We start from the raw sequence: 94,193 nt of genomic DNA, 5'->3' as shown, positions 1-94,193 counted from the left end.
CCATCCCTCAAGGATGTCCGCCTCGCCACTTCCCGGACCTTTTCCAATGAGGCAACGTATCCCGCTACGCGGACCTTTCTCATGAGTCAACGCGCCCCCTTGACTCGGTGCTGGCTTTTCCCTAGGTTGGGGGCCTGCTGCCAGCGCGCCGGACGGTGCGGGACAGGCTGCCGGGGAATGCGTTCCGGTACCTGCGGCGGCCCAAAGGAGATCAAGCATGAAAGCTGTCGTGCAGGACGTCTATGGGACCGCGGACGTGCTTGAGCTGCGGGATATTGCCCGGCCTGCAGCGGGCAAGGGGGAGGTCCTGGTCAGCGTGCGGGCCGCCGGGGTGGAGCAGGGCGTGTGGCACCTGATGACCGGGCTGCCCTACTTGATCCGGCTTTTTGGCTTTGGCCTGAAGAAGCCCAAAGTGCCCGTGCGGGGCCGGGAAGTGGCCGGCGTTGTGGAGGCGGTTGGAGCCGGCGTGACCCGCCTCAAGGCTGGGGACGAGGTCTTCGGCACGTCGGAGGGGTCCTTTGCCGAGTACGTGTGTGCCAGGGAGGGCAGGCTGGCCGCGAAACCCCGGAACCTCTCATTCGAAGAAGCGGCAGTGGCACCCATCTCCGGCGTCACGGCCCTGCAGGCAGTTAGGGACGCCGGGCAGGTTACGGTCGGCCAGAAGGTGCTGGTCATTGGGGCCGGCGGGGGAGTGGGGTCCTTCGCGGTGCAAATAGCCAAGGCCTTTGGTGCGGACGTGACGGGGGTATGCAGCACCGGCAAAGTTGAACTGGTCCGGTCCCTCGGCGCTGACGCAGTGGTGGATTACACGCGGGAGGACTTTGCTGCTGGCGGGGTGCGGTACGACGTCATCCTGGATACCGCCGGCAACCGTCCGCTCTCCGTCCTCAAGCGCGCTCTCGGACCGCGGGGCACGCTGGTGCTCGTCGGGGGCGAGCGCGGTGGAAAGCTGACCGGTGGCTTCGAAAGGTCACTCGCGGCACCCTTGTTCTCGCTTTTCTCCCGGCAGGAATTCAAGGGCCTGGTGTCGAAGGAGACGCACCTTGACCTTGAAGCCCTGGCATCCCTCGTTGAGGCTGGAAGCGTTAAGCCAGTTGTGGACAAGGTCTTCACGCTTGCGGAAGCACCGGCCGCCATCACCTATCTCCGGGAGGGCCGCCGCCTCGGGAAAGTAGTAGTCAGGACCTGACTGCGCCAGGATGCGCGCCGGGTGGAACCTTTCCGGTCTCCGGGATGTCTGATATCCCAGACATGGAGCATTCCCTCGGGCCGCAACCGCCTCCGTTCAGGGCGCAAGGTTAAGTACGGGATACCGGACAGGGCTGCGAGGCCCCGCAAAGCAATGGAGTAATAATGCTGTTGGACACTGAGGCCGGCCCTGGAACCAGCGGCGCACCACAGGCAGCATCGAAGGCGACGTCCAAAGTCCCCGCTGCCGAGAACACCCTGCGCATCCTCAAACTGCTGGCGTCGCGGCGTGGCCCCATGGCGGCGTCGCAAATCGCCTCCACCCTGGGCCTGCCGCGTTCCAGCGTCTACCACCTGCTGGGCGTCATGGAAGCAAACGGGTTTGTCCTCCACCTCCATGAGGAGCAGCGGTACGGGCTGGGCATCAGCGCGTTCGAGCTCAGCTCCGCCTACTCCCGGCAGGAACCGCTGTCCCGCCTGGGCCGGCCGTTGCTTGCCTCCCTCGTGGATGCGCTGGGCGAGAGCGCGCACCTTGCCGTGCTGCATGGGCGGGACGTCCTCTACATCGTGGAAGAGCGGGCCAAGAACCGGCCGTCCCTGGTGACCGACGTCGGCGTCCGGCTACCCAGCCACCTCACCGCGAGCGGCCGCGCCATCCTCGCAGCCCTTCCCAAGTCCCAGGTCCGCGCGCTCTATCCGAACGCTGCTGCCTTCACCGCCCGGCACGAGGTGGAAGGGGCAATCATGAAGTACTCGGCGCTGTCCTCCCACCTGGACCAGGTGAGGCAGCGCGGCTATGCCACGGAACATGGCGAGGTCACGCCGGGCTTTGGCTCGATCGCCGCCGCCGTGACGGACCACCTGGGATGGCCGACGGCGGCCGTCGCCGTCACGTTCCTCGAGGACAAGGTGCCGGCAGGGCAGTGGCCGGCGCTTGCTGCGCGCGTCCAGAAGGCCGCCGATGAGCTCTCGGTCCGGCTCCACGGCCGGCCCGCCAAGTAGTCCCGTCCCCACCCGGATTGCGCCATCACCGGGAGCTCGCAAACCTTCGCCTTTGGGACGGTCGGGGACGGGGCAAGGGAGGGAAGGCGAGCGTCCGGTATCCCGGACAGTACCCACGTCCACGCCCTGTTTCTGCCGCTGCGGACAGGCTTTAGTAGATACAGAACTTCCAGTACACCCCTACCTGAAGGAGCCCCCATGGCACCCGCCGATTTCACCACCGGTGCCCGCCCGGTCAAAGCAGCCCGCGGCACCGAGCTCACCGCCAAGTCCTGGCAGACCGAGGCGCCGCTGCGCATGCTGATGAACAACCTGGACCCCGAGGTCGCGGAGCGCCCGGATGACCTGGTGGTCTATGGCGGCACGGGCCGCGCCGTTCGCTCCTGGGCTGCTTTTGACGCGATCACCCGGACGCTGGAAACCATGGAAAAGGACGAGACCCTCCTGGTGCAGTCCGGCAAGCCGGTGGGCGTGTTCCGCACCAACGAGTGGGCGCCGCGGGTCCTGCTGGCCAACTCCAACCTGGTGGGCGACTGGGCCACCTGGCCCGAGTTCCGCCGCCTCGAGGCCGAGGGCCTGATGATGTACGGGCAGATGACCGCGGGGTCCTGGATCTACATCGGCACCCAGGGCATCCTGCAGGGCACCTTCGAGACCTTTGCCGCGATCGCCCGCAAGCTCACCGGGGACGAGAACGGCACCCTTGCCGGCACCCTGACCCTCACCGGCGGCTGCGGCGGCATGGGCGGCGCCCAGCCGCTCGCCGTCACCCTGAACGAGGGCGCGTGCCTGATTGTCGACGTCGACGAGACCCGCCTGCGCCGCCGTGCCGGCAAGCGCTACCTCGACGAAGTGGAAACAGACCTCGACGCCGCCATCGCCAAGGTCCTGAAGGCCAAGGAAGAGCGCCGCGGCTGGTCCGTGGGCTACGTGGGCAACGCCGCCGAGGTGTTCCCCGAAATCCTGCGCCGCCACAACGCGGGCGAGCTGACCGTGGACATCGTCACCGACCAGACATCAGCCCACGATCCGCTGAGCTACCTGCCCGAAGGCATCTCCGTGGCGGAATGGCACCGCGAAGCCGAGGCGGACCCGGAAGGCTTCACCAAGAAGGCCCAGGCTTCCATGGCCCGGCACGTCCAGGCCATGGTGGAATTCCAGGACGCCGGCGCCGAGGTGTTCGACTACGGCAACTCCATCCGCGACGAGGCACGCAAGGGCGGCTACACCCGGGCCTTCGAGTTCCCCGGCTTCGTCCCCGCCTACATCCGCCCGCTGTTCTGCGAGGGCCTGGGCCCGTTCCGCTGGGTGGCACTCTCCGGTGACCCCGAGGACATCCGCGTCACCGATGAGGCCATCAAGGAACTCTTCCCGGAGAACAAGCACCTGCACCGCTGGATTGACGCCGCGCAGGAACGGGTGGAGTTCGAAGGCCTGCCCGCCCGGATCTGCTGGCTCGGCTACGGCGAACGCGCCAAGGCCGGCCTGCTGTTCAACCAGCTCGTCAAGGAAGGCAAAGTCAAGGCGCCCATCGTGATCGGCCGCGACCACCTGGACTCCGGTTCAGTCGCCTCCCCGTACCGCGAAACCGAGGCCATGGCCGACGGCTCCGACGCAATTGCCGACTGGCCCATGCTCAACGCCCTGCTCAACACCGCCTCCGGTGCCACCTGGGTGTCCCTGCACCACGGCGGCGGCGTGGGAATCGGCCGCTCCATCCACGCCGGCCAGGTGTCCGTCGCCGACGGCACCGACCTCGCCGCGGAGAAACTCGAGCGCCTCCTGACCAACGACCCCGGCATGGGCGTCATCCGGCACGCCGACGCCGGCTACGACCGCGCCCTGGACGTCGCCAGGGAACGCGGCGTCCGCATCCCAATGAACGAGAGCAAGTAAAAACCATGACCGCCATTACCCACGAACCGCTGACCGTCACCCTCGGCACCAGCGGGGTCACGCCCGAAGATGTTGTCGCCGTCGCGCGCCACAACGCGAAGGTGTCCATCTCCCCTGAAGCACTGCAAACCGTTGCCAAGGTCCGGGCCCATATTGACGATCTCGCCGCCAGCGACATCCCGGCATACGGAATCTCCACCGGCTTCGGCGCCCTTGCTAACCGCCACATTCCCAACGAGCTGCGCACCCAGCTGCAAAAGAGCCTGATCCGCAGCCATGCCGCCGGCATGGGGCCGGCCGTGGAACGCGAAGTGGTGCGCGGCATCATGTTCCTCCGCGCCAAGACCCTGGCCTCCGGCCGTACCGGCGTCCGCCCCGTGGTCCTGCAGACCATGGTGGACGTCCTCAACGCCGGCATCACGCCGGTGGTCCGCGAGTTCGGATCGCTGGGCTGCTCCGGCGACCTTGCGCCCCTGTCGCACTGCGCCCTGGTCCTGATGGGTGAAGGCGAGGCGGAAGGACCCGACGGCGCCACGTACGGCGCGCGGGGAGAACGGCCTGTTGCTGAGCTGCTTGCAGCCCACGGCATCGAGCCGGTCACCCTGGCGGAGAAGGAAGGACTGGCGCTGGTCAACGGCACAGAGGGCATGCTGGGCATGCTGCTCATGGCCATCGCCGACCTTCGGCAGCTGCTGACGACGGCGGACATCACCGCGGCGATGAGCGTCGAGGCGCTGCTGGGCACCGACCAGGTGTTCCTCCCGGAACTGCATGCGGCACTGCGCCCCCACCCGGGGCAGGCGGCCAGCGCTGACAACATGCTGCGCGTATTGTCCGGTTCACCGATCGTCGCTTCCCACCGCGTCGGCGACTCGCGCGTGCAGGACGCCTACTCGCTCCGCTGCGCCCCGCAGGTCACCGGCGCGGTCAGGGACACACTGGACCACGCGGACCTGGTGGCGTCCCGCGAACTGGCCGCGGCCATCGACAACCCGGTGGTGCTGCCCGACGGACGGGTCAGCTCGAACGGCAACTTCCATGGCGCCCCGGTTGCGTACGTCCTGGATTTCCTGGCCATCGCCGTCGCGGACCTCAGCTCCATTGCCGAGCGGCGGACGGACAGGATGCTGGACCCCGCCCGGTCCCACGGCCTTCCCGCATTCCTCGCAGCGGACCCCGGCGTCGATTCCGGGCTCATGATCGCCCAATACACCCAGGCCGGGCTGGTCTCGGACAACAAGCGGCTTGCGGTCCCCGCATCGGTGGACTCCATCCCGAGTTCGGCCATGCAGGAAGACCACGTCTCCATGGGCTGGCACGCTGCCCGCAAGCTCCGCAAGGCAGTGGAAAATTTGCGGCGCGTCCTGGCGATCGAGCTGGTGACGTCCGCGCGGGCGCTGGACATCCGCAGCCAGCTCTCCGGTGGGGTGCTGACTCCGGGGCCGGCGGGCGCCGCCGTCGTCGGTGCACTGCGGACGGTGGTGGACGGGCCGGGGACGGACCGCTTCCTGTCCCCGGAGCTTGAAGCCGCGGACCGGCTGGTCGCAGCAGGGGAGGTCCGCCGCGCAGTCGAATCAGCGGTAGGCGCGCTGGCCTGACGGGCGAAGAATCTTCAGGGCTTCGGCACAAAGCGTCCGCCTGATGAAATTTCCAGCGGCACAGACATCGGGCGGACCCGGAGTGTAGTAGAACTGAAGGTGTAGTGAAAGTCACATCAAAGAGGCTGTGGCGCCGAACATATACAAAGGGGTAGAAGTTCAAATGAAAGCACGTGGGGCAGTCCTGTCGAGGCGCAATGCCCATTCCGCCGTTATTTCCGACTGGAGGGGACTCCAGGCCGGGGAACGCGTCGAGATCATCAAGCAGGCGCATGTGGTGGCCGCCGGGGAGGTGGAAGAAGTGTCGCAGAGCGGAAACGTTCTGTGGCTCGTGCCGGCGGGTCCGTCCGAAAAGCAGCTCTTTTTGAAGTCCGACGGCGTGCAGGTCCGCCGCGGCTGACAGCCCCGGTAACCGCAGGTACAAAAGTCCCCGCCGCTGCGTTCGCAGCGGCGGGGACTTTTGCCTATGCGGGGAGAGGCGTCCCGTCGCAAACTGTCAGGCGGCGATGGCCTCGTAGGTCTCACCGAAGGGGACCGATTCATCCAGTGCCACGGTGTAGCGGCCGGGGTGCAGCCTGGTCACCAGGATGCCGCAGGTTGCGTCATGGGCGGCAACCTCTATGAGTTCCGCAACTGCTTCTTCCAGGCCCGCGTGGACGTCGCCCGCCGTGGAGAACTCCAGGTCGATCGACCGGAGAGCCGGGGCGGCGGGGGTGGAGTCGGCGCGGACGCGCTCCATGGTTGCTGTCGTCATGTCAAACTTTCTGTGTTCCATGCCTTGGGGCATCCCAATCATACCCGCTACTTTGTGGAAATGTCAGATGTCCGTCCTTTGGTGCGTCGAGGAGGACCTCTCGGCCAGCAGGGGAGGCGGCGGCCTTCCAGTCACAATGCGGCGCGTTGGCGGCGGGTCAGCGCATCAGCAACCATGGTAGGAACGTGCAACGTCAGCTCGAAGGAGAACTGGATGAAAATCATGCGCCTGGGCGAAATAGGCGGGGAACAGCCGGCCGTTATGGTGCCGTCCGCGGGCGGGTCCGGCCGGTATTACAGCCTGCTGCCGCTGACCCAGGACGTGGACGGCGCGTTTCTGGCCTCCGGAGGAATGGACAAGGTCCGCCACGCGCTGGAAGCCGGGCTGCTGCCGGAACTGCCAGGAGCCGAGGCGCTCCGGATTGGGCCTCCGCTTGCCAGGCCCGGCTCAGTGGTGGGCATCGGGATGAACTACGCCGCGCATGCTGCAGAGTCGGGTTCCCCGCCCCCGGAGGTTCCGGTGGTGTTCCTCAAGCCGAGCAATACTGTTGCGGGGCCGTTCGATCCCTCCCCCGTACCGCCGAACTCCAGCAAGTACGACTGGGAAGTGGAGCTGGGAATCGTCATCGGCAGGGAAGCCAGCTACCTGGAATCCGTAAGGGAGGCGGAGGACTGCATCGCTGGTTATGTCACCGCCAACGACCTCTCCGAGCGTGAGTACCAGCTCCCCGGGGCGGCCGGCCAGTGGACCAAGGGCAAGTCCCTCCCCGGCTCCACGCCGCTGGGCCCGTGGCTGGTTCCGGCAGACGAGATCGACGGCGGGAGCCTGCGGTTGCGGAGCTGGGTCAACGGGGAGCCGCGCCAGGACTCCAAAACCTCAGAGCTCATCTTCGACGCAGCCACCCTTGTCCACCACTGCAGCCAGTACATGCGGCTGGAGCCCGGTGATGTCATCATCACCGGGACTCCAGAAGGTGTGGCCCTCAGCGGACGCTTTCCCTACCTCCAGCAAGGGGACGTCGTCGAAGTGGAGGTTGAGGGGCTGGGGCGCCAGCGCCAGGAGCTGTTCCGGGCTGGCGGACAGGGCTAGCCTGCCTTCACCGCCAGGACGGGGCAGTCCGCCTCCAGCAGGATCCGCTGTGAGACGCTGCCCATGATGAGCTTGCCCACCGGAGTCCGGCGGCGCAGGCCGATCACGATCAGCTCGGCGTTGTTTTCCTCGGCGGCATCCAGTACCTCGGCGGCGGCATCGTGTCCACGGACCGGCTGCTTGATCACATGGTCGATGCCCTGGGTGGCCAGGCGATCCTCGATGCTCTGGATGTCCGGCTCCTGGGCGTAGCGGTTGTCCACCAGGGCGTCGCCCTTGGACGAGTTGATGACCAGCAGCCTGGTGTTGCTCTTCCGGGCTTCGGTGATGGCCTGGGTCAGGGCGGCTTCGCCCTCGGGGGTAGGGACGTATCCCACAACGATCGTCATGACTGTTCCTTAGGTAGTGGTGTCTGGGGCTCGAAGGGAGGGCGCCGTGGCTCAGTCGCTGCCGCCGCCGTCGCCCCCGTCGCCGCCGCTGTGGCTCCCGCCGTCGGCCCGGTGGCTGCCGTGGCTCACGGTTCCGCCGGCTTCGCGCGGCGCGGAGGTGGCCTCGGGGGCCGAGCGCAGGGATCCGTCCGGGCTTGCAGGCGCGTCGGCAGGTGCAGCTTGGACGGGCCGGTTGCGCCGGACCAGCTTGAAAATGAACGGCCATACCAGGATCAGCGCCACGATGATGTAAACAACGATGGCGATGGGCTCGCTCCAGAGCCCGGCCGGGTCGCCGGCGCTGAGCTGCAGGCTCTTGCGCAGCTGGCCTTCGATCCGGGGCCCCAGGATGACGCCAAGGATCAGGGGCAGCACGGGCAGCCCGAACCGGCGCATCATGAACCCCAGTGCGCCCAGCGCAAGCAGGAGGACCAAGTCGAAGGCCTGCAGGTTAACCGAGTAGGCGCCCAGGGTGGCGAAGAACAGGATGCCGGCGTACAGGTACGGCCGGGGCAGTTGCAGGAGCTTGGCCCACAGGGGAGCCAGCGGCAGGTTGATCAGCAGGAGCAGCAGGTTGCCGATGAACAGGCTTGCGATCAGCGCCCAGACCAGGGGTCCCTGGCTGGAGAACAGCTGCGGGCCCGGCTGGATGCCGTAGGAGGTGAAGGCTGCCAGCATGACGGCGGCAGTGGCGTTGGTGGGAAGGCCCAGCGCCAGCATAGGGGTCAGGGTTCCGGCGGCGGCTGCGTTGTTGGCAGCTTCCGGACCGGCGACGCCCTCGATAGCTCCCTTGCCGAACTCCTCGGGGTGCTTGCTGAGCCGCTTCTCCGTCACATAGGACAGGAAGGTGGGGATTTCCGCGCCGCCGGCGGGAAGGGCGCCGAACGGGAATCCGAAGGCGGTGCCGCGAAGCCAGGGCTTCCAGGAACGGCTCCAGTCCTTCTTACCCATCCAGGGCCTGCCGACCGGGATGACGTGCAGGGGGGTGCGGCGCAGGTGCGCAGCAACCCACAGGGCTTCGCCCACAGCGAAGATGGCCACTGCCACCACAACGATGTCCAGGCCGTCCGCGAGCAGCGGCTGGCCGAAAGTCAGGCGGCGCTGGCCGGTGACGGAGTCGATGCCCACCAGGCCGATGGCCAGGCCGAGGGCCAACGAGGAGAAGCCGCGGAGCCGGGATGAACCCAGTACGGCTGTGACGGCCAGCAGGGCCAGCACCATGATGGCGAAGTAGCTGGGAGCGCCCAGGCTGACGGCGAATTCCACCACGATGGGGGCGCAGACGGCCAGGAGCGCGGTGCCGATGGTGCCGGCGATGAACGAGCCGATGGCCGCCGTCGCAAGCGCCTGTGCGGCCCGCCCCGCTTTGGCCATTTTGTTGCCTTCGATCGCCGTCACCACCGAGGACGATTCACCAGGTGTGTTCAGCAGGATCGAGGTGGTGGAGCCGCCATACATGCCGCCGTAGTAGATGCCGGCGAACATGATGAAGGCGCTGGTGGGTTCCAGGGCGTAGGTGACCGGCAGGAGCAGGGCCACGGTCATGGCCGGGCCGAGGCCGGGCAGGACGCCGACGGCGGTGCCCAGGATGACGCCGATGACGGCGTAGAGGAAGTTCATGGGGGTCAGGGCGGTTGCGAAACCGTCCATCAGTGAGGACCAGACGTCCATCAGAGGATTCCTTCCAGGAGTCCGGCGGGCAGTGCGATGCCCAGCCCGAGGTAGAAGCCGTAGAAGGTCAGCAGGGACAGGGCTACGGAGATGAGCCCGTCACGGATGTAGCGGCGGCTGCCCAGTGCCAGGACGCTGCCCCAGAACAGGACGGTGCCGGAGATGACCCAGCCGGCCCAGTCGATGAGCAGGATGTTCAGGATAAAAGCACCCGCCAGGGGCAGGATGGTCTTCCAATCGGCGGGATGGGTGAGGTCGATGTCCTCGCCGCCCTCCGCCTCGCCCTGGCCGCCCCGGATCACGTTGATGGCCAGCAGCACTGCGCAGGCAACCAGCAAACCGGCCACGATGAACGGAACCGTTTTGGGACCAACCGGGTCCGACTGGGAGTACGGGGTTACCAGGCCGTTGGCGTCCAGGAAGACAAGGACGCCAACCGCGCCGAGCAGGAGGGCAACCCCCAGCTCGGCGCGGCCTTTAAGGCCTGTGGTCAGGGAGCTCACGCCAACCCAAGCTTGGTGAGGACGTCCGCCACCCGCTTGTCCTGCTCGGTGAGGAACGTCTCGAACTCGTCGCCGGTGATGAAGGCGTCGGTCCAGCTGTGGGTCTTCAGCGCTTCCTTCCAGCCTTCAGTTGCGTGCATCTCCTCGAGGGCGGCGATCAGGGAAGCCTTATCCTCGTCGCTGATGCCCGGAGGGGCCACAATGCCGCGCCAGTTGGTGAACACCAGATCGATGTTGGATTCCTTCAGGGTGGGCGCGTCGACACCCTCCAGGCGCTCCGCACCGCTGGTTGCCAGCACGCGCACCTCACCGGATTCGATCTGCTGCAGGTACTCACCGGCACCGGAAGCGGCAAAACCAAGCTTGTTCCCAAGGATCGCGGGCAAGAGGTCTCCGCCGCCGTCGTAGGAAACGAAGTTCACCTTGGTGGCGTCAATGCCCACAGCGCCGGCCAGCTGCATGGGCAGGAGGTGGTCCGGGCCGCCCGGCGAGGAGCCGCCGCCTACGGAGATGGAAGCCGGGTCGGCCTTCCAGGCAGCCACCAGGTCGTCGATGGTCTTGTAGGGGGAATCCTTGCTGACCATGATCGCGCCCGGTTCTTCGATCAGGCGGGCCAGCGGGGTGGTCTCGGTCAGCTTGGACTCGGACTTGTTGGTGTAGCTGGCTCCAACGACGCCCAGCCCCATCAGCATGGTGAGGTCGCCGTTGCCCTTTTCGTTGACCACGCGGGCCAGGCCCACGGTGCCGCCGGCGCCGGCGAGGTTGAAGACCTCGGTGTTGGTGGAGATCTTCTCGTCGTCGAGGACCTTCGCTGCCGCGCGTGCGGTGGTGTCGTAGCCGCCACCCGGGGTGTTGGGGACCATGATCTGCAGTCCGGTGATAGGTCCGGCGGCGGCGCCGGAGCTTTCCGAACCGGTGGAGCTCTTCCCGGTGGCACCGCAGCCGGTGGCCATCAGGGCGATGCCGGCGGCGACGGCGGCGACTCGCAATGCGCGGATCTGGCGCATGGTGTTCCTCTTCTCAGTAATGCAATTCTCTACAGGATGATCAGCGGACCTGATCTGTCCTTCGATGCTAGGCCCGGTGGTGACGGCCATCACTCTTGTGTACGCAGAGAAAGTTAAGTTCATTGCGTTCACGTTTCCGGCTTCCCACCAGGCTTCGGTCCACGCTGCCTTTCGCCCGCGTGTGCGTCGCACTTTAGGCTGGAAGCCGGCGACGGAATTGGGGGGTTGGCATGGCCGAACGAGGCGGGCGTTACGGAACGGTGCCGGCAGCATGGATGGGGATAGCCGTGGTCCTGCTGGCGCTGGTGCCGGCAGCCATGCGGGTTGCAGAGGGGCGGGCGGGTTGGCTGGAGGCGCTGTTCATCCTGGCCGGCGCCGGTTTCATCACGTTCCATGCAACCCGGCTGGTGCTGCTGCACCGCGCGGGCGGGAATGCGGGAGCAGGCTCGGGCGCAGCCCGCGGGAGTGGCGGGAAAGAGGACGACGGCGGTCTCCGCTGACTGTCCCGCAGGCTGCGGTATAGTTCCGGTACGCCGGGAGGGGGCGGGCAGCGCGCTCCCCGTGTCTGAGCTAAGGGTGCCTGCGCCCAGGCACCCGAACCACCACCAAAGGAATCCACGCAGTGACGCGACGAAGAGGAATGTCCCTCGCCGGGCAGTACCTTGTGCTCCAGTTGCTGATTGTCCTGGCAGTGCTCGTGGCCGTGGTGGCCATCTCCCTGGCCCAGTCCGCTGCCGCCTTTGAGCGCACCGAAGGCAGGAGGGCGCTCTCCGCCGCCGAAGCGCTCGGCAACAACCCGACCGTGCGGGCTTTGCTGCCCGAGGCCCAGCCTCGGGTGGGGTCAGCCCTGCCGGCGGTGGCCGAGTCCGTCCGGACCGTCTCGGGATCGTCGCACGTCACCCTGGCGAAGCTGGACGGGACGGTGGTTGCCGCGTCCGATCCGGGACTGCTGGGCCAGCCCCTGGAGCTCGGAGCCAGCAGGGTGATGGAGGGCAGGGCGTGGACCGGCGTGCTGGACAAGAGCGGAACCGCCGTCCTGTCCGCCCATGTTCCCGTCCTTGACGATTCGGGAAAGATGATCGGCATCGCCTCGATCAGCCGCAACTACCCGTCCACCCTTGAACGGCTGGGCGACGCCGTCCCCAACCTCCTGACCTACCTCGGCGTGGCCAGCGTCCTGGGCGTGGCGGGGTCCCTGCTGTTGTCGCGGCGGGTCAAGCGCCAGACCCTGGGCATGGAACCGAGCGAGATCACCGGGCTGGTGGAAAACCGCGAGGCCATGCTGCACGGACTGAAGGAAGGCGTGGTGGCGCTGGACCCGCACGAGCGCGTTACGGTGGCGAACGACAGTGCCCGGGAACTCCTGGGCCTGCCGCCGGACTGCGTTGGCAGGAAAGTTGCTTCCCTTCCCGTGGACCCGGCCGTCAAGGTGGTCCTGACCCGCGACCAGCCGGACCCGGACCAGCTTGTGCTGGTGGGGGAGCGGCTGGTGGTGCTGAACCGTGTTCCCATCCGCTCCCGCGGCCGCAACATCGGCTCGGTGACTACGCTGAGGGACCGGACAGAGCTGTCCTCCCTTGAACGTGAACTGGGCGCCACCCGCACCGCCACGGACACGCTGCGCGCGCAGGCCCACGAGTTCGCCAACCAGCTGCACGTGATTTCCGGCCTGATCCAGATCGGCGAATACGATTCCGTGGTGCAGTTCGTCAACGGCGCTACGGTGGACCGGACCAGGCTGAACGATGAAGTGACCAGCAGGATCCTGGACCCCGCGCTCGCCGCCCTGCTGATTGCCAAGTCCAGCCTCGCCACCGAGCGCGGCGTGGCACTGCAGCTTGACCCGCAGTCCGCGTTGGGCCCGGTCAGCGATGACTTGTCCCGGGACCTCACCACCGTTGTGGGGAACCTGGTGGACAACGCGTTCGACGCCGTCACGGGGCTTCCGGAGGCAGCCGTCAGGGTGCTGGTGGAAGACGGCAAGGACCATGTCACCGTCACGGTCCGGGATTCCGGCCCGGGGGTCCCGGACGAGGCCGTGGAGGACATCTTCCGCCAGGGGTTCTCCACCAAGGAAGCCGGCCCGGCGGAGAGCCGCGGCTTCGGGCTGGCGCTCTCCCGGGTGGTCTGCCGGCGCTCCGGCGGGGACCTCACCGTGGCCAATGACAACGGGGCAGTCTTCACCGCACGATTCAAAAGAGGTGCAACGCAGCCATGATCAAGGTGCTGATCGTCGACGACGACTTCATGGTGGCCAAGGTCCACGCCGGGTTCATCCAGCGGACACCCGGCTTCGCCGTGGTGGGCGTGGCCCACACCGGTGCCCAGGCAGTGATCGAGACGGAACGGCTGAAGCCCGACCTGGTGCTGCTGGACATCCACCTTCCGGACATCAACGGCCTGGACCTCATGCACCGGCTGCGGGACGTTGCCCCGGAGCTGGACGTACTGGTGATCAGTGCGGCCCGCGAGGTGGAGACCGTGCGCAAGGCCCTCCGCGGCGGAATTGTGCACTACCTGATCAAGCCGTTTTCGCAGTCGGACCTGCAGGAGCGCCTGGAACATTACCGCAGTGCGTACCAGGGGCTGGATTCAGCCAAGGATGTGGCTGAGCAGTCGGACGTCAACCGGGTGTTCGGCCTGGACCGGACCGAGCGGCCGCTGCCCAAGGGCTGCAGCATCGAGACCCTGAAGCTCGTCGAGGCCGCCCTGAACGCTGCGGCCGGAGACCTCTCCGCGGCTGAGGTGGCCGAACAGCTGGGAACGTCCCGGGTCAGCGCCCGGCGCTACCTGGAGTACCTGCACGATGAAGGGACCCTGGACGTGAGGCTCAAGTACGGCGTGGGGCGTCCGGAGCGGCGCTATGTCCTCAAGGGCCTCTAGCAGGCGTTCAGTGCTCACCGCCGGAAGTGGGTCCCGGGAGGAACTCCGAGGGCAGCTCCGCGACCGGAATGATCACCATGTCCTGCACCTTCCAGTCCATGGCCACGCAGTCCTTGCGTGCTGCCTCAAGCTGTTCCAGCGCCGGGACGGCACCCCCGGCCGGAACCACGAAGGACTCTATGTGGAAAACGTGTCCTTCATCGCGGATCCGCGACCTCGCGTCGGTTGCCCAGTCCAGGCTGCGGAGGTAGCCGTCCACCTGCCGGCCCAGCGGATGCGGTTCGCCGTCGTCGTAGGTCATGGCCCGCTTGTCCATGAGTGCGGAGACGGCGGCGCGGGTGTTCTTGAATCCGTCATGGAGGATGCTGGCAGAAATCAGGAGCGCCGCGGCATAGTCGGCCCACCACAGCCCAAGGCCGATTCCGCCGACGCCGGTCACCGCCGCAACGGCGGTCATCCAGTCCGCCTTGTTCATGTCCGCGTCCGCGTACAGCACTTTGTCGTGCAGTTGCTCGGCAAGCTTCATCTTCATCCTGCCCAGGACCACGGGCGGTGCCGCGGTGAGGAACATAACGCCCATCATCAGCCAGCCCAGCCAGATGGTGCTGCCGAATAGCTCGATGCCGCCGATGGTGGGGTGCTCCGCCTTCAGCAGGCCGAGCCCGGATTCCACCAGGAGGTAGCCGCCCATGACCGTCAGGGCAACAGCCGCCACAAGGTGCGCCACCCCCGTTGACCGGTGGTAGCCGTAGGGGTGGTCCTCCGACGGCGGCTTCCGGATGATGCGGGCTGCAATGAGGAAGGAGATGGGCGGCAAAAAGGAGAGGAGGTCCTCGATCCAGGCCGCCTTCATGGCCTGCGAGTTGCCCAGCACCAGGAACACCAGGGTGGTGGTCACCGCAAGGAAACCCATGGTGGCCCACTCGAGCCTGGCGGCCTTGCGCAGCGCTTCCCGCTGCTCCGCCGGGAGTTCGGTGTGGCCGAACCGCACGGTGCCGCCGCTTCGAAGGTCCGTCATTGCTCTGCCTTCACTTCCATCAGGTACTTGTCCAGTTCAAGCAGGAAGGCGTTCTCGCCGAGCGGCACCAGCATGACGTGCTTGTGGAGGCTTCCGCGCCCGTCCCGCGATTCGGCGTAGGGCCGGGTCAAACCGGCGTGGGTCACCCAGGGTGTTTTGTCGTCCAGGCCGCCGATCGCCAGATCCAGCCCGCCGTGCTTGAGTTCGTCGGCCAGGACCTGTTCTGTTCCGGCAACCCATTCGATCTCGGCCCCCAGCCGGGCTGCGAAATCCTTCACCAGCTCCGCTTCCATGCCTTGGACATCATTGCTGCTGAGCCTGCCCCCTCCCGGAGCAGTAATCCGCACCCAGTCTCCGTTCATGCTGGCCCCCACGCGGAGGGTTCCGCCCCGCACCCTCTCCAGGGTCCCCTCGGGATCGGCGGGGAAGCTGGATCCGCAGCCGCTCAGGACCATCAGGATGGCCAGCAGCAGGCCTGCCATTATTCCTCGGCGCCGCATCGGGCCCGCTCCCTTCCGTCGGTAATGGGTCCAATAATAGACAGCATACTTACTTTTTTGGGAGCCGTGTCCTGCTCTGGATCAGCGCAGCAGGGTATCCAGCAGCCGCGCGGCCACCCGGGCGGTCCGGCCGTCCACGTCTAGTGCGGGGTTCAGCTCTGCAATGTCCAGGTGCAGCAGTTTCCCGCTCCAGGCCACCTGCCGGCACACCGCGGCGATAACCGGAAGAGGTACGCCGTACGCCGCCGGCGCACTGACGCCCGGGGCCACGCCGGCCGGCAGCACGTCGAGGTCGATGGTCAGGTAGAGCACGTCGATCCCGTCAAGGAACCCGGCCACGAAGGCGCGGACACGGTCGGCCTCGCAGTCCTCGTCCAGCAGGTAGCGCACGCCGAGCGCCCGCGCCGTGTCAAAAAGTGCCCGCGTGTTGTTGGGTTCGGAAATTCCGACGACGGCGTAGCGGAAGTCGCGCCCGGCGGCCGCTTCCGCACGGGCCATCTGCAGGAACGGCGTACCGGACGTGGCCACCGGTTCCTCCCGCAGGTCGAAGTGGGCGTCAAGGTTCAGGATGCCCAGCCGCTTCCCGCCCCGGACAGCCTCGGAGGCGGCCACTCCCAGATAGCTCGCGAAGGCCGTTTCATGGCCGCCGCCCAGCACCGCAGCCAGGTGTCCGGCGTCGAGCAGTGCCGCTACGGCCCGGCCGGCGCGTTCCTGGCCGGATTCAAGGTCACCGCCTGACACCACCACGTCCCCGGCGTCGTGCACGGCACGGTCCAGATGGAACGCAAGGGGGCCCAGCGCCTTGCGGATCGCTGCGGGTGCGGCCGCCGCGCCGGTGCGGCCCTTGTTCCGGCGCACCCCCTCATCGCTGGCGAAGCCCAGCAGGGTGGCGGGCTTGGAATCCCCGCCGGCATCAACCCCAGCACCCATGAGGTCCTCCGCTCCGGTACCTGGTGTCCCGCCGTCGTAAGCACTGACTGCCTGCCACCAGCGGCGGTGCGCGGCATCATCGCCGTCGTACCTCCCCTTCCAGGGCTGGGGCGGGAGGTCAACGGCAGGTGTGGAAGGGGCCATGCTCCAAGCTCACCGCATGCGGAGGGCGAAAACCAGCAGCCCCGCGGCCGCCCTGTCTGGAATCCAAGATCGTCAGCGTCTGCCGGCAGCAGGGGCTATTGTGGAGCAACCCCTTCCCCCGGGGACCCCATCACCTTTTGCGCCGGACGGCGCATCAGATTTAGGCCGGAGAACAGTCCCGTGTTTGAAGCCCCCAGCATCCTCTTTGCTGCCGCCGGCGCGGCCGTGTTTACCGCAGCTGTCCTCCCCAAGCTCCTGCGCAATATGCCGTTCTCCATGCCCATGGTTTTCCTTGGTGCCGGCATGGCGGCGTTCGCCCTGATTCCAACGCTTCCGGACCCGGATCCCATGGCACACAGCGACTTTGTGGTGCACCTGACGGAGATCTGCGTCATCATCTCGCTGATGGGCGCCGGGCTTGCCCTGGACCGCCCCGTGGGCCGCAAGCGCTGGGCCACCACCTGGCGGCTACTCGGAATCGCCATGCCGCTGTGCATCGTCGCCCTGACCCTGCTGGGCCTGTGGTTCCTGGGCCTGGGCCTTGGCGCTGCCCTGCTCGTGGCCTCGAGCCTGGCGCCCACGGACCCGGTCCTGGCCTCCGAAGTGCAGGTGGGCGAGCCCGCGGACGAGGAAGAGGGCGCGGACAAGGAAGATGAGGTCCGCTTTGGCCTCACGTCCGAAGCCGGCCTCAACGACGGCCTGGCGTTCCCCTTTGTGTACCTGGCCATCGCCATCAGCATCGTGGGCTCATCCCCGGGGGCCTGGTTCCCGGAATGGTTTGGGGTGGACGTCCTGTGGCGGCTGGCCATCGGGTTGCTGCTGGGCTTCCTCACCGGCAAGCTCCTGGCGCGGCTGTTCTTCTCTGCCCGCGTGGACAGCCTCCGGCTGTCCAACCACTCGGAAGGCTTCGTGGCCCTCGCCGCAACGTTCCTCGCGTACGGCGCCACCGAGATGATCGAGGGCTACGGTTTCATCGCGGTGTTTGTCTGCGCCGTGACCATCCGGGCCGCTGAGCACACGCACGGCTACCACCGGGTGCTGCACTCCTATGTGGAGCAGCTGGAGCGGCTCATGACGGTGGTGATCCTGGTGCTGCTGGGCGGCGCGATTGCACGGGGGCTGCTTGCCGGCATCGGCTGGACCGAGGTGCTGGTGGCGCTGGCCTTCCTGATGCTGGTGAGGCCGTTGGCAGGCTGGGTGGGGCTGCTGGGCGGCAAGACCGGTCCCCGCGAGCGGATCGCCCTCTCGTTCTTCGGGATCAGGGGTATCGGATCGCTGTACTACCTCTCCTATGCGCTGGGCAAAGGCGAGTTCGCCGGCCAGGCGGAGGAGCTGTGGGCTTTTGTGGGGCTGGTGGTGGCGCTGTCCATCGTGATCCACGGCGCCACCACCTCGCCGCTCATGAACCGCCTGGACAAGCTCCGGGAAAAGAAAGCCCGCGCGTTGACCGGTGATGAAGGCCTGGCGCCGAACACTCCCGTGTAAGGCGCCAGGCCTGGGGTTTTTCATGCAGCCGGAGCCGCGGGCTACATTCCCAGTGCCGCCTCGATGGGCCCCACAGCGAAGAACAGCAGGAACGCGCCGGCTACGGCCCACATGAGCGGGTGGATCTCCTTGACCCGGCCCTGGACGGTGCGGATCAGGACAAAGGCGATGAAGCCGGCGCCCAGGCCGTTGGCGATGGAGTACGTGAACGGCATCAGGGTGAAGGTCAGGAAGGCCGGGATGGCGATGCCCCAGTCCTGCCAGTCAATCCTGCCCACCTGGGACACCATCATGAAACCCACCACCACCAGGGCGGGGGCCACCGCTTCGAAGGGCACCAGGTTGATCAGCGGGGTGAAGAACATGGCCACCAGGAACAGCAGCCCGGTGACGATCGAGGCCACGCCCGTGCGGGCACCTTCGCCGATTCCGGCGCCGGCTTCCACGTAGATCTGGTTGGAGGAAACCGAAGCGCCGCCGCCCACGATCGCCCCGAGGGCATCCACCTGCAGCACGCGGTCCACGTCCGGGATGTTGCCGTGTTCATCGACTGTTCCGGCCTCGTTGGCCAGGCCCACCATGGTCCCCATGGCATCGAAGAAGATGCTCAGCAGGATGACGAAGGCGAGCAGGGTGGCGGCAACGAAGCCCAGGTGCTCGAAGGCGCCGAACGGGTTTGCCTTGCCAATCAGGGACAGGTCCGGGGCGGCCCAACCGGTGAAGGTCGGCGCCACCAGGGACCAGCCCTGGGGGTTGGAGGTCTCGCCGTCGAAGCTCGGTCCGATGTGCAGGGTCATCTCCAGGAGCACCGAGATGATGGTGGAGGTGATGATGCCGATCAGGATGGCGCCCTTGACCTTGCGCACCACCAGGGCGATGGTCAGGATCAGGCCGAAGATGAACACGGCGGTGGGCCAGCCCAGGAGCTTGCCGTCGTAGCCCAGGCCCACGGGCACGGTGGTGCCGGCGACGTCAGGGATGCGGCGGACGAAGCCGGCGTTGACCAGGCCGATCAGCGCGATGAACAGGCCGATGCCCACCACAATGGCTGTCTTGAGCCCGTCCGGAACGGCCTTGAACACGGCGGTGCGGAATCCGGTGAGCACCAGGATCAGCATGGTGACGCCGGAGAGCACCACCAGGCCCATCATGTCCGGCCAGGTCAGGCCCGGGTTGGTGGCCACGGTGACGGCCACGAACGCGTTGACGCCCAGGCCGGTGGCAAGCGCGAAGGGGTGCTTGGCCCAGGCCCCCATCAGGATGGTCAGGATGCCTGCCACGAAGGCAGTCACAGCGGCAACGGCGGTGAACCCCAGGGTGGTGCCGCTGGAGTCCGGTCCGGAGAGAATCAGGGGGTTCAGCACCACGATGTAGCTCATGGCGAAGAAGGTGGCGAAGCCGCCGCGGATCTCGCGGGAAAGGTTGGAACCGCGCTCGGTGATCTTGAAGTACCGGTCCAGGGCAGAGCCTTGCTTAAGCATTAGTCCTCCGGGGAAGTCTGTGGGGATACCTGCATCCTATGGGGGCGGCGGCTGGGCGGCAGGCATTTTCGCCTAGTCTGTAAGGAAGCCAACACAAGGAGCCGCCACAGCATGCGTCCCATCCGCCAGATCCTGACCCTGGGGCTCGGGCTCCTCGTTTTCGCCGCCGCGGTGCTGGGCCTCGCCGCTCCCGCCGCCGCGCATGACGCCGCGGAATCCAGTGCCCCCGCCGCCGGCGCGTCGCTGCCCGCCCCGCCCGAACAGGTTTCGGTGACCTTCAACAACACTCCGCTGGGTATCGGCGCCGCGTTCTCCGTCAAGGACGCCGGCGGCACCGAGTGGGCGGAGGGACCCGTGGACATCGTGGACAACGTAGCGTCCCAGAAGCTGAAGGCCGGAGGCCCGGCGGGGGAGTACACGGTGGCCTGGCGCGTGGTCAGCGCAGACTCGCATCCCATTGAGGGGACGTTCACCTTTACGGCCGCCTCGGCCGGGCAAGGTGCCGCGCCGGCAACAAGTCCAGCGCCGGCTACAACTCCAGCGGCCTCAGGAAGTCCGACGGCGGCGGGTACAGCCGCCGCCCCGGGCGCCGGCACAGGCACCGCCCCCGCGATGGGGACGGCCCAGCCGGGCACCACGGGTGAGCCTGAACAGGTGGGCTCCGGGGAGCCGTTCCAGTGGAGCATCGTTATTTTTGCCGCCGTGGCTGTGGGGTTGCTGGCCACCCTTGCCATCCTGGCCCGGCGCCGGCTGGCGGCGGGCACGGACGACGAACCGTGACGGGTGCCGGCGAAACCGCCGGCAGGGACGCTGGGCGGCGCTAGCAGGGCAGGGCCGCAAAGCTCCCGGTGGCGGGATATGCCACGCTGTCCGGGTGCACCCTGGCGGAGATCGCCTGGCCGACTGTCTTGGCCTGCCGCAGGACTTCCTTGGGTGAGGGCGTGATGAGCTCGCCCACGCCCACCAGGTAGATTCCGATGGCCCGCATGGCTGCGGTGAGGTTCCGGCCCACAGCCATGCCGAAGTCACTGACCATGCGCCGGAGCTGGCTGTGGGCGCAACGGGTCAGGACAATGTGGTCCGCAACCAGGATTCCCGTGGGCGTGTGCACTTCCCACTGCGGGGCCGAAGCAAGCGGGGAGCCGCCGTTCACCATGGTCAGCTGGATGGCGCGGGTGGTGTTGCGGACGTCGACGTGGTGGCTGGCGGCATAGTTCCGCAGGTGCCGCAGGATTTCGTTGCGCTCGCGAAGGTTGACGGAGTCCGCCGCATCGCACCGCTGGAGGGAAGCTGTGTTGGCCGGTTGTGCGGCGCCTAGGAGGTCCAGTCCGTCCACCACTATCGAATCCACGCCGCGTCGGCACAGCTCGGCAGCCACGGCGAGGCCGGACAGGCCCGTGCCAATAATGACTGTGGTGGTCTGTTCGGTCCCGGCATTCCCAGGCATGCTTGACACTACAGTTTCCCTCCTTCGAAGTTTCGGCAGGTGCGGGCGTCCTCGCCCGCGCGCGTCCCGTTACCCCCAAAGTCCGGCCGCAGTGCGTGGCCGGGCAGCTCTGACGGAAAGAGGCAGTAGGCGTCCCGGACCAACAATGTCCTGAAGACTACAGAAGATTCGCGGCCAGGGATAGCCCAATTCTGAAACATTTTCAGCCGTGTGAAGGCGCTTTCCCGGAGACTGCCCACGGCCTGTGGACAAGCGCCCTTTCCCCGGGCCGAAGTGGCTTGCTAAGGCAGTGCCTACGGAGAATAGTGAGAAGCGGAAGCAAGCCTTTCTTCCCAGCTCAGGCAGGGGTTCGGGTGCACGGGGAACGGCCCGCTTCTGGCAGAATAGCCGCAACATCAGGCAGTATCGCGAGGAGGCGGCCCCATGGGCGCACAAGAGTTGCATCGGGACCCGCAGGACGGCGGCAGTCCTGCCGCCGCCGAGGGAATCGTTGTCGGCGTGGACGGTTCGGACCACGGCCAGTGCGCACTGGTGTGGGCTGCACGCGAGGCCCAGCGCCGGCGTCGTCCGTTGCATATCGTCACCGCCTATTCCGTCCCCATCTTTGCGGCTTCGGGCCTGGACGGCGGCTACGCCACTGTGGACGACTCCGTCATTCGGGAAGGCGCGGAAGCGATCGCCAAGCAGGCCCTGGAGAAGGTGGCCACCTACGACATCGACGCCACCGCGTCCGTGGAGAACGGCGACGCCTCCGGCGTGCTGCTGGAGATGTCCCGGACTGCCGAGCTCCTGGTGTTCGGTACCCGCGGCCGCGGCGGCTTTGTGGGCCGGCTCCTCGGTTCGGTGAGCAGTGCACTGCCGGCCCACGCCAAATGCCCCACCGTGACGGTGCCGCTGGTCTGCTCCGACCGGCTTGGCGAGACAACCGAGGACCGGCACATCAAGGCGGAGCAGGCCAAGGCGGGCCACCAGCGCGTGGATAACGTTGTGGTGGTGGGCGTGGACGGTTCGGAGCAGGCGCGGGTGGCCGTGCTGGAGGCCGCAGCCCAGGCCGAGCGGCTGGGTGCCACCCTGCGCGTGGTCTGCGCCGTGCCGCAGTACAGCGGTTCCCTGGCGTGGGTTCCTGCCCCCATGGACCGCAAGGCGCTGTTCGCCGACATCCAGGTGACCCTTGACGCGGGAATGGCATGGCTTCGCAGCCACTACCCGGACCTCCCCACCGAATCCGAGTTGAGGGACGGCTCGCCTGTGGACGTCCTGGTGGACGCCAGCCGCCACGTGGAGCTTGTGGTGGTGGGTACCCGCGGCCGCGGCGGCTTCACCGGGATGCTCCTGGGATCAACCTCGGACGGGGTCCTCCACCACGCCAAGGGCCCCGTCATGGTGGTCCCTGACCGGGAGGACCCGCGCCTGGCGGACCGCGCCCGGTTTGGGCCCGTACTCGGGGCAGCCTGACCGCACCCGGCCGAAGGGGAGCGCCACCATGGCCGCTGACCGTCCGGAAAGCACAGGAAACGGCAGGCAGGACTCCCGCCCACCGGACGGGAACTCCGCCCCCGCCCTGATTCTGCGCCTCAACCAGATCGACGGCAGCATGCTGCCCCTCGTGGGAGGCAAGGCGGCCAACCTCGGTGAGCTGATGGCTGCGGGACTTCCGGTGCCCGACGGGTTCTGCCTGACCACGGCGGCCTACCGGGAGGCTGCCGGGACGGTCCGGGACGGTGTGCTTGCCGAACTCGGCCGTCTCCAGGCCGGACTGCAGCCCTCCGATCCGGGCAGGACCGCCCAGCTCGCCATCATGGCAGGAAGGGCACGCGAGGCCATCCGCGCCCTTCCGGTTCCGCCGCGGACCGCAGCCGCCGTGGAGCAGGCGTACGCGGCCCTGGGCGGGGGTGCCGTGGCGGTGAGGTCCTCCGCCACCGCCGAAGACCTTCCGTTCGCGAGTTTCGCCGGCCAGCAGGACACCTACCTGAACGTGGTGGGCAGCGGCGCCGTCCTGGACGCCGTCCGCAACTGTTGGGCCTCCCTGTGGACGGACCGCGCAGTCGCTTACCGCGCGGCGCTAGGGATCGCGCCCCACGAAGTAGCCCTCGCCGTCGTGGTCCAGCGGATGGTTGACGCCGAAGCGGCGGGGGTGATGTTTACAGCCGATCCACTGACCGGCAGGCGTCGGGAAGCGGTTATCGATGCGGCGCCGGGGCTCGGTGAGGCCGTGGTGTCCGGAGCCGTCAATCCGGACCACTTTGTGGTGGACACGGAAAAAGGACGGGTCCTGGAGCGAAAGCTGGGAGACAAACGCATCGTGGTCCGCCCGCGGCCGGGCGGCGGAACGGAAAGGCTGGATGTGCCCGGCCATGTTGACGGTTCCAGCCTTACGGATGAGCAGGCCGTTGGGCTTGGAGCCCTGGGGATGCAGGCCGAACGGCACTTCGGCTCGCCACAGGATACCGAGTGGGCCATCGACGCCGGGGGTGCCCCCTGGCTGACGCAGTCCAGGCCGATCACCACGCTGTACCCCGTACCCCAGGGGCGGTCTGCAGGCCCAGGGCCCCGGCTATACATGTGCTTTAGCCTGGCCCAGGGCCTCACCCGCCCGCTGACCCCGATGGGGCTGGCGTCGCTGCGGCTCATTGCTTCCTCGGTGGCGAAAGCCGCCAGGTTCCCTGTTCCGGAGCCCCGGCAGGGCCCGCCGCCGTACGCGGAGGCCGGCCAGCGCATCTACGTTGACCTCACCACGCCGGTCCGGAGCAGTGTGGGGCGCCGCATCCTTCCCCGGGTGTTCGACATTATGGAGGCCCGGTCCGCCGCGGTGGTCCGCCAGGTTTTTGAGGATCCGGAGTTTTCCGTGACGCGCAGGACGCCGTTCGGGTTCCTGCGGCATGTCCTGCCGGCAGCGGTGCGGGCCCGGGTGCCGGAGACCGCGCTCCGGGCACTGTTCCGGCCCCGGGCGGCGCTCCGCCGCCTGGACTCGTTCACCCGGCGCTATGCCGAAGACCTGGAGCCTGGGGGAGGAGCGGGTCCCCTTGAACGGCTCGACCACGCCGAGCGGCTGCTGGGAGGCAGGCTCTTCGCGATTGTGCCCGCCGTACTGCCCCTCCCCGCAGTGGCATTCGCGATGCTTTGGCTGGCGGGACGGCTGCTCGGAGGGCAGGACCGCCGGAAGGACCTGGAGAAAGTGCTCCGCGGCCTGTCCGGCAACGTGACCACCGAGATGGACCTTGAGTTGTGGCGCCTCGCCTCGGCAGCAAAGGATGACAGGGACTCGCGAACGGCACTCGAGGCCCGGGAACCGTCCGCGCTCGCGGCGGAGTTCAGGAACGGCACCCTGCCACCGGCCCTGCACTCAGGGCTGGTGCGGTTCCTCGAACGCTACGGTCAGCGGGCTGTGGCCGAAATCGACGTGGGCATGCCCCGGTGGTCCGATGATCCCACGTACATCCTGGGCGTCCTGGCCAACTACCTGCGCCTCACCGATCCCGCCATGGCGCCGGACGTCCAGTTCAGCCGGGCCCAGACGGAGGCGGAGGCGGCGGTGCAGGACCTGGTGGCGGAAGCACGCCGCCGGGGCCCGGTCCGTGCGTTCCTGGTGCGTGCAGCCCTCCGCCGGACCAGGCTGTACGCCGGCCTGCGGGAACTGCCCAAATACCAGCTGGTCCTGGGACTGGCGGAAGTCAGGAAGCAGGTGGCCCTGGTGGGAGCCGGGCTTGCGGCCGACGGCAGGCTGGACAGCCCGGAGGACATCTTCTTCCTCGACTTCGCAGAGGCAAGGCAGGCGCTCCAGTTCCCGGACCCACAAGGGCCCGGGCTCCGGGAACTGCGCGAACTCGTCGTGGAGCGGCGCAGCGCTTACGCCCGAGAGCTCGGCCGGCGCCGCATTCCCAGGGCCCTGCTCTCGGACGGCACCGAACCCGAGGTGCTGTATGCCACCGCAAGTGGTGCGGCCGGCAGTGCCGCGCTGTCCGGCAGCCCGGCATCAGCGGGATCAGCCACCGCCCGGGCCCGCGTCATCCTTGACCCTGTCGGTGCCCACCTCGAACCGGGGGAGATCCTGGTGGCCCCGTCCACCGATCCGGGCTGGACTCCCTTGTTCCTGACAGCCGGCGGCCTGGTGATGGAGATGGGCGGGCCCAACTCGCACGGCGCCGTGGTTGCCCGGGAGTACGGCATCCCGGCCGTGGTGGGGGTCCCGGAGGCAACGGTCCGGATTGCCACGGGACAAAGAATAACGGTCGACGGCGGCGCTGGAACCATAGTGCCAGGGTAGGCCCCCGCGGCCACGGACTGCGCCGCAGGCAGGTGTGGGGAGCCGCACCGAGGCGTACCCTTGAGCTATGGACTCCCATCAAGGAGACGGCCGGACAATGAACGATCCGAAGACGGGCGGGCCCCACAGGATGGGGGCTGCGACTCAGCGCCGGAACCGCGCGTGGCTGCGGTGGGTTCCTGCCGTTGCCGCCCCGGCAGTGATCGCCGCCGGCGTGCTGGTGGGATCCATCCCTGCACGCGCCGGAGACGCCCTGGCGGACAAGACCCCGGCCGATGTTCTTGCCCTGCTGGCCAGCCACAAGACCCACACGTTCTCGGGCACTGTTGAGCAGGCCTCCGAACTGGGGTTGCCGGAACTGCCGGCAACGGGTCCTGGTTCCGGTCCCGCATCGGATGACCCCGCCGCATCCGCCATCGAGATGCTCACCGGTGAGCACACGGCGAGGATTTTCATGGACGGCAAGTCCAAGGTCCGCATTCAGGTGGTGGACAGGTTCGCCGAGCGGGACGTCATCCGGCGGGACAACGATGTCTGGTTCTACTCGTCCAAGGACAACTCAACAGCGCACCTGACGCTCCCGGCCCACGCCCGCGACCTCCCGCTGGAGGGCCCGGCACTGCATGGCACCAGCCCTGAAAGCACCAGCCCCGACGGCACCGGTCCTGATAGCAGCATGGTTCCGCCCACGCCCCAGGACCTCGCCGCGAAGTTCCTCGCCGCGGCAGACAGCTCAACTGCTGTGTCTGTTGGCCCGGACGTCCAGGTTGCCGGGCGCGCCGCCTATAACCTGGTGCTCGAGCCGCGTACCGGCAACACGCTGGTGGGCATGATCTCCATCGCCGTCGATGGGGAAACGGGCATGCCCCTCTCCGTGGAGGTGACGGCACGCGGGGCAGGAGAGCCTGCCTTCAGGACGCGCTTCACCAGCCTGTCGCTTGATGCGCCGGATGCCGCACTCTTCAATTTCGTGCCGCCGCCTGGCAGCGCGGTTGAAGAGCTGCAGTTCCAGCATCCATCACATCAGGCCACGGGCCAAGGGTCTTCCGGCTACCCGGAGGCGGACACCGACCCGGACCAGCGTGCGGCCGGCATCAAGGACAAGGCCGGCTCCTACCTGGCCGGAAGCGGCTGGGAAACCGTCGTGGAACTGCCGGCGGAAACCGGAGCCGGGGCAAAGCTCAGCACCGCGCTGGCGCAGAATCCGCTGCTGGGCCAGGCCGCCGTCGTCGTTCCTGGCGGACGGCTGCTCTCCAGCGCACTCTTCAACGTCCTGCTGACCGACGACGGCCGTGTCTTTGCGGGGATGGTCCCCGCGGACAGGCTGCAAGCCGCATCCTCCGCCCCGTGACGGAACCCGCGGGGGTTCCGGGACAACGGACGTACGGCCTGACCATCGAAACGCAGGGCCTGACCAAGCGCTTCGGGCAGCAGGTGGCCGTGGACAGCCTGGACCTCGCGGTGCCGTCCGGGGCAGTTTTCGGGTTCCTGGGCCCCAACGGCTCGGGGAAGACCACCACCATCCGGATGCTGCTGGGCCTCGCGGCCGCCTCAGCCGGGACCGTCAGGCTGCTGGGCCGGGACATGCCCGGCAGCTTCCAGGATGTCCTGCCACGGGTGGGGGCGCTCGTGGAGGGGCCTGCCTTTTATCCATTCCTTTCGGGGACTGCGAACCTCCAGCGGCTCGACTCCGCCGGCCGGCACGCGGATCCCGCCACGCGCCGGGAACGGGTGGGCCTGGCACTGGAACGGGTAGGGCTTGGCCACGCCGCCGGCAAGCGCGTCCACGCGTACTCGCTCGGCATGAAGCAACGGCTGGGCATCGCCAACGCCCTCCTGTCCCCCCGCGAACTGCTGGTGCTGGACGAACCCACAAACGGCCTGGACCCGCAGGGCACCCGTGAAGTGCGGAACCTGGTCCGGTCCCTGGCGGCAGACGGGACCACCATCTTTGTTTCCAGCCACTTGCTCGCCGAGGTTGAACAGATCTGCACGCACGCGGCCGTCATGAGCGCCGGCCGGCTGGTGGCGCAAGGCCCGCTCGCCGAACTGCGGCGGTCCGGGAGCTCGCGCCTGCGCCTGCTCACCCCGGACCCCGGCCCGGCGTCGGCGGTCCTGGCAACGCTGGGGCTGTCGCCGGAAGCAGGAGCCCACCAACCGGACGGGGAAGTGGTGGTGGCGGCACTGGCGAAGCCGGGATTGCCACCGGAGGCCGCTGCCCCGCATCCCGCCCCGGAAGACATCGTGGCGGAGCTCGTCAAGGCAGGGGTCCGCGTCCGCGGTTTCGCGGTGGAACGGGAGAGCCTCGAAGACCGGTTTGTTGAACTGACGGGGGAGGGGTTCGACGTTGCCCAGTAGCGTGAAGCCGAAGGCGGAGGGCATGGCGGCCGTGGCAGGGCCGCGGGGAGCCGGGATGTCCCTCCTGCTGTCCGAGATCGCGGTCCTGTTCCGGCGGCGCCGGACCTGGGCGCTGCTGCTCGCGCTGGCCGCCATTCCGGTGCTGATTGCGGTGGCTGTGAGGGTCTCCTCGGCGGTTCCGCCTGGGCGCGGCCCGGCCTTCCTGGACCGGATCACGCAGAACGGCCTGTTCGTCGCGTTCACCGCAATGCTGGTCTCCGTCCCGCTGTTCCTGCCGCTGACGGTGGGCGTGGTGGCGGGTGACACCATCGCGGGCGAGGCCAACCTGGGAACGCTCCGGTACCTGCTGGTGGCGCCGGCGGGCCGGGTCCGGCTGCTCCTGGTGAAATACGCAGGCGCCCTGGCGTTCTGCCTGGCCGCACCGCTCACTGTTGCCATCGCCGGGGCCGCCATCGGTGCAGCCCTTTTCCCCGTGGGCCCGGTGACCCTGCTGTCAGGGGATGTTATCCAGCCGCCGGAGGCCGTGCTCCGGCTCCTCCTGATCTCGGCGTACCTGGCCGTCTCCCTGGCCGGGCTGTCCGCCATAGGGCTCTTCCTCTCCACCTTGACCGTGGTGCCGGTGGGCGCCATGGCTGCCACGGTGGTGCTCTCGGTGGTTTCCCAGGTCCTCGACCAGCTGCCGCAGCTTGAGTGGCTTCACCCGTGGCTGTTCAGCCACTACTGGCTGGGCTTCGGCGACCTGCTCCGCCAGCCCGTGCTGTGGGACTCGTTCGCCAGCAATGCGCTGCTGCAGGCGGGATACGTGGCCGTGTTCGGTGCCCTGGCTTACGGGCGTTTCGTCACCAAGGACGTTTTGAGCTGAGCAGGGCCAGGAACCCCGGCCTGCACGCGGCCTCAGGCGTGCTGGTGCGCCTCATGTTCAGAATGGCTGGCGGGCTCCAGCTGGAATGTGCAGTGGTCCGTATCGAAGTGCGAACCCAGGCAGGTGATCAGCTTGTCCAGCAACTGGTCGGCGCCGCGGGCGTTGAGCACCCCGTCCTCCACCACCACGTGCGCGGAGAAGACGGGGACACCGGAAGTGATGGTCCAGATGTGGATGTCATGCACGTCCGTGACGCCCTCCACGGAGAGGATGTGCTCCCGGATCATCTGCACTTCCACGCCCTTGGGGGTGGCCTCCAGCAGCACATCCACCACGTCGCGGAGCAGGCTCCACGCCCGGGGCAGGATCATCAGGGCGATCAGGACGGAGGCGATGGTGTCCGCCGCCTGGAAGCCGGTCACCATGATCACCACGGCCGCGGCAATGACGGCGAAGGAACCGAGGAGGTCGCCCAGGACCTCCAGGTAGGCGCCCCGCACGTTCAGGCTCTCCTGGTGTGCTCCGCGCAGGATCACCAGGGAGGCCACGTTTGCGGCGGCGCCGAGGACGGCGGCGAACAGCATGATGTCTGTCTGGACTTCAGGCGCCGCACCGATCCGGCGGATTGCCTCGCTGAAGATGACCACGGAGATCACGATCAGGATCAGGGCATTTGCCAGCGCTGCCAGTACCTCGGCGCGCTGGTACCCGTAGGTTCGTTGATCGCTGGCGGGCCGGCCGGCTATCCACGCAGCCAGCAGGGCAATCGTTACGCCCGCTGCGTCGGAGAGCATGTGGCCGGCGTCGGCAAGCAGGGACAGCGAGCCGGAGAGGACCGCGCCGGCAACCTGGACCAGGACCACGGCCAGAGTGATGGCAAGGACGGCAATAAGCCGCTTCCGGTGCCGGCCTGTTGCTGTGATGCCGTGGGTGTGGCTGTGGTCGTGTCCCATGCCTACAAGGCTAGCCCCAGCCGAGCTCGTGCAGCCGGTCGTCATCAATGCCGAAGTGGTGGGCTATCTCATGCACCACCGTCACAGCCACTTCGTGGATGACGTCCTCCCGGGATGCGCAGATGTCCAGGATGGGCTCCCGGAAGATCGTGATCCTGTCCGGCAGGGACCCGGCGTCCCACCAGGAGTCCCGCTCGGTCAGGGGCACGCCTTCGTAGAGTCCCAGCAGGACGGTGTCCGCATCCTCCCCGGGCTTCGGCACATAGTCGTCCTCGATGAACACCGCCACGTTGTCCATGGCGCGGGCCAGCTTGTCCGGGATGCTGTCCAGGGCGTCCTGGACGGCAGCCTCGAATTCGTCCTCGGACATGGTGAAGCGAAGGGGCTCGCTGGGGCCGGCAGGAACAATTGGCAGGCCCGGCGGCAGGCTGGCTGGCATACTCCGACTCTAGCGGGAACCGGCCGCCCCGGCTCCCCGCGGATTCCGGCTCCTGCGCCGGGTCAGTGCCACTCCCACCAGGCAAACCAGGCCGCCAGCCAGGCCGAGGAATGCGGGGACCTCACCCAGCAGCAGCCAGGAGATCAGAATGGTGGTCCCGGGAACCAGATAGGTGGTGGCGGCCAGCTTCCCGGCGTCCACCAGCGAAAGCGCGTACGCCCAGGTGGTGAAGGCGATCGCCGTGGGGAAGATCCCCAGGTAGACGAGTCCCCACGTTGCCTGCGGCGGGGCGGCCTGCACTTCGCTGGCCAGCTGACCCGCAAAGGGCAGGCAGCAGAGCGCACCCACCAGGATCCCGAACCAGGTGGCCTGCGCGGCCGGAAATTTGCGCAGCACAGGCTTCTGGACGATGACGCTCACGGCGGCGAGCACGGCGGCAAGGAGGCACAGCAGCACGCCCGCCACGTCCGTCGTCGGCCGTTCCCCCGGCCCGGAAGACTGGGCTGATCCGAAGGCGATCAGCGCCACGCCGGCAAAGGCAACCAGGCTGCCGATGATGAGCCACCGCGGGAAGCCCTCCTTGAGGAAGATGCCGGCCATGATGGCCACCAGGATGGGGTTGACGTTGATCAGCAGGGCGCTGGTGCCCGCGTCAAGCACGTGTTCGGCGGCGTTCAGCGCCACGTTGTACCCGCCGAACCACATCACCCCGTAGGCCAGGATCGGCCACCATTCCCGGCCCCTTGGCAGGAGCCGGGTCTTCAGCAGCTGCGGCAGGACCAGCAGGGAGAGCACGACGGCGGCGATCGCCAGCCTGCCCAGCGTCAGGGAGCCGGGGGAGAAGTGGGGGCCGATCGCCCGGATCCCCACGAAGGCCGACGCCCAGAGGACCACGGTGACCACCATCGCTGCCACGCCAAGGGCCCTGACCGGGGTTGCAGCGGTCTGGGCAGGTGCGGGGGCTGTCGGCTTGGCCGGGCTGGTTGGAGGCATGCAGCAAATCTATCCGGGGGCAAGGGCAGCTGACTGGCGGATATCGGCCACGTCTGCGCAACTTCCTGCCAAAAAGTTCCAGGGGACGTTCCCGGGTGCCGTCCCGGGCCGCGACGCGGGACGTAGTGGCAGCCCGTGCCCCGGCAGGTTCAGCGCGGCGCCGCCCATTCCAGCAGGCGTTCCAGGGGCCAGGTGGTGATGATCCGGTCGGCGGGAACGGCGTTCTTCTCCGCGCGCTCGGCGCCATACTGCAGGAAGTCGAGCTGGCCGGGTGCATGCGCGTCGCTGTCGATCGAGAACAGGCAACCGGCGTCGAGGGCGAGCTGGATCAGCGCATCGGGCGGGTCCTGGCGTTCGGGCCGGGAATTGATCTCCACCGCCACGTTGTGTTCGGCGCAGGCGGCGAACACCTCCTTGGCATCGAAGTCCGACGGCGGCCGCGTACCGCGGGACCCCTCCACCAGGCGCCCGGTGCAGTGGCCCAGGACGTTGGTGTGCGGGTCCTGGATACCGCCGAGCATGCGGCGGGTCATGGTCCTGCTGTCAGCGCGAAGCTTCGAATGGACGCTGGCCACCACAATGTCCAGGCGGTCCAGCAGTTCCGGCTCCTGGTCCAGTTCCCCCGATTCCAGGATGTCCACCTCGATGCCTGCCAGCAGCCGGACCGGCGTGCCCGGCGTGCCGTCGCCGCCCGGAGGGGGCCCCGCGTTGACCGCATCCACCACATCCAGCTGCTGGAGCAGGCGTTCGGCGGAAAGCCCGTTCGCAATGGTGAGGTTGGGGGAGTGGTCGGTCAGTGCGAGGTATTCCCTTCCCAGCACGCCGGCGGCTGCCACCATCAGCTCAATGGGGGAGCCGCCGTCGGACCATTCACTGTGGCTGTGCAGGTCACCCCGCAACATCTTCCGCAGCCCTGCGCCCCCGGAGGCCAGCGGCCGGGCACCCTTCTCCCGGAGATCCGCCAGGTAATCCGGAACCTGGCCCTCCACGGCCTGGCGGATCACCTGGTAGGTCCGGTCGCCGATGCCCTTCATGGACTTCAGCCGGCCGTTCACGGCGCGCGCGGCCACTTCCTCCGGCGGCAGCGGGCTGATGGCCGCCGCCGCCTTGCGGAATGCCTGGACCTTGAAGGTGGCAGCGCGTCCGCGCTCCAGCCAGAAGGCGATCTCGTTGAGTGCTGCTACGGCATCCATCCGTCCATCTTCACCCGTTCCGCCCGCTCCGTCGCGGTGTTTTTCGCCGATTTTGGATAATTCCTGACTAGGCCCTATAGTTTTAGAGTCCAGTTCGGAGAAACGCAAAGGACAAAGACGGAAAGCCTTGCTTGACGCCTTTTTATTTTGTTCCGAACGGGTTCTGGCCCCCATCGTCTAGCGGCCTAGGACACCGCCCTTTCACGGCGGCGGCACGGGTTCGAATCCCGTTGGGGGTACGCAAGGAACTGGTCAAGCAGACTGAAAATGTCTGGTAGGCTGGAAGCCTTGAAAAAAGCGGTAGAGATACTGCTGAAGCAAGAAACGCAAGGCCCTGTAGCGCAGTTGGTTAGCGCGCCGCCCTGTCACGGCGGAGGTCGCGGGTTCAAGTCCCGTCAGGGTCGCTCTGATTGTTGGAAGAGATTCCGGCTGTCATGGTGACTAGTCACCTAGGCTCTGTAGCTCAGTTGGTAGAGCGTTCGACTGAAAATCGAAAGGTCACCGGATCGACGCCGGTCGGAGCCACCACTGGGAAGCATCAGTTCTTCGGAACTGGTGCTTTTCTTATTTTCCGGGCCTACAGTTAGTGGGCCGCACAGAGCACGTCTCGATCCGGCATCAATACCCCCGGGGCCGGCCACTTTCCCGCCCCGCGGCTTTACGGATTCCGTAAACTTGCTGGCTGCACGGCCGTAGACACGCGGCAGCGGCACATAAGAACACACAGGAACAGACGAACGTACACGAGACGAACCTGCACAACGCAGTCTGAGCGCACACAGCGCATAAGGAGAAACTGGGAATGTCCGCCACACCTGGCACCAGGACCATCAGCCAACCACCCGGGGAAACACCTCCCGCCCTGAAGAAGGAGGAGGGGCAGCCGCCCCAAGCCGGCGGCCCGCAGCTCGCACGGTGGGTCTTCTGGCCCGCCGCCGGAACCATCATTGTTTTTGTCCTCTTCGCCACGATTTTCCCTGCGGCTGCCACGGAGATCTTCACCACCATTCAAGGCAACGTCATCAACTGGTTCGGCTGGTACTACGTGGCAGCCGTTGCACTCTTCGTGGCGTTTTCCCTCTGGATCGGCCTCAGCCGCTATGGCGACATCAAGCTCGGCCAGGACGATGACGAGCCCGAGTTCTCTGTAGTGTCCTGGTTCGCCCTGCTCTTCGCGGCGGGCATGGGCATCGGCCTGGTCTTCTTCGGTGTGGCCGAGCCCCTGAACCACTTTGCCGCGCCCCGGCCCGGTGTGGAGGGATCCCCGCTGGAGCTCGCCCAGCAGGCGATGACGCAGACCTACCTTCACTGGGGCCTCCATGCCTGGGCCATCTACGTTGTGGTGGGCGTATCCATCGCCTACGCGGTGCACCGCAGGAACCGCCCCATCTCTATCCGCTGGACACTTGAGCCGCTCCTGGGCCGCAAGCGCGTTTCCGGCGGGTGGGGCAACCTGATTGACGTCGTGGCCCTGGTAGGCACGCTGTTCGGTGTTGCCACCTCCCTGGGCCTTGGCGTCCTGCAGATCTCCGCCGGACTTGAACAGGCCAACATTGTCCAGGCCACCACCATGACGCAGATCGGGTTGATCCTCTGCATCATCACGCTGACCATCATTTCGGTGGTGTCCGGTGTGGGCAAGGGCATGAAGTGGCTCTCCAACACCAACCTGGTCCTGGCCGCACTCCTGATGCTGGTGGTGCTGTTTACCGGCCCCACGCTGTTCCTGCTGCGCGAGTTCGTTCAGTCGATCGGGCACTACCTCCAGAACGTTGTAGGCCTTACTTTCAACACGCTGGCATTTTCCGGTGCAGAGGGCGAGGCATGGCAGGCCGCCTGGACCACCTTCTACTGGGGCTGGTGGATCTCCTGGGCGCCGTTCGTCGGTATCTTCATCGCCCGTATTTCCAAGGGTCGCACCGTCCGGCAGTTCGTGGCCGGCGTGCTCCTGGTACCCACCGCCATGGGCTTCCTGTGGTTCTCCGTCCTTGGCGGCGCCGCCATCCACCGCGAGCTGTTCGGCAGCGGCGGACTCATCGCCGATGACGGCACCGTGGACACCGAGGGCGCCCTGTTCAACCTGCTGGGCAGCCTGCCCGGCGGGGTTGTCCTCACCGCCGGCGCGATTCTCCTGATCGCCATCTTCTTCATTACGTCGGCAGACTCCGGTGCCCTGGTCATGGGCATGATCTCCACCGGGGGAGACGTGGAACCCCGCAACTGGCTGCGCATCTTCTGGGCGCTGGCTGCCGCCGCTGTTGCCATCGCCCTGCTCCTGGCCAATGGACTGCAGGCCATCCAAACCGCGGCCATCCTCACCGCCGTGCCCTTCAGCGTGGTCATCATCCTGATGTGCATCTCCACGGCCAAGGCCTTCCACCGGGAACATGAGACCCTGATGCGCGCACAGCGCAAGCTGGCGCGGGACCAGATGGCTGCCCACGTCACGGAGCAGGTCCAGGACTCCATGCATGACTCGGTCCAGGAGCACTACCAGGAGCACGTCGCGGAACAGATCCAGGACTCCGTCCAGGAGCACTACCAGGAGCACCTGGCGGACCAGGTCCAGGACCAGGTCAGTGAAGCCGTGGAGGCACAGCTGACCGAACGACTGGCCGCAGGTGAGGCTGCAGACGCTACGGCTGCGCGAACGCCCAAGGCGTAGGCCTCCGGCGTCACGCACGGCCCGATTCCGGGCGAAGGGGAGGCACCTGTCCAGCCGGGCAGGTGCCTCCCTTTTCCGTGCCCGGACCACAAAACGGTCCCGGCCAAGGGGTGGCATTTCTCACCTTTGCGCGGCCAAAAGGCAACATTTGATCTGGGCAGAATGTTGTGGCACGCGCGCGTTAGGGGTTAGGTGTAAGCGCTTGCGCAAAAGTGGCCAATGCCCCGAATCGGCCGATGAAACCTGGTTTGATCTCTGCCTTGGAGCCTGTCTACGGTGGAATCACGGCCAGGAAAGCACCACAGTCCGGGCCTCTTCTACGGGGACTACCCAACCCCGTTCCCCCTTGATACAACGGCGTCCCCGATGACGCCTGCCGTGTCCACGGGGCCGCCGGAGTTCGAAGGGCATGGGCATCCGCCCGTCTTCCACGAACAGTTATAACTCCGCGAGAAGAGCAACAATGCACAAGCACCCCCAATCACCCCGGATGCTGCGGTGGCGCCCCGCCGCCGCAGCACTGGCCACAGCCGTGGCTGCCTCGGCCTTCCTGGCCGTTCCCTCGGCACAGGCCAACGAGCCGGCAGATCCGCCGGCCGCCGAGCAGATGCCGGCCCCCACCCCCGGATTCCCCCTCCCCACGGAACACACGCAGGAAGCCTTCGACCCAGCGTCGGACTTCACCTCCAAGTGGACCCGCGCCGACGCCAAGCAGATCATGGCGCAGAGCGACCCCACCGTGGCCCCCGGTGAGAACTCCATGAGCCCCGACGTCACCATGCCGGAAATCCCCGAGGATTTCCCCGCCATGAACGACGACGTATGGGTCTGGGACACCTGGTCCCTCACCGACGAAAACGCGAACCAGATCAGCTACAAGGGCTGGGATGTCGTCTTCTCCCTGGTGGCCGACCGCCACGCCGGCTACGGCTTCGACCAGCGCCACTGGAACGCACGCATCGGCTACTTCTTCCGCAAGACCAACGCGGATCCTGCCAAGGACAAGTGGAACTACGGCGGCCACGTCTTCGCTGACGGCGCCTCCATCGGCAACACCGAATGGTCCGGATCCACCCGCCTGATGCAGGGCAACCAGGTCAACGTGTTCTACACCGCCACCACCTTCTACGACGTCGCCGAGCGCAACGCGGGCGGCGGCGGAATCGCCCCGGACGCGGCCATTGCCAAGGCACTGGGCAAGATCCATGCCGACGAGAACGGCGTGACGTTCGACGGGTTCCAGCACACCAAGCTGCTGGAACCGGACGGCGAGATGTACCAGACCAAGGAACAGAACCCGGGTTTCGCCTTCCGCGACCCCTACACCTTTGCCGACCCGGCCCACCCGGGCAAGACCTTCATGGTCTTCGAAGGCAACACCGGCGGCACCCGCGGCGAGTACGAATGCAAGCCCGAAGACCTCGGATACCGCCCCGGTGACGCCAATGCCGAGTCCGTTGACGAGGTCAACAGCAGCGGAGCCTACTACCAGACAGCGAACGTGGGCCTGGCAGTGGCGGACAACAAGGACCTGACCAAGTGGTCCTTCCTGCCGCCGATCCTCTCCGCCAACTGCGTGAACGACCAGACCGAGCGTCCGCAGATCTTCATCCAGAATGAGGGCGGCAAGAACAAGTACTACCTGTTCACCATCAGCCACCAGTTCACCTACGCAGCCGGCATGCGCGGCCCGGACGGCGTCTACGGCTTCGTCGGCGACGGCGTCCGCTCGGACTACCAGCCCATGAACAACAGCGGCCTGGCCCTGGGCTCGCCCACGGACCTGAACCTGCCGTCCGAGTCCCCGGAGGCACCCACCCCGAACCAGAACGGCCGCCAGTTCCAGGCGTACTCGCACTACGTGCAGCCGGGCGGACTGGTCCAGTCGTTCATCGACAACGTGAACGGCGTACGCGGCGGCTCGCTGTCGCCCACCGTGAAGATCAACTTCCGGGACGGCATCTCGCAGGTGGACCGGAGCTTCGGCCAGGACGGCCTTGGCCCGTTCGGCTACCTGCCCACCAACGTCCGCGTTGGCGGCGAAGGCCACTACAAGTAGAACCCACTGCCCAACAGGTGCAGGGTACAGGCAGGGACGTCCGGATCACGGGCGCCCCTGCCTGCTGCCGTTAAGTCACCGCCGGGGATAGGGTGGGGATCAAACAGAAGGGGGAGTGCCTGATGGAATACCAGAACCCACAACCCAACCAGGGCATGCAGCACCACACCGTGCCGGCTCCTGTACCCGGCCCCGGCCGTACGGTAATTTCCGAGACAGCCGTCGCCAAGGTGGCGGGCATAGCTGCCCGCTCCGTCCCCGGTGTCTACTCCCTGGGCTCGGTTCCGTCACGCGCGCTCGGTGCCATCCGTGACGCCGTCGGCAGTTCAGACCACGCCGCCGGGGTGCGCGCCGAAGTCGGGGAAACGCAGGTGGCCGTGGATATCAGCCTGGTGGCGAGTTACGGGACACCGCTCCACTCGCTGGCCAACGCCGTGCGCGCCGCGGTCTACCGGGCGGTCGAGGAACTCGTTGGACTGCAGGTGATCGAGGTCAATGTGGAGGTCACCGACGTCTACATTCCGCCACCGGTCAAACCCGCAGCTTCCGGACCTGCTGACATGCCCGGCACAACTGAAAGGGAGGCGCTGCTGTGAACCTCACCGTGGCCGGCGCAGCGATGGGCGCCTTCGTCGCCTTTATGTCCCTGCAGTTCGGGTTGTGGGGCTTCCTTGTTGCCCTCCTCTTTATGGCCATCGGGGCACTCCTGGGCCGGGCCGCGGAAGGGAAACTGGACCTTCGCGGCGTCCTGGACGCCATCATCGGCCGGCGCTCGTCCTCATGAGCTCCACAGCCCCGGCGGTCCGGGGCCAACAGCTGAGCGGCCACAACCGCATCAGTACCCAGGCCCTGACAAGCCTCGCCAAAGCCGCAGCAGCCCACTTCCTCGGGGTGGAACCGGAAGATGTCCGTGCTGACTGGACGGACGACGACGGCCTGCTGGCGCTGTCCCTCGTCGCACCGATCAGCATGCCGCCGTTGAGTGCGGTGGTCCAGAATCCCTCGCGCGTTGAGGGGACCGGTGGTTCCATTTGGGACCGGACCGTGAGGGCAAAGGCAGGCATTTTGGCGGCGGTGGCGGAGCTCAGCGGCTCCGGGCTGAGCCGGGTGGACATCCGGATCACCGGGGCAAAGATCAGTGAAGGGGGGCGGGTGCGATGAACCGCAACGGTGAAGGCCAAAGGCCGGATATGGACCGGATCCTGCGCCGTGAAACCCGGTCAACGCGTGCTGCGGTGGCCACCGTAGCAGCCGTCCTGGTCATTGTGCTGTCAGCCTATGGGCTCCTCGAAGCAGGCGTCCACGCAGTAGGGCAACCGGCCTGGCTGATTGAACCGCAGGTGGCAGCGGAACGCCTGGTTGCCCTGCCGGCAGGAATTCCCTCACTGTTGCTGGGTGCCATCGGTGCTGTGCTGGCAATGGCCGGCCTGGTCTTCCTCCTCAACGGGGTTTTGCCCGGGCGCCGCGCCCGCCACCGCATGGGTGGTGGCCCGGGCGCCGGCGCCCCGGCCGTTGTGGTGGACGATGAAGTCATTGCTTCCTCGCTGGCGCGGCGGGCCCGGCTTGCCGCGAACGTCACGCCGGAACAGGTCATGGTTGTGGTCTCCCGGCGGCAGGTAATGGTGAATGTCCGTCCCACCTCGGGTGTGCCTGTAAACCAGGATTCGGTCCTCGCGGCAGTCCGGAGCGAAGTGGACGCCATGGCACTGGAGCCCTCGCCCGAGGTTCGCGTGAATGTGGCAACCTCCGGAGTGATCGGCGCATGAACAGTACCCCCACCCTCCTCAACCGCATCCTGGTTGCGGCCTTGGGCCTGCTGCTGCTTGGAGTTGGCTGCCTGCTGATGTTGCTGGCCGCCGTACCGGCCGTAGCCTCCTGGTGGCGGGCATGGTCAGCGGACGCATGGAGCGGAATCAACGCGGCGTTTAACGCCACACGGTTTCCCGGGCGGCCCGAGAGTTGGCTGTGGATCCTGGTGGCACTGGCCCTGCTGGTGCTGATCGGCCTGATGGTGGCCTGGGTTGCCCAGCAGGGCAAAGGGCGGGCCGACGTCCTGGCCGTCGAGTACGATCCCGGTGAGGTCCCGGGCGATGTGCGGATCGGTGGGGGAGTGGCGGAGCAGGCGCTGAAGCATGCGCTCGCGCACCGTCCCGACCTCGCCGGCGCCACAGTTACCACCTATGACGTCAAAGGCATGCCCGCGCTGAAGGTCCGGCTCCTTCCGCGGCAGGGTGTTGCCCCGCACCTGCTCGCAGATGAAGTGTCGGTGCTGGTGTCAGCCCTGGAACGGGCGGTGGGAAAGGACATCCCCGTATTGATCCATATCGGGGCCGGAGCGCGGACGCGCTTCCGCAGGGCAGAGCGCGTCCGCTGACCGTCCCCTAGTTCCGGGTCAGGTACACGGCGCAGTCCACGGGAACCTCATTCATCAGCTCCCACTCTGCGGCAGGCTCCGGCCCGCTGGAGAGCGCCACGGACCAGCCTTCGGGGATGGGCGCAGACGCGAAGCCCATGTTTGCGATCACCAGGACGTCCCGGTTGTGGAAGGCTAGCAGGCCGCTTTCCGGCGCGTGGACCTCGGCCCAGGCCAGGGATCCAGTGCCGAGGCGCCGCCCGGACCGGATGGCGAGTGCGGCGCGGTACAGCTCCAGGGTGGAACCTTCCTCGCCATCCTGCTGGTCCGCGGCAAGCGGCCCAAATTCCGCAGGCTGGGGAAGCCAGGGGGACGCAGGTCCGCCCGGGAACGAATCCGCGAAACCGTAACCGGGCTTGTCCGCGGCCCAGGGAAGCGGCACCCGGCAGCCGTCCCGTCCGGTTTCGGCGCCCTGGGTGCGGAAGAAGGTGGGGTCCTGCCGTGCCTCGGCCGGAAGCATGGTGTGCTCGGGCAGTCCCAGTTCTTCGCCCTGGTACAGGTAGGCCGAGCCGGGCAGCGCCAGCTCAACCACTGTTGCGGCCCGGGCGCGGGCCAGCCCCAGGGCAGTGTCCGGCTGTTCGTCGTCCGCGGCGATGCCCTTGGGGAACGTGGTGGGATCCGCCAGGCCGAAGCGGGTGCAATGGCGGACGGTGTCGTGGTTGCTCAGCACCCACGTGCACGGGGCACCCACCGCTGCGGCCGCCTTCAGCGACGCTTCGATCGCCTCGGCCATGCGCTCGGCATCCCAGCCGGCCATCAGGAAATCGAAGTTGAAGGCCTGCTGCATCTCATCCTGCCGGACGTAGAGTGCCAGCCGTTCCGCCGGTTCCACCCAGGCTTCGGCCACCATCATCCGGTCGCTGCCGTACTCGGACAGGACACGGTGCCAGTCCCGGTAGATATCGTGCACGCCGTCCTGGTCGAAGAAAGGCGAGGGCGGATACACCGGGGATACCGCGCGGTGCGGCTCCTCCGCGTTGGTGTGGGCCCCGGGTGCATCACCGGGAGGGGATGGTTCCCGTGGAACCTCGGAAGTGCCCTCCACCATGGCGGCCACCCCGTCCCAGTCGGGAAGGCCCTGCTCCTTGACCATCCCGTGGGCTACGTCCACACGGAAACCATCAACACCGCGGTCCAGCCAGAAGCGGAGGACAGAGCGCATTTCCTCCCGTACCTCCTGGTTTTCCCAGTTCAGGTCAGGCTGCTTGGTGTCGAAGAGATGCAGGTACCACTCTCCTGCGGAACCGTCCGCCTCGGTGACCCGGGTCCAGGCGGCTCCGCCGAAAATCGACTTCCAGTTGTTGGGGGCACGGTTGCCGTCACCGGAGCCAGGCACCTCATCCTTGCCCGGGCGGAAGATGTAACGGTCCCGTTCCGGGGACCCGGGCGGGGCGCTGAGCGCAGCCCGGAACCACTCGTGCTCGTCCGAGGTGTGGTTGGGGACAAGGTCCACGATGACCTTCAGCCCGCGCCGGTGAGCTTCCTGCAACATGGCGTCGAAGTCCTTGAGGGAACCAAAAAGGGGATCCACCTGACGGTAATCTGCCACGTCGTAGCCGCCGTCGGCCTGGGGGGACTTGTAGAAGGGGGAAAGCCAGATGGCATCCACGCCCAGCCGCTCCAGGTAGGGCAAGCGGCCCAAAACCCCGCGCAGGTCACCCATGCCGTCGCCATTGCCGTCGGCGAAGGAACGGGGGTAGATCTGGTAGACGACGGCGTCGGCCCACCATTCCCCAGTTTGGTCAGAGGCAGGAACGCTCGGCTTGGACATTAGGTTCCTCTCAGATAACTTTTTGATGTAAACGCTTGCATTGCCGACAGCAACCTTACTAGTGTGATGGTCACCACAACAACCTCACCACAACAACCGCACTGTCGACTTACTTGTCACTCAGCGAGGAGCTTCAAGCTAATGAAAACCCCTAGATTCCTACTCCCGGCTGCCACCGCCGGCGTCCTGGCCCTGACCCTCACCGCTTGCGGCGGGGGAGGTGGCGGCGGAACCACGGGAGGCGGCAGCGACGCCGAAGCCAACCTCGAAGGCCGCGGGCCCATTACGTATGTACAGGGCAAGGACAACAGCAACGTGGTCCGTCCCCTCCTGGACAAGTGGAATGCGGCGCACCCGGATGAGCAGGTGACGTTCAAGGAGCAGACCGACCAGGCAGACCAGCAGCACGATGACCTGGTCCAGAACTTCCAGGCCAAGAACGAAAACTACGATGTCGTCAGTGTCGACGTCGTCTGGACTGCAGAATTTGCAGCCCGCGGATGGCTGCAGCCGCTCGAAGGCGCCATGGCCGTCAAGACGGACGGCATGCTTGAGCCCACTATCGAGGCCGGGTCCTACCAGGACAAGCTGTACACCGCGCCCGTTTCATCCGACGGCGGCATCCTCTACTACCGCAAGGACCTCGTTCCGGAAGCTCCCAAGACCTGGGCCGAGATGATGGACATGTGCTCCATCGCCAAGGAAAACAACATCGGCTGCTACGCCGGCCAGTTCAAGCAGTACGAGGGCCTGACCGTCAACGCTTCCGAGGCCATCAACTCCGCCGGCGGCTCCGTGCTCGGCGATGACGGCAAGCCCAACCTGACCACGCCCGAGGCTGAGGAAGGCCTCAACAACCTGATTGACGCCTTCAAGAACGGCAACATCCCGGCCGAGGCCATCACCTACCAGGAAGAGGAAAGCCGCCGCGCGTTCCAGGAAGGCAAGCTGCTGTTCCTGCGCAACTGGCCTTACGTCTACAACCTGGCCACCACTGAAGGATCCTCGCAGGTGAAGGACGTGCTGGGCATGGCTGCACTGCCCGGCAAGGATGGCCCCGGTGCTTCCTCGCTCGGCGGACACAATGCTGCCATCAGCGTCTACTCCAAGAACAAGGCCACGGCCCTGGACTTCGTGAACTTCCTGATCGAGGAAGAGCAGCAGAAGTTCTTCGCCACCCAGGGTTCGCTCGCTCCGGTCCTTGGTGACCTCTACGAAGACCAGGAACTCGTCGCCAAGCTGCCGTACCTGCCCGTCCTGAAGACCTCCATCGAGAACGCCGTACCCCGTCCGGTTACCCCGTTCTACCCGGCAGTCACCCAGGCCATCCAGGAGAACTCCTACGCTGCACTCAAGGGCGAGAAGTCTGCTGAACAGGCCCTGGCGGATATGCAGAAGTCCATCGAGTCCGCCGGCGCAGGATCGTAGTTCCATCATGGCAACCGAATTGGGCCCGACGCCGGTAAAAGGGCCGGCGTCGGGCGGGACCCCGGTCCACCACGGACCCAAGGGCGTAGGGGAAGACAACAAGATCCTCAGCCAAGGTAAGTGGGCCACATGGCTTCTTGCCCCGACCGTCATTGCGCTGGGCATTGTGATCGTCTACCCGATCATCAGCGCCATCATCATGTCCTTCCAGAAGGACGCCGGGCTCGATCCGGCAACCGGACTCTTTACCGCCGGTGGCCCGGCCGGCATTCAGAACTACGTGAACTGGCTTGGCCAGCAGTGTGCCGCCCCCGGCGGCGGCACCGTCGCCTGCCCGCCCGGCACGCTGGGCGGCCAGTTCTGGTCAGCCACCGGAACAACGTTCCTTTTCACCGTCATCACGGTCACTTTCGAAACAATCCTTGGTTTCTGGATGGCCATGATCATGGCGCGGACCTTTAAGGGCCGCGGACTGGTCCGTGCGGCAGTGCTGGTTCCGTGGGCCATCCCCACCGCCGTCACCGCCCAGCTGTGGCTCTTCATCTTCGCTTTCGAGGGCATCGCCAACAAGCTGTTTAACGCTTCCATCCTGTGGACCGGAAGCGAGTGGCCGGCAAAGTGGGCCGTGATAATTGCGGACACGTGGAAGACAACGCCGTTCATGGCGCTGCTGATCCTTGCGGGCCTGCAAATGATTCCGGCGGATGTCTACGAGGCAGCGAAGGTGGACGGGGCTACTGCCTGGCAGCGGTTCCGGCTCATCACGCTTCCGCTGGTGAAGCCGGCGCTGATGGTGGCTATCCTGTTCCGTACCCTGGACGCCCTGCGCATGTTCGACCTTCCGTACATCCTCACCGGCGGTGCCAACAACACCACCACGCTGTCCATCCTGGTGATCAACCAGATCAGGCAAGGGTTCAACTCAGCGGCCGCCCTGTCCACCATTACGTTCTTCATCATCTTCCTGGTCGCATTCATCTTCGTGCGGTTCCTTGGTGCGAACGTCGTGGAGCAAAGCGGAGCCACCGGTAAGGGGAAGAAATGACAACCACAGCTGCCTCCACGGAACTGCGGGCACGGCAGGACAAAGGCCGCAAGGCTGCCCAGAACCGGGAGAAATGGGCGCAGGCACGCACGTACATCAGCGCCGTCGTCATCCTGATCTGGTGCCTTGCGCCGGCCTACTGGATGGTGGTGACGGCGTTCCGCGAGGTGGGCTTCACCTACGACACCTCGCTGCTGCCCACCCACGTAACCCTGGACAACTTCGCTACTGCCTTCGACACCTCGTTTGGCAACCGTTTTGGCCAGGCACTCCTGAACAGTGTGTTTATCGGCGTCACCGTCACGGTGATCTCCCTGGTGATCGGCGTCTTTGCGGCTTATGCCCTGGCACGCCTGAACTTCAGGTTCAAGTACTTGGTATTGGGCTTCATTCTGGGCGCCTCCATGTTCCCCGGTGTTGCCCTCATCACCCCGCTGTTCCAGCTGTTCACCAACATCGGCTGGATGGGTACGTACCAGGCCCTGATCATCCCGAACATCTCCTTCGTCCTGCCGCTGACTGTCTATACGCTGACGTCCTTCTTCCGCGAAATGCCGTGGGAGCTGGAGGAGTCAGCCCGTGTGGACGGCTGCACGCAGGGACAGGCGTTCCGGAAAGTGATCATGCCCCTGGCGGCGCCGGCGATCTTCACCACGGCAATCCTGGCGTTCATCTCCTCCTGGAACGAGTTCCTGATCGCCAGCCAGCTGTCCAATGACGCCACGCAGCCGGTGACGGTCGCCATCGCCAGCTTTGCCGGTGCGCAGCCGAACCAGATCCCCTACACGGCCATCATGGCCGCGGGCACCATCGTCACCATTCCGCTGGTGATCCTGGTGCTCGTCTTCCAGCGCAAGATCGTGGCCGGCCTTACGGCAGGTGCGGTCAAGTGACGGGCAACGCTTCCCGCTCCCGCCCCGCGGGGGCGGGAAGCAACCGCCGCAGGGCCAGGTCCGGCGAGGATTTTGACATCATCATCGGGTTCCTTGGCTTTTGGGCCCTGGTCCTGTTCGTAGTCACGCTGTGGATGGAGCTGACGGCCCAGCCTGCCCTTGGCTGGGCGCTGGGCCTGCTGGCCACGCTCCTGGCGCTGTACGGAATGGTGCGCCTGCGGCGGCGGTTGCCGGACCGGAGGTAACACTTCCGGTCCGGCCCGCCGCCGGGCACCCGGGCAGGTAACACTGCGATGCAAGCCGGCGCCCGCAATACCATGGCAGAGGGCATCGCACAGAAGCAGGGCGCATGCCTGCAGGAAGTACATGAGGGGACACCGTGGGACGCACAAGTGAAAGGTCTCAACGGGGCGGCCACAGCGGGGTCAGCATTGAAGACGTGGCGGCAGCCGCGGGAGTGTCCACCGCCACCGTGTCCCGGGCGGTGCGGGGACTGCCCCGGGTGTCACCGGCAACGCGGCAAAAAATCCTCGAAGTCGCCGGAGATTTGGGCTATGTGGCCTCAAGTTCGGCGTCGGGCCTTGCGACCGGCCGGACCAAGACCATCGGGGTGCTGGCGCCTTTTGTGAGCCGGTGGTTCTTTTCCAAGGCCATCGAGGGTGCGGACCGGGAACTGCACGCCCGCAACTACAACCTTTCCCTGTTCAACCTGGGCGGGCACGGCAGCAACCGGGAACGGCTCTTCAGCAAGACCATGGTCTACAAGCAGATCGATGCGCTGCTGGTCCTGTGTATGGCGCTGACCCATGAAGAACTCGAGCACCTGCAGAAAATTGACATACCCCTGGTGGTGGTGGGCGGCCATGTCGAGGAATGCGCCTACATCGGGATAGACGACTACGCAGCTGCCTCCACGGCCGTCCGGCACCTGATCGACCTGGGCCACCGGGACATCGCGCTGCTGCACGGCGACGACGAGACAGACCTGAACTTCGACGTTCCCCGCGTGCGCATCCTGGCGTTCCAGGACGTGATGACGGCGGCCGGGCTTCCCACCAGGCCCGAATGGGACGAATGGGGCGACTTCACGGTCCGCAGCGGCCAGGCCGCCTTCCGCCGCCTCTGGTCCAAGCCCGGGACGAAGCCAACCGCCATCTTCTGTGCCTCGGACGAGATGGCCATGGGCGTGATCTTCGAAGCTTCCCGCCTCGGCGTCCGGGTGCCGGAGGACCTGTCCGTGGTGGGCATCGACAACCACGATTTCGCCGAGGCCGTGGGCCTGACCACGGTGGGCCAGCGGCCCGACGAGCAGGCCGAGCTGGCCACCAAGATGCTCCTTGATGAACTGGACGGGCAGGCTGGATCGGTCCAGTCCGCCGTCGCGCCCCATGAACTGATCATCAGGAGGACCACGGCGCCGCCCCAGCCCTAGCCGCTCCGGCCCTGGGCAGCTAGGAGGCGCGCGCCAACTGCCGGATCGGAATCCAGCGGGACGCCAGCCGGCGGTAGGCGGCAGCGGCACCGGTCATGTCGCCCTCTGCCAGGCACTCGATGCCCAGCCTGATGTCCATGGGGGATTCGTCCGGGTACACCTTGTCCGCAACAGCACCGTAATCAAGCTCCACCATGGAGTCCACGTGGAACAGTTCAAGCCACTCGGTGAGCTGGGCAAGATCGTCCAGCATGTCCAGGTCCGGCGCCGCCAGTGCCAGGTTGGCCACCGCGTAGCGCGCACGCTCCAGGGCCTCGGTGATGGGCGCCCACACCCGCACCGTGACGATCCGCCCCCCGGACTCCACAACGTCCTTATGGTCCGATTCCATAAACAGCGAGAACCAGCTGAACGGGATTCCCCACGTGGAGGCCCGGGTGTGCACGCGGGTGGAGCCGTCGCGGGCCTTCACCTGGTCGATCCGTTCCTGGTGCTTGTCCCGCTGTTCCTCGGGAATCAGCAGTTCCGCCAGCGGGCCGTGGATGCCCTCCATCAGGGCATTGGCCGCAAGGCCGGCACGCAGCACCAGCTGGCTGGGGCAGTAGAGCAGCACAGGCTCCGCGGCATCGCCGTCGGCGGGAGGTTCACCGGCACTGCCGCCGGAGGGTGCCGGGACGCTCGTGACGCGTACCAGGTCAGTGCGGCCGGTGGGGAAGGGGTCGCCGCCGGAGCGCGTGATGCGCCCCAGCGAGGCAAGCAGTTCGGCGTTCTCGACGGCGGCGCGGGAGGCAGTGCGCGCCCCTGCCTCCTGGATCGCCTGGCGCTGCTCTTCGGGGAAGGCGTCCAGCGGTTCGTAAACGCGCAGGGTTGACGAGAACGGCAGGCCGGCCTGGCCCCGGTAAAGGCTTCCGGTCATGACGGCCTCCTTGCGTGGGTCCAGGACACGGTCATCAGTCCGCCAGTTCCACCAGAACGGGGGCGTGGTCCGACGCGCCCTTGCCTTTGCGCTCCTCGCGGTCAATGGAAGCGCCGGTGACCCGTGCTGCCAACGCCGGGGAGGCCAGCACGAAGTCGATCCGCATGCCTTCCTTCTTGGGGAAGCGCAGCTGGGTGTAGTCCCAGTAGGTGTACACGCCCGGACCCGGTGTGAAGGGGCGCACCACATCGGTAAATCCTGCCGACTCGAAGGCATGGAACGCGGCGCGTTCCGGCGGGCTGACGTGGGTATAGCGGTTGTTGACGAACAGGTCGATGTCCCACACGTCCTCGTCGAAGGGCGCGATGTTCCAGTCGCCCATCAGGGCCACCTGGGCACCCGGGTCCTTGGTTACGAGCTCCTGGGCGTGGGTCTTCAGGCTCTCCAGCCACTTGAGCTTGTACGGCATGTGTTCGTCATCCAGGGAGCGGCCGTTGGGGACATAGAGGCTCCAGATGCGGACCCCGGCGCAGGTTGCCGCCATGGCGCGGGCCTCCTGGACCGGGTCTTTCCCCGCCTTGCCGAAAGAGGGCTGGTCAAGGAACGTCCGCTCAACGTCCTCCAGGCCCACGCGGGACGCGATGGCAACACCGTTCCATTGGTTCACACCGAAGTGTGCCACCTCATAGCCCATGCGTTCAAAGAGTTCCCACGGGAAGTTATCGTCCTTGCATTTGGTCTCCTGGATGGCCAGGACGTCGCAGTCGCTGCGCTGAAGCCAGGCTTCAACGCGATCGGCGCGGGCACGGAGCGAGTTCACATTCCAGGTAGCTATTTTCACAGTTCCTAACCTACCTTGAGCGCCGGAAATGCGGACGGGGCAGGGCTCCAAAACGGGGCACAATGGCGCGGACACGCCCGCGCATACAGCTCCATCCGGCAGGAGCCGGCGCCAATGTGCCCCGGGACGGCGGCGCCTGGCGCATGCCCGGGCTGGAGGGGCAGGGACGGGATGAGGCCGGTGGAAGTTAGTAGGAAGTCCGAGTATATTCGCAACCAGAAATGACCTGCATCACATGCGAAGGAGCGTGCAGTCATGGTCCGCGAGCTGTCCCACTACGTCGGCGGCCACCACGCAGCAGGCCTCTCGGGCCGCTTTGGCGACGTCTTCGACCCCTGCGCCGGCCAGGTCCAGGCCCGGGTGCCGCTTGCCGGCCGGGAAGAGGTTCACAGCGCCGTTGGCATTGCGGAAAAGGCGCAGGTGGAGTGGGCGGCCATGAATCCCCAGCGGCGGGGGAGGATCCTGCTGCGGTTCGTGGACCTGGTCAACCGGGACCTGGACCCGCTCGCCCGGCTCCTGTCCTCCGAGCACGGGAAGACCCTCGCCGACTCGAAAGGCGACATCCAGCGCGGCCTGGAGGTGGTGGAGTTTGCCGCCGGGGCGCCCCACCTGCTCAAGGGTGAGTTCTCCAGCGACGCCGGTCCGGGGATAGACATCCACTCTCTCCGCCAACCCCTGGGCGTGGTAGCCGGCATCACGCCGTTCAACTTTCCCGCCATGATCCCGCTGTGGAAGTCCGGCCCTGCCCTGGCCGCCGGTAACGCGTTCATCCTGAAGCCCTCCGAGCGGGACCCCTCGGTACCGCTGCGCCTGGCCGAACTGTATACGGAAGCCGGCGTCCCGGACGGGGTGTTCAACGTGGTCAATGGCGACAAGGAGGCCGTGGACGCGCTGCTGGAGGATCCGCGCGTCAAAGCGGTGGGCTTTGTGGGTTCCACGCCGATCGCCCGGTACATCTACGCCACGGCCGCCGCCCACGGAAAGCGGGCCCAGTGCTTCGGCGGGGCCAAAAACCATATGGTGGTCATGCCCGACGCCGACCTGGACCAGGCAGCCGATGCCCTGATCGGCTCCGGGTACGGCTCCGCCGGGGAACGCTGCATGGCCGTTTCCGTGGCCGTGCCGGTAGGGGAGGAAACAGCGGAGTGGCTGGTGGCCAAGCTCAGGGACCGCGTGGCAGCCCTCAAGGTGGGCCACAGCTTTGAGCAGGAATCCGACTTCGGCCCGGTGGTGTCTGCCGACGCCAGGGAACGCATCGAAGGCTACATCCAGGCGGGGGTTGACGCCGGCGCCACGCTCCTGGCGGACGGCCGGGGGCTCAGCGTGCCGGGCAACGAGGGCGGCTTCTGGGTGGGTCCCACCCTTTTCGACCACGTCACACAGGACATGCCGATCTACCGCAACGAGATCTTCGGTCCTGTCCTGTGCGTGGTCCGGGCGGCGGACTACGACGAAGCGCTCGAGCTGTGCACCAGGAACGAGTTCGGCAACGGCGTGGCCATCTTCACCCGCGACGGTGATGCCGCCCGCGACTTCGCCACCCGGGTGGATGTGGGCATGGTGGGCATCAACGTCCCCATCCCCGTACCAATCGCCTACTACACGTTCGGCGGCTGGAAAGCCTCGGGCTTCGGCGACCTGAACCAGCACGGCGCGGACGCCTTCCGCTTCTATACCAAGACCAAAACGGTCACCACACGGTGGCCCTCGGGAATACGGCACGGAGCCAGCTTCGTGATGCCGGAAGGAAGTTGATGACGGACAATGCGGCACAGGGCACGGCTGATGAAGGGGCTTCAGGCGAAAGCGGCGAGGTGCTGTTCGAGCGCCGTGGCCGGCTGGGCGTCATTACCCTGAACAGGCCTAAGGCGGTCAATGCGCTCACGGCCGGCATGGTGGGGCAGCTCCTGGAGCAGCTCACCGCGTGGGCGGACGACGACGGCGTTGCCACGGTTTTGGTGCAGGGCGCCGGAGACCGGGGCCTCTGCGCCGGCGGCGACATCGTGGCGATCTACCGGGACATGCTGGCGGGCGGGGAGCAGACCGCCCAATTCTGGGCCACCGAGTACCGGGTCAATTCACTGATTGCCCGCTATCCCAACCCGTATGTGGCCCTGATGGATGGGCTGGTGCTGGGCGGAGGGGTAGGAATCTCCGCGCATGGGTCACTCCGGGTGGTCACGGAACGCACCCGGACAGGGATGCCGGAAACCACCATCGGCTTCGCTCCTGACGTGGGCGGGACGTACCTGCTGTCCCGCGCCCCTGGCGAAACGGGCACCCACGCAGCACTGACCGGGGCCCACCTGAGCGGAGCGGACGCACTGTTCCTTGGCCTGGCCAGCCACTTCGTCCCGTCCGACAAACTGCCCGGCCTCGTGGCGGCGCTGGAACACGAAACGGCGGAAGCCGCCGTCGTGCGTTACAGCACGGAAGCCCCGCCCTCGGCACTGCAGGGACAGCAGGACTGGATCGACGCCTGCTACTCCGCAGATGACGCAGAGGAAATCGTCCGGCGCCTGCGGGGACGCGAAGGAGAGGGAAGCGCCGACGCCTTCCAGGCGGCGGACGCCATCGAGGCGAAGTCGCCAACGTCCGTCAAGGTGACGCTGGACGCCCTGCGCCGCGTGAAAGGCCGCACCCTGGACGAGGCCCTGGCGCAGGAATACCGGGTGGGCCTGCGGTTCCTGGAGGCACCGGATTTCCGGGAGGGCATCCGTGCGCAGGTGGTGGACAAGGACCGGAACCCCCGCTGGAAGCCGCCCACCCTGGCTGAGGTGGCGGCGGACCAGGTGGAACACTTTTTTGCGCCGCTGGGCAGCCGGGAACTGGACCTGCAGGGCGTGGAACCGCAGCAAAAAGGAGCCCGACCATGACCGAAAAGTACACTGTCGCCTTCCTGGGCCTCGGCCACATGGGCGGCCCGATGGCCGTAAACCTGGTCAGGGCCGGCTATGCAGTGGCCGGCTTCGATGTGGTCCCGGCAGCCCTTGAAGCCGCCAGGGCCAGCGGCGTGCCGGTTGCCGGGAATGCCGCTGAAGCCGTCTCCGGGGCGGACGTGGTCCTCACCATGTTCCCCAGCGGCCGGCATGTCCTGGACGCTTACCGCGGCCAGGAGGGGCAGCCCGGACTGCTCGCGGCGGCGAAGCCCGGGACCATGTTCCTGGACTGCTCCACCATCAACGTGGACGAGGCCAGGGAAGCGGCATCCCTCGCCGTTGACGCCGGCCACCGCTCCGTGGATGCCCCGGTCTCCGGCGGGGTGGTGGGGGCGGAAGCAGGCACCCTCACGTTTATGGTGGGCGCGGATGCCGCGGACTTTGAGGCGGTGCGGCCGCTGCTGGACATAATGGGCAAACGCGTTGTCCACTGCGGCGCCCACGGCGCAGGCCAGGCCGCCAAAATCTGCAACAACCTGATCCTGGGCGTCTCCATGATCGCCGTCAGCGAGGCATTCGTCCTGGGGGAGAAGCTGGGCCTGAGCCACCAGGCATTGTTCGATGTGGCCTCCGCGGCGTCCGGACAGTGCTGGGCCCTCACCACCAACTGCCCGGTGCCTGGCCCCGTTCCCACCAGCCCCGCCAACCGCGGCTACCAGCCAGGTTTCGCCGGCGCCCTGATGGCCAAGGACCTCTCGTTGGCCGTCAACGCCCTCAACAGCACCGGGGTGGCTGCCCGGATGGGCCCGCTGGCCGCGGAGATCTACGGTACGTTTGCGGCAGGGGAGGGCGCGGGAAGGGACTTTTCCGGCATCATCACCGACATCCGCGATATGTCCGGCCACAGGGCGGACGGCGGACCACACAACCCAGCTGGCAGTGCACCGCACGGCGCAGCGCAGGACGACGGGAGCCCGGAGTGACCGAATACGCCAACATCCTCGTGGAGCAGCGGGGGCGGGTGGGCCTGGTGACATTGAACCGCCCGCAGGCCCTGAATGCCCTAAACAAAGCCACCATGGAGGAACTGGTGGCCGCGGTGAAGGCCATGGACGCCGATCCCGGAGTGGGGGCGGTTGTCATTACCGGCTCCGGCAAGGCCTTCGCAGCGGGAGCCGACATCAAGGAGATGGCGGCGCAGGGCTACATGGACATGTACGCCGCCGACTGGTTCCGCGGCTGGGAAGACTTCACCCGGCTGCGCATACCCACCATCGCTGCCGTCTCGGGCTTCGCCCTGGGCGGGGGCTGCGAACTGGCCATGATGTGCGACCTGATCATCGCCGGAGACAACGCCAAGTTCGGCCAGCCGGAAATCAACCTTGGTGTCCTGCCCGGCATGGGCGGCTCCCAGCGGCTGACCCGTGCCGTCGGCAAGGCCAAGGCCATGGACCTGATCCTTACGGGCCGGTTCATCGGGGCGGAGGAGGCCGACCGCTGCGGCCTGGTGTCCCGCGTGGTCCCCGCCGAAGACGTGGTGGACGAGGCCCTGAGGGCCGCGGAGGTGGTTGCTTCCAAGTCCAGGCCCGTGGCCATGGTTGCCAAGGAGGCCGTGAACGCCGCCTTCGAGACCGGGCTGGCCCAGGGCGTCCTGTTCGAGCGCCGGCTGTTCCACTCCCTCTTCGCCACCGAGGACCAGAAGGAAGGCATGGCGGCGTTCACGGAAAAACGCCAGCCGGAATTCAGGCACCGGTAGGCGCCAGAGCCCTCCTGTAGGCGTCAACATCTGCTGCCAGCTCCTCAGCCATCAGGTGGTTGTTGATAACGACGGCGGTCCAGGCGGCAGTTGCCGCGGAGGCCAGCACCTGGGCCTTCAGGTCCGTGACATTGCCCGCGGCCCATACGCCCGGGACCTGCGTGCCGCCGTCGGCATCCGTTTCAAGGTAGGTTCCCGCTCCTGACGGGTGTTCTGACGGAGCCAGGCCGAGGCCGGCGAAGGCGTTCAGCCGGGCATGGACCCGGGGCCCCACCACCAGCGCTTCCACGGCAACCTCGGGGCCTCCAGCCAAGGCGACGCCCCGCAGCCGGTCCTGTTCAACCCGGACGGCCTCCACCGCTCCGGCCATCACCCGGATTCCGCGCGCCGCCAGCTGTTCGTATTCGGCCTCGGACGGGGCAACCCTGTTGTTCAGGAACAGCGTGATGGTGCTGCTCCATTGCCGGAAGAGCAGGGCCTGGTGCACTGACCACGGGCCGTTCCCCAGGATGCCGATGGCCTGGTCCCGCACTTCCCAGCCGTGGCAGAACGGGCAATGCAGCACGTCCCTGCCCCAGCGCTCACGCAGCCCGGCGACGGCGGGCAGCTCGTCGGTGAGCCCGGTGGCAACCAGCAGGCGCCGGCCGCGAAGCTGCGTGCCGTCGTCGAGCGTTACGTCGAAGCCCTCCGCCAGGCTGCCGCCGGCAGCCACTACCCTGCCCTGGAGCACTGCTGCCCCGTAGCTCTCAGCCTCCGTCCGGGCGACGGCAAGGAGCGCGCCGGGGCTGATCCCGTCCCGGGAAAGGAAGCCGTGGACCCCGGCGGCAGGGGCGTTGCGCGGTTCCCCGCTGTCCACCACGGCTACGGAACGGCGGCTGCGGCCCAGCATCTGGGCCGCGCTCAGTCCGGCAGCGCCAGCGCCGACTATCAGGACGTCATGGAGTGTCTCTTTGTTTTCAGTCATGGCTCCAATGCTGTTGCGTTTGCCGCTGGACTGGCAAACATTTTTGCTGGAATGGCAAACTTGATGGATGGATATCGGGGACGAAAGCGTCATGGACTCGGGAACAGACGCGGTGCTCGCATCAGTGGGGCCGCGCCTCAAGGCGCTCCGGCTGGCCCGGGACATCACCCTGTCCGCGCTGGCTGGCGCCACGGGCATCTCAGTGAGTACCCTGTCCAGGCTGGAGTCCGGGCAGCGCCGGCCAAACCTTGAGCTGCTGCTGCCCCTGGCGAAGGCCTACCACGTCCCGCTTGATGAGCTGGTGGGTGCGCCGGAAACGGGCGATCCCCGCGTGCACCTGCGGCCCATCACCGCGCGGGGGATGACCATCATTCCGCTCACCCGGAAGCCGGGCGGCATCCAGGCCTACAAGCACATCCTGCCGGCAGGGCCCCTGCAGCAGCCCAATCCGCAGGTGCACGAAGGCTATGAGTGGCTGTATGTCCTGAACGGAAAGCTCCGGATGGTGCTGGGCAGCCAGGACCTGGTCCTTGGGGCGGGGGAAGCCGCCGAGTTCGATACCCGCGTGCCGCACTGGTTCGGCCGCGCGGATGGAAGGCCCGTTGAATTCCTCAGCCTTTTCGGGACCCAGGGCGAGCGGGTGCACATCCGTTCCAAGCCATCCTGACCTGAGCTCCAGCTTTTTCCCAGCTGCGTAAGGTAGACAGGGCGGGACAGCCGGAAGCGGATGGGGGAGCACAATGTTGGGAATGGCGTCAGACGCTGGCGGCTCGACAGATAATTTGACCGGCCTGGTGGGCGTGGCTGCGCGGACCATCGAGCACATGGGCGAGTGGGGCGTGGGTGCTTTTACCCTCGCCGAAACCGTGGTGCCGCCCATCCCCAGTGAAGTGATTTTGCCCTTGGCCGGCTACCTTGCCAAGCAGGGGTCCCTGCAGCTGATCCTCGTTTTTATCACCAGCACCCTCGGCGCGTATCTCGGTGCGCTGTTCCTCTACTGGCTGGGCGCAAAACTGGGCCTTCAGCGTTCCATCCGCGGGCTGTCCAGGCTCCCCCTGGTGGACCAGGAGGACTTTGAGAAGGCCGCGGGATGGTTCCGCCGCCACGGCAGGTCCTCCATCTTCTTTGGCCGGCTGCTTCCGGGTGTCCGCAGCCTCATCTCCCTCCCGGCCGGAGCATCCGGAATGCCCCTGGCCACCTTCAGCGTGTACACCCTGGCGGGCAGCGGACTGTGGAACGGGGCCCTGATCGGCCTGGGATACCTGCTGGGCACCCAATACCAGTTGATCGAGCAGTACTCCAGGTTCCTGAACTACGCGGTTTACGCTGCGCTGGGCGTGACGGTCCTCCTGCTCGTGGTGCGGCGGCTCAAGCGGGAGAAAGTCCGGCGCTGACCGGCCAAACCCCAAGGCGCCCCCACGCCTCCGTCACCCGTCAAAGTCGCCGGCGTTCCGGCGGAAGGCGCCAAGGATGCGGATCAGGTGGTCCAAGTCGCCGGGATCAAACCCCGGGGCGCTGAATACCTCGGCGTTGAGCGCCGCCGTCGAGCGCTTTGCGAGCGTGCGCCCCGCGGTGGTGAGCTCAATCAGCGTGGTCCTGCCGTCAGTGGGGTGCGGGGACCGGTCCACCAGACCCGCACGCTCAAGCCGGTCCACGGCATTGGTGATGGACGTGGGATGGACCTGGAGCAGTGCGCTCGCCTTGTTCATTGGCAGGGAGCCCTTCCTGGCGAAACTCAGCAGGGCCAGGAGTTCGTAGCGGGCAAACGTCAGTCCGAACGGCTTGAGCGTGGATTCGATCCTGGCCAGCAGGATCTGCTGCGTCCGCATAATGGCTGTGATGGCAGCCATGGGAGCGGCGGCGTCGGCCCAGCCCTGTTCCTCCCAGTTCCGCCGTGCTTCAGCAATGGGATCGCGGGGCAATGGGGTACCCATCGAACACCTTTCTTCCACGTGACGCGCATCACTCATGTACCAGCTGTGTGAATATACTAGGACATCCAATGGTTGGGCGACGCGGAGGTGGATGCCGGTGGGTCCCGAAGGACGCGATGAAGCACTCCCCTTTCCCGACGCCGACCTCATGTACGTCGCGGACCTCCTGGCGGGACCCGAGCGCCAGCGCTACCTCCGCATCCGTGAGTTCCTGCAGGACCACGTGCGCGGGCCCTCCATTCCCTACTGGAACCGCGAAGCGTTCCCTTTTGGCCTCCTGGCCGAAATGGGCGGCTACGGCCTGGGCGCCCTCCAGGTGGACGGCAGTTCCACCCTGCTCAAGGGCCTGGTCTACGTGGAGCTGGCCAGGGCGGACGTGTCCCTTTCTGCCCTCGCCGGCATCCACAATGAGCTGATCGTCGGCACCATCAACGAGCTGGGATCCCAGGAACAAAAGCACCGCTGGCTGCCGGGCCTGAAAGCCTTTGCCAGCCTGGGGGCGTTCGCGCTGACGGAACCGGACCATGGCTCCGATATCTCCGGAGGGCTGGAGACCTCCGCCAGGCTGGACGGAGGCGAGTGGGTCCTGAACGGCGCCAAGCGCTGGATCGGGGCCGGCACCATCGCCGACTTCGCCCTGGTCTGGGCACGCGATGCGGCGGACCGGCAGGTCAAGGCCTTCATTGTGGAGACGGACCGGCCAGGCTACGCTGCTGCCAAAATCTGCAACAAGATCGGCCTGCGGATCATGCAGAACGCGGATATCACGCTGCAGGACGTGCGGATTCCGGCGGCCAACCTGCTTCCCGGTGCTACGTCCTTCAGCCAGGCCAACGATTTATTGCGGGACTCCCGGGCCTGGGTGGGCTGGCAGGCTGCCGGAATCCAGCTCGCCGCGTTCGATATAGCCCGCGCCTACTCGCTGGCACGCCGGCAGTTCGGCAAGGAACTGGCGCAGTTCCAGCTGGTCCAGCAGCAGCTCGCGGACATCCTGGGAAACGCCACGGCCTCCCTGGCGCTGATGGTGCAGCTGGCGCGGATCCAGGAGGAGGGGAAGCTGGAAATGGCGCAGGCAGCCCTGGCGAAAGCCACCACCACCAGGCTGGCCCGTGCGTCGGTGGCGATGGGGCGGTCCCTGCTGGGCGGCAACGGTATCAGTGCTGACTTCGAAATGGGCAAGCTGTTTGGCGACGCTGAAATCCTGTACACCTACGAAGGCAGCTACGAGATCAACTCCCTCATCGTGGGGCGGGCCGTGACGGGAAAGTCCGCGTTCGCCTAGAGGTGCTCTTCCGCGTAGGCCAGCAGCGCGTCCCGCACAAAGCGTGCGCCCGGTCCGCCGCCGTAATTGGCCGCAAACCGGGCATCGGCGACGTACATTTCCGCCAGGCCCACAACGTACCCCTTGATGGCCCCGCTATCCTCAGCCGCCGGAGTGCCGGGGATGGACTCCAGCCACTCAACGTGGCGCCGTGCAAGGTCCTGCGCATCGGCGGACACGGGGGAAACGCCGGAAGCAGCCGCGGCAATCCAGTCACTGCCCAGTTTCGCCGCGCGTGACTTCCACTCAAGCTGCCCTGCTGCGCCCAATCCACGCCACCACGCATCGCTTTTCGCGTAGGTGTCCTTGCCCCAGCGCCCTTCCACCTCGTCTTTGTACTGCGTGTGGTCGAACCCGTCGAACATCTTTTCCGCCACCATATCGCCTCCGCCTTTCACTGTTTCGATTGTTTGCCGGACGGATGCCATTTGCCGCGTGAGCCGTTCCTGCTCCTGCGCCAGCCACTCCAGGTGCCGGGCCAAGGCCGTGACGGGATCTGTCTGCTGGCGGAAGACCTCGGCAATGGCCGGCAGGCCTAGGCCAAGCTCCCGGAGCAGGAGGATTCGCTGCAGCTGGAGGAGGGTGGCGCCGTCGTAGTAGCGGTAACCGTTGCTGCCCACGCGGCTGGGTTTCAGCAGCCCAATTTCGTCGTAATGCCGCAGCGTGCGGCTGGTGGTGCCGGCGAGCCGTGCTACGTCCTGGATGGACCAGTCAGGGGCCGCTGTCGCATCTGTTGCATCCATGATCCGAGCGTAGGGGTTGCCGTTGCGTCAACGTCAAGCAGGTTTTTCCGGGAAGCCGTGCCCGCGCGGACGGCGGTGTCCGGACCGGTTGCGGGCCTGCGCCACGAGGCGCCGGAAGGCGAAAATGAACACTGCCTCAATGGCCAGCATCAGGCCCACGAGCAGCCACTGCCCCCGGGCAGCGAAGACAATGCATCCGGTCACGGCCAGGACAGTTCCCAACGCAAGCGTGTATACGGCAAATCCCACGGCCACGCGCGCGCTGCGGACTCCGGTCCGGAACCCGAAGCCCAGGGGTTCACCGCCGGGGTGCCCGGGAACCCGGTCGGGCGCGCCCGGCCCCAGCCTGTCGAACTCATCCCAAGGGTCCTGGTCCTGTCCCGTCACCCTCCAATTGTCCCAAATCCGGAACCGGAAGGGTTGGTGGCCAGGGGACCGCGGGCAATAAAAACAGCGGCCCCTCCAGCAAATGCTGGAGAAGCCGCTGCAGGATACGGGGTTCCGCCGGCGCGGGGCCGGCGGTCACCTAAGCCTTAGAGCGGGCGGATGTTCTCCGCCTGCGGGCCCTTGGGGCCCTGGGTCACATCGAATTCAACCTTCTGGTTCTCATCGAGTGAGCGGTATCCGCTGCTGGCGATTGCGGAGTAGTGGGCGAAAACGTCAGCGGACCCGTCATCGGGGGCAATGAAGCCAAAACCCTTTTCGGCGTTGAACCATTTAACTGTGCCTGTTGCCATGGCTGCATTCCTTCGTGTGACTCTGATTCTCTCCCCGTGCCATCGGCCCGGAGTGCGAGGAGAACGTCCCCCGCAGTCCCCAACGTACGGGGCGCAGGCCGTGCTTGCAAGGGTTAGGCAACATTTGGCGAGGTCAGCGCATCCCTTCGCGGCGGATTGCGGTTGCTATTGCGGCTGCCCTGGTCTCAACCCCGAGCTTGGCGTAGATGTGGGCAAGATGCGTTTTTACGGTGGCTTCGGAGATGAAAAGACGCCGGCCCAGTTCGCGGTTGCTGAGCCCTTCGGTGAGGAGGCTCAGCAGTTCTGCCTCACGGGGAGTGAGGATTTCTTCGGGATTGCGCAGTTGCTGGAACAACCGCGATGCCACCGGCGGGCTCATGACGCTCTTGCCTTGTACGGCGCCGCGGATGGCGGAAAAAATCTCTTCGGGCGCGGCATCCTTCAAGAGGTATCCCATGGCGCCGGCATCCACCGCCCGCACGATGTCCGCGTCCGAGTCGTACGTTGTGAAGACCAGGATGGCCTGGCTTCTGTTGCGCTCGCGGATTCTGCGGATGGCCTCGATGCCGTCCATCCCGGCACCCATGGCGAGGTCCATGACCACCACGTCAGGGGAATGCTCCTGGACCCGGTCCATGGCTTCTTCCCCGGATGCGGCCTCGGCAATGACGTGGAGGTCCGGCTGCGTTCCCAGCAGGGCCCGCAGCCCGCTTCTCACCACCAGGTGGTCGTCCACCAGCAGCACCGTGACCGGGCTCATGCCGGTGTTCCCTGGACGCGGTGCCCGCCGGAGGGCACCGGCAGCTGTGCTGCGATGATGGTCCCTTCCCCGGGTGCGCTTTGCACGGAGAAGGTGCCGCCCAGCTGCTCCACGCGCTGCCGCATGGCGCGCAGCCCATAGCCGCCGGCGTTCGACGGCGCTGCTGCCGCCGCCGGATCGAAGCCGTCGCCGTCGTCGTAAACATCCAGGGTGACCGCCTCCGGAAGGAAACCTACCGTCACGGTGGCTGCGGCTGCGGAGGCGTGCAGCCGGATGTTGGAGGCAGCGCTCTGCACCACCCGCAGCAGGGCGTGACGGAGTTCGGCGGGGACTGGACGCGGGTCCCCGGTCACCAGGAGCCGGGCTTCGGGGACGTACTGCCGGGCCGCGAGGAGCAGCGCGTCAGGAAGCGGGGAGCCCTCCAGCCCGGGAGAGGCAAGCTCGTGCACCAGGGCGCGGGTTTCGGCCAGGTTGTTCCGCAGCAGCGCAGTGGCTTCAAGGAGGCCGGCCCGCGCTGAATCGTGCGGCCACGACCGCCCTGACGCTTCGAGCAGCAGCAGGCTGCTGGCAAGGCCCTGGGTCACGGTGTCGTGGATTTCCCGGGAGACCCGCTCCCGTTCGGCAATGGTGCCGGCACGGCGTTCACTGGCTGCCAGCTGTCCCTGCGCCAGGGAAACCTCGGCGTGCAGGCGGCGCTGCTCCTCGGCGTCGTGCTGGATCCGGTCATAGATCAGCGTCAGCATGACGCCCACTGCCAGGGGCCCGAGGAGCATCGCCAGGTCCGTGCCGTTGCTCAGCCGGAACAGCCCGGCAGCGGTGGCTGCGGTTGTGACCCCTGCTGCGGTGTAGGCCGCGGCGCCTGCCAGGGCGCTCCGGCTGAGGAAGAAGAGCGCAAACGAGCACCAGGCAAAGCTCGGTGCAGCGACCACCAGGACAGCCCAGACTGCCACCAGGGCAGCCATCCACGGCACCCCGGGCCGCCCCCGCCGGGCCAGTACCGCCACGACGGCGTACAGCAGGCAGGCGGCTGCGGCCAGGCCGAGGACCATGACGTTGTCAGCGGGGCTGTGCCGCATGACGTACCGGACCAGCGAGGCCACCAGGAGCACGGCGAACCCAAGATGTACGGCCATATCGATGCCGGCCAAGGAGGCACGGCCCGGAGCCGTAGGGCCTGAGTCCATGCCGGGGGATGGGGCTGGGTGCTCCACGACGGCGTGATCAGGGGTGCGGGCGGAGGGTCGGGTAGGCATGGGATTTCCGGTTCGGGTGGGAGAAGGCTATCCACAATGCTATTGCCCCCGCCTTTCCGCGTCTCTCAGCCTTTTGGCTGATACGGCTGGCCTTGTGGCGCAGGATGTGGCAGCCAAACGCCTGATGGCAGGGCCTGGCGGCGCCGCAAGGATGGAACCGTACCCGAACCGAACATTGCCCGAGAAGGAAACATCATGAAGAAGTCCACAAAAGCCCTTGCCGCCGCAGCTGCCGGTGCGCTTGCCCTCACCGCCGGCGTGACGGCCGCCGCCAATGCCGGGCCCGGTTCAGCTCCGGCAGCCGTCCCAGCCGCAGACATCCAGCCCGTGCCGGAAAACGTGGTGCAGCATAACCGCATATCGGCAGGCGCCTCTGCCCGGGCCGTGCAGGCGGCACTTGCCAAATGCCAGGCGGACAAGCTGCCGTTCGTCACGGTGGCGCTGGTGGACCGATTTGGGACAGTGCAGGCGCTGCTGCGTGGGGACAACGCCGCCGAACACACTATCGAGGCCGCCCGCCAGAAGGCCTACACTGCTGCGGCCTTCGGAACCCCCACCAGTGAGCTTGCCAAGCGGATCAACGGAACCGGCCCCAGCATCGCCGACCTTCCCGGCACGCTCTTCCTTGCGGGCGGCGTCCCCCTCAAGGTCAACGGGGCTTCGGTGGCCGGCATCGGCGTCGGCGGCGCTCCCGACGGTGCCCTGGATGAGGCCTGTGCTGCGGCCGGCGCGGATGCCATCACGGTGCCCGGCGCAGCCCAGTAGGCCGGGCTGATGCGGTGGTTCCTGGCCCTGTGCGTGGCCTCCTGCCTTGCCGTGTCAGTAGCGGCGTGCCAGGCGGCGCCGGGGGAGGGGCAGCAGCCGCCGGCTCCTCCGCCGTCGGCCGTTGCCGGTCCTGAAATCCCGCCGCCAGCGGTGCCGGCTTCCGCTGCACCATTGCTGTCCGCAGCGGAACAGGCGCAGATTGACCAGGAACTCGTCACGGCCGCCAAAGCCAACAATGAACTTCTGGTTGCTGAGCTGATAGGCCGTGGCGGTGACGTGAATGCAAAGGACGCAATCCAGGACTCGGCGTTCCTCTACGCGGGCGCCGAAGGGTTCAACGGGGTGCTCCGGCTGACGTTGGCTGCGGGGGCGGACGTCGCCAGTACCAACCGGTACGGCGGCACCGCGCTGATACCTGCCAGCGAACACGGACACGTAGAGACGGTGCGGATCCTGATCGACGCCGGAGTGCCGGTCAACCACGTCAACAACCTGGGCTGGACGGCCATGCAGGAAGCCATCCTCTTGAACAGCGGCGGCCCGCGGCAGCAGGAGGTGGTCCGGCTGCTCCTCGACGCAGGCGCAGACCCGGATATCCGCGATCCCGAAGGCAGGACCGCCCTGCAGAATGCGGAACGCCTGGGTTTCGCGGAAATCGCAGCCCTGATCCGCTCCCGCGGCTAGAGTTTTTGTCCAGATATGGCGGGTTCCAGGGCGTTCAAGTCGCCATATCTGGACAAAAACTCTTCGGTCTAGACGGCTTCGAGGATGCTCACGTAGTTGGCGATGCCCACGCCGCCCATGTTCTGGACGGCGGCGCGGCGGGGGTTGGCAAGCTGCATCTCACCGGCGGTTCCGGTGAGTTGCATAGCGGAGATGACGTGCTGCGACACTCCCGTGGCGCCCACCGGGTGGCCCTTGGCCTTCAGCCCGCCGGAGACGTTGACGGGCAGCTTGCCGTCTTTGTACACCCAGCCTTCTTCAATGGCCCGGGCGCCCTGGCCTGGCCCCGTCAGGCCCATGGCCTCGTACATGAGCAGTTCCGCGATGGTGAAGCAGTCGTGGACCTCGGCGAAGTCCAGGTCCGACAGACTGACGCCGGCCATCGTCAATGCGCGCTGCCAGGAGACGCGGGTAGCTTCGAACGCCACGGGGTCCCGCCGGGCCGCCGGGAAGAAGTCGTTTGCCTGGCCAAAGCCGGCCAGGCGCACGGGTGCGGTGGCCCCGTTGCTGGCGGAGGTGGACAGTACGACGGCGGCCGCCCCGTCCGAGACGGGGGAACAGTCCGTGCGGCGCAGGGGGTCGGCCACCATGGGGTTCTTGTCCGAGACCGTGCGGCAGAACTCCTCGCCGAGGTCCTTGCGGAGCTGGGCGTAGGGGTTGTCCACCCCGTTGCGGTGGTTCTTCGCGGCGATGGAACCCAGGACATCCCCCAGGTTCGCATCGCCGTACCGCTTCCCGTAGTGCTTGGCCACCTCGGCGAAGAGCCCGGTGAAGCCGGTGGTGGAGGGTTTGCCAGCCATGTCGTAGTCCGCGCCCAGCAGCCCTGCCCCCACAACCTCGGCCCCGGCGTGGGTCATCTTCTCGGCCCCAATCACCAGCACCGTTTTCGCCGTGCCCGCGAGCAGCGATTTGGTGCCCTGCTGGAACGCGGCGGAGCCTGAGGCGCAGGCGTTCTCCACCCGCGTTGCTGGCACGTTGGCAAGATGGGGCGAGACCTGGAGCGCCAGCGACGACGGGAACGCCAGCGGCATCATGCCGGAATTGAACTGGCCCAAGTAGATTTCGTCGATCTGGCCCGGCTCGATCCCGGCATTCGCGATGGCCTCGGTGGCCACCTGGACGATCAGGGACTCAAGGGTTTCGTCCGCCAGTTTGCCGAAGCGGCTGTGCCCCCAGCCGGTCAGCAGGACATCCTTGCCGAACTGTTCCTGCAGGCTCATGCCGGTGCTCCTTCCACGGCCGGTTGCGGCAGCGCCACCGTGAATTCCGCCTCCGTCTTCTCCTGGATTTCCTCAACGGTGACTCCGGGTGCAAGGCGGGTGAGCGTGAGCCGCCGCCCGGCCGTTTCCTGGCCGCTGCCCGCCCCGCCCTGGACCAGGTCAAACACCGCGAGGTCGCTGATGATCCGGTCCACCACCCCGAGCCCGGTCAGGGGAAGAGTGCATTCCCGCACGATCTTGGCACTGCCGTCTTTGGCGTTGTGTTCGGTGAGGACCACCACGCGGGGCGTCCCGGCCACGAGGTCCATGGCTCCGCCCATGCCCTTGACCATCTTGCCGGGGATGGTCCAGTTGGCCAGGTCGCCGCTGCCCGAAACCTGCATAGCCCCAAGGATGGCTACCTTCACGTGCCCGCCGCGGATCATGCCGAAGGACGTGGCGGAATCGAAGATACTGCCGCCGGGCAGCACGGTGACGGTCTGCTTGCCGGCGTTGATCAGGTCGGCGTCCTCCTCGCCCTCATAGGGGAAGGGCCCCATGCCCAGCAGGCCGTTCTCGCTCTGCAGCACCACCCGCACGCCGTCCGGCAGGTTATTGGCCACCAGCGTGGGAATGCCGATCCCCAGGTTCACGTAGTCGCCGTCGTTCAGTTCTTCGGCCGCGATGGCAGCCATTTCATCCCTGGTCCAGGCCATGGGGGTTCTCCTTCGGGTAAGTAGGGTAGCGGTCAGGCCGGCACGGCTTCGGGCGCGTGGCGGCCTGCGGCCGGACGCACCGTACGCTGCTCGATGTCCTTGACGCGGCCGCTGGCCTGCACCAGGCGTTGCACATAAACGCCGGGGGTGACGACGTGGTTGGGATCCAGTTGGCCCGGTTCCACAACCACCTCGGCTTCGGCGATGGTCAGGAGGCCGGCGGTGGCAACAACGGGGTTGAAGTTCCGGGCGGTGTAGCGGTAAACGAGGTTTCCGTCCGTGTCTGCGGTGTGCGCATGGACAAGCGCGACGTCGGCACGGATGGCGCGTTCGCGGACGTACGTTTCGCCGTCGAACACCTCGTGCGGCTTGCCTTCGGCAACCAGCGTGCCCACCCCGGTCCTGGTGTAGAAGGCGGGGATACCGGCACCGCCTGCGCGGAGCCGTTCGGCGAGGGTGCCCTGCGGCGTGAACTCCACCTCCAGCCTGCCGGCCAGGTACTGCTCTGCAAACAGCTTGTTCTCGCCAACATAGCTGGCAATGACCTTCCGCACCCGGCCCGCATCGATCAGGATGCCCAGGCCTTTGCCGTCCACGCCCATGTTGTTCGAGACCACCGTCAGGTCCTTTACCCCCGAGTCGCGGACGGCCTCAATCAGGTCCGCGGGGATTCCGCTCAGGCCGAACCCGCCCACCGCGAGGGTCATGCCGTCCTGCAGCACGCCTTCCAGTGCAGCGGCGGCAGTGGATTGAAGCTTTGTCATGAAGTCTCCTCATCGAGCATCCGGGGTCATCCACTTTGTGGACAGGGGTTCTGGAAGTGGACACTACGATGGTTCCCCAAGGCTGTCAAGGAGCACATTTTTCACTGAAAAACAGGAATTTCATAGTATGGACGGTAGGATAGAGGCTATCCATAATGTGGACATAAAGGGAGAATATGAAAACGTCGCCGGTACAGGGAGCCCAAGTGGTGAGCCGGATAGCAGGTCTGTTACGGCTTGTGGCCCGGAGTGCAGAGGGCATGTCCCTCGCCGGCCTCGTCAAGGAATCCGGCCTTACCCGGCCAACCGTTCACCGCCTCCTGTCGTCACTGGCGTCGGAGGGGCTGCTGGACCACGACCCCATTTCCGGCAACTGGGTGCTGGGTCCGGAGATCCTCCTGATGGGGTCGGTTGCATCGGCGCGGTTTCCCCTTGAGGAGATCGCCCGGCCCAGCCTCCGCCGGCTTGCCGAAGCCACCGGCGAGAGTGCCTTCTTTTCCATCCGCCGTGGTTCCGAAACCGTGTGCCTGCTGCGCGAGGAGGGCAGCTTCCCGGTCCGGTCCTTCGTCCTGCACGAGGGGGTGCGGTTCCCGCTGGGTGTCGCCTCGGCGGGCACCGCGATCCTGGCCTTCCTGCCGGAAACTGAGCAGGAAGAGCTGCTGGGGAACTGGCAAGGGCACGCAGGTGCTTTCGCTGCCTCACACACCAGGGAACTGGTCCGGGCCAACCTCGCCCAAACCCGGATGTCCGGCTACTCCGTGAATCCGGGCCTTGTCCTGGAAGGGAGCTGGGGAATGGGCGCGGCGGTCTTTGATGCCTCCGGCAGGCCCGCCTGGGCGCTTTCCCTGACCGGCATCGAGCCGCGTTTCAAGCCCGAACGGCAGGAGGAGCTGGGCGGCCTCCTGATGGCCGAGGCGCACCGCATCACCCAACAGCTCGGCGGGGAAGGAAAGGGGGCGCGGCCCCGCTGAGCCTCCCCGCCTGTGCCGGGAAAGCACGACGGCGCGCCCACCTTCGCGGTGCGGCGCGCCGTCGTGCGTCCCCAAAGGCGGGGAATTCAGCGGTGCATCAGCTGGTTCCTACAGCCCGGTCCGCGGTTCCTCCGGGCCTTCGTGCTTCCACCACGTATCGAAAATGCTGACGGGGACGGTGCGCTTGTGGCGCGTCCGCAGGTATTTCTCCTCGATTGACGCAGCCACGGATTCAGGCACGTCCCGGCCTTCGAGGTAATCGTCGATCTGGTCGTAGCTCAGGCCCAGCTCGTCCTCGTCGGTGCGTCCCGGCCTGTCGTCCAGGAGGTCCGCCGTGGGCACCTTCTCCCACACGCGGGCGGGCGCTCCCAGCTCGGCCAGCAGCGCCCGGTTCTGCCGCTTGTTCAGGCCGAACAGCGGAAGGATGTCCGCGCCGCCGTCGCCGTATTTTGTGAAGAAGCCCGTCACCGACTCTGCGCCATGATCCGTGCCGATCACCAGGTAGTTGTGTTCTCCCGCCAGCGCATACTGGGCGATCATGCGGGTGCGTGCCTTGGTGTTGCCTTTGTGGAAGTCGGAGATTTCAGTGCCCACGGTCTTCTCGAACTCATCCTCGAACCCGTCCACGGCGGCGGAGATGTTGAAGGTCCACTCGGTCTTGGGCTTGATGAAGTCGAGGGCTGCCTGGGCGTCTTCCTCGTCATGCTGGACGCCGTAGGGCAGGCGCACCGCCACGAAATTGGCTTCCACTCCTTCGGCTTCAAGCTCCTCGACAGCCAGCTGGGCCAACTTTCCGGCGAGGGACGAGTCGAGGCCTCCCGAAATGCCCAGGACGAAGCCCTTGGTGTGGGTGGCCTTGAGGTAGTCCTTCAGGAATGTGACGCGCTTGCGCACCTCCCCGGCGGGGTCGATCCGGGGCTGAACGCCCATTTCTTCAATGATCTTTGCCTGGAGTTCGCGCATGAGGTCCAGACTAGCCAGCTGCGGCGACAGGCCTCAAGCATCCACACCGGCCCGCCCGCACTAAACTGGAAACCATGACTTCCCCCAGTGACACTGCAGTGGATACTGCAGCCGCCCGCGCCCGACTGCTGGAACTGATCAAGGAACTCGCCGTGGTCCGCGGCAAGGTAATCCTCTCCAGCGGAGCCGAGGCTGACTACTACATCGACCTCCGCCGGATCACGCTGCACCACGAGGCTTCAAAGCTGGTGGGCCAGGTGATGCTGGCCCTGGCGGACGACGCCGGCATCGACTTTGAGTGCGCCGGCGGGCTCACCATGGGCGCTGACCCGGTAGGTACCGCGGTCATGCACGCCGCCGTGGATGCCGGGCGGACCGTCGATGCGTTTGTGGTCCGCAAGGCCCAGAAGTCCTACGGCATGGGCCGCCAGGTGGAGGGCCCGTCCGTGGAAGGCCGCAACGTCCTGGTCCTGGAGGACACATCCACCACCGGAGGCTCTGCGCTGACGGCAGTGGAAGGCGTCCGGAAAGCCGGAGGCAACGTGGTGGCTGTAGCCGTCATCGTGGACCGCGACACCGGAGCAAAGGAAAAAATCGAAGCAGAAACCGGTGTGCCCTATCTGTTCGCGTTCGGCAAGGACGAGCTCGGCTTGTCCTGAGCCGCTTTCGCCGCCACGCCACGCAGGTCCAACAGGCCGGCTGCCCCGCAGCGGCCTGTTGGACCGCAACGCGGGGCTGTTCTATCATGTGCGATAACCCCTTTTTCCCGTACGGAGAACGTGCACCATGCTCCCCCCTGAACAACCCCTGAGCACAACCGACCAGGTCCAGAACCTCATTTTGGAAAGTGCCGACTTCGAGGACTTCCTTAACGAACTGGCACGTTTTTCCGCGCACCAGATGGCCGGCAACGGCGAAGACGCCCTGTGCGGCATCACCCTGCTCCGCGACCGCAAGGCCGCCACCATCGGCTGGAGCAGCGATTCGGCCCGGGAAGTGGACGAGATCCAGTACTCCCTTTCGCAAGGACCTTGCCTCACAGCGGCCAAGGAGGAACGCGAAGTCAACGTTCCGGACCTGTTTGACGAGAACCGCTGGGGCCCTGACTACGCTGCAGCCGTGGCCTCCCACGGGTTGCGCTCGGTACTGTCCCTGCCCTTCAACCTCCAGGGGGAGGCAAAGGCGGCGCTCAACCTGTACTCCGACGCTCCGCACAAATTCGATGAGCGTGCCGTTGCCCGTGCCCGTGAATTCACCCGCGAGATCTCACAGGCGCTCCGCCTGGCGGTGCGCTTCTCGCTCCACACCGACAGCGCCGCCAACCTCCGCGCCACCCTGGAGTCCCGGACCATCATCGACCTCGCCATAGGCATCGTGATGGCCCAGAACAGGTGCAGCCAGGAGGCAGCAGTTGCCATCCTCACCGAGGCCTCAAGCAACACCAACACCAAGCTCAGGGACATCGCCAAGTCCCTGGTGGACTCGGTGGGAGGCACCGGGAGCCGCACCCACTTCCAGGAGCCCGGAAAGCGGCAGGCTGACCAAAGCGCCTAACCGGCAACCAGCACACCTCGTTGTTACTGGCGGGTTGTGCCCGGCTTCCGTGGGGGGTTACGCTTACCGAGGTTGAGCCGTCGGCCATAGACACCCTCTTTTGGAGTACCTATGGACCGCGCCTTAAATGCATTCGTTAACCTTGATGTCCCCGCCGACGTCGTCCGCGTTGATATCAGGGGCACCTTAAACCAAAGCTCCCGCCCTGAACTCGTGCACATCGTCCGGCGCGTCCGGCGGATGGGCATCCGCTCCCACATCCGCGTTGACCTCTCAGGGGCTGGGAAAGTGGAGTCTTCTGCCCTTGCCGGCCTCCGGAGCGACCTCAACGCCATCGACAGCGATACGCTGCCGGGAATTTATGGCAACGGGGTTTCATTGGCCTTTTCCCCAAGCGCCGATGTTTGGGCCACCCAGCCGAACCCAACCCAGCCGCCGCTGGCACTCATCGACGTCCTCACCGACCTGACGGAGGACGGAGAGGATTTTTCCGACGGCTACCCGCTGGTGCCCACGGGACGCCTGGAAGAGTTGTGCGGCCGTGCACTGGAGGAATACTCGGACGCTGAACTGCTGACCGCCAGCGACTGGATTTTCGGCCTGCTGGACACCCCCACTGCCTTTGCCGGCCCGGATCTGCTGGGCCGTTACAACGATATTGGACTGGAGTTCCGGAGGCGCCGGCAGCAGGCAGCACCCCTTCCCGCCTCGGAGGACCAGGCCGCCAGCTGAGGGGCCTGCTGGTCCCGGCGTCACCCAATGGTTACACCCGGATTCTTGCGGCAGCGTCTTCGGGTGTGCCTACGGTAGAGCCGTGCCGTATGAGGGGGAGGTAAGTCCACAGGGCCGGCCCGGGGTCCCGGGTGCCCGGCTGCTGGCAGAAGGTGCTGCCCTCAAACAGTTCTCGCGGCGCGGTTTCCTGGCGGGGACCGGTGCAGCCGGCCTGCTCGCGGCAGACATGCTGCTGACCCGGCAGGTGCAGGCCCAGCGCCGCACGGACCGGATCCTCCCCGTCGCCGACGACTTCGCCGATGCTTACTACCCGGATGCCAGCTGGTTCCTGTTCCCCGGATACAAGACCAGCTGGGAGGAAGCGCAGTGGATCCTCAATTCCCTCCGGGGCGCACTCAACAAGCGGGCACGGCTGGCGGCCGTGGGGTACTCCAACCAGGGCCTGGACATTGACAGCATCGTTATTGCTGTCATCGAGTATGTCCGTGCCCAGAAACTCACCAAGCTGTTTTTTTACGGCCACAGTTTCGGCGGGATGGTGGCCACCCAGGTTGCCGCGCGGCTCCTGGAAATCCACGGTGTGGAGGTCCAGTTCATCGTGCTGGACTCAAGCCCCTACAGCAAGCACGATGTCCTGGATCAGAGCTGGTTCGACGGCGTGGTGTTCCTCTACGAGCGGGGCTTCCGGTTCCCGTCCACCCTGCGCGGAGGGTACGAACTGGGGGAGCGGGTCATCCACAAGGACGAAAGGAGCTGGCGCCAGATCCTTGACCAGACCCTCGAGCAGCTTTCCCCGATTGCACCCTCAAGCCTGCTGATCCAGTCCGAATCTGCCTATATCTACTACTTCGACGGCAGCAGGTTCGCCGGCAGGCTGGCTGGCGCCAAGATGGCCTACATCGGCAACCCCCGGGACCGCACAGTCCGGTACCAGACGGCAGTGGAGGCATGGGCCGTGGCGTTCAAGGCCAACATGGTCTCGAGCAGCCTTCACACCGAAGGCGCCAGGCCGGCCCACGCAAGTCCCGGATGGAACCCCAACGTGTACCGGCCGGTCCTTGAACAGCTGCTGGACGAGCACTTCCCGCTTCCCCGCGGCGGATCCCGGGTAACGGTCTTCTAAGGCTCCTGTTAGATCTGGTTTTTCAGGTCCGCCACGGAGTTCAGGACCTGGTTGGGCCGGAACGGGTACGAGGCAATCTCCTCGCGCTGGGTGATGCCGGTCAGGACCAGGACGGTGTGCAGGCCGGCTTCCATGCCCGCGATAATGTCCGTGTCCATCCGGTCCCCGATCATCGCCGTGGTTTCGGAATGGGCGTCAATCTGGTTCATGGCCGAGCGGAACATCATCGGGTTGGGCTTTCCCACAATGTAGGGCTCGCGTCCGGTTGCCTTGGTAATGAGCGCGGCAATGGCCCCGGTGGCCGGCATGGGGCCGTCCTTGGACGGCCCGGTGGCGTCCGGGTTGGTGGCGATGAACCGGGCGCCTGCCAGGATGAGGCGGATGGCCATGGTGATCGCCTCGAAGGAATAGGTGCGGGTTTCGCCGAGTACCACGAAGTCCGGATCCTGGTCGGTGAGGATGAAGCCTGCCTCGTGCAGCGCCGTCGTAAGTCCCGCCTCACCGATGGTGTACGCGCGGTTCCCGGACCCCGAACCTTCCACCTGGTTCTTCAGGAACTGGGCGGTGGCCAGGGCCGAGGTCCAGATGTTCTCCTCCGGGACCTCCAGCCCGGAAGCGCGCAGCCTGGCAGCCAGGTCCCGCGGGGTGAAGATGGAGTTGTTGGTGAGCACCAGGAAGCGCTTGGACGTGTCCACCCAGCGCTGGATGAGCTCGGCGGCGCCGGGGACTGCCTGGTTCTCGTGGACCAGGACACCGTCCATGTCCGTAAGCCAGCACTCGATCTCCTGGCCGCTGCGGTATACCGCCGGGTTTCCTGCTACCTGGTCTGCTTCTGCCACGACTACCTCCACGGGTGATGAATGCTCCAGTGGTCCAGTCTAGTGTTGAGGGGTGAACCAAGCGCCCGGCCTCCCAGACGAACCCGACCCCCAGCCTGAGGGGGCCGGCCCGCACACGGTGGAGGTCGGCGTCGGGCCCTGGGAAGGTGAGCTGCCGGAAGGGGACCACTGGGATCCGGATCTCCTCGCCGACGGCGACCGCCGCAACGTGCTGGACAAGTACCGGTACTGGAAGCACGAGGCGATCGTGGCGGAACTCGACTCGCGGCGCCACAACTTCCACGTAGCCATCGAAAACTGGCAGCACGACCTGAACATCGGCACGGTGGTGCGGACCGCCAACGCGTTCCTCGCCAAGGAAGTGCACATCATCGGACGACGCCGTTGGAACCGGCGGGGCGCCATGGTCACCGACCGCTACCAGCACGTCCGCCACCACCCCACGGTTGAGGACTTCGTGGCCTGGGCGGAGGGGGAGGGGTTGGCGATCATCGGGATCGATATCTTCCCCGATTCGGTTCCGTTGGAAACCTACGAGCTGCCCAGGGACTGCGTCCTGGTGTTCGGCCAGGAAGGGCCCGGGCTGACGCCGGAAGTCCACGAGGCCGCCGTGGCCACCCTGTCCATCGAACAGTTCGGCTCCACCCGGTCCATCAACGCGGCTTCCGCCGCCGCCATCGCCATGCATGCCTGGGTGCGCCGGCACGTGTTCAACCAGCACGTCTAGCTCCGCGAGATGGCACTTGACGGCAGTCCGAGCGGCCCGCACTGCCGTTAAGTGCCATCTCGCACGGGGTGAGGAGGCCCAGGCTGTGGATAACTCAAACCGTGCACCACGGACGAGCCAGAATGAGGGATGCGCAGGGCCATCCTTCCGGACCATTTGAACAGTGGTTCGTTCTCCCTCCGGGCCTCGGACAAGGCTGGAGTCACACGTACCCGGACGGCGGCAAAGGACCTGGTGACCGTCTCGCGGGGGATCCGGGTGCCCGTGCAATCCGGCGCCACGGGATCAGCAGCCCTGCGTGCGTACACGGACCTTGACGACACCTCCATCCTCACGTCATTGTCGGCGGCGCACGTCTGGGGCGCGCCCTTACCGGCCCGATGGAGCGGCGACTGGCGGATCCACCTTGCCCGGCGCCGCGGCTTCAGCTTCCCACGGCGGGCCAACGTCGTTGGGCACCTGCTGACCTTCCTCCCGTGCGAGGTGGTGGAGTACGACGGCGTCCGGCTCACTTCGCCCGCGCGGACGTGGCTGGACCTTGCAGGCCTGCTGACGGTGGAGGAGTTGGTAGCCGTTGGTGATCATCTGGTTTGCTGCCATGGGCCAGAGTTTCCCCTGCCCAGGCAGGCCATGTGCAGTATCGATGAATTGCGGGACATCACCGGCCGGCACCGGGGAATGCGGGGCGTCCGAACAGCGCGGGAGGCAGTTGAGTTGATCCGCGTGGGCAGCGACTCGGCCCCTGAAACCAGGATGCGTCTTGCGCTCGTTGATGCGGGGCTGCCCGAGCCGGTGCTTAACCACGTGCTGTTTGACGGCCGGGGCGTCCCGGTCCTGTGGCCGGATGCGGCTTATCCGCCCTGGGGCATTGCGTTGCAGTATGACGGCGGGCATCATGCAGCCGAGGAGCAGCACTTGCGGGACATTGACCGGCAGGACCGGACCGACATATGCGGCTGGCTGGAGGTCAGGGTTGGCAAACATCATCTCGAAGGTGACCGTCCCGCCGTCGTATCCAAGGTCCGAAGGGCGTTGCAGAGCCGGGGATGGAGGCCAGATGACACATCACAGCAATGGACGGCAGCAACATTGCTGTGAAGTGCCATCTCGGGTGTGGCGGGCGGAGCGTAACCCAGAACACGCCCGGCCCGGAAATGACTAGGATGGTGCTAGCCGTAAGCGGTACTCCAGGGTTACCAGCCCACAGACGAACCTCAGCATAGGAGTCAGCATGCCCATTGCAACCCCAGAGATCTACTCCGAGATGATCGACCGCGCAAAGGCGGGCGGCTTCGCATTCCCGGCCGTGAACGTGACGTCCTCGCAGACGCTGAACGCTGCCCTGCGCGGCTTCGCCGAAGCCGAGTCCGACGGCATCGTCCAGGTCTCCACCGGCGGTGCAGCCTACTGGTCGGGCGCCTCCACCAAGGACATGGTCGCCGGTTCCCTGGGCTTCGCCGCCTTCGCCCGCGAAGTTGCCAAGAACTACGGCGTCAACATCGCCCTGCACACGGACCACTGCCCCAAGGACAAGCTGGACGGTTTCGTCCTGCCCCTGCTGGCTGCTTCCGAGGCTGAGGTCAAGGCCGGCCGCAACCCGCTGTTCAACTCGCACATGTGGGACGGTTCCGCAGAAACCCTGCAGGAAAACCTCCGCATCGCCCGTGAGCTGCTCGAGCGCACCGCTGCCGCCAAGATGATCCTCGAGGTCGAAATCGGCACCGTGGGCGGCGAGGAAGACGGCGTCGAGAACGAAATCAACGAGAAGCTCTACACCACCGTTGAAGACGCCCTGGCCACCATCGAAGCCCTCGGCGCCGGCGAGAACGGGCGCTACATCACGGCCCTTACCTTCGGCAACGTGCACGGCGTCTACAAGCCCGGCGGCGTGAAGCTGCGCCCGGAGATCCTCAAGGACATCCAGGCCCAGGTGGGAGCGAAGATCGGCAAGGACAGCCCGTTCGACCTCGTGTTCCACGGCGGCTCCGGCTCGTCGGACCAGGAAATCGCGGACGCAGTCTCCTACGGCACCATCAAGATGAACATCGACACCGACACCCAGTACGCCTACACGCGCCCGGTTGCGGACCACATGTTCAAGAACTACGACGGCGTCCTGAAGGTCGACGGCGAAGTGGGCAACAAGAAGACCTACGATCCCCGCGTCTGGGGCGCCTCCGCCGAAGCCGGCCTGGCAGCCCGCGTGGTGGAAGCCACAAAGCAGCTCGGTTCGGCCGGAAAGACTTTCTAGATGTCGGACGAGTTCCGCCGGAACCTGATGGGCCCGGAGCCAACGCTCCTGCCTGCCGAGACCGAGGTCTACCAGCAGCTGGAGGCGGGCCAGGAGGCCCTGGACCTCGTGGCCAAGCACCCCACTTCGTCGCTGTTGTGGGCCGTGCTGGCCGAGGAGGCCTGGGCTGAGGGCCGGACTATCGATTCCTACGCCTACTCCCGGGTGGGCTACCACCGGGGGCTGGACTCGCTGCGCCGCAACGGCTGGCGCGGCGTGGGGCCCATCCCCTGGGAGCATGAACCCAACCGGGGGTTCCTGCGTGCCCTTTACTCGCTGGGCCGGGCTTCGGCCGCCATCGGCGAGGCAGAGGAACCGGAGCGGATCGAGAAGTTCCTCAACGATTCCGATCCCTTGGCGAAGGCAGCCATCGAGGCGAAATAGCAGGCGCTGGTTAAAGCGCGACGGCGGGTGGTCACCTTTTCAGGAAAGGTGGCCACCCGCCGTCGTTCGTCCGGGAGTTTTTGTCCAGATATGCAGCCTAAAACGCCATTTTGGGCTGCGTATCTGGACAAAAACTCAGAGCGGTGGGGGTTAGCTGGCTTTCTGCAGGCCCGTCCGTGCCATGGCGTCGGCGTAGGCCACGCGCATGTCCTCGAGGTACTCCTCCTGGCGGGCGGGCGAACCGGCGAACGCGCGGCCGCTGAGGGAACGCACCTTGTAGGTCTTCAGGCCGCGGCGCCAGAGCAGCGGAACTTCCGTCTTGAGCAGCAGGTTCGCGAGGCGGTTGGCCTCGGTGCCATGCGCCACAATGACTGAGGCGCGCGGGACAAGTGCCAGGAATTTGAGCAGCGGCTTCAGGCCGGCAGAGATCTGGTCCGGAGTGAACTTGCCGTTGGGCTCGCCGGGCAGGTGCCACGGGTGGACGTTCCACGGCATCACGAACTCCGGGCGCAGGCCCAGCTTCCACTGGATGCCCAGCATCCGGGTGGCGGCGTCGTGGTCCCCGGGGGTGATGAAGCCGGACTTGTCCGCCTCCCCGATGTTCGAATACAGGCTGATGATGCGGCACTCGTCCACATCGTGCATCGGGTCTACGTAGGGCACCACGGTGCCGGGCTTGGTATCCCGCAGGGAATCGCACAGTTCATTGACGGCTGCGACGTTGGGTTCGTAGCGGCGGCTCAGGAGTTGCTCATGGAAAGATTCGGGTGCCAGGGCTGTCATGTAGTGCTTGATCTCCTGCGGGGATTGTTGTTGCTTCCGCCGGTGAAAATGGGCGCACGACGGCACAGCTCATCAACGGCGGTTAATTGGAGTGGGCCGATTCCTGGTCGGCCTTTCCCAGTTTAGCAAGCCTCGCAAAACGAAACGCCGGGCCGGGCCACCCAATAAGGGCACAGGCGCATAGTTTCGCAACGTAATAACTGACTGCAGATAACTGTCACGTCCATTGACAGCAATCGTTGAGGTTGATTGGCTTCTGTCACAGCCTGCACATGGGGGATCACGGCCGGCTGGACACACCCCAATGCACTCGAAAGAGGTACCGCACCGTGAGAAAAACCCTGGCAACCTTCAGGACCCTGGCACTAACGGGAGCCCTGGCCCTGGCAGCAGTGACCGCCCCGGCGCCGGCCCTCGCCGTCGGCGAAGGCCCCAACTATGACGGCAACGGCCAGATCACCACGTCGAAGCTTGCCACCTACGAGCAGATGGTTACGTTCCTCAAAGACCAGGACGCCCGCCAGCCCGCCATGGAGCTGGAAGTCATCGGCCAGACGGTCAAGGGCCGCGACATCCACCTGGTCAAGTACATTTCGGACCCGGCCAAGCCCACCATCCTCTACCTGACGCAGCAGCACGGCAACGAACAGCTCACCACCGAGGGAGCCCTGGAATTCGTCAAGCACCTCGGCACCGGCAAGTCAGGGGACATCCTTGGCGGAGTTAACATCCTGGTTGTTCCCATGCTCAACGCCGACGGTGCCATGGGCGACGTGAACTTCTCGCTGGAGGACTACATCGCCAAGGGCGACCGCAACATGACCCGCTACAACGCCGAAGGCGTGGACCTCAACCGGGACCACGTGGCCAAGGTCCAGCCCGAAACCCAGGCGCTGCACAACAACGTGATGCGCAAGTACCAGGTGGACTACATGATCGACCTCCACCACCAGGGCACGCGCAGCGAACGGGACGGAGAGCTGGTCTCCGGCTCCATCCTGTACCCCACCACGCCGAACGCCGATCCGGCAGTGGTGGAGAAATCCAAGCAGCTGGGTGCCGTGGTCTTTGACAACGTTGACTCCACCGGCTGGGGCCACCTGGGCAAGTACGTGGGCGGCAGCGCCGAAACGATCAGCCGCAACGGCATTGCCGTGGAGTACGGCATTGCGACGCTGCTCTTCGAAATGCGCGGAATGTCCGACCACTACCTTGACGGCTATGCCCTGGGGCTGCGCAGCAACGGCTACCTGATCAAGCAGACGGTCACCACCCTGACCGCCACCGCCGCCGCCATCGCCGACGGTTCAATCGCCGACGCCGACACCTCCTTCTGGGACAGCCTTGCCACCCAGTCCTCCCGCCCGGGAGAGGAAGCCGACGACGAGTAGCACCACCCGCTGGCGGCCCGCCGCGGTTCCGTCCTGTACCAGCTCCCGGGCTGCAGGAAGGGGCCGCGGCGGACCAACGAGTGGACAAAGTCACTCATCGGCTAAACTTGGGTGGTAAGAGCCCCGGAACTCTTGCGTCGCTGCGCCTCCGCGGAACAGCGAAGGGCGGTACGTTCGGGGCATTCTCATGAACGGCGCTGCGCAGGACCGCCACACGTGGCCGGAACCGGGCAGCCCGAACGAATGGGGGAGGATCCCATGCCAGCAATTGTGATCGTAGGAGCCCAGTGGGGCGACGAAGGAAAAGGCAAGGCCACCGACCTTCTGGGCGGCCGTGTTGACTACGTCGTCAAGCCGAACGGCGGCAACAACGCCGGGCACACCGTCGTCGTAGGCGGTGAAAAGTACGAACTCAAACTGCTGCCGGCAGGTATTCTCAGCCCCAACGCAGTGCCCATCATCGGCAACGGCTGCGTGGTCAACCTTGAGGCCCTCTTCCAGGAAATCGACGGCCTGCAGGCCCGCGGCGCCGACACTTCAAAGCTCCGTGTCTCCGCCAACGCCCACCTGGTGGCCCCGTACCACCAGGTCCTGGACAAGGTCACCGAGCGGTTCCTGGGCAGCCGCGCCATCGGCACCACCGGCCGCGGCATCGGCCCGGCCTACATGGACAAGGTGGCCAGGCTGGGCATCCGCGTGCAGGACGTCTTTGACGAATCCATCCTGCGGCAGAAGGTGGAAGGCTCCCTCCGCCAGAAGAACGAACTCCTGGTCAAGGTCTACAACCGCCGCAGCGTGGTGGTGGACGAGATCGTGGACTACTTCCTGTCCTTCGCCGACCGGCTCCGCCCGCTGGTCATCGACAGCACCCTGGTCCTGAACACCGCCTTGGACGAGGGCAAGGTGGTCCTGATGGAGGGCGGCCAGGCGACCTTCCTCGACGTGGACCACGGCACCTACCCGTTCGTCACCTCTTCCAACCCGACCGCCGGCGGCGCGTCCGTGGGCTCGGGCATCGGGCCCACCCGCATTTCCCGCTCCATCGGCATCATCAAGGCCTACACCACGCGCGTCGGTGCCGGGCCGTTCCCCACGGAACTCTTTGACGAGATGGGAATGTACCTGCAGAAGACCGGCGGCGAGTTCGGCGTCAACACCGGCCGGCCGCGCCGCTGCGGCTGGTACGACGCCGTCCTGGCACGGCACGCCTCGCGGGTCAACGGCTTCACGGACTACTTCGTCACCAAGCTGGACGTCCTGACCGGCATCGAGCAGATCCCGGTCTGCGTGGCCTACGACGTGGACGGCGTTCGGCACGACGAAATGCCCATGACGCAGACCGAGTTCCACCACGCCGTACCCATCTTCGAGTACTTCGAAGGCTGGACCGAGGACATCACCGGCGCCCGCACCCTCGCTGACCTCCCGGAGAACGCACGCAACTACGTCCTGGCCCTTGAGAAGCTGTCCGGGACACGTTTCTCCGCCATCGGCGTGGGCCCGGACCGGGACCAGACCATCGTGGTGAACGACCTCATCAACGACTGACAGGTCCGCAACCGGCGGCCAAAAGGCCAGGCATTTTCGACGGCGGCGGGGCACTTCTGCAGGAGTGTCCCGCCGCTTCTGTCTGCCCGGGCGGCCTGGCGGCAATTTACACAGGGTTAACGTGGTTGGTCTTGTAAGGCTGCCGGGCAGCCCGCCAGACTCGTCTGTACACCCTGTGACTGCGAGGAAGGACTTGCCATGGCCGGGAAATTCGAGGCATTTGTGGACGCTGATTCGTCTTTCAGGTTCCGGCTACTGGCCCCTGACGGCGCAGTCATGGCGGTTTCCGGCCCCTACCCGGACAAGGCCGCCCTCGCTGCTGGAATAGCCGCCGTCCGGGAGTGCGCCGGCACCGGCCTGGTCACCGATCTTTGTCCTGCCGGTGTTGCCGCCCGCCAGGCTCCTGCCCACGCCCCTGCACCGGCGGTAAAAGCGGCCAAGGCCCCGGCCCGGACGGAATGTGAGGACCAGCGCGTCCCCGCCGGCGGACACACGTTCGTTTTCGCCAAGGGACTGCGCCGCCAGGGCGCCCGGCCCCGCTGGACTGCCGCCGCCCGCTGACCCGGCCAAAAAAGTTTTCAAAGTTTTTCCGTCCACGCGTAACCCTTTGCGTGCCCCCAGCGATTACCCCTATGTAGCGCCGGCCTGGAACTTGTCCCCCATCACGTTCCAGGCCGGCTCTTTCACTTTCCGACGGCAGGGGCAGCTGCCAGGTCGGACCGGCAGCAAACGCGTGGCGGTCCGGGGCGGTGGTTACTGGGCGGTAAAGTGATGCACGGAAAAGGCGTTCCGCAGGCCGGGCGGCTTTCCTCCTCGCAGACACCCCCGATCTTTGACCGAAAGCCCCACGTCCGTGACCGATGCCCTGACAGACGAGGCCCTGGACGGCCCCGCCGGGACAGCAGCGTTCAGCGCTGTCTACCGGACGTATGCAGCACAAGTCCTGGGCTATTTGGCGGCCCGGGGAGTCGAGGACCCGGAGGCGGCCATGCAGGAAGTGTTCCTCTCCGTCCTGCCCCGCCTTGGATCGGTGCACGGGGGAGACGCCGGGCTCCGCACATTCATCTTTTCGGTAGCCCACGCCCGCATGGTGGACGATCACCGGCGCCAGAGCCGCACTCCCGCCAGGCTGCCGTTTGAACCCGAACTGGACCAGCGCGAAGATTCGTCGGCTGAAACGGAAGCGCTGGAACGGATAGCGCCGCAGGAGGTCCTTGCCCTGCTGGATGCGCTGCCGCAGGACCAGCGCGAGGTACTGGCCCTTCGCCTCGTGGCCGGGCTTACCGTGGAGCAGTCTGCGGAAGCCATGGGCAAGAGCGAGGGTGCCGTGAAGCAGTTGCAGCGCCGGGCTCTCCTGAAACTGCGTGAACTTGCGGACGTGAAGGAATACCTGAAGCCATGACACCACAAACGCACCACACAGCGGACGCGGTGGAGGAGATGCTCCTCGACGCCGGCATGGGCCAGGACGCGGACCTGCGCCGGGCCCTCCTGGCCGTGGGCTCTTTGGCGGACCTCCCCGTGCCGGAACCCACAGGGCAGCTGGCTGCCCTGCTGGCCGGTACCGGCGGGGCGTCCGCGAACGTCCCGCAGCACAGCGACGCCGTGGAGACCGTCCCGGGTGATGAGCTCGGACGGCGCCGCCGGCTGCGCGCGCACCGGCCCACCGTCGTCGGGCTTGCCCTGGTGGCGGGCATGGGGATGGGTGTTGGCACCGTGGCAGCGAGCTCCCCAGGTCCTGCCCACACCGGCAGCCCCTCCGTCCAGCAGCTGCTCGAAGACTGGTCGCCGTCCTGGACCATCCGCGCCCCCCAGGCCGCCGCACCCGTACCACGCCAGGCGGACAGTAATGACGCTGCCGGCCGGCAGGAGGGCAGTGGGCTGGCAGGAAGCAGCAGTACGCCAGGCGGGGAGCCGCCGGTGACGCCGCAGACCGTGGAAGGGTCCTGGAAGGCACCAGACTTCCAGCCCCCCGGCCGGGGCCGGGAAGAGCCCGGAGACGTTCCTGCGGTTGATGGACGGGACCGGACGGGGGAACCGGACAATCACGGCCACGCACCTGAGCAGGAGGTGGAGGCAATGTTGGAAGGGACAGGCGCGCCGGGTTCCGGGACCAGCAACGCCGGCGATTCGGACAAGCCAAGGCAAGGGCCAGGCGATGATCCTGGCCAGCCGGAAGAAGCCGCACAGGCAGCAGAAGGGCAAGGAGCCGGCCCTGCCGCCGGAGGGAAACCGGTCCCCGGTGCCAAGTGGCTGGAAAAGTTCGTCCGCTAGCTGTTTCGCCCAAGGACCCTGCGGGGGTTCACGCTGATGGCGTTCCCTCCGCGTAGGCTGAACCCATGGGCCACACGAACGATCCCGCAGTCATAGAACGCCTGATGCGCACCAAGGGACGCTGGGCCATCGTCGGCCTGAGCACCAATGAATGGCGTGCAGCCTTCGACACTTCGCTGTTCATCCGGGACCGGATGGGCATGGAAATCATCCCCGTCAACCTGCCCGGTGACCCCGTCCACGGCGAACCCGGGTACCGCAGCCTCTTGGACATCCCCGCCGCCAAGCGGCCCATCGACGTCGTGGACTGCTTTGTGAATTCCCACAAAGTGGGGGACGTCGTGGACCAGGCGATCGCGGTAGGCGCCAAAGCCGTCTGGATGCAGCTGGGAGTGGTTGATGAGGCTGCGGCCAAGCGGGCCAAAGAAGCGGGACTGGACGTGGTGATGGACAGCTGTCCCGCCCAGCAGGCCTGGAAGTTCAACCTCTGACAGGCGTTCAGCCTCAGCGCTTCAGCAGCTCCGGATAGTGCCGTTCGGTGACATCCGGGTGCGCCCGCATCCTGCCTTTGAGCATGTTCATCCCAAACGAGGCCAGCAGGGGGTTCGCCGGGTCATCCGTGATTCCCCTCGCTGCTGCCTTCAGCTCCGGCGGCAGCGGCACGGGCTCGATCACCGCATCCAGCCTTGGGCACCAGAAAAACGGAACGGAGTACCGGTCCACCCCCGGCGGCGGTGCCTGCACCCGGTGGATGGTAGCCGCCAGGTAGCCTTCCGTCGCCACTTCAAGCATTTCACCCAGGTTCACCACCAGTGCCCCCGCGAGGGGTTCCACCGGAACCCACCCAGCCGCTCCGGGCGGCAGGACCTCCAGCCCGCCCACGTCGTCCTGGAGCAGCAGCGTGACGAATCCGTAGTCCGCGTGCGATCCCACACCCTGGTCTCCGGCGGCCTCCACCACGCCGCCCACGTAGTGAACCAGCTTGCCCATCCATGCCGGTGACCCCCGGAACGGCTCGTCGAAGTAGTCCTCCGGCAGCTGCAGGGAGACAGCAATGCCCCTGAGCAGCTCCATCCCCACCCTGGACATCAGTTCGGCCCAGGCCATGGCCACCGGGCGAAGCTCGGGGAACGATGCGTCAGGCCAGAGGTTGGGACCCTGCAGCAGCCAGAAAGGCTGGTCCTCCGGATAATCCGTAACAGGCTGCCGCTCCGGCGAGTAGTCGATCTGTTCCCGGGCATCCGCCCTTCCCTGGGTAACCTCGGTGCCCATCCGGGTGTAGCCGCGGAAATGCGGCGACAGCCGGTTATCCAGCTTCAGCCGTTCCTCGAGTGGAAGGCTGAAGAAGCGCCTGATGGTGTCCAAAAGCTGTTCAGGCTGGCCGGGGCCCGCACCATATCCAGTCACCTGGAAGAAGCCCACGTTGTGCGTGGCGTACCGCAACTGCCCGATGAAATCCGGGTTGAAGGACCCGCCGGATTGCCGGGCCGTGCCCAGGTCCAGAACAGGTATGGACCCCTGATCGCGTGCCATCCTCGCAGACTAGCACCGGAGGCGATGGCTTTATAGGCTTCGTGGATGGACCCAGACGCACTGCGGAAAGTTTGCCTCTCCTTCCCCGGCGCGTACGAGGATTATCCCTTCGGGCCGGAGACCGCCGTCTTCAAGGTAAGCGCCGGCGGTTCCCAGAACCAAGGCAAGGTCTTCGCCTTGTCATCGATGAGCCCGGACGGTTACGTGAACCTCAAGTGCGAGCCGGGCCTGGCGGTGCAGCTCCGCGCCGCACACCCGGAAATCACGGGGGCGTGGCACATGAACAAGACCCACTGGAACGGTGTCCGGCTGGACGGGGGACTTCCCGACGACATGGTCAGGGACATGGTGGAGGACTCTTACGACCTCGTGGTGGCAGGCCTGGGAAGGAAGCAGCAGGAGCAGCTGGGATGGGCGCGGCTGAGCGGATCGGCAGGTGGAGCACGTGGCTGAGAAAAGGCTGGCCGCGAGCGGGCTCAACTATCCCGGGATTGGCAGCACCGAACGGGGCACCGCCCCGGCAGGGTACCCGCGTGTACTGGAGGAAACGTTCCTGGGCACGGGCATGGGGGTGTACCGGTGGGTGGCTGCAGGCATCCTTGGGTGGGAACTGCAGCGGCGGGCAGGGCTCCGCGTCCGTGCCGATTCACCTGTGGCGGTGCCGGGGGCGCGGGTGGTCAGCGGCTTCGGCGCGGGGCCTTTCCGGCTGAACGCACCCTGCGAGGTGGTGTGGGTCCGGGAGCCTGCGCCCGGGGGGATGCCGCAGTCAGCAGGATTCGGCTACGGCACGTTGCCCGGGCATCCGGCGCGGGGGGAAGAATCCTTCGAAGTGGAGATCAACGGCCGCGGGGAGGTGTTCCTGCGGATCCAGGCGTTCAGCAAGCCAGCCAACTGGTTCTACGCTGCCGGCGGACTGGTCACCCGTGCCGCACAGCGCCACGTGACGTCCCGGTACATTGAAGGGGCACGCAGTCTCGCCTCGGAAGGAATGCCCACGTGATCTTCATTGTCGTCAAGTTCAAGGTCAAGCCCGACTGGTCGGAGCGTTGGCTCGACCTGGTGGCCGGCTTCACCCAGGCCACGCGGCAGGAACCGGGAAACCTGTGGTTCGACTGGTCCCGCAGCGTGGACGATCCCAACGAGTTCGTCCTGGTGGAAGCCTTCAAGGACGACGCCGCGGGGGACCACGTCAACAGCGCGCACTTCAAGCAGGCCATGGCGGACATGCCCCAGGCCCTGGCCGAGACACCCAGGATCATCAGCCGCCAGCTCGACGGCGAAGGCTGGGACCGGATGGGCGAACTCACCATTTGAGCCCATCGATTGCTCCGTACCTGCCGTTTTGAACGCCCTAAACGGCAGGTACGGAGCACTCGATAGCATGAAGGCATGTGGATCGGCTGGATCGAATTCGACATCCTCCTGGGCGATGTCCAAAGCCTCAAGGAAAAACGCTCGGTGATCAGGCCGCTGCTCGCCGAGATCAGGCGGCGGTTCGACGTCTCCGTTGCCGAGGTGGGGGACCACGACCAGTACCGGCGTTCGCAGGTGGGCGCCGGCCTGGTGGCGGCCGACCGCGCCCACCTCGTGGAGGTGCTGGACGCCGTCGAACGTTTTGTGGCAGCCAGGCCGGAGTTCGAACTCCTTAGTGCCCGGCAGCGTGACCACCACAGCGAGGACTAACCCCTCATCGATTGTTGAGTACTTGTCGTTTTCGCCCGCGAAAACGACAAGTGCGGAGCAATCGATGATGGGTGTGGATAACTTCTGCGGTCTTTGCCCGATTCTGGTCTCATGGACCGATGAAGACGCCTCGCCCGTTGCCGGACGAACTCCGGACCCGCCCCTTCACCATTGCAGATGCGGCCCTCGCCGGGGTCTCCCCGCGGCGCTGGCGGCACGGTTCGTTGGAACGCCATGGCAGGGGCGTCCGCATGGAATGTACGACGGCGGACCTCCCTTTGAGTGCCAGGGTGCGGCCCTTCATTGAGGTCAATGAGCGATGCGCCGCGTCGCACCTCACTGCGGCGGAGCTCCTTGTCCTGCCGCGACGCCAGCAGAAAGGGGGCCCGGAAATGTTCCACATCATCAGGCCCGAGGGTGCGGCCCACCTCAACAGGCCCCATGTCATCGTGCACAGAATGAAGCTCTACAGCGACGAAGTCACCACGGTCGATGGGATTCCTGTCACCACCCCGGAGCGCACGTGGCTTGATATGGCAGAGATGCTGACCCTGGACGAGCTCGTGGTCATGGGGGACAGCTGCGTCCGGGTGCCGCGGGAGGCTTTTGAGGAAAGGGACGTGCCCCTGTGCAGCATCGCTGACCTTCAGCGCATGATCGACAGGCACAAGGGAAAGCGCGGACTGCGGAAAGCCAAGGAAGCCATCAAGCTGGTCCGCGTTGGCTCCGACTCGCCCCAGGAAACGCTGCTCCGTCTGGCAATAGTACGGGCCGCGATGCCGGAGCCCGAGCTGAACGTCTCCATCATCTCTGAAGACGGGACACGGCACCACGAGCCGGACCTCTCCTACCGCAAGTACCGGATCGGGATCGAATACGAAGGCGAACACCACGGTGAAGCAGGACAGATTGTGCGGGACATAGACCGGTCGGAGCGCTACGCCGCCCTGGGCTGGACCGAAGTCCGGATATCCAAACGCCATATGCTCAACGACGCGAAACCAGCCGTCGCCAAAATCAGGACGGCCTTGGTCCAGGCAGGCTGGCGAAAGGGCCATTAAAAACGATTGCTCCCCACCGGCTCCCGGCCTTCGCAAGCTCAGGCCGGGTCCCTCGCCGGTGTGGGCCCCCGCACTTGTCGTTCTGAGAGGTCAAAACGACAGGTACGGAGCAATCGATGGGTGGGCCCACGCCGCCAGGGTTCCCTGGCCGAGCTTGCGAGGCGAGGGTGGTGGTGGGGACTAGCCGAAGTACTTCGGCAGGGTCCCTTCGTGTGCTGCGCGGAGGGCGTCCAGGGGCAGGCTCTCCACGCCGTTGATCTCCAGGGTGCCGCTGGCTGCATCCACCACGCCGATGCGGGTGTGCGCGAAGCCGCGGGCGGTGCACATGTCCGTGAAACGGATTTCTTCGGAGCGGGGCACGCCCACAATGGCACGGCCCTGGGACTCGGAGAAGAGCGCCGTGAAGAGGTCCACGCCGTCCCGGTCCAGGACATCCTGCAGCGCGATCCGGGCGCCTACGCCGTACCGCAGCGAGGACTCCACCAGGGCTGCGGCGAGGCCGCCCTCGGAGAGGTCGTGCGCCGAGTCGATCATGCCGTCGCGTGAGGCGTTGATCAGGATCTCGCCCAGGGCACGCTCGGCTTCGAGGTCGACCTTGGGCGGCTGCCCGCCGAGGTGGCCGCGCATGTTGGCCCACTCGGAACCATCCAGTTCAGCGCCGGTGGTGCCCAGCAGGTATATTGCCTGGCCATCCTCACGCCAGCCCGACGGCGTGCGGCGGGCAACGTCGTCGAGCTTGCCCAGCACTGCCACCACAGGGGAGGGGTGGATGGGCGTGGTGCCCGTCTGGTTGTACAGGGACACGTTGCCGCCCGTGACCGGGATGCCCAGCACCATGCACGCGTCGGACAGGCCGCGGATGGCTTCGGCGAGCTGCCACATTACGTCCGGATCCTCGGGGGATCCGAAGTTCAGGCAGTCACTGACGGCCATGGGCACGGCGCCGGAGGTGGCCACGTTGCGGTAGGCCTCGGCCAGGGCCAGCTGCGCGCCGTGGTACGGATCCAGGTAGGTGTAGCGGCCGTTGGCGTCGGTGGCCAGGGCAACGCCCAGGCCGGTTTCCTCGTCGACGCGGACCACGCCGGCGTCGTCGGGGAAGGCCAGGGCGGTGTTGCCGCCCACGTAGCGGTCGTACTGGTTAGTGATCCAGTCCTTGGAGCACATGTTCGGCGATGCCACCAGTTCGGTGACGGCCTTGGCCAGTTCCCCGGGCGCGGCCGGGCGGCCTGCGTCCTGGACGGAACCGGTGAAGGTGTCGGCCTGGACGGCGTCCTGCCACTCGGGCCGGGCGTACGGACGGTCGTAGACGGGGCCGTCGTGTGCCACGGTGCGGGGATCGACGTCGACAATCACGTCGCCTTCCCAGGTGATGATCAGGCGGCCGGTGTCCGTCACTTCGCCCAGCCAGGAGTACTCCACGGCCCACTTCTCCATGACGGCCTCGAACGCCTTGACGTTCTCCGGCGTGACCACGGCCATCATGCGTTCCTGCGACTCGGACATCAGGATCTCGCCCGGGGTCAGGGTGGGGTCGCGCAGCAGGACGGACGTCAGCTCAACCTGCATGCCGCCGTCGCCGTTGGAGGCCAGCTCAGACGTGGCGCAGGAGATGCCTGCGGCGCCCAGGTCCTGGATGCCCTCAACCAGGGAGCCCTTGAACAGCTCCAGGCAGCACTCGATCAGGACCTTCTCGGCGAAGGGGTCACCCACCTGGACGGCGGGCCGCTTGGACGGCTTGGTGTCGTCGAAGGACTCCGAAGCCAGCACGGACGCGCCGCCGATGCCGTCGCCGCCGGTGCGGGCACCAAAGAGGACCACCTTGTTGCCCTTGCCGGAGGCGTTGGCCAGGCGGATGTCCTCGTGGCGCATGACGCCCACGGCCAGGGCGTTGACCAGCGGGTTGCCTTGGTAGACGGAGTCGAACACCATTTCGCCGCCGATATTCGGCAGGCCCAGGGAGTTGCCGTAACCGCCGATACCCGCGACGGCGCCGTGCATGACGCGTGCGGTGTCCGGGTGGTCGATGGCGCCGAAACGCAGCGGGTCCATCACGGCAACGGGGCGGGCACCCATGGAGATGATGTCGCGGACAATGCCGCCAATGCCGGTCGCGGCACCCTGGTAGGGCTCAACGAACGACGGCGAGTTGTGCGATTCGATCTTGAAGGTTACGGCCCAGCCGTCCCCGAGGTTGGTCACGCCGGCGTTTTCGCCGATGCCCACCAGCATGTCCTTCTTCATTTCCTCGGTGACCTTCTGGCCGAACTGGCGCAGGTGGTTCTTGGAGGACTTGTAGGAGCAGTGCTCGCTCCACATGACGGAGTACATGGCCAGCTCGGCGCCGGTGGGGCGCCGGCCCAGGACCTTGACGATCTCGTCGAATTCGTTCTGCTTCAGGCCCAGCTCGGCCCAGGGAAGCTCCGTGTCCGGAGTCTTCGCAGCATGCTCGACGGTGTCGATGTTGAACTTCTTGGTGGTTTCCGTGGTCACTTGGCGCCTCCCACAATCTTGTTCAGGACGGAGGTGAAGAAGCCGAGGCCGTCGGTGTCGGACCCGCCGATCCCATCGAGGGACTGGGGGCCGAAGCCAACCTCCACTGCGTGCTCGGGGTGCGGCATGAGGCCCACCACGTTGCCGGCGGCGTTGGAGATGCCGGCGATGTCCCGGCGGGAGCCGTTCGGGTTGAAGCCCACGTAGCGGAACACCACGCGGCCCTCGGCCTCAAGGGCGTCCAGGGTCTTGTCATCGGCGATGTACTGGCCGTCCTGGTTCTTCAGCGGGATAGTGATCTCCTGGCCCGCCTCGTAGTCCAGCGTCCAGGCGGTGTTGCTGTTCTCGACGCGGAGGACCTGGTCGCGGCACATGAATTTCAGGTGGTCGTTCTTGATCATGGACCCCGGCAGCAGGTGCGATTCCGTGAGGATCTGGAAGCCGTTGCAGATACCGAGCACCGGCAGCTTGGCATCCGAGTTGGCGGCATCGATAATTTTGGTCATCAGCGGGGCGAAGCGTGCGATGGCGCCGGCGCGGAGGTAGTCCCCGTAGGAGAACCCGCCGGGAATCACCACGGCGTCCACGTCGCCGAGCCCGGTGTCTGCGTGCCAGAGTTCGACGGCGGTGCCGCCGGCGAGGCGGACGGCGCGGGCGGCGTCGCGGTCATCAAGGGTGCCGGGGAAGGTGACGACGCCGATCCGGGCGCCGGCGAGCCTGGCGCCGGAGGCGTCGGCAGGTGCTTCGCCGATCAGGGGAAGTTCAGTCATGTCAGGCCTCGACGACCTCGACGTTGACGACGTCCTCGATTACCGGGTTGGACAGGAGGGTTTCCGCGGCATTCCGTGCCTGGGCCAGAATTTCCTCGGTCACCTCGCCGTCGACCGTCAGTTCGAAACGCTTGCCCTGGCGGACAGAGCTGAAGCTGGTGAAGCCCAGGCGGGGGAGAGCGCCGACGATCGCCTTCCCCTGCGGGTCCAGAATCTCGGGCTTGGGCATGACGTCAACAACGATCCGGGGCATCCGGTAACTCCTGTGCGTGAGCTTGGGTAAGGGCGCAGCGGAGTGGTGCCGTCTCACGCCGTTCCGGGCCTGGGACACGTTGACTTAAACAGTTCAGGCCGTGAGTTCAGACAATGCGTTCAGACATGAGGACGGGCGCTCCGCGAGCTTGCTCGTCCATTCTACCGGCCGAACGGCCACAGCCTGTATTCGGGTGGTTCCGGCAGGACAGCCGCAGGAAGCCGGGTTGCCGTACATGTGGCAGCGGCGCTTTCCGGCCCCGTGCTGTGGAGTTGGACGTGCGGCTTCACTAGGATTGCTGAATGGCTGAAAATTCGAAATCCGTGCTGTTGCCCATGGTCGCCGCAGCAGTGTTCGCGGGCCTGGGCCGCATGGTGTTCCAAAAGATCAAAGCCGACCGTTTCGCCCGGGAGAACAGGGTGGCAGGGCCGGTGGACGAAAAGACCCGGCAGTGGATCAGCGACGTCGTCCGCACACCACGCCAGTAGCGACGGGCCCCGGCCTTTCCGCGGTTCCAGGGCGTCTTTCCGGGCGCCCTTTTTCGTGCCCGTTTGCCGGCCTCCCGGCTGCCGGCCGGCGCCAGGAGGGCTGATGTATGACTGGCGGAATTTTCCGGTTTGTGTCCTATGTCATATTCAGCTATCAGTCTGTACTCTGTGAATCGGCTGGTCTCACGAAATGACAAGATCTGTAACTTCGCGTGCCATGCCAAGTCGTTTCGGGCCCCCACCCTGGCTGGGCCGGTACATCGTGAAAGGTTTGCATGTGAGATCTACTGGAAAGAGCCCCACGCGGGGCGGGGGATTCCGGAAGGCAGCGGCGCTCGCCGTCGGCTTGCCGCTAATCCTCACCTCGATGGCCATAACGCCCGCCACCGCGGCGCCGGACGGGCAGGACACGGCAGTAAGTGCCGCGGAAAATGCACCCGCCGAGTTCAAGGACGGCCGCTACATTGTTGTCCTGGCGGGGGCAGCAGCGGCCGCCTACGAAGGGGAAACGCCCGGACTGGGAGCAACAAAGCCCGGCAATGGCAGGAAACTTGATGCCGGCAGCGCCAATTACAGGGCCTACGACGCACACCTCCGCAAGCAGCAGCGGGAGGTCGCTGCCAGCAAGGGGGTAACCCCGGCCAAGCAGTACACCGCCGCACTGAACGGCTTCACGGCAGAACTCACTGCCGCCCAGGCGATGGAGCTGTCCAAAGACGATCGCGTGCTGGTTGTAGCCCCGGACGTGGAGAACGCCCCGGATTACACCACCACCGACTTCCTCAAACTGACCGGCCCCGACGGGGTCTGGGCCACGCAGTTCGGCGGCGAAGCGAACGCCGGCAAGGGCGTGGTCGTGGGCGTCATCGACTCCGGCTACGCCCCGGACAACCCGTTCCTGCAGGGCGAGCCGGTCCAGCCGCTGAGCGGGCCCGCCCAGGTAGGCGTTCCCTACCGTACCGCGGAGGGCCGGATTGCCATGCTCAAGGCTGACGGCACCACCTTCGAAGGTGAATGCCAGAAGGGCCAGGGAACGGGGGCTTCCTTCGACGGCTCCCTGTGCAACTCCAAGGTCATCGGAGCCCGGTACTTCGCCGACACCTTCCTGCAGTATGTCGCCCCGGGGAACCGGGCGCCCGAGGAACTCATCTCGCCGGTCGACGTCGGAAGCCACGGAACGCACACTGCCACCACGGCCGCCGGCAACGCCAACGTGGAGCAGGTGATCGACGCCTCAAGCTTCGGCAAGAGCTCAGGCGTCGCCCCTGCTGCCAAGGTCTCGGTGTACAAAGTCTGCTGGGAAGACACCAACCCCGACACCGGAGGCTGCTACTCCTCGGCCTCCGTCGAGGCAGTGGAAGCCGCCATCAAAGACGGCGTGGACGTCCTGAACTACTCCATCTCGGGCAATAACAACAACACCACCGACCCCGTAGCACTGGCGTTCCTCAACGCCGCAGCTGCAGGCGTGTTCGTCTCCGCATCAGCCGGGAACTCGGGTCCCACCGCGTCCACTGTCAACCATGCCTCGCCGTGGCTGACCACGGTTGCCGCATCGACATTCCCCAGTGACCTGCTGGGCACCGTCAAGGTTTCGGACGGATCACTGTACCGCGGAGCCTCCATCATGAAGTCGGAAGTGGCTGACGCTCCTGTGGTGGTTGCGGCTGCGGCCGCAGCGGCAGGTGCCGCCAATCCCAACCTCTGCGCGCCGGGCTCCCTGGACGCGGCCAAGGTGGCAGGCAAAGTGGTTGTCTGCGACCGCGGCGTGGTGGACAGGACGGCCAAGAGCCAGGAAGTCCAGGACAAGGGCGGCGTGGGCATGATCCTGGTGAACCTCACCAGCAGCTCCGAAGACGCCGACAACCATGTGCTGCCCACCGTGCACGTCAATGCGCCCAAGAGCCTGGAACTGAAGTCAAGGCTGGAAGCCAACCCCGCTTTGACCGTCAGCCTGGTCAAGGGCGACCTGACGGGTGAACCGCCGGCCCCGGCGCCGCAGATTGCCGGCTTCTCCTCCCGCGGGCCCACCCTCGCCGCCGGCGGAGACCTGCTGAAACCGGACATCGCCGCACCGGGCGTCAACGTCCTGGCGGGTGTATCCACCATCGGCAACAACGGCGACCAGTTCGGCTTCATGTCGGGCACCTCCATGGCCGCCCCGCATATTGCGGGATTCGGAGCCCTGGTGCTCAGCAAGCAGCCCAGCTGGTCTCCCGCCACGGTGAAATCGGCCATGATGACCACCGCATACCCGCTGGTCAATGCCGATGGTTCGCCCAACACCGACCCATTCCAGGGCGGCGCCGGCCACATCGATTCAACCCGGGTCCTGGATCCGGGCCTGGTCTACGACTCCGGCATCAAGGACTGGCTGGGCTTCCTCAACGGCCAGGGTGTGGACACGGGTGCACCGCAGGCCGGCACCATCGCCGCCCGTGACCTGAACGTGCCGTCCGTTGCGCTTGGCAGCCTGGTGGGAGAAGTCCAGGTCAAGCGCCAGCTGACGGCACTGGTTCCGGGTATGTACCGCCCGGAGGTCAACATGCCCGGCTTCAACATCCAGGTGGAGCCGAAAGCACTGAACTTCGCCAAAGCCGGACAGACCCGCGAGGTCACCCTGACCATCCGGAACGCCAGTGCTCCGGTGGGCAAGTTCAGCACGGGCACCCTCACGTGGAAGGGCCCCCGCACTGTCAGCTCGCCGATCGCCATCCGGCCCGTGGATGCACAGATCGCTCCGTCCTTCTCCTTCAGCTCGGCCACGGGCAGCGGGAGCGGCACGATGGAACTGGTGTCAGGTTCGGACAGCCCGATCAACGTGGGTGTGGAGGGCCTGGCGCCGCTGAGCCAGACCGCCATCACCAAGACTCCCGGTGAGTACGCACCCAGGAACGACGAACACAACGCGCTCCTGCGGGTGACTGTTCCGGAAGGGGCGTCCTTTGCCCGCCTGGGCGTCCAGGCGGCGTCGGACGACGTCGACTGGGACATGGTGGTCTACGCGCCCAACGGTTCGGGCGGGCTGACAGCCACCCAGGTGGCGACGGCTTCCGCCAGCGAGTTCCTGGACCTGGAGTCTCCCCGCGCAGGAACGTACTACCTCGCCGTCAACCTGTACTCCACTCCGGATAACGGGCCGGCCAGCGCCTCCGTGCAGGCGGTGACGTTCGCTGGGGATGCGGGCAACCTCACCGTGGAACCCAACCCGATCGTGGCTCCCAACGGAACCGCCACCTCGGCCACTGTGTCCTGGACCGGCCTGTCCGAGGGCGCCTACCTGTCCCGGCTCAGCCTGGGCGGCAACGGCATCAGGACCTGGGTCAACGTCCAGGTGGGTGCTGCGCCTGTTGCCCCGTCCGGAGCCCCGCAGGTGGCACTCGCAGACGCCGTACCTGCGGTGTAACAGTCTGACGGCATAGAAAAAAGACAGGATCCCGGGCGGTTGAACCGCCCGGGATCCTGTCTTTTGCTCTTACGGCTCAGGTGGCGCCGGATGCCCCGCCCTCGCCACCGAGCAAAGGGGCCATGGCATTCCAACGCGAGATTTCGCAGCCATCCGTGCGCGAAAACATGGAATCGACCGTGCGCCCATGGAAAGTGCCCGTGACCACAGCTACCTGGGGTCCGCCATACTGCTGGGTGCAGAGCCGGGGTGGCCCGGGCCTGGGAAAGAAGACGCCCTCGCCGTACTTTTCCACGGCTGCCAGGGCCGCATCCGGGTCCGGCAGGGTGGTGGAGGGCTGGACACGGCCGCCGTCGGCTACCAGCCGGAAGACGTGTTCGACGGCGGCAGGATCTTCCCGCAGCCTGACGGTCAGGTCGATCATGCCCGAACAGTCCGGGGCAATGCGTCCAGCTCAACGGCCACTCTCTCCCTGAGTGCTGCAGCTTCGGCGGCGAAGGAGCGCTGGTGCTCTACATACTCAGCCTTGCCCTGCGGCGTCTCGATGGGAATGGCGGGATAGCCCCATTCGGCGAGATCGTATGGCGATGCCTGCATGTCCATCGCGCGGATCCGCCAGGACAGCTCGAAGCAGTCCATCACCAGTTCGCTGGGCAGGGCCGGCAGCAGCTTGTACGCCCACTTGTACAGATCCATGTTGGCGTGGAGGCAGCCGGGCTGTTCGAGGTGGCGCTGGCTCTCGCGGCTGGGCGCCACTTCATTCAGCGGGACGGCGTCCGGCGTGTAGAAGCGGAACGCGTCGAAGTGGGTGCAGCGGATCCGGTTGTCCTCCACCACCTTGTCCGTGCCGGCTGATCCCAACCGCAGTTGCAGGTACTCGTGGCGCAGGTCGAACCTGTCCTGGTGGTACACCATGGCCCATTCGTGGAGCCCGAAGCAACCGAACTGGGCGGGGCGGGCTGCAGTTCCGCGCAGGATGATCTCCGCGAAGGCGAGTGCCTCGCTCCGGTCGGCAAGAAAGGCGTCCCGGTCAAAGGTGACCGCGGTACTGCCTTCCGGCAGCCCCAGGAAGGCAAGTTCGCCGTCGTCGAGCATCCGGTAGTGCTTCCAGCCCTGGCGTCCAGCCGCTTCCGCACCCAGCAGGATATGCCCTGCGCCGGGGTGCCACCGGCGCAGCTGGCCGGGCTTCTGGGTGTAGTAGGTGAAGAGGAAGTCTTCCACCGGATGTTTTTTGCCGGCCGACCTTCGGGCCAGGTAGGGATCCGCATAGCGGCTGACGCGCAGCTGGTGGGCCTTTTCCAGCTCCTGCCATTCGTCCGCCGCGAGGAGCCTAGGCTCCACCGGCAACACCCAGGACATCCTTCGCAGCATCCCAGGCACTTATTTCACAGCCATTGGTGCGCGAGAATTCTGTGTCCACAGGGACGCCGTCCACAACTCCCGTCACTGTGGCTTTCTGCGGGCCGCCCCACTGCTGTGTGCAGGCTTGTGCGGTTCCCGGGGTGTGCGGGCCCAGCATCCCTGCGTTTTCCTTCAACGCTGAGCACGCGTCATCCGCGCCGGGATGCACGCTCTCGGCGGCAGGGATCCCGTCAACGCAGACCAGGGTGTAGCTCGCTTCGGGTTCTCCCTCGGCTGCGGTCACGATGATGGACAGTTCGGCATTGCCCTGGCCGGGACCGGAGGGTGCAGGCGAAGTTTCGGGAGCGGGTGCAGGGACGGAGGTTTCGGCGTCGGCGGACGGGCTGGCGGTTGGATCGGCAGTGGCGGAGGCTGTGGGCGTTGCGGAAGGTTCGCCGGAAGGGCCCCCGCCGCCCTGTTCCGGGGAGCACGCCGGGAGCAGCGTTGCCGCCAGCAGCAGGGCGAGCGCCGTCTTCCTCATGGACCGTGGCCTGTCCGTCATCCCATCATTCTACTGCTGGTATTGGATCTGTCTCCTGGCCGGAGGTGGCCGCAATCAGCCCCATCATGGAGGTGTGCAGTTCGGTGACCTGGGCGCGGGTCAACCCCAGGCGTTCCATCATGGTTCCCGGGACTTTGAGCGCCTCCTGGCGCAGCGCGGCGCCTTCGGCGGTCAACTCGACGGCCAGCGCACGCTCGTTGCCGTCCATCCGCCGACGCGTAATCAGGCCGGCAGCCTCAAGCCGGCGGAGCAGTGGGGAGATGGTGGCCGGTTCCTGGGCGAGGGCATCGCTGATGTTCCGGACGGTGCGCGGACTCGCTTCCCACAGGCACAGCATCACCAGGTACTGGGGGTGGGTCAGGTTGAGTCTTTCGAGGACTGGCTTGTAGGCGCCCACAACGCTGCGGGCAGCCACTGTAAGGGCGAAGCACAGCTGATGCTCCAGAAGCAGGTCTTCCTCCTGCCCGGTCTCGATACGGGCGGCCGTGTCCATGGCTCCTCCAATTGTTAGTGCACTAACTATTAGCGTACACTTCAACTAGGAATCATGTCGGATAAGGAGCCGGTTTTCATGGGTAAGGGCAACTCAGCAGGCAAGGAGAACGCCTCGCAGCGTTTCATGCGGGCCACCGGCAGGCTCCGGGCTATCTTTGGTCCGGCCAACCGCTCTTCCCTGGCGCACGACATGACGGAGGAAAACCGGAGGCTGCTTGCCCAGCGCGAAGCGGAGACCCAGCAGTGGGAGACCGTTACCCGGCCTGACGGCAGCACCTATGTAGTGCCACGGAACCCCGAAGATAAATCGCTGCGCTAACCCTGCCAAAGTGGGATGCGGGCGGGAGCCTTTTCCTGCCCGCAGGCATAAAATAGGCTCTTCGCAGTTGAGGGTGTAGTCGAGGGTCGGCGGCTGGTTCGTGGATAGACGTCGAGGTCTTCCAGGATGGAAGTTCTCACACTGCCCATC

General features: G+C 66.5%; 98 protein-coding genes and 3 tRNA genes. 63 read left to right on the top strand and 38 right to left on the bottom strand.

All coding sequences use genetic code 11. The annotated features are described in order from the left end of the window. Positions 1-217 precede the first annotated feature (217 nt). The 5 genes from ACIQF4_RS18405 to ACIQF4_RS18385 all read left to right on the top strand — a co-directional run bounded on the left by ACIQF4_RS18405 (position 218) and on the right by ACIQF4_RS18385 (position 6,084). Entirely contained in the window at positions 218-1,189 is a 972-nt protein-coding gene (locus tag ACIQF4_RS18405; RefSeq protein ID WP_400517101.1) for an NAD(P)-dependent alcohol dehydrogenase, read from the top strand. A gap of 164 nt (positions 1,190-1,353) precedes the next feature. Then, positions 1,354-2,190, top strand: coding sequence for an IclR family transcriptional regulator (locus tag ACIQF4_RS18400; protein ID WP_400517100.1), 837 nt, complete (start codon positions 1,354-1,356; stop codon positions 2,188-2,190). 198 nt (positions 2,191-2,388) lie between these two features. Beyond that, positions 2,389-4,086, top strand: a complete 1,698-nt coding sequence (hutU, locus tag ACIQF4_RS18395; RefSeq protein ID WP_400517099.1) for a urocanate hydratase — start codon at positions 2,389-2,391, stop codon at positions 4,084-4,086. Positions 4,087-4,091: 5 nt separating this feature from the next. Next, entirely contained in the window at positions 4,092-5,684 is a 1,593-nt protein-coding gene (gene hutH, locus ACIQF4_RS18390; RefSeq protein WP_400517098.1) for a histidine ammonia-lyase, read from the top strand. Positions 5,685-5,847: 163 nt separating this feature from the next. Continuing rightward, positions 5,848-6,084, top strand: coding sequence for a hypothetical protein (locus ACIQF4_RS18385; protein ID WP_400517097.1), 237 nt, complete (start codon positions 5,848-5,850; stop codon positions 6,082-6,084). A gap of 96 nt (positions 6,085-6,180) precedes the next feature. Here ACIQF4_RS18385 and ACIQF4_RS18380 read toward each other — a convergent pair whose 3' ends face one another. Beyond that, on the bottom strand, positions 6,181-6,438 hold the full coding sequence (locus ACIQF4_RS18380) for a hypothetical protein (RefSeq protein WP_400517096.1): 258 nt from the start codon (positions 6,436-6,438) through the stop codon (positions 6,181-6,183). 213 nt (positions 6,439-6,651) lie between these two features. On the opposite strand from ACIQF4_RS18380, the gene ACIQF4_RS18375 reads away from it, so the two are divergent. After that, the gene (locus tag ACIQF4_RS18375) at positions 6,652-7,527 is read left to right on the top strand and encodes a fumarylacetoacetate hydrolase family protein (RefSeq protein ID WP_400517095.1); all 876 of its coding nucleotides are present in this window, start codon (positions 6,652-6,654) and stop codon (positions 7,525-7,527) included. Here the strand turns inward: ACIQF4_RS18375 and ACIQF4_RS18370 are convergent. The 4 genes from ACIQF4_RS18370 to ACIQF4_RS18355 are packed head-to-tail and all read right to left on the bottom strand — an operon-like array spanning position 7,524 to position 11,136. Then, entirely contained in the window at positions 7,524-7,916 is a 393-nt protein-coding gene (locus ACIQF4_RS18370) for a universal stress protein (protein ID WP_400517094.1), read from the bottom strand. The two genes, ACIQF4_RS18375 and ACIQF4_RS18370, sit on opposite strands and share 4 nt — an antisense overlap. A gap of 51 nt (positions 7,917-7,967) precedes the next feature. Further along, complete coding sequence (locus ACIQF4_RS18365) at positions 7,968-9,626, bottom strand: tripartite tricarboxylate transporter permease (RefSeq protein ID WP_400517093.1); 1,659 nt, start codon at positions 9,624-9,626, stop codon at positions 7,968-7,970. Then, entirely contained in the window at positions 9,626-10,129 is a 504-nt protein-coding gene (locus ACIQF4_RS18360) for a tripartite tricarboxylate transporter TctB family protein (RefSeq protein WP_400517092.1), read from the bottom strand. Before ACIQF4_RS18360 ends, ACIQF4_RS18365 begins: the two co-directional genes overlap by 1 nt. Next, positions 10,126-11,136, bottom strand: coding sequence for a tripartite tricarboxylate transporter substrate-binding protein (locus tag ACIQF4_RS18355; RefSeq protein ID WP_350000961.1), 1,011 nt, complete (start codon positions 11,134-11,136; stop codon positions 10,126-10,128). The genes ACIQF4_RS18360 and ACIQF4_RS18355 overlap by 4 nt, the downstream gene beginning before the upstream one ends. 230 nt (positions 11,137-11,366) lie before the next feature. Here ACIQF4_RS18355 and ACIQF4_RS18350 point away from each other — a divergent pair, with 230 nt between their 5' ends. The 3 genes from ACIQF4_RS18350 to ACIQF4_RS18340 all read left to right on the top strand — a co-directional run bounded on the left by ACIQF4_RS18350 (position 11,367) and on the right by ACIQF4_RS18340 (position 14,019). Next, positions 11,367-11,636 (top strand): hypothetical protein, encoded by a 270-nt coding sequence (locus ACIQF4_RS18350; RefSeq protein ID WP_400517091.1) that lies wholly within the window; start codon positions 11,367-11,369, stop codon positions 11,634-11,636. A 140-nt stretch (positions 11,637-11,776) separates the two neighbouring features. Continuing rightward, positions 11,777-13,354 carry an ATP-binding protein gene (locus ACIQF4_RS18345; RefSeq protein WP_400517105.1) on the top strand — a complete coding sequence of 526 codons (1,578 nt, stop codon included), beginning with the start codon at positions 11,777-11,779 and terminating at the stop codon, positions 13,352-13,354. Continuing rightward, positions 13,351-14,019, top strand: coding sequence for a response regulator (locus ACIQF4_RS18340; protein WP_400517090.1), 669 nt, complete (start codon positions 13,351-13,353; stop codon positions 14,017-14,019). Before ACIQF4_RS18345 ends, ACIQF4_RS18340 begins: the two co-directional genes overlap by 4 nt. 7 nt (positions 14,020-14,026) lie before the next feature. Here the strand turns inward: ACIQF4_RS18340 and ACIQF4_RS18335 are convergent, their stop codons facing one another. From ACIQF4_RS18335 to hutG, 3 genes are all read right to left on the bottom strand, one after another. Continuing rightward, positions 14,027-15,037 carry a cation diffusion facilitator family transporter gene (locus ACIQF4_RS18335; RefSeq protein WP_400517089.1) on the bottom strand — a complete coding sequence of 337 codons (1,011 nt, stop codon included), beginning with the start codon at positions 15,035-15,037 and terminating at the stop codon, positions 14,027-14,029. Then, positions 15,034-15,519 (bottom strand): transporter substrate-binding domain-containing protein, encoded by a 486-nt coding sequence (locus tag ACIQF4_RS18330; RefSeq protein WP_400517088.1) that lies wholly within the window; start codon positions 15,517-15,519, stop codon positions 15,034-15,036. Before ACIQF4_RS18330 ends, ACIQF4_RS18335 begins: the two co-directional genes overlap by 4 nt. Before the next feature lie 99 nt (positions 15,520-15,618). Further along, positions 15,619-16,611: a formimidoylglutamase gene (gene hutG, locus ACIQF4_RS18325; RefSeq protein ID WP_400517087.1), complete on the bottom strand. Its 993-nt coding sequence runs from the start codon at positions 16,609-16,611 to the stop codon at positions 15,619-15,621. A gap of 180 nt (positions 16,612-16,791) precedes the next feature. Here hutG and ACIQF4_RS18320 point away from each other — a divergent pair, with 180 nt between their 5' ends. Next, on the top strand, positions 16,792-18,096 hold the full coding sequence (locus ACIQF4_RS18320; protein ID WP_400517086.1) for a cation:proton antiporter: 1,305 nt from the start codon (positions 16,792-16,794) through the stop codon (positions 18,094-18,096). A 41-nt stretch (positions 18,097-18,137) separates the two neighbouring features. On the opposite strand, the gene ACIQF4_RS18315 is transcribed toward ACIQF4_RS18320, so the two are convergent. Beyond that, positions 18,138-19,577 carry an NCS2 family permease gene (locus tag ACIQF4_RS18315; RefSeq protein WP_104188071.1) on the bottom strand — a complete coding sequence of 480 codons (1,440 nt, stop codon included), beginning with the start codon at positions 19,575-19,577 and terminating at the stop codon, positions 18,138-18,140. Between the two features lie 111 nt (positions 19,578-19,688). On the opposite strand from ACIQF4_RS18315, the gene ACIQF4_RS18310 reads away from it, so the two are divergent. Further along, on the top strand, positions 19,689-20,357 hold the full coding sequence (locus tag ACIQF4_RS18310) for a copper resistance protein CopC (protein ID WP_400517085.1): 669 nt from the start codon (positions 19,689-19,691) through the stop codon (positions 20,355-20,357). A 40-nt stretch (positions 20,358-20,397) separates the two neighbouring features. On the opposite strand, the gene ACIQF4_RS18305 is transcribed toward ACIQF4_RS18310, so the two are convergent. After that, on the bottom strand, positions 20,398-21,024 hold the full coding sequence (locus ACIQF4_RS18305) for an FAD-dependent monooxygenase (RefSeq protein ID WP_400517104.1): 627 nt from the start codon (positions 21,022-21,024) through the stop codon (positions 20,398-20,400). A gap of 423 nt (positions 21,025-21,447) precedes the next feature. Between ACIQF4_RS18305 and ACIQF4_RS18300 the strand changes: the two genes are divergently transcribed. The 5 genes from ACIQF4_RS18300 (at position 21,448) to ACIQF4_RS18280 (ending at position 28,508) form a co-directional block, all read left to right on the top strand. Next, complete coding sequence (locus ACIQF4_RS18300) at positions 21,448-22,479, top strand: universal stress protein (protein WP_400517084.1); 1,032 nt, start codon at positions 21,448-21,450, stop codon at positions 22,477-22,479. Between the two features lie 28 nt (positions 22,480-22,507). After that, positions 22,508-25,288 (top strand): PEP/pyruvate-binding domain-containing protein, encoded by a 2,781-nt coding sequence (locus tag ACIQF4_RS18295; protein WP_400517083.1) that lies wholly within the window; start codon positions 22,508-22,510, stop codon positions 25,286-25,288. Between the two features lie 97 nt (positions 25,289-25,385). Beyond that, a complete protein-coding gene (locus tag ACIQF4_RS18290; protein WP_400517082.1) occupies positions 25,386-26,639 on the top strand; it encodes a hypothetical protein in 1,254 nt (417 codons plus the stop codon). Continuing rightward, entirely contained in the window at positions 26,636-27,646 is a 1,011-nt protein-coding gene (locus ACIQF4_RS18285; RefSeq protein ID WP_350000942.1) for an ABC transporter ATP-binding protein, read from the top strand. The genes ACIQF4_RS18290 and ACIQF4_RS18285 overlap by 4 nt, the downstream gene beginning before the upstream one ends. A gap of 22 nt (positions 27,647-27,668) precedes the next feature. Further along, on the top strand, positions 27,669-28,508 hold the full coding sequence (locus ACIQF4_RS18280; protein WP_400517081.1) for an ABC transporter permease: 840 nt from the start codon (positions 27,669-27,671) through the stop codon (positions 28,506-28,508). A 32-nt stretch (positions 28,509-28,540) separates the two neighbouring features. Here ACIQF4_RS18280 and ACIQF4_RS18275 read toward each other — a convergent pair whose 3' ends face one another. The 4 genes from ACIQF4_RS18275 to ACIQF4_RS18260 all read right to left on the bottom strand — a co-directional run bounded on the left by ACIQF4_RS18275 (position 28,541) and on the right by ACIQF4_RS18260 (position 32,086). After that, positions 28,541-29,461: a cation diffusion facilitator family transporter gene (locus ACIQF4_RS18275; RefSeq protein WP_400517080.1), complete on the bottom strand. Its 921-nt coding sequence runs from the start codon at positions 29,459-29,461 to the stop codon at positions 28,541-28,543. A gap of 10 nt (positions 29,462-29,471) precedes the next feature. Continuing rightward, on the bottom strand, positions 29,472-29,900 hold the full coding sequence (locus ACIQF4_RS18270) for a metallopeptidase family protein (RefSeq protein ID WP_350000937.1): 429 nt from the start codon (positions 29,898-29,900) through the stop codon (positions 29,472-29,474). Positions 29,901-29,909: 9 nt separating this feature from the next. Continuing rightward, complete coding sequence (locus ACIQF4_RS18265; RefSeq protein ID WP_400517079.1) at positions 29,910-30,893, bottom strand: DMT family transporter; 984 nt, start codon at positions 30,891-30,893, stop codon at positions 29,910-29,912. Between the two features lie 149 nt (positions 30,894-31,042). Further along, positions 31,043-32,086, bottom strand: a complete 1,044-nt coding sequence (locus ACIQF4_RS18260; protein WP_350000934.1) for a PHP domain-containing protein — start codon at positions 32,084-32,086, stop codon at positions 31,043-31,045. Positions 32,087-32,252: 166 nt separating this feature from the next. On the opposite strand from ACIQF4_RS18260, the gene ACIQF4_RS18255 reads away from it, so the two are divergent. The 10 genes from ACIQF4_RS18255 (at position 32,253) to ACIQF4_RS18210 (ending at position 39,184) form a co-directional block, all read left to right on the top strand. Then, positions 32,253-32,325: transfer RNA gene (locus ACIQF4_RS18255), tRNA-Glu, on the top strand. Between the two features lie 91 nt (positions 32,326-32,416). Continuing rightward, positions 32,417-32,490 (top strand) — tRNA-Asp (locus ACIQF4_RS18250). A gap of 48 nt (positions 32,491-32,538) precedes the next feature. Further along, positions 32,539-32,614 (top strand) — tRNA-Phe (locus ACIQF4_RS18245). 274 nt (positions 32,615-32,888) lie between these two features. After that, a complete protein-coding gene (locus ACIQF4_RS18240) occupies positions 32,889-34,751 on the top strand; it encodes a BCCT family transporter (RefSeq protein ID WP_400517078.1) in 1,863 nt (620 codons plus the stop codon). A gap of 463 nt (positions 34,752-35,214) precedes the next feature. Next, positions 35,215-36,810 (top strand): glycoside hydrolase family 68 protein, encoded by a 1,596-nt coding sequence (locus tag ACIQF4_RS18235; protein WP_400517077.1) that lies wholly within the window; start codon positions 35,215-35,217, stop codon positions 36,808-36,810. Between the two features lie 122 nt (positions 36,811-36,932). After that, positions 36,933-37,406: an Asp23/Gls24 family envelope stress response protein gene (locus ACIQF4_RS18230; RefSeq protein ID WP_350000913.1), complete on the top strand. Its 474-nt coding sequence runs from the start codon at positions 36,933-36,935 to the stop codon at positions 37,404-37,406. Beyond that, positions 37,403-37,594 carry a DUF2273 domain-containing protein gene (locus ACIQF4_RS18225; RefSeq protein WP_231456966.1) on the top strand — a complete coding sequence of 64 codons (192 nt, stop codon included), beginning with the start codon at positions 37,403-37,405 and terminating at the stop codon, positions 37,592-37,594. Before ACIQF4_RS18230 ends, ACIQF4_RS18225 begins: the two co-directional genes overlap by 4 nt. Beyond that, on the top strand, positions 37,591-37,971 hold the full coding sequence (locus ACIQF4_RS18220; protein WP_400517076.1) for a hypothetical protein: 381 nt from the start codon (positions 37,591-37,593) through the stop codon (positions 37,969-37,971). The genes ACIQF4_RS18225 and ACIQF4_RS18220 overlap by 4 nt, the downstream gene beginning before the upstream one ends. Then, on the top strand, positions 37,968-38,576 hold the full coding sequence (locus tag ACIQF4_RS18215; RefSeq protein ID WP_400517075.1) for a hypothetical protein: 609 nt from the start codon (positions 37,968-37,970) through the stop codon (positions 38,574-38,576). Before ACIQF4_RS18220 ends, ACIQF4_RS18215 begins: the two co-directional genes overlap by 4 nt. Beyond that, positions 38,573-39,184 carry a hypothetical protein gene (locus ACIQF4_RS18210; protein WP_400517074.1) on the top strand — a complete coding sequence of 204 codons (612 nt, stop codon included), beginning with the start codon at positions 38,573-38,575 and terminating at the stop codon, positions 39,182-39,184. The genes ACIQF4_RS18215 and ACIQF4_RS18210 overlap by 4 nt, the downstream gene beginning before the upstream one ends. Before the next feature lie 7 nt (positions 39,185-39,191). Here the strand turns inward: ACIQF4_RS18210 and ACIQF4_RS18205 are convergent, their stop codons facing one another. Further along, complete coding sequence (locus ACIQF4_RS18205; RefSeq protein ID WP_400517073.1) at positions 39,192-40,994, bottom strand: glycoside hydrolase family 13 protein; 1,803 nt, start codon at positions 40,992-40,994, stop codon at positions 39,192-39,194. 141 nt (positions 40,995-41,135) lie between these two features. Here ACIQF4_RS18205 and ACIQF4_RS18200 point away from each other — a divergent pair, with 141 nt between their 5' ends. From ACIQF4_RS18200 to ACIQF4_RS18180, 5 genes are all read left to right on the top strand, one after another. Beyond that, complete coding sequence (locus tag ACIQF4_RS18200) at positions 41,136-42,422, top strand: ABC transporter substrate-binding protein (protein WP_400517072.1); 1,287 nt, start codon at positions 41,136-41,138, stop codon at positions 42,420-42,422. Positions 42,423-42,429: 7 nt separating this feature from the next. After that, positions 42,430-43,467: a carbohydrate ABC transporter permease gene (locus ACIQF4_RS18195; protein ID WP_400517071.1), complete on the top strand. Its 1,038-nt coding sequence runs from the start codon at positions 42,430-42,432 to the stop codon at positions 43,465-43,467. Beyond that, a complete protein-coding gene (locus ACIQF4_RS18190) occupies positions 43,464-44,360 on the top strand; it encodes a carbohydrate ABC transporter permease (protein ID WP_350000902.1) in 897 nt (298 codons plus the stop codon). Before ACIQF4_RS18195 ends, ACIQF4_RS18190 begins: the two co-directional genes overlap by 4 nt. Further along, positions 44,357-44,605 (top strand): hypothetical protein, encoded by a 249-nt coding sequence (locus tag ACIQF4_RS18185; protein ID WP_350000898.1) that lies wholly within the window; start codon positions 44,357-44,359, stop codon positions 44,603-44,605. Before ACIQF4_RS18190 ends, ACIQF4_RS18185 begins: the two co-directional genes overlap by 4 nt. A 134-nt stretch (positions 44,606-44,739) precedes the next feature. Further along, entirely contained in the window at positions 44,740-45,792 is a 1,053-nt protein-coding gene (locus tag ACIQF4_RS18180; RefSeq protein ID WP_350000896.1) for a LacI family DNA-binding transcriptional regulator, read from the top strand. Positions 45,793-45,811: 19 nt separating this feature from the next. Here the strand turns inward: ACIQF4_RS18180 and ACIQF4_RS18175 are convergent, their stop codons facing one another. After that, positions 45,812-46,708, bottom strand: a complete 897-nt coding sequence (locus ACIQF4_RS18175; RefSeq protein WP_350000894.1) for a hypothetical protein — start codon at positions 46,706-46,708, stop codon at positions 45,812-45,814. A gap of 34 nt (positions 46,709-46,742) precedes the next feature. Beyond that, entirely contained in the window at positions 46,743-47,549 is an 807-nt protein-coding gene (locus ACIQF4_RS18170; RefSeq protein ID WP_400517070.1) for an exodeoxyribonuclease III, read from the bottom strand. A gap of 255 nt (positions 47,550-47,804) precedes the next feature. On the opposite strand from ACIQF4_RS18170, the gene ACIQF4_RS18165 reads away from it, so the two are divergent. The 4 genes from ACIQF4_RS18165 to ACIQF4_RS18150 are packed head-to-tail and all read left to right on the top strand — an operon-like array spanning position 47,805 to position 52,184. Continuing rightward, positions 47,805-49,304 carry a CoA-acylating methylmalonate-semialdehyde dehydrogenase gene (locus tag ACIQF4_RS18165; RefSeq protein ID WP_400517069.1) on the top strand — a complete coding sequence of 500 codons (1,500 nt, stop codon included), beginning with the start codon at positions 47,805-47,807 and terminating at the stop codon, positions 49,302-49,304. Next, positions 49,304-50,425, top strand: coding sequence for an enoyl-CoA hydratase/isomerase family protein (locus tag ACIQF4_RS18160; protein WP_400517068.1), 1,122 nt, complete (start codon positions 49,304-49,306; stop codon positions 50,423-50,425). The genes ACIQF4_RS18165 and ACIQF4_RS18160 overlap by 1 nt, the downstream gene beginning before the upstream one ends. Next, entirely contained in the window at positions 50,422-51,411 is a 990-nt protein-coding gene (mmsB, locus tag ACIQF4_RS18155; protein WP_400517067.1) for a 3-hydroxyisobutyrate dehydrogenase, read from the top strand. The genes ACIQF4_RS18160 and mmsB overlap by 4 nt, the downstream gene beginning before the upstream one ends. Next, positions 51,408-52,184: an enoyl-CoA hydratase gene (locus ACIQF4_RS18150; protein WP_400517066.1), complete on the top strand. Its 777-nt coding sequence runs from the start codon at positions 51,408-51,410 to the stop codon at positions 52,182-52,184. Before mmsB ends, ACIQF4_RS18150 begins: the two co-directional genes overlap by 4 nt. Here the strand turns inward: ACIQF4_RS18150 and ACIQF4_RS18145 are convergent. After that, the gene (locus ACIQF4_RS18145) at positions 52,171-53,148 is read right to left on the bottom strand and encodes an NAD(P)/FAD-dependent oxidoreductase (RefSeq protein WP_400517065.1); all 978 of its coding nucleotides are present in this window, start codon (positions 53,146-53,148) and stop codon (positions 52,171-52,173) included. The two genes, ACIQF4_RS18150 and ACIQF4_RS18145, sit on opposite strands and share 14 nt — an antisense overlap. Positions 53,149-53,239: 91 nt before the next feature. Between ACIQF4_RS18145 and ACIQF4_RS18140 the strand changes: the two genes are divergently transcribed. Together ACIQF4_RS18140 and ACIQF4_RS18135 are read left to right on the top strand one after the other, a co-directional pair. Then, positions 53,240-53,815 (top strand): helix-turn-helix domain-containing protein, encoded by a 576-nt coding sequence (locus tag ACIQF4_RS18140; protein WP_400517103.1) that lies wholly within the window; start codon positions 53,240-53,242, stop codon positions 53,813-53,815. Between the two features lie 73 nt (positions 53,816-53,888). After that, the gene (locus ACIQF4_RS18135) at positions 53,889-54,542 is read left to right on the top strand and encodes a DedA family protein (protein ID WP_400517064.1); all 654 of its coding nucleotides are present in this window, start codon (positions 53,889-53,891) and stop codon (positions 54,540-54,542) included. A gap of 33 nt (positions 54,543-54,575) precedes the next feature. Here the strand turns inward: ACIQF4_RS18135 and ACIQF4_RS18130 are convergent, their stop codons facing one another. Then, positions 54,576-55,082 carry a MarR family winged helix-turn-helix transcriptional regulator gene (locus ACIQF4_RS18130; RefSeq protein WP_400517063.1) on the bottom strand — a complete coding sequence of 169 codons (507 nt, stop codon included), beginning with the start codon at positions 55,080-55,082 and terminating at the stop codon, positions 54,576-54,578. A gap of 91 nt (positions 55,083-55,173) precedes the next feature. Between ACIQF4_RS18130 and ACIQF4_RS18125 the strand changes: the two genes are divergently transcribed. Then, the gene (locus ACIQF4_RS18125) at positions 55,174-56,364 is read left to right on the top strand and encodes an acyl-CoA dehydrogenase family protein (RefSeq protein ID WP_400517062.1); all 1,191 of its coding nucleotides are present in this window, start codon (positions 55,174-55,176) and stop codon (positions 56,362-56,364) included. Here ACIQF4_RS18125 and ACIQF4_RS18120 read toward each other — a convergent pair. The 5 genes from ACIQF4_RS18120 to ACIQF4_RS18100 form a co-directional block, all read right to left on the bottom strand. Further along, positions 56,361-57,146 (bottom strand): MerR family transcriptional regulator, encoded by a 786-nt coding sequence (locus ACIQF4_RS18120; protein ID WP_400517061.1) that lies wholly within the window; start codon positions 57,144-57,146, stop codon positions 56,361-56,363. The two genes, ACIQF4_RS18125 and ACIQF4_RS18120, sit on opposite strands and share 4 nt — an antisense overlap. Before the next feature lie 33 nt (positions 57,147-57,179). Next, on the bottom strand, positions 57,180-57,533 hold the full coding sequence (locus ACIQF4_RS18115) for a hypothetical protein (protein ID WP_400517060.1): 354 nt from the start codon (positions 57,531-57,533) through the stop codon (positions 57,180-57,182). Between the two features lie 146 nt (positions 57,534-57,679). Continuing rightward, on the bottom strand, positions 57,680-57,883 hold the full coding sequence (locus tag ACIQF4_RS18110; RefSeq protein ID WP_013599688.1) for a cold-shock protein: 204 nt from the start codon (positions 57,881-57,883) through the stop codon (positions 57,680-57,682). Between the two features lie 133 nt (positions 57,884-58,016). Continuing rightward, positions 58,017-58,643, bottom strand: coding sequence for a response regulator (locus ACIQF4_RS18105; protein ID WP_400517059.1), 627 nt, complete (start codon positions 58,641-58,643; stop codon positions 58,017-58,019). Then, positions 58,640-59,896, bottom strand: a complete 1,257-nt coding sequence (locus tag ACIQF4_RS18100; protein WP_400517058.1) for a sensor histidine kinase — start codon at positions 59,894-59,896, stop codon at positions 58,640-58,642. Before ACIQF4_RS18100 ends, ACIQF4_RS18105 begins: the two co-directional genes overlap by 4 nt. A 195-nt stretch (positions 59,897-60,091) precedes the next feature. Between ACIQF4_RS18100 and ACIQF4_RS18095 the strand changes: the two genes are divergently transcribed. Both ACIQF4_RS18095 and ACIQF4_RS18090 read left to right on the top strand, forming a co-directional pair. Then, positions 60,092-60,661 carry a heme-binding protein gene (locus ACIQF4_RS18095; RefSeq protein WP_400517056.1) on the top strand — a complete coding sequence of 190 codons (570 nt, stop codon included), beginning with the start codon at positions 60,092-60,094 and terminating at the stop codon, positions 60,659-60,661. Between the two features lie 9 nt (positions 60,662-60,670). Then, positions 60,671-61,345 carry an ankyrin repeat domain-containing protein gene (locus ACIQF4_RS18090; protein ID WP_400517055.1) on the top strand — a complete coding sequence of 225 codons (675 nt, stop codon included), beginning with the start codon at positions 60,671-60,673 and terminating at the stop codon, positions 61,343-61,345. Between the two features lie 68 nt (positions 61,346-61,413). Here the strand turns inward: ACIQF4_RS18090 and ACIQF4_RS18085 are convergent, their stop codons facing one another. The 3 genes from ACIQF4_RS18085 to ACIQF4_RS18075 are packed head-to-tail and all read right to left on the bottom strand — an operon-like array spanning position 61,414 to position 64,063. Then, a complete protein-coding gene (locus ACIQF4_RS18085; RefSeq protein ID WP_400517054.1) occupies positions 61,414-62,604 on the bottom strand; it encodes an acetyl-CoA acetyltransferase in 1,191 nt (396 codons plus the stop codon). Continuing rightward, positions 62,601-63,299 carry a CoA transferase subunit B gene (locus ACIQF4_RS18080; RefSeq protein ID WP_400517053.1) on the bottom strand — a complete coding sequence of 233 codons (699 nt, stop codon included), beginning with the start codon at positions 63,297-63,299 and terminating at the stop codon, positions 62,601-62,603. The genes ACIQF4_RS18085 and ACIQF4_RS18080 overlap by 4 nt, the downstream gene beginning before the upstream one ends. Positions 63,300-63,331: 32 nt before the next feature. After that, entirely contained in the window at positions 63,332-64,063 is a 732-nt protein-coding gene (locus tag ACIQF4_RS18075; protein WP_400517052.1) for a CoA transferase subunit A, read from the bottom strand. Between the two features lie 176 nt (positions 64,064-64,239). Between ACIQF4_RS18075 and ACIQF4_RS18070 the strand changes: the two genes are divergently transcribed. Then, complete coding sequence (locus ACIQF4_RS18070; protein WP_400517051.1) at positions 64,240-65,034, top strand: IclR family transcriptional regulator; 795 nt, start codon at positions 64,240-64,242, stop codon at positions 65,032-65,034. Between the two features lie 108 nt (positions 65,035-65,142). Here ACIQF4_RS18070 and nadE read toward each other — a convergent pair whose 3' ends face one another. Then, positions 65,143-65,997 (bottom strand): ammonia-dependent NAD(+) synthetase, encoded by an 855-nt coding sequence (gene nadE / locus ACIQF4_RS18065; protein ID WP_231456935.1) that lies wholly within the window; start codon positions 65,995-65,997, stop codon positions 65,143-65,145. A 74-nt stretch (positions 65,998-66,071) separates the two neighbouring features. Here nadE and pyrE point away from each other — a divergent pair, with 74 nt between their 5' ends. The 4 genes from pyrE (at position 66,072) to ACIQF4_RS18045 (ending at position 69,406) form a co-directional block, all read left to right on the top strand. Continuing rightward, complete coding sequence (gene pyrE, locus ACIQF4_RS18060; RefSeq protein WP_231456934.1) at positions 66,072-66,656, top strand: orotate phosphoribosyltransferase; 585 nt, start codon at positions 66,072-66,074, stop codon at positions 66,654-66,656. Between the two features lie 127 nt (positions 66,657-66,783). Beyond that, positions 66,784-67,551, top strand: a complete 768-nt coding sequence (locus ACIQF4_RS18055) for a GAF and ANTAR domain-containing protein (RefSeq protein ID WP_400517050.1) — start codon at positions 66,784-66,786, stop codon at positions 67,549-67,551. 111 nt (positions 67,552-67,662) lie between these two features. Further along, the gene (locus tag ACIQF4_RS18050; RefSeq protein WP_400517049.1) at positions 67,663-68,283 is read left to right on the top strand and encodes a hypothetical protein; all 621 of its coding nucleotides are present in this window, start codon (positions 67,663-67,665) and stop codon (positions 68,281-68,283) included. An 82-nt stretch (positions 68,284-68,365) separates the two neighbouring features. Continuing rightward, positions 68,366-69,406: an alpha/beta fold hydrolase gene (locus ACIQF4_RS18045; protein WP_350000852.1), complete on the top strand. Its 1,041-nt coding sequence runs from the start codon at positions 68,366-68,368 to the stop codon at positions 69,404-69,406. An 8-nt stretch (positions 69,407-69,414) separates the two neighbouring features. Here ACIQF4_RS18045 and ACIQF4_RS18040 read toward each other — a convergent pair whose 3' ends face one another. Continuing rightward, the gene (locus ACIQF4_RS18040) at positions 69,415-70,245 is read right to left on the bottom strand and encodes an HAD-IIA family hydrolase (RefSeq protein ID WP_400517048.1); all 831 of its coding nucleotides are present in this window, start codon (positions 70,243-70,245) and stop codon (positions 69,415-69,417) included. Between the two features lie 52 nt (positions 70,246-70,297). On the opposite strand from ACIQF4_RS18040, the gene ACIQF4_RS18035 reads away from it, so the two are divergent. From ACIQF4_RS18035 to ACIQF4_RS18020, 4 genes are all read left to right on the top strand, one after another. Then, positions 70,298-70,972, top strand: a complete 675-nt coding sequence (locus ACIQF4_RS18035; protein WP_400517047.1) for a TrmH family RNA methyltransferase — start codon at positions 70,298-70,300, stop codon at positions 70,970-70,972. A gap of 129 nt (positions 70,973-71,101) precedes the next feature. Next, positions 71,102-72,070 carry a hypothetical protein gene (locus ACIQF4_RS18030; protein ID WP_400517046.1) on the top strand — a complete coding sequence of 323 codons (969 nt, stop codon included), beginning with the start codon at positions 71,102-71,104 and terminating at the stop codon, positions 72,068-72,070. A 133-nt stretch (positions 72,071-72,203) separates the two neighbouring features. Further along, the gene (gene fbaA, locus ACIQF4_RS18025) at positions 72,204-73,223 is read left to right on the top strand and encodes a class II fructose-bisphosphate aldolase (RefSeq protein ID WP_350000845.1); all 1,020 of its coding nucleotides are present in this window, start codon (positions 72,204-72,206) and stop codon (positions 73,221-73,223) included. After that, a complete protein-coding gene (locus tag ACIQF4_RS18020) occupies positions 73,224-73,646 on the top strand; it encodes a DUF3151 domain-containing protein (protein ID WP_400517045.1) in 423 nt (140 codons plus the stop codon). It begins immediately after the preceding gene. 150 nt (positions 73,647-73,796) lie between these two features. Here ACIQF4_RS18020 and ACIQF4_RS18015 read toward each other — a convergent pair whose 3' ends face one another. Continuing rightward, positions 73,797-74,429, bottom strand: coding sequence for a uracil-DNA glycosylase (locus tag ACIQF4_RS18015; RefSeq protein WP_350000842.1), 633 nt, complete (start codon positions 74,427-74,429; stop codon positions 73,797-73,799). A 329-nt stretch (positions 74,430-74,758) separates the two neighbouring features. Here ACIQF4_RS18015 and ACIQF4_RS18010 point away from each other — a divergent pair, with 329 nt between their 5' ends. From ACIQF4_RS18010 to ACIQF4_RS17985, 6 genes are all read left to right on the top strand, one after another. Beyond that, positions 74,759-75,820: a M14 family zinc carboxypeptidase gene (locus ACIQF4_RS18010; RefSeq protein WP_400517044.1), complete on the top strand. Its 1,062-nt coding sequence runs from the start codon at positions 74,759-74,761 to the stop codon at positions 75,818-75,820. Positions 75,821-76,078: 258 nt separating this feature from the next. After that, positions 76,079-77,368, top strand: a complete 1,290-nt coding sequence (locus tag ACIQF4_RS18005) for an adenylosuccinate synthase (protein WP_231455490.1) — start codon at positions 76,079-76,081, stop codon at positions 77,366-77,368. 198 nt (positions 77,369-77,566) lie between these two features. Next, positions 77,567-77,929 (top strand): YegP family protein, encoded by a 363-nt coding sequence (locus tag ACIQF4_RS18000; RefSeq protein WP_400517043.1) that lies wholly within the window; start codon positions 77,567-77,569, stop codon positions 77,927-77,929. 292 nt (positions 77,930-78,221) lie between these two features. Then, entirely contained in the window at positions 78,222-78,770 is a 549-nt protein-coding gene (locus tag ACIQF4_RS17995; RefSeq protein ID WP_350001573.1) for a sigma-70 family RNA polymerase sigma factor, read from the top strand. Continuing rightward, complete coding sequence (locus ACIQF4_RS17990) at positions 78,767-79,642, top strand: hypothetical protein (RefSeq protein WP_400517042.1); 876 nt, start codon at positions 78,767-78,769, stop codon at positions 79,640-79,642. Before ACIQF4_RS17995 ends, ACIQF4_RS17990 begins: the two co-directional genes overlap by 4 nt. 65 nt (positions 79,643-79,707) lie before the next feature. Then, positions 79,708-80,133 (top strand): CoA-binding protein, encoded by a 426-nt coding sequence (locus tag ACIQF4_RS17985; RefSeq protein ID WP_400517041.1) that lies wholly within the window; start codon positions 79,708-79,710, stop codon positions 80,131-80,133. Between the two features lie 13 nt (positions 80,134-80,146). On the opposite strand, the gene ACIQF4_RS17980 is transcribed toward ACIQF4_RS17985, so the two are convergent. Further along, complete coding sequence (locus tag ACIQF4_RS17980; protein WP_400517040.1) at positions 80,147-81,175, bottom strand: isopenicillin N synthase family dioxygenase; 1,029 nt, start codon at positions 81,173-81,175, stop codon at positions 80,147-80,149. Between the two features lie 45 nt (positions 81,176-81,220). Between ACIQF4_RS17980 and ACIQF4_RS17975 the strand changes: the two genes are divergently transcribed. The 5 genes from ACIQF4_RS17975 to ACIQF4_RS17955 all read left to right on the top strand — a co-directional run bounded on the left by ACIQF4_RS17975 (position 81,221) and on the right by ACIQF4_RS17955 (position 83,919). Then, positions 81,221-81,628: an MmcQ/YjbR family DNA-binding protein gene (locus ACIQF4_RS17975; RefSeq protein ID WP_350000833.1), complete on the top strand. Its 408-nt coding sequence runs from the start codon at positions 81,221-81,223 to the stop codon at positions 81,626-81,628. Then, positions 81,621-82,175, top strand: a complete 555-nt coding sequence (locus ACIQF4_RS17970; RefSeq protein ID WP_400517039.1) for a DUF1990 family protein — start codon at positions 81,621-81,623, stop codon at positions 82,173-82,175. Before ACIQF4_RS17975 ends, ACIQF4_RS17970 begins: the two co-directional genes overlap by 8 nt. Continuing rightward, on the top strand, positions 82,172-82,489 hold the full coding sequence (locus ACIQF4_RS17965; RefSeq protein ID WP_400517038.1) for a putative quinol monooxygenase: 318 nt from the start codon (positions 82,172-82,174) through the stop codon (positions 82,487-82,489). Before ACIQF4_RS17970 ends, ACIQF4_RS17965 begins: the two co-directional genes overlap by 4 nt. 75 nt (positions 82,490-82,564) lie before the next feature. Further along, positions 82,565-82,858, top strand: coding sequence for a DUF503 domain-containing protein (locus tag ACIQF4_RS17960; RefSeq protein WP_400517037.1), 294 nt, complete (start codon positions 82,565-82,567; stop codon positions 82,856-82,858). Between the two features lie 119 nt (positions 82,859-82,977). Further along, the gene (locus ACIQF4_RS17955; RefSeq protein ID WP_400517036.1) at positions 82,978-83,919 is read left to right on the top strand and encodes a hypothetical protein; all 942 of its coding nucleotides are present in this window, start codon (positions 82,978-82,980) and stop codon (positions 83,917-83,919) included. A 180-nt stretch (positions 83,920-84,099) separates the two neighbouring features. On the opposite strand, the gene purL is transcribed toward ACIQF4_RS17955, so the two are convergent. From purL to purS, 3 genes are read right to left on the bottom strand one after another with little or no spacing between them, the layout of a single operon-like run. Next, positions 84,100-86,409, bottom strand: a complete 2,310-nt coding sequence (gene purL, locus ACIQF4_RS17950) for a phosphoribosylformylglycinamidine synthase subunit PurL (RefSeq protein WP_400517035.1) — start codon at positions 86,407-86,409, stop codon at positions 84,100-84,102. Further along, a complete protein-coding gene (gene purQ, locus ACIQF4_RS17945) occupies positions 86,406-87,179 on the bottom strand; it encodes a phosphoribosylformylglycinamidine synthase subunit PurQ (protein ID WP_350000827.1) in 774 nt (257 codons plus the stop codon). Before purQ ends, purL begins: the two co-directional genes overlap by 4 nt. A 1-nt stretch (position 87,180) precedes the next feature. Then, on the bottom strand, positions 87,181-87,432 hold the full coding sequence (gene purS, locus ACIQF4_RS17940) for a phosphoribosylformylglycinamidine synthase subunit PurS (protein WP_045730009.1): 252 nt from the start codon (positions 87,430-87,432) through the stop codon (positions 87,181-87,183). Between the two features lie 302 nt (positions 87,433-87,734). On the opposite strand from purS, the gene ACIQF4_RS17935 reads away from it, so the two are divergent. Both ACIQF4_RS17935 and ACIQF4_RS17930 read left to right on the top strand, forming a co-directional pair. Further along, positions 87,735-87,920 carry a hypothetical protein gene (locus ACIQF4_RS17935; protein WP_231455478.1) on the top strand — a complete coding sequence of 62 codons (186 nt, stop codon included), beginning with the start codon at positions 87,735-87,737 and terminating at the stop codon, positions 87,918-87,920. 367 nt (positions 87,921-88,287) lie between these two features. Further along, positions 88,288-91,326 carry a S8 family serine peptidase gene (locus ACIQF4_RS17930; RefSeq protein ID WP_400517102.1) on the top strand — a complete coding sequence of 1,013 codons (3,039 nt, stop codon included), beginning with the start codon at positions 88,288-88,290 and terminating at the stop codon, positions 91,324-91,326. Between the two features lie 76 nt (positions 91,327-91,402). Here the strand turns inward: ACIQF4_RS17930 and ACIQF4_RS17925 are convergent, their stop codons facing one another. From ACIQF4_RS17925 to ACIQF4_RS17910, 4 genes are read right to left on the bottom strand one after another with little or no spacing between them, the layout of a single operon-like run. Beyond that, positions 91,403-91,750 (bottom strand): serine protease inhibitor, encoded by a 348-nt coding sequence (locus tag ACIQF4_RS17925; protein ID WP_400517034.1) that lies wholly within the window; start codon positions 91,748-91,750, stop codon positions 91,403-91,405. Continuing rightward, a complete protein-coding gene (locus tag ACIQF4_RS17920) occupies positions 91,747-92,676 on the bottom strand; it encodes a 3-methyladenine DNA glycosylase (protein WP_400517033.1) in 930 nt (309 codons plus the stop codon). The genes ACIQF4_RS17925 and ACIQF4_RS17920 overlap by 4 nt, the downstream gene beginning before the upstream one ends. Beyond that, entirely contained in the window at positions 92,657-93,229 is a 573-nt protein-coding gene (locus tag ACIQF4_RS17915; RefSeq protein ID WP_400517032.1) for an SSI family serine proteinase inhibitor, read from the bottom strand. The genes ACIQF4_RS17920 and ACIQF4_RS17915 overlap by 20 nt, the downstream gene beginning before the upstream one ends. Before the next feature lie 4 nt (positions 93,230-93,233). Beyond that, entirely contained in the window at positions 93,234-93,722 is a 489-nt protein-coding gene (locus ACIQF4_RS17910) for a MarR family winged helix-turn-helix transcriptional regulator (RefSeq protein WP_400517031.1), read from the bottom strand. 78 nt (positions 93,723-93,800) lie between these two features. On the opposite strand from ACIQF4_RS17910, the gene ACIQF4_RS17905 reads away from it, so the two are divergent. Continuing rightward, positions 93,801-94,043, top strand: a complete 243-nt coding sequence (locus ACIQF4_RS17905) for a hypothetical protein (protein WP_231455474.1) — start codon at positions 93,801-93,803, stop codon at positions 94,041-94,043. The last annotated feature ends 150 nt before the right edge of the window (positions 94,044-94,193 follow it).

The sequence above is a fragment of the Pseudarthrobacter sp. NPDC092202 genome (assembly GCF_044755505.1).
Classification (GTDB): Bacteria; Actinomycetota; Actinomycetes; order Actinomycetales; family Micrococcaceae; genus Arthrobacter.
This window is presented reverse-complemented; position numbering and strand designations above follow the sequence as displayed.

Excerpts from the sequence above, each read along its gene's own strand:
- ACIQF4_RS18405 (WP_400517101.1), top strand. The coding sequence starts at position 218 with ATGAAAGCTGTCGTGCAGGACGTCTATGGGACCGCGGACGTGCTTGAG.
- ACIQF4_RS18400 (WP_400517100.1), top strand. The coding sequence starts at position 1,354 with ATGCTGTTGGACACTGAGGCCGGCCCTGGAACCAGCGGCGCACCACAG.
- hutU (WP_400517099.1), top strand. The coding sequence starts at position 2,389 with ATGGCACCCGCCGATTTCACCACCGGTGCCCGCCCGGTCAAAGCAGCC.
- hutH (WP_400517098.1), top strand. The coding sequence starts at position 4,092 with ATGACCGCCATTACCCACGAACCGCTGACCGTCACCCTCGGCACCAGC.
- ACIQF4_RS18385 (WP_400517097.1), top strand. The coding sequence starts at position 5,848 with ATGAAAGCACGTGGGGCAGTCCTGTCGAGGCGCAATGCCCATTCCGCC.
- ACIQF4_RS18380 (WP_400517096.1), bottom strand. The coding sequence starts at position 6,438 with ATGACGACAGCAACCATGGAGCGCGTCCGCGCCGACTCCACCCCCGCC.
- ACIQF4_RS18375 (WP_400517095.1), top strand. The coding sequence starts at position 6,652 with ATGAAAATCATGCGCCTGGGCGAAATAGGCGGGGAACAGCCGGCCGTT.
- ACIQF4_RS18370 (WP_400517094.1), bottom strand. The coding sequence starts at position 7,916 with ATGACGATCGTTGTGGGATACGTCCCTACCCCCGAGGGCGAAGCCGCC.
- ACIQF4_RS18365 (WP_400517093.1), bottom strand. The coding sequence starts at position 9,626 with ATGGACGTCTGGTCCTCACTGATGGACGGTTTCGCAACCGCCCTGACC.
- ACIQF4_RS18355 (WP_350000961.1), bottom strand. The coding sequence starts at position 11,136 with ATGCGCCAGATCCGCGCATTGCGAGTCGCCGCCGTCGCCGCCGGCATC.
- ACIQF4_RS18350 (WP_400517091.1), top strand. The coding sequence starts at position 11,367 with ATGGCCGAACGAGGCGGGCGTTACGGAACGGTGCCGGCAGCATGGATG.
- ACIQF4_RS18345 (WP_400517105.1), top strand. The coding sequence starts at position 11,777 with ATGTCCCTCGCCGGGCAGTACCTTGTGCTCCAGTTGCTGATTGTCCTG.
- ACIQF4_RS18340 (WP_400517090.1), top strand. The coding sequence starts at position 13,351 with ATGATCAAGGTGCTGATCGTCGACGACGACTTCATGGTGGCCAAGGTC.
- ACIQF4_RS18335 (WP_400517089.1), bottom strand. The coding sequence starts at position 15,037 with ATGACGGACCTTCGAAGCGGCGGCACCGTGCGGTTCGGCCACACCGAA.
- ACIQF4_RS18330 (WP_400517088.1), bottom strand. The coding sequence starts at position 15,519 with ATGGCAGGCCTGCTGCTGGCCATCCTGATGGTCCTGAGCGGCTGCGGA.
- hutG (WP_400517087.1), bottom strand. The coding sequence starts at position 16,611 with ATGGCCCCTTCCACACCTGCCGTTGACCTCCCGCCCCAGCCCTGGAAG.
- ACIQF4_RS18315 (WP_104188071.1), bottom strand. The coding sequence starts at position 19,577 with ATGCTTAAGCAAGGCTCTGCCCTGGACCGGTACTTCAAGATCACCGAG.
- ACIQF4_RS18310 (WP_400517085.1), top strand. The coding sequence starts at position 19,689 with ATGCGTCCCATCCGCCAGATCCTGACCCTGGGGCTCGGGCTCCTCGTT.
- ACIQF4_RS18305 (WP_400517104.1), bottom strand. The coding sequence starts at position 21,024 with ATGCCTGGGAATGCCGGGACCGAACAGACCACCACAGTCATTATTGGC.
- ACIQF4_RS18300 (WP_400517084.1), top strand. The coding sequence starts at position 21,448 with ATGGGCGCACAAGAGTTGCATCGGGACCCGCAGGACGGCGGCAGTCCT.
- ACIQF4_RS18295 (WP_400517083.1), top strand. The coding sequence starts at position 22,508 with ATGGCCGCTGACCGTCCGGAAAGCACAGGAAACGGCAGGCAGGACTCC.
- ACIQF4_RS18290 (WP_400517082.1), top strand. The coding sequence starts at position 25,386 with ATGAACGATCCGAAGACGGGCGGGCCCCACAGGATGGGGGCTGCGACT.
- ACIQF4_RS18280 (WP_400517081.1), top strand. The coding sequence starts at position 27,669 with ATGGCGGCCGTGGCAGGGCCGCGGGGAGCCGGGATGTCCCTCCTGCTG.
- ACIQF4_RS18275 (WP_400517080.1), bottom strand. The coding sequence starts at position 29,461 with ATGGGACACGACCACAGCCACACCCACGGCATCACAGCAACAGGCCGG.
- ACIQF4_RS18270 (WP_350000937.1), bottom strand. The coding sequence starts at position 29,900 with ATGCCAGCCAGCCTGCCGCCGGGCCTGCCAATTGTTCCTGCCGGCCCC.
- ACIQF4_RS18265 (WP_400517079.1), bottom strand. The coding sequence starts at position 30,893 with ATGCCTCCAACCAGCCCGGCCAAGCCGACAGCCCCCGCACCTGCCCAG.
- ACIQF4_RS18260 (WP_350000934.1), bottom strand. The coding sequence starts at position 32,086 with ATGGATGCCGTAGCAGCACTCAACGAGATCGCCTTCTGGCTGGAGCGC.
- ACIQF4_RS18240 (WP_400517078.1), top strand. The coding sequence starts at position 32,889 with ATGTCCGCCACACCTGGCACCAGGACCATCAGCCAACCACCCGGGGAA.
- ACIQF4_RS18235 (WP_400517077.1), top strand. The coding sequence starts at position 35,215 with ATGCACAAGCACCCCCAATCACCCCGGATGCTGCGGTGGCGCCCCGCC.
- ACIQF4_RS18230 (WP_350000913.1), top strand. The coding sequence starts at position 36,933 with ATGGAATACCAGAACCCACAACCCAACCAGGGCATGCAGCACCACACC.
- ACIQF4_RS18220 (WP_400517076.1), top strand. The coding sequence starts at position 37,591 with ATGAGCTCCACAGCCCCGGCGGTCCGGGGCCAACAGCTGAGCGGCCAC.
- ACIQF4_RS18215 (WP_400517075.1), top strand. The coding sequence starts at position 37,968 with ATGAACCGCAACGGTGAAGGCCAAAGGCCGGATATGGACCGGATCCTG.
- ACIQF4_RS18210 (WP_400517074.1), top strand. The coding sequence starts at position 38,573 with ATGAACAGTACCCCCACCCTCCTCAACCGCATCCTGGTTGCGGCCTTG.
- ACIQF4_RS18205 (WP_400517073.1), bottom strand. The coding sequence starts at position 40,994 with ATGTCCAAGCCGAGCGTTCCTGCCTCTGACCAAACTGGGGAATGGTGG.
- ACIQF4_RS18200 (WP_400517072.1), top strand. The coding sequence starts at position 41,136 with ATGAAAACCCCTAGATTCCTACTCCCGGCTGCCACCGCCGGCGTCCTG.
- ACIQF4_RS18195 (WP_400517071.1), top strand. The coding sequence starts at position 42,430 with ATGGCAACCGAATTGGGCCCGACGCCGGTAAAAGGGCCGGCGTCGGGC.
- ACIQF4_RS18190 (WP_350000902.1), top strand. The coding sequence starts at position 43,464 with ATGACAACCACAGCTGCCTCCACGGAACTGCGGGCACGGCAGGACAAA.
- ACIQF4_RS18175 (WP_350000894.1), bottom strand. The coding sequence starts at position 46,708 with ATGACCGGAAGCCTTTACCGGGGCCAGGCCGGCCTGCCGTTCTCGTCA.
- ACIQF4_RS18165 (WP_400517069.1), top strand. The coding sequence starts at position 47,805 with ATGGTCCGCGAGCTGTCCCACTACGTCGGCGGCCACCACGCAGCAGGC.
- ACIQF4_RS18160 (WP_400517068.1), top strand. The coding sequence starts at position 49,304 with ATGACGGACAATGCGGCACAGGGCACGGCTGATGAAGGGGCTTCAGGC.
- mmsB (WP_400517067.1), top strand. The coding sequence starts at position 50,422 with ATGACCGAAAAGTACACTGTCGCCTTCCTGGGCCTCGGCCACATGGGC.
- ACIQF4_RS18145 (WP_400517065.1), bottom strand. The coding sequence starts at position 53,148 with ATGACTGAAAACAAAGAGACACTCCATGACGTCCTGATAGTCGGCGCT.
- ACIQF4_RS18140 (WP_400517103.1), top strand. The coding sequence starts at position 53,240 with ATGGACTCGGGAACAGACGCGGTGCTCGCATCAGTGGGGCCGCGCCTC.
- ACIQF4_RS18135 (WP_400517064.1), top strand. The coding sequence starts at position 53,889 with ATGTTGGGAATGGCGTCAGACGCTGGCGGCTCGACAGATAATTTGACC.
- ACIQF4_RS18130 (WP_400517063.1), bottom strand. The coding sequence starts at position 55,082 with ATGGGTACCCCATTGCCCCGCGATCCCATTGCTGAAGCACGGCGGAAC.
- ACIQF4_RS18125 (WP_400517062.1), top strand. The coding sequence starts at position 55,174 with ATGCCGGTGGGTCCCGAAGGACGCGATGAAGCACTCCCCTTTCCCGAC.
- ACIQF4_RS18120 (WP_400517061.1), bottom strand. The coding sequence starts at position 57,146 with ATGGATGCAACAGATGCGACAGCGGCCCCTGACTGGTCCATCCAGGAC.
- ACIQF4_RS18110 (WP_013599688.1), bottom strand. The coding sequence starts at position 57,883 with ATGGCAACAGGCACAGTTAAATGGTTCAACGCCGAAAAGGGTTTTGGC.
- ACIQF4_RS18105 (WP_400517059.1), bottom strand. The coding sequence starts at position 58,643 with ATGAGCCCGGTCACGGTGCTGCTGGTGGACGACCACCTGGTGGTGAGA.
- ACIQF4_RS18100 (WP_400517058.1), bottom strand. The coding sequence starts at position 59,896 with ATGCCTACCCGACCCTCCGCCCGCACCCCTGATCACGCCGTCGTGGAG.
- ACIQF4_RS18095 (WP_400517056.1), top strand. The coding sequence starts at position 60,092 with ATGAAGAAGTCCACAAAAGCCCTTGCCGCCGCAGCTGCCGGTGCGCTT.
- ACIQF4_RS18090 (WP_400517055.1), top strand. The coding sequence starts at position 60,671 with ATGCGGTGGTTCCTGGCCCTGTGCGTGGCCTCCTGCCTTGCCGTGTCA.
- ACIQF4_RS18085 (WP_400517054.1), bottom strand. The coding sequence starts at position 62,604 with ATGAGCCTGCAGGAACAGTTCGGCAAGGATGTCCTGCTGACCGGCTGG.
- ACIQF4_RS18080 (WP_400517053.1), bottom strand. The coding sequence starts at position 63,299 with ATGGCCTGGACCAGGGATGAAATGGCTGCCATCGCGGCCGAAGAACTG.
- ACIQF4_RS18075 (WP_400517052.1), bottom strand. The coding sequence starts at position 64,063 with ATGACAAAGCTTCAATCCACTGCCGCCGCTGCACTGGAAGGCGTGCTG.
- ACIQF4_RS18070 (WP_400517051.1), top strand. The coding sequence starts at position 64,240 with ATGAAAACGTCGCCGGTACAGGGAGCCCAAGTGGTGAGCCGGATAGCA.
- nadE (WP_231456935.1), bottom strand. The coding sequence starts at position 65,997 with ATGCGCGAACTCCAGGCAAAGATCATTGAAGAAATGGGCGTTCAGCCC.
- pyrE (WP_231456934.1), top strand. The coding sequence starts at position 66,072 with ATGACTTCCCCCAGTGACACTGCAGTGGATACTGCAGCCGCCCGCGCC.
- ACIQF4_RS18055 (WP_400517050.1), top strand. The coding sequence starts at position 66,784 with ATGCTCCCCCCTGAACAACCCCTGAGCACAACCGACCAGGTCCAGAAC.
- ACIQF4_RS18050 (WP_400517049.1), top strand. The coding sequence starts at position 67,663 with ATGGACCGCGCCTTAAATGCATTCGTTAACCTTGATGTCCCCGCCGAC.
- ACIQF4_RS18030 (WP_400517046.1), top strand. The coding sequence starts at position 71,102 with ATGCGCAGGGCCATCCTTCCGGACCATTTGAACAGTGGTTCGTTCTCC.
- fbaA (WP_350000845.1), top strand. The coding sequence starts at position 72,204 with ATGCCCATTGCAACCCCAGAGATCTACTCCGAGATGATCGACCGCGCA.
- ACIQF4_RS18020 (WP_400517045.1), top strand. The coding sequence starts at position 73,224 with ATGTCGGACGAGTTCCGCCGGAACCTGATGGGCCCGGAGCCAACGCTC.
- ACIQF4_RS18015 (WP_350000842.1), bottom strand. The coding sequence starts at position 74,429 with ATGACAGCCCTGGCACCCGAATCTTTCCATGAGCAACTCCTGAGCCGC.
- ACIQF4_RS18005 (WP_231455490.1), top strand. The coding sequence starts at position 76,079 with ATGCCAGCAATTGTGATCGTAGGAGCCCAGTGGGGCGACGAAGGAAAA.
- ACIQF4_RS18000 (WP_400517043.1), top strand. The coding sequence starts at position 77,567 with ATGGCCGGGAAATTCGAGGCATTTGTGGACGCTGATTCGTCTTTCAGG.
- ACIQF4_RS17990 (WP_400517042.1), top strand. The coding sequence starts at position 78,767 with ATGACACCACAAACGCACCACACAGCGGACGCGGTGGAGGAGATGCTC.
- ACIQF4_RS17985 (WP_400517041.1), top strand. The coding sequence starts at position 79,708 with ATGGGCCACACGAACGATCCCGCAGTCATAGAACGCCTGATGCGCACC.
- ACIQF4_RS17980 (WP_400517040.1), bottom strand. The coding sequence starts at position 81,175 with ATGGCACGCGATCAGGGGTCCATACCTGTTCTGGACCTGGGCACGGCC.
- ACIQF4_RS17975 (WP_350000833.1), top strand. The coding sequence starts at position 81,221 with ATGGACCCAGACGCACTGCGGAAAGTTTGCCTCTCCTTCCCCGGCGCG.
- ACIQF4_RS17960 (WP_400517037.1), top strand. The coding sequence starts at position 82,565 with ATGTGGATCGGCTGGATCGAATTCGACATCCTCCTGGGCGATGTCCAA.
- ACIQF4_RS17955 (WP_400517036.1), top strand. The coding sequence starts at position 82,978 with ATGAAGACGCCTCGCCCGTTGCCGGACGAACTCCGGACCCGCCCCTTC.
- purQ (WP_350000827.1), bottom strand. The coding sequence starts at position 87,179 with ATGACTGAACTTCCCCTGATCGGCGAAGCACCTGCCGACGCCTCCGGC.
- purS (WP_045730009.1), bottom strand. The coding sequence starts at position 87,432 with ATGCCCCGGATCGTTGTTGACGTCATGCCCAAGCCCGAGATTCTGGAC.
- ACIQF4_RS17935 (WP_231455478.1), top strand. The coding sequence starts at position 87,735 with ATGGCTGAAAATTCGAAATCCGTGCTGTTGCCCATGGTCGCCGCAGCA.
- ACIQF4_RS17930 (WP_400517102.1), top strand. The coding sequence starts at position 88,288 with ATGGCCATAACGCCCGCCACCGCGGCGCCGGACGGGCAGGACACGGCA.
- ACIQF4_RS17925 (WP_400517034.1), bottom strand. The coding sequence starts at position 91,750 with ATGATCGACCTGACCGTCAGGCTGCGGGAAGATCCTGCCGCCGTCGAA.
- ACIQF4_RS17915 (WP_400517032.1), bottom strand. The coding sequence starts at position 93,229 with ATGACGGACAGGCCACGGTCCATGAGGAAGACGGCGCTCGCCCTGCTG.
- ACIQF4_RS17910 (WP_400517031.1), bottom strand. The coding sequence starts at position 93,722 with ATGGACACGGCCGCCCGTATCGAGACCGGGCAGGAGGAAGACCTGCTT.
- ACIQF4_RS17905 (WP_231455474.1), top strand. The coding sequence starts at position 93,801 with ATGGGTAAGGGCAACTCAGCAGGCAAGGAGAACGCCTCGCAGCGTTTC.